Source organism: Streptomyces sp. MST-110588, assembly GCF_022695595.1.
In the GTDB taxonomy this organism is placed as follows: domain Bacteria; phylum Actinomycetota; class Actinomycetes; order Streptomycetales; family Streptomycetaceae; genus Streptomyces.
Genome location: NZ_CP074380.1, coordinates 1023177 through 1136312 on the forward strand (window position 1 = coordinate 1023177; position 113136 = coordinate 1136312).

A 113136-nucleotide genomic window follows, 5' to 3' on the forward strand; every position below is an offset into this window, starting at 1 on the left:
TGCGCACCACCACTTCCTGCTCGAAGAGGACCCGCGCACCGGCGCCGCTCGCGCCGACCGTCCAGCGCGCCCACCCCTCCAGGTCGCCCCGGATCATCATCTCCAGCACGCCGGCGCCCGGGTCGCGCCGCGACGCGCTGCCGGTGATCCTCAGCTCGTACGGGAGCAGCGAGCGGATGCGGGCGGTGCCGTTCCCCTCACCCTGAAGGGTCACCGAGCGGATCTGGGGCCACCACCGCGGGTAGGCCTCGGCCCGTTCCAGGACGGCGTAGACGACGGCGGGCGGTGCGTCCAGCAGCCATACGCTGCGAAAGCGGTAGCGGTGTACTCGGCGCGACCTGTCCGGCATGGCCACAAGTGTGCCGCCCCGGCCGACGACGGAGTCCCGGCGTGCGGGCGTTGTGACGGGCATGGCTCAATAGCGGTCACGGCGCGGCGACAGCGGGCCCAACAACAGCGCGGGCCCAAAGGCTTGAAGCCTTTGGGCCCGCGACCGGGGTGGGCGATACTGGGTTCGAACCAGTGACCTCTTCGGTGTGAACGAAGCGCTCTCCCACTGAGCTAATCGCCCGGCGCACCGCCAACATTACCGCACGTCGGAGGGGTCTTGTGACCACCTGGGCCGACGCGGGGTCACTCGTCGACATTCCACGGCAGCGCGAAGCCGAACTTCCACACGTACACCGCCAGTGCCACCACGACGATCACCAGGGCGACGCTCGTCAGAATGATGTTGCGCCGCCGCACCTTCGGGTCGAGCGCCTTGTGGGCGGCCTCGGTGACCTTGCGCTTGGTCCAGCGCAGCACCAACTGTGCCCAGACGAACTCGGTGGCCCAGATCGCCATGCCGGCGAAGATCACCAGCCAGCCCGGTCCGGGCAGCGGCAGCATGATCACGCCCGCCACCACCACCGCGAGGCCGACCACGAAGACCCCGACCTGCCAGCTCAGGTGCAAGGTGCGGGAGCGTTTGACGAAATGCGGCGCCCGCGACCCGAGGGCCGGATCCGGCGCCTTCGTCTCCGACACCCCGGTTCCCTGCCTCCCGTTACTGTGCGTGTCCATACCGGCAAACCTACCTGAGCCCCACGGTCACCGGAATGGCCGCCGAGGAGGATCCGCGGCTCCGCCGTAAGGGGTACCTGAAGCCACCCAAAACCCTCAGAGGGGTTTACAACGGCACCGTAGGTGGCATGTCGATTTCGCCGACGTGCGAATCCCCGAGCGCACACTGAGCGAAAGGCCCTGGCGCTTATGAACACCACGGTCAGCTGCGAGCTGCACCTGCGCCTCGTTGTGTCGAGCGAGTCCTCACTGCCTGTACCCGCGGGCCTGCGGTATGACACGGCCGATCCTTATGCCGTGCACGCCACCTTCCACACCGGAGCCGAGGAGACGGTCGAGTGGGTCTTCGCCCGCGACCTCCTCGCCGAGGGCCTGCACCGGCCCACGGGCACCGGAGACGTCCGCGTGTGGCCGTCCCGGAGCCACGGACAGGGCGTGGTCTGCATCGCCCTGAGCTCCCCGGAAGGCGAAGCCCTGCTGGAGGCCCCGGCGCGGGCCCTGGAGTCCTTCTTGAAGAGGACCGACGCGGCGGTTCCGCCCGGTACCGAACACCGCCATTTCGATCTCGACACCGAGCTCTCCCACATTCTCGCGGAGAGCTGAGAGGCACCGACGTCATCGACCGCAGCCCATCACCGCCTCACACCGTTCCTCACCTGCGACCGTCCGACTCGGGGCGACGGCCCAGGAGTGAAAATCTCATACGGCACGACCCGGCGCCGTCGCCGCGGACCCACCGCGGAGACGGCGCCGAGGCTTGTTGTTACCGATAGAGTCGACGACCATTCGGCAACGACACCAGGGCGCCACCCGCCCGTTCCCACCCGGCCAGGGAGCCAAACCGTGATGATCACCCATGACACCCGGTGCGCGCTCGACGCGGTCGTCGACCTCTTGAACACCGCCCCCGAGGGTGACTCCCCCGGGGCCCCGGACAGCCTCACCGACCTCGCGGCCCTCCGGGAGTTCGTCGCCCGCAACGACATCAGCGACGTGGGCACGCTCAGTGACCGCGACCTGGCCGCCGTACGGTCCGTACGGACGGCGCTGGCGGAGGTCTTCGCGGCGACCGACGACCGCGCCGCGGCCGAACGCCTCAACGACCTGGTCGCCTCCGCCGGCACCACCCCCCGGCTGACCGACCACGACGGCTACGACTGGCACGTCCACTACTTCGCTCCCGGCGCCTCGGTGGCCGACCACCTCGCCGCCGACGGCGGGATGGCGCTGGCCTTCCTGGTGGTCGCCGGGGAGCGGGAACGGCTGCGGCACTGCGAGGCGCCGGACTGCCGGTTCGCGTTCGTGGACCTCTCACGCAACCGCTCCCGCCGCTACTGTGACAGCCGTACCTGCGGCAACCGTCTGCATGTGGCGGCATACCGGGCGCGGCGGCGTGAGGCGGCGGGCTGAGGACCGGTACGCCCCGTCCGGCCCGTCGTCGGCCCGCCGTGTGCGGTCTCCCCGCACACGGCGTCCATGTACATGACTCCACGCACACGGCGTCCATGCGCACGGTGACGCCGCACGCGCAGCTCCCGCATTCGATGCCGTCTCATAGGTGCCGTCTCATAGGAGATAGAGATCGTGCAGGGCGCCGGCCAGCAGCAGGACGGCGATGACGGTGAGGAAGAGCATCAGCGGCGGCTGGGACAACGCGAAAAGGCAGCCGCGCGTTTCGGGGACCGGGGAGTCGTCCCGCGTCAGGGCCTCGTCCCGGGTCAGGGCGCACTCGTCGTTCATCTCGCGCCGATGATGACGTACGTGATCGCCCGAGGGCGTCCAAAGCGCGCCGCGTCAGCGGGAGTTCATCAAATCCCGTGTTTTTTCAGGATCGCTTCGATGTCCGAGAAGTCATCCTTGGGAGGGGTGGCCTGGGCCTTCGGCGCCGGCGACGCGGCCTTGCGCCCGGAAGAAGCACCCATGGCCGGGCCCGCCGCCGCACCGAGCGAGGGAGCGGAGGCGGTGGGGGCCACCGCTTCGGGCTGCCGGCCGGCCGCGCCCTTGCGCACCCTGCGCTCCTTGCGGCCGGCCCCGCCTATCCGGCCCGTACGCCGCTCCACGATCCGGCTGATCATGAACAGCAGGGCCGACAGGGCCAGCACGCCGAAGCCCGCCCAGACCGTCGGCTTGAAGACCAGGTCCGTCACCCAGTCGATGGCGCCGGTCATGACCAGGCCGATGGGGATCAGGGAGAACGCCGCGACACGCGTGGCGGCCAGGAAGCGCCTGCGGTATGCCGTCAGGGCGGCGATGCCCAGGCCCGCCGCCGACACCGCGGCGCAGACGGTCGAGGTCAGCATCCGGTCCTCCTGCCGATGAGTTTGTCGTGGTGGATCAGCTTCACCTTCCATCCTGCCCCGTCCGGTGCCGTCCGAGCCATGCCTCGGGGCAGGCTCAGGGAGATCTCGGGGTCGGCCTCCTCCGTAAGTCCCACACCGGCCCCCGCGCACGTCGGGGTCGGCCCGCGCACGTCGGGGTCGGGGCCGCCCGTGTCGGGGTCGGGCCTGCGGGTCGGCCCCTTGCAGGTCGGTGCCTCGCGGGTCGGTGCCGGGCCCCTGCGGGTCCCGGTTCCTGCTCCCGGCCGGCGGCTGGAAGACTGGCCCCATGAACGACGCTGCGTCTTCCTCGTCCCCCTCGTCTCCCTCGCCCCTCCCCTCCCCCGTCGTCCTGGACGTCTGGTGCGAGCTGCAGTGCCCGGACTGCCATGCCGCCCAGGAGGACCTGCGCGTGCTGCGCGAGCGCTACGGCGACCGGCTGGACATCCGGCTGCGCCACTTCCCGCTGGCCAAGCACCAGCACGCCTACGCCGCCGCGCAGGCCGCCGAGGAGGCGATGGTCCAGGGACAGGGCCAGGCGTTCATCGAGGCGGTCCTCGCGCGCGTGGCGGAGCTGGACACCCGCGGCGAGCGGCTGCTGCTGGAGGTGGCCGGCGAACTGGGCCTGGACGCCGAGGAGATGGACACCGCGCTCATCGACGGACGGCATCTGCTGATCGTGGACGCGGACCAGGCGGAGGGCAAGGCGATCGGCGTCACCGGCACCCCGACGTACGTGATCGGCGGCGAGCGGCTGGACGGCGGACAGAGCCAGGCCGGGCTGCGCGAGCGCATCGAGGAGATCGCCGACCGGCTGCTGGCCGATCAGGGCTGAGCCGTACCGCCCCGGCCCACACCGCCCCGGCCCACACCGTCCCGTACCGCGCCACCCGGCCCCGGCCCGTACCGCCCGGCACCCGCTGCGGCACCACCCGGCACCGCTACAGCAGCGGTTTCCCGAACACGTACTCCTCGACGGTGTACCCCAGCGACTCGTAGAGCCCGCGGGCCGGCGCGTTGTCCGCGTACACCCTGAGCCCCAGCAGCGGCTGTCCCGCCGCCAGGCACTCCCGCTCCGCGACGAGCATCAGCGTGCGCCCGTGCCCCCGGCCCCGGTGCCCGGGGGCGACCCGTACGTCGAAGACGTACCCGCCGGGCCGCTGCTCCGGTGCGCGCAGCGCGACCCACAGACTGCCGACGTCCGTGCCGTGGTGGGCCAGGACCCGCAGCCGGTGGCCCGGGGTCCCGGGGCCCCGCGGCAGCATCGTGCGGTGTTCGTCCGCCGACTGCCGCTCGGCCGTCTCCCGGGGCACGCCCAGCGCCACCCGCATCCGTACGAACTCGGTGTGCGCCCCCTCCAGCCAGGCCGGGTACTCCTCTTCGCCCAGCGCCCGGTCCCGGCTGCCCTCCGGCAGCTCCGGGGGCGCGCCGAGCCGCTTGAGCATCCGGCGGCTGCGCTCGGTGTAGCCCAGGGCGGCGGCCAGCCGCAGCGCCACCGGGGCGTCGGCGGGGACGGTCAGCGCGATCTGCCGGCAGCCCCAGCCGCGCAGCACCTCCTCGGCGGCCAGCGCGGCGACCGTGCCGCGCCCGCGCCGCCGGTCCGGGCCGTCGATCTCCAGGGTCTCGATCAGGCCCATGACGGGGCCCAGCCGGGGGTCGGTGGACAGCCGTATGCGACCCACGGGCCGGCTGTTGACGCACACGTCGTACGTACGCGCCCGGCCCCCGTCATCGTGCCGTTCTTCCGGACCGTCGGGGCGCAGCGTTGTCGTCACGAGGACTTTTCTACTCGGTCCCGCGCGCCGCCGTCATCACCGGGAGCCGAAGTCGTGACGGTGGGCCGAGGGGACCGCGAGCCGGTGCGGAGGCCGACGTCATCACCGGCAGTCCGGGAGTCAGGGAGTCAGGGAGTCCGGGAATCCGGGAGTCAGGGAGCCCGGGAGCCGACGTCGTCACCGAGGCGGGAAGCCGCCTCCCAGGACCGAAGCCGTCACCGGGGATCGAAGTCGGCGGCGGCCCGCTCCCGGAACACCCGCATGGCCTCGGCGGTCACCGGGCCCGGCGCGTCGCCCAGTCGGCGCCCGTCGAGACGGGTGACGGCCTGCACGTCGCGCAGGCTGGAGGTCAGGAAGACCTCCTCCGCCCGCTCCAGGACGTCCAGCGGCAGATCGGTCTCCTTCGCGCCGGCCCATTCGACGGCCAGGGCGCGGGTGATGCCCGCCAGGCAGCCCGACGCCAGCGGCGGGGTGTGCAGCTCGCCGTTCAGGACGACGAAGACGTTGGAGCCGGTGCCCTCGCACAGGCTGCCGACGGTGTTGCCGAACAGGGCCTCCGAGGCCCCCAGTTCCCTGGCGCGGGCCAGTGCCACGACGTTCTCGGCGTACGAGGTGGTCTTCAGGCCGGTGAGCGCGCCGCGCTCGTTGCGGGTCCAGGGCACGGTGACGGCCGCGGTGGTGTCGGGGTACGGGGTGGTCTCGGCGAGGGCGACGACCAGGGTCGTACCCGCCGCGCCCCGGTCGGAGCCGAGCGGCGAGAGCCCCCCGGTGTAGGTGACGCGCAGCCGGCCGAGCGGCATCGGGTTGGCGGCCAGGACGGCCGAGCAGGCCCGGCGGACCTCGTCGAGGTCGGGGTCGGGCAGGCCCAGCCCGCGGGCGGAGAGGGTGAGCCGCTCCAGGTGACGGGTCAGCGCGAAGGCGCGCCCGTCGACGGCCTTGAGCGTCTCGAAGACGCCGTCGCCGACCGTCAGGCCGTGGTCGAAGACCGAGACCCGGGCGCCCTCGGCGTCCCGCAGTCCCCCGTCGAGCCAGATCTTCATGATCGGTTCCCTTCGCTCGCCCGGTGCGTTCCCGACGCTACCGCCAGCAGCCGCCGGGCCTTGAGTTCGGTCTCCGCCCACTCCCCCTCGGGGTCCGAGCCCCAGGTGATGCCGGCCCCGGTACCGAAGCGCAGTACGGGGCCTGTGGGCGCGGCGCGGTCGATCCAGAAGGTGCGGATGCCGACGGCCAGCTCGCCGGTGCCGCGGTCCGCGTCGACCCAGCCGATGCCGCCGCAGTAGGGGCCGCGGGCGGCGGTCTCCAGTTCGTCGATGATGCGCAGGGCGCTGCTCTTGGGCGCGCCGGTGACCGAGCCGGGCGGGAAGGTGGCGGCCAGCAGCTCGGCCCAGGCGGTCTTCTCGTACGCGTCGGCGATCTCGCCGCGCACGGTGGAGACCAGGTGGACCAGCCCGGGGTGCTCTTCGAGCGCGCACAGCGCCGGGACGGTCACCGAGCCGGAGGCGCAGACCCGCCCCAGGTCGTTGCGGACCAGGTCCACGATCATCACGTTCTCGGCGTGGTCCTTGTCCCGGAGGTCTTCGGCGGTCGGGGCGGTGCCCTTGATGGGGCCGGATTCGACCGTACGGCCCCGGCGGCGCAGGAACAGCTCGGGCGAGGCGGTGGCCACCTCCACACCGTGCGCCGGGAGGCGGACCGTGCCCGCGTACGGGGCCGGGTTCCCGCGGGCCAGCAGCGCGCTCAGCGCGTCCACGTCGGCCCGGTCGGGGTCGGGCAGCGGCGCGGTCAGGACGCGGCAGAGGTTCACCTGGTAGACGTCCCCGGCCGCGATGTACTCGCGGATGCGCCGTACGCCGGCGGTGTACGCGGCGTGGTCCAGGGAGCTGGTCCAGTCCCCGGGGGCCGGGCCGCGCCACCGTCCGGGGTCCGGGACGGGCGCGGGGGCGGGGCGTACGTCGCCGAAGCGGGCGCAGCACAGGCCCCCCTCGGCGTCGGCCACCACGGCCCACCATCCCGTCGACTCCAGGGCCGCCGGGTCGCTGGTGACATCGCGCAGGTCGGTGGCCAGCAGGCCGCCGAAGCGGGCTATGGGAGGGAAGTCGCGCACGTCAGTGAGTCTATGGCGCGGGGCCACCGGCCGCCCCGGGCGAGCGGGCACCGCAGCACGCTGGGCAAACGCGTTTTTGTGCTGGCCCCGGAATCCGCTAGAGTTCAACACGTCGCCGGGACGCGCAAACGCCCCGGGGAACGGAGTGCCTCACCGGACGTAGTCTGGGGGAGACACACTGCGGACGTAGCTCAGTTGGTAGAGCACCACCTTGCCAAGGTGGATGTCGCGAGTTCGAGTCTCGTCGTCCGCTCGAAGTGGGGGATCTTCCCGAACCCCTACACTCCTGGTGGAGTGGCCGAGAGGCGAGGCAACGGCCTGCAAAGCCGTCTACACGGGTTCAAATCCCGTCTCCACCTCCAAGGACGATTAGCTCAGCGGGAGAGCGCTTCCCTGACACGGAAGAGGTCACTGGTTCAATCCCAGTATCGTCCACCGGTCCGCAAGGACCCGCCCCGCCTTCGGGAGGGGAAACCCGCGCGATTAGCTCAGCGGGAGAGCGCTTCCCTGACACGGAAGAGGTCACTGGTTCAATCCCAGTATCGCGCACGCAGTACCGCGGCCCCGGCCGCGGCTCCCAGGACGATTAGCTCAGCGGGAGAGCGCTTCCCTGACACGGAAGAGGTCACTGGTTCAATCCCAGTATCGTCCACACCGCAGGCCGAGGGCCGGAGCTTCTTGCTCCGGCCCTCGGTCGTTCCCGCGTCAGGACCCGGCGCCCCCGGTGATCAAGAGGAGAAGAGCATCCGGCCGAAGCCGCGGTGCCCGTGATGGCCGTGGTGGCCATAGTGACCGTGCTGTGCCTGGTGCGGGGCGCCCCACGCGGGAGCCGCCGGGTACGCCTGCGGGGCGGGCGGGGCGGCGGCGCCTGCTGGGCCCACTGCGCCTCCAGCCGGCTCAGCGACTCCAGCTCCCCGTAGTCCAGGAAGATCCCCCGGCAGCCGGCGCACTGTTCGATCTGCACACCGCTGCGGTTGTACGTGTGCATCGGCGCATGACACTTGGGGCACTGCATCTCGGCTCAACTCCTGTCGTCCGTAGGACACCGCCGGAACGGCCGTACGGCGGCGAGGAATTCACCCTATTCGCCTTCTCCGCCCGCCAACCCGCCCGGAACGGGGGCCATCCGGGCGCAGGCGTCGACGAGCGCCTCCTCGACCTCGTCCAGCGGGCGGGGCGCGGCGGTGGCCTTGGCGACGGCGAGGGCCGCGGTCTGGACCGTCAGGGCCCTGGCCGGTACGTCCAGTTCCGGCCAGGGGTCGCCGTCGGGGCGCACCGCCGGGCCGCCCGCGCGGCGGTAGGCGTCCAGGAAACGGGACCAGACGTCGGGGGCGAGCAGGCCGGTGGCGTACCAGGCGGCGGGGCGGGCCAGGTCCCAGGCCGGGTCGCCCAGCCCGAGGTCGTCGATGTCTATGAGGAGCCAGGGCCCTTCGGGGGCCGGGTGCCTGACGAGCTGTCCGAGGTGGAGGTCGCCGTGGCACAGCGCGTCCGTACGGGGCGACGGCGCCTCGTCACGGGCCCAGGCAGGCAGCAGCGACCAGGCGCGTTCGATGACGGCGCGGGCTTCCGCGAGCGTACGGGTTTCCCCAGGGGTACGGGTTTCCCCAGGGGTACGGGCCTTGGCGGGCGGGCCGGCTTCCGCGAGGGTGCGGGCCCCGGCGACGGGGGCCGCGGTGGTGTCGTACGGGGGGACCGGGGTGGTGCCGTCCGGCCGGGCCCCGGTGGTGCCGTACGAGGAAACCGGAGCCGTGCCGTCCGGCCGGGGAGCAGTGGCGGCGCGCAGGCGGGCCAGGGCGCGGGCGGCCTTGGCCGGGCCGCGCATCGGCGGCACCGGGCCGGGCAGCGTGCCGGGACGGACCGTGTGCAGCCGGGCCAGCAGGCGGGCGGCGTCCTCCCAGGGGGCGGCGGCGGGGTCGTCGGGGGCGACCGGCCGCCCGTACGGCCAGCGGGTCACGGGGCGGCCGTCGTCCAGGAGGGTGAGGAAGCCGTCCGGCGCGGTGAGCGGCAGCGGCGGCAGCACGATGCCGCGCAATCGCGGATGGGCGGCGACCCGCAGGCGCACGGCGAGGTCGGCGGGGTCGCAGTCCGGCGCGTGGGCCTTGGCCACGGCGGGGCCGCTGCGCACGACGGTGACGTCGGGCCGGTCGGCGAGGACCTGCGCCGGCCGGGCCGTGGGGCCGGCCCCTCCCGCCGCCGCGGTGAGGGCCGCCAGATGGCCGGCCGGTGGTGCTGTGGGCATCGCGCTCCCCCGGTTCGTACCGCGCCGCCACGCTCCGGGCGCCCGGCCGGGGCCCGGACACAGGCTCCCGGCGATCCTACGCGGCCCGGCGGGTACGAGGACTGCGGAGCACCGTGATCGCGGAGCCCGGCGGGTACGAGGACCGCGGAGCCCGGCAGCCCCCGGAGCCGGCAGCCGTGAAGCCGGCAGCCGCCCACCACGACGCCCATAACCATGCGGTATGCCAGCCGCGCGGCATACCGGCCGCAGCGCGCGACGGCCGCACAGCGCGATGGCCGGGCATCTCCCCAGATGCCCGGCCACTCGTGCCGTCCGCCGCACACCCCCGTCCCCACGGGGTTGACGGCCGGAATGTCCCCCGTCCCCGGGCCGCTCTCCCGGGGCCGCGGCGCCTCAGCGCCCCAGCATTCCGGCCACGGACGACGCCTGTGTCAGCACGGCGTCCCAGCCGCCGAACACGACGGCGAGGAGAACCGCCAGCGGCAGCACCATGGCCACCGCGACGAGAGGATGGCGGGTGCCGGAGGACTGCCGGCCCCCGAACGCCGCGGCGGCCCTGCGCCCGTGCGTCCGTACGACTGTGCGTCCCGAGCTGTACGCCATCGTTCCTCTCCCGTTCCTGCCCCGTTTTTGGGGCGGCGGGCGTCCTGACCTCGGGGGACGAGTGCTGCGCCCGCCGCTTGGAGACAACATTAGGCAACCGGCGGACGCCCGGCGTCATGCCGTCGTACCTATTGCCGGGCCTCCGCGAGGATGACGGGGCCCCTGGTCACGTACTCCCCTGGGTGGAGACGGGCCGTCAGCTCTGAGGGTCTTCCCAGAGGGGACGCCCGCGCAGCTCCGACTCCTCGGTCCGGGGCACGGGGTGCTCGACCAGCGCCAGCACCCGGTTGGCCATGAAGCGGGCGGTCCGTACCAAAGAACCGTTCCTGGTGACTTCGCTCACTTCGACCACTCCTCTGCGCACCGCCGTCTCCACCCTCCGGCCCGCCCTGCTCGCCACCACCTCGTACACCTTCGTCGTGTCCCCGGCGTCCACGACGATCTCCACCCGGTCACCCTTCACCGCGTCAATCCCCCTTCGGCTGCGGACCCTTGGGGTCCCGCGCGGCAGGCCGCGCCGCACCGCGGCCGGTTCCCGCCCGCTCTTCGAGGATCCCACCCGGCACCGACAATCCACTCGCCGACGCATGCGCGGCCTCTGAGCACACCGAGCCGTCAATCCGTAAGCTGTGCCACGTCAGACGGGACCGGGCAGCGGGGATGGACATGGCGATGATGCGGCTCCGACGCGAGGATCCGCGTGTCGTCGGCTCGTTCCGGCTCCACCGGCGGCTCGGCGCGGGCGGGATGGGCGTGGTCTACCTCGGCTCCGACAAGCGCGGGCAGCGGGTGGCCCTGAAGGTCATCAGGCCCGACCTGGCGGAGGATCAGGAGTTCCGGTCGCGGTTCGCCCGTGAGGTGTCGGCCGCACGCCGGATCCGCGGCGGCTGTACGGCGCGCCTGGTCGCCGCCGACCTGGACGCCGACCGGCCGTGGTTCGCCACCCAGTACGTCCCGGGCCCCTCGCTGCACGACAAGGTGAACGAGGAGGGCCCGCTGTCCCCTGCGCAGGTCGCCTCGATCGGCGCAGCGCTCTCCGAGGGCCTGCTGGCCGTCCACGACGCGGGGGTGGTGCACCGGGACCTCAAGCCGTCCAACATCCTGCTGTCGCCCAAGGGCCCGCGCATCATCGACTTCGGCATCGCCTGGGCCACCGGCGCCAGCACCCTCACCCACGTCGGTACGGCCATCGGGTCGCCCGGCTTCCTCGCGCCTGAGCAGGTGCGCGGCGCGGCGGTGACACCCGCCACGGACATCTTCGCGCTGGGTGCCACCCTCGCGTACGCCTGCACCGCCGACTCGCCCTTCGGGCAGGGCAGTTCGGAGGTCATGCTCTACCGCGTGGTGCACGAGGAGGCCCAGCTCGCCGGGGTGCCCGACGCGCTCGCCCCGCTGATCGCCGCCTGCCTGGACAAGGACCCGGCGGACCGCCCCAGCACGCTGTCGCTGTCGCTGCGTCTGAAGGAGATCGCGGCCCGCGAGGCGCACGGCCTGTCCGGCGGACCGCTGGAGGGGGGCCCGGCGCGTCCCCGGGGAGAGCGCTCCCCCTACGCCCGGCCCACCGGGCAGCGCGCCGAGGAGTACGCGCGCCAGCGCACGGAACGGCGCCCGGCGAACACGCCCGCCCCCACGCCGCGCCCGCAGCCGCCCGCCCGCCCCAGCCACGCCCGGCCACGCCCCGCGCCGCCGCGCCCCGGCCCGCGGCTCCGGGCACGGGCCCCGGCACCGGACCGCGCTCCGGCGCACGCCCGCAATCCCGCGGCCCCGCCGCGCGGGCCACGGGGCGAAACGGTTCGCGTCCCCCCGGCCGTACGGCCCCGGGCGGGCGGCGGCCCACCGGCCCGGACCGCCGGCTGCTGCGACAGCGGATCATCGTCTTCGTGACGGTCACCCTGCTCGTCGCGCTGGGCATCGCGGCGGCACAGGGGTGCCAGGGCCCGTCGGACCGCGGGCTGGGCGGAGAACGCCGTACGCCGGTCTCCACCGTCCACAGTGACGTTTCCGCCGCCCCCGACACCACCCGCGACACGCCCGGCCGCCCCGTACCGCCGGTCACCTCCGCGTCCTCCGCACCGTCCGGTCCGGTCGGCCCGCCCGTCCCCTTCACCGACTGAGGACCGCCCGCCGGCCCGTAGGCTGCCTCCCGGCCACCGGCGAGGGTACATCCGCAGGTCAGAGCCTGCCGCCCGGCTCCGGGCCGATCCTTTGTCGCGGTCACACAGCGCTATATGTCCGTCTGCCGACGCCATACGGGCAGAGCCCCTATACACGGGAACACCCACGGGCGCCCAGTCGTTGAGGGAATGCCGACAGCGCCGCGGGGACTCCCAGCAGCGGCGGCGGCATCCAACCTCGTCCGGACTTGCTTCCCGGTCGGGGTTTTCCCTTTGAGGGGTCCGTCACAAGTTCGGGCCCGCTCCTCAGGGGGAGGAAGCCATGGCCGGACTCGAAAAGAGGAAGACCGCCCGCAGACTGCTCCGGGCCGCCGCCTTCAGTTTCGTCCGAGGTGCGGCGGCTGCTGCGGGCGGATGCACCATCACCGTGTTGGCCTGGTGGGCGGAACATCGATGAGCACCGGCCGTTGTCCGGCGCCACGCCATCCGTGACAGGACGTCACCAGATCGCTGGTTCTGACCGCTGCGCTGGACGACCTCGCGCAACACAGCCACGGCGACACGTCCACCGCCGGCACTAAGCGCCCGCCGTCGAATCGCAGCAGCGGCAGGCCGGCCGGCAGACTGCGTAGCCGCTCGACGTCGATGTCGCCGCGGCGCGGCAGCCCTGCCCCGAGTTCGACTCTTGTTCGAGGCGATGGCACCATGTGCGGCATGACGATCAACCGAAAGGTCCATGCCGCGTAAACGGCCAGGACGTATCCGGGCCGGCCTCCCGCGCCGACGCCGGTCACAGGACAGCACCACGGTCATAAAGGGCTTTTCCTCGCGAGCGCTGGCCGAGATAGGCCGCCTTGAGCGCACCCGGAACCATCTGGAACCGGGAGACGTCGGCCGGGCCGTACGCCTGTGGAAGGACTACGTCCACCGTCCGAAGCGAGAGCTGTGGCACGACTTCGACCGGCTCTGGCACGACGACAAATGGTGCGACCTTCACTGGCACTGCTGTGGAAACCCGCTCGTAGCCCGGCAACTCCTCGACATCACGCTGCGAGCCCTGCCCCACCGCGGAGCCCGAGAACTCCGAAAGGCCATCAGCAGGCTCGACGCCATCTGGACCTTGCCCCCACCCCCACTACCGTCGGTGCCAGACGAGAGATGAAGAACAAGCTCAGCACACAGCCGTCGCGCACGCCCCCGCGCACCCGGTCCGGGCCGGCCTCGAAGGAGGGACCAGGACGGACGAGGACGGACCAGGGCGAACTCAGTCCCCCGGCCGCCCGGTGGCGACCGCGTAGAAGGCGACCGCCGCCGCGGCGCCCACGTTGAGTGAGTCCACGCCGTGAGCCATCGGGATGCGGACCCATTCGTCGGCCGCCCTCAGGGCCCGCGCGGACAGGCCGTCCCCCTCCGCGCCGAGCATCAGCGCGGCCCGGTCCAGGCGGTGCGGGGCGGCCTCGTCGATGGCGGTGGCCCGGGCGTCGGGTGTCAGGGCCAGCAGCCGGAAACCGGCTTCGCGTACGGCCTCCAGGCCCTGGGGCCAGGTTTCCACCCGGGCGTAGGGCACGGAGAAGACCGCCCCCATGGAGACCTTCACCGAGCGGCGGTAGAGCGGGTCGGCGCAGTCCGGGGAGAGCAGCACCGCGTCCATTCCCAGGGCGGCGGCACTCCGGAATATCGCACCGATGTTCGTATGATCGTTGACGGCTTCCATGACGGCGATGCGGCGGGCGCCGCCGAGCAGGTCGGACGCGGCGGGCAGCGGCTTGCGCTGCATGGAGGCCAGCGCCCCGCGGTGCACGTGGTAGCCCGTCACCCGCTCGGCGAGCTCGGGGGCGACCACGTACACGGGCGCCGCGGCCTCGTCGATCACATCGCGCATGACGTCGGCCCACTTGGCCGACAGCAGCATGGACCGCATCCGGTAGCCGGCCTGCCGGGCGCGCCGGACGACCTTCTCGCCCTCGGCGATGAACAGCCCTTCGGCGGGCTCGCGCCGGCGCCGCAGCTCGACGTCCGTCAGACCGGTGTAGTCGCTCAGCCGGGGGTCGTCCGGGTCGTCGACGGTGATGATTTCAGCCACGGGGTGATAGTGCCTTGTCGGTGTCGGGGGTGCGATGCCGGGAACGGCGCCGGCTAGCGGGGGGTGTCCGTCGCGGCGGCGGTGACGCCGACGACGTCTCCGACGACGATCACCGCCGGGGGACGTACGCCTTCGGTCCGTACGGCCTCGCCGAGGGTGGCCAGGGTGGCGTCGACACGGCGCTGCGCCGCGGTGGTGCCCTCCTGGACGACGGCCACCGGCGTGTCGGCGGGACGGCCGTGGGCGATCAGCTCGGTGGCGATCGCGCCGCTGTTCTGTACGCCCATCAGGATGACGAGGGTGCCGCGCAGCCGGGCGAGCGAGGGCCAGTCCACCAGGGACCGCGCGTCGTCGGGGGCGACATGGCCGCTGACGACGGTGAACTCGTGGGCGACGCCCCGGTGGGTGACGGGGATGCCGACCGCGCCGGGCACGCTGATGGAGCTGGAGATCCCGGGTACGACGGTGTACGGGATGCCGGCCTCGGCCAGCGCCTGGGCCTCCTCCATGCCGCGCCCGAAGACGAACGGGTCGCCGCCCTTGAGGCGCACCACCGTCTTCCCGGCCCGGGCGTGTTCGATCAGCGCGTCGTTGATGGCTTCCTGGGCCATGAACCGGCCGTAGGGGATCTTCGCCGCGTCGATGACCTCGACGTGCGGCGGGAGTTCGGCGAGCAGGTCACGGGGGCCGAGCCGGTCGGTGATGACGACGTCCGCCTCGGCCAGCAGCCGACGGCCCCGTACGGTGATCAGGTCCGGGTCGCCGGGGCCGCCGCCGACCAGGGAGACACGGACCGCGGGCCGGTCGCCGGATTCCGGGCCCCGGGGGCGGGCGCGGTGGTGCGGGGCGGCGAGGGTGCCGTCGCGCAGGCCCTCGACGACCGCGTCGCGTACGGCGGCCGAACGGCGCGGGTCCCGGCCGGTCAGGACGGCGACGGTGACGCCTTCGCTGCGGCCGGTGGCCGGCGTCCAGGCGGTGGCCGCCTCCGCGTCGTCGGAGCGTACGCACCACACCCGGTTCTCCTCGGCCTCCCGCGACGCCGCCGCGTTGGCCTCGGGGTCGTCGGTGGAGATCAGCGCGTACCAGGCGTCGGCGAGGTCGCCCGCCCGGTAGCGGCGGCGCTCCCAGCGGATCTCACCGGTGTCCGCCATGGCCTCCACGGACGGGGTGGCCGACGGGGAGACCAGCAGCACGTCGGCGCCGGCCGCGACCAGCGCGGGCAGCCGGCGCTGGGCGACCTGGCCGCCGCCGAGGACGACCACGCGGCGGCCGGACAGGCGCAGTCCGACGGGGTAGGCGGCGTGTTCGACGGCGTGCTCGGCCATGGCGGGAGGGCTCCTTGCGCAAAGGGGGCGGATGGCCGCTGCTGCACTGGAGCGGCTGTTCACGGAGGCGGTACGGGGTACGGCCCCGGCCCACAGCCTAGGGGGCTGCGGGCCGGGGGTCATACGGGGTCAGGGCTGTCGGTCAGCTCTTCTCCGTCACACCGGCGGTGTCGAAGGTGGCGACCTCGTGCATGGCGCGGGCGGCGCTCTGGACGACGGGCAGGGCCAGCAGGGCGCCGGTGCCCTCACCGAGCCGCAGGTCCAGGTCCACCAGCGGGCGCAGCCCCAGCTTGGTCAGCGCCGCGACATGGCCGGGCTCGGCGCTGCGGTGGCCCGCGATGCAGGCGGCCAGCGCCTCCGGGGCGATGGCGCGCGCCACCAGGGCCGCCGCCCCGGCGCTCACACCGTCCAGGATGACGGGCGTACGCAGCGAGGCGCCACCGAGGATCAGACCGGCCAGGGCCGCGTGCTCCAGGCCGCCGACCGCCGCCAGGACGCCGATCGGGTCGGCCGGGTCGGGGCGGTGCAGTTCCAGGGCCCGGCGTACGACATCGATCTTGTGGGCGTGGGTCTCGTCGTTGATGCCCGTGCCACGGCCGGTGACCTCGGCCGGGTCGGTGTCGGTGTAGACGGAGATCAGGGCGGCCGAGACGGTGGTGTTGGCGATGCCCATCTCGCCCGTGAGCAGCGCCTTGTTGCCCGCCGCGACCAGGTCCCGGGCGGTCTCGATGCCGACCTCGACGGCGCGCAGCGCCTCCTCGCGGCTCATGGCCGGGCCGGTGGTGAAGTCGGCGGTGCCGGGGCGGATCCTGCGCGGCAGCAGGCCGGGGGTGGCGGGCAGCTCGGAGGCCACACCGACGTCCACGATGCAGACCTCGGCGCCGACCTGGTTGGCGAAGGCGTTGACGACCGCGCCGCCGCCCAGGAAGTTGGCGACCATCTGGCCGGTCACCTCCTGGGGCCAGGGGGTGACGCCCTGGGCGTGCACGCCGTGGTCGCCCGCGAAGACCGCCACGGCGGCCGGCTCGGGGATCGGCGGCGGGCACTTGCGCGACAGGCCGCAGAGCTGCGCCGAGATGATCTCCAGCATGCCCAGCGCGCCGGCGGGCTTGGTCATCCGCTTCTGCCGCTCCCACGCCTCACCGAGCGCCTTGGCGTCCAGCGGGCGGATGCCCTGGAGGGTCTCCTGGAGGAGGTCGTGCGGGTCCTCGCCGGGCAGCGCGCGGCGTCCGTACGTCTCCTCGTGGACCACCCAGGACAGCGGGCGGCGCTTGGACCAGCCCGCCTGCATCAGCTCGGGCTCGTCCGGGAACTCGTCCACGTACCCGACACACAGGTAGGCGACGACCTCCAGGTGCTCGGGCAGGCCGAGCTCGCGGACCATCTCGCGCTCGTCGAAGAAGCTGACCCAGCCGACGCCCAGGCCCTCGGCGCGGGCGGCCAGCCACAGGTTCTCCACCGCCAGCGCGGAGGAGTACGGGGCCATCTGGGGCTGGGTGTGGCGGCCGAGGGTGTGCCGGCCGCCACGGGTGGAGTCGGCGGTGACGACGATGTTCACCGGCGTCTCAAGGATCGCCTCGATCTTCAGCTCGCGGAACTGCTTGGCGCGGGCCTTGGGCAGCGACTTGGCGTACGCCTCGCGCTGCTCGGTGGCCAGCCGGTGCATCCGCTCGCGGGTCTCCTCGGAGCGGATGACCACGAAGTCCCAGGGCTGGGAGTGGCCGACGCTGGGGGCGGTGTGGGCCGCCTCCAGGACGCGCAGCAGCACCTCGTTGGGGATCGGGTCGCTGCGGAAGCCGTTGCGGATGTCGCGGCGTTCACGCATCACACGGTGGACGGCGGCGCGCTCGGAGTCCTCGTACGGGGCGGCGGCCGGACCGGCGGGCTGCTCCTGGGGCTCGGAGTCGGGCCGGTCCTGCGGGGACTGGTCCTGCGCAGGCTGGTCCTCTATGGGCTGCCCTTCCGAGGGCTGTTCCGCGACGGGCTGTTGTGCCGTGGACGGTTCCGCCAGGGGCTGTGCCGCCGCGGGCCGGCCCTGTGCGGGCTGTCCGGCAACGGGCTGGTCCGTCTGGGGCCGGTCCGTCCCGACGGGGCCGGGAGCGGTCCGGGCGTCGGCGGGGGCGGCTGCGGGGGCGGCGTCCGTCGTGACGGCGGCGGGGATCGCATCCGTGGCGGCGGGGGCCGCCGGGGCGTCCGTGGCCGTCCCGGCCGGCGCGTCGGTGACGGCGCCGGCCACGGCGACTGCGGCACTTGCGGTGTCTGGCATGGGGTCCGCCTCTTGTGCACCGCTGTCCTCGGCCGTGGCCTGGGACGCGGATCGGGGTCCGGCGGGTGCCTGGGCCTCGGTGGTCTGTACGGGGGTGCCGGCGGGACCGGCGGTTGCCGCGGGAGCCTGGGTACCTTCGGGCATGCCGGCGGTGGTCCTGACCCCCTCGACGGCTGGGGTGACCGTTTCCGTGGCCACGGTCTCTTCCCCGGCGGGCGCCGCCGGGGCGGGCTCCACGGGAGCGGAGGTCTCTTGCACGGTGGGGTCCTGTGCCGTGATGTCCTGCTCGGCAGCCGCCTGAGCGGGGGTTTCCTGTGCGGGGATGTCCGGTACGGCAGGCTCTTGTACGGCAGGCACCTGTACGGCCTCCCCGGACACGTCGCCCTCCACCGCGGCGCCACCGGAACCGGGCTGCCCGGTGGGGGCCTCCTCGGTGACGGGCTGCGCGGCAGCAGCGTCCTGCTCGGCCGGTGCGACGGGAGCCGGCGCGCCGGCCTCCTGCGTACCGTCGGCGGGCACGGTCCCCGCCTCCCCCGACGCCGGTCCGGATGCCTGCACTGCCGGGGCCGGGGCCGGCTGCACTGCCTCTGCGGACTCCTGGGGCCCGGCGGCCTCGGTGTCCCCCGCGACCTCTTCGGCCCCGGCAGCTTCGGCGACCTCCACTGTCTCCACGGTCTCCGTGACCTCCAGGGCCTCCGTGACCTCCACGGCCTCCGCGGCCTCGTCGGGCACCTGCGCCGGGAGAGGCTGCGCCTGGTCGGCGGCCTGCGGCCCGTCGGCCGGGGAGCCGGTCTGCTGTGCGGGCACCACCGGCACCGGTACGGTGCCGGGTGCCTGCTCGGGGAGCGGAGGACTCCCGGCGGGCCGGTCGTCCGCCACGCCCTCGCCCGGCGGCTGCGGATGCGCCACGGCCTGAGCTTGGGCCTGGGCTTGGGCCTGGGCTTGGGCCTGGGCTTGGGCCTGGGCCGGGATCATCTGTTGCGGAGCCTGCTGCTCCGGCAGAGACTGAGCCGGCCCGGCGTGCTGGAACTGCTCTTCCGCGACGACGGACGCGGCGTCCGCGCTCTCCGGGGCTCCCCCGTCCCCGGTGGCCTGATCCGCCGCACCCTCAGCAGGCAGTCCGGGCACATCAGGCATCCCGGGCTTTTCGCTGTCGAGGCCGGCCGTTTCCACAGCGGACTCGCCCTGGGCCGATGCCGCGTCCCGGGCGGCCATCTGCGCCGGGATCGCCCCGTGCGGGACGTCGGACACCGCGGCGGATTCCCCGGGGATCGCGGACGGTTCCAACGCCTGCGGAACCCCGGATGTTTCGGACACTTCGGACGCTTCCGGAATCTCGGCAGCCTCCGTGGCACTCTCAGTCTCCGGGGGCGCTACGGCCTCGGCCGCCACAAAGGGCCCGGCCTCAGCGCTCTCCGTGGCTTCAGTGCTCTCCGTGGCCGTACCGGCGGCCTCGGCAGCCGCCTCCGGTGCCCCGTCAGCACCCTCGGCCCCGGCCGCGGGACCGGAAGAACCCGCCCCCTCCGAAGCAGCCCCTGGAGAAGCAGCCGCATCAGCCGAAGCGGCGGTCCCCGGCACAGGAGCATCCGGCATCGGAGCCCCAGGAACAGGAGCCCCAGGAACGGAAGCCCCCGGAACCCCCGCATGCCGCACGGGCACCTGCGGCGGCGCCCCCGCGGGACCGCGGTCGGCCAGCGAACGGACCACGCCACCGGTCGCGTCGGGCACCGGCGGCCCCATGTGCAGCGGCCGGCGCGCACCCGCGGCCTGTGCGGACGCCGCGGCCTGGTTCTGCTGCGGCACCGTGGCGGGCGGCGGGACGCGGACCGTGCCGTACTCCACGGAGCCCGCGTCGCGGCCACCGGACTCGTGGGTGCCCGCCTCGGGCGGCAGCGGTTCGTACGCCACCGCGCCCGGCGCCCCGGAGTCGTACCCGGCCTCCTGGCCCGGCAGCGGCCCCGGCTGCGCGGATGCCCCCGGCTGCCGGAGCTGCGCCTGCCCTTGAGACTGCGTCTGAGGCCGGGCCTGGGGCTGCGGTGTGTGCTGAGGCTGCTGTTCGCTGCCCCACGCGCCCTGCGCGCCCGGCATCAGCAGCAGGTCGTCGTCCTCGGCGCCCGGTTCCACCGGGTCGAGGAAGGTGTACGCACCGGATGCCGGGTCGGCACCCGGCACCTCCGTCACGCCGGCGTCGGCAGGCGGGGGCACGGCCGCCGGCTGCGGCTGCCCGAGCTGTCCGCCTGCGTTCTCCGGCAGTCCCTCGCCCGGGACCTGGCCGGTGTCGGTCATGCGTACCCCTCGCCCATTGGTAGTGCTCCTTCCAACCGCTCGTGCGACGCGCTCGTCCGCGGCGCGCCGAACGCCCCAATAGCTAGAACGAGCGAGCACGCCTCGCGGCACGTCCGCCCTTGAGAGCTTCATTAACGGCCAAAACCACGGCACTTTCCGGATATTGGCGTACGAAGCCGAACGCGGGACGGCGGCGCAACGATCCGCCAGCCTACCTCTCCCGGCGCGCCTCCCCCATCACGGGTGAGAAACGCGATAACCAGTCAGCAAAAAGACGACGGCCCGCTCGCGTTCGACCCAGGCCGAGGTGTCCAGGTCCACCGACTGGAGCAGTACGCACTCGGTTTCGTAGCCGCCGTCGGCCAGCGCCCGGCCCAGCGCCTCGGCCTCGTCCCGGGTCGAGGCGTGGGTGACGATGCGGTCCGGGCGGCGGGCGGCGCAGGCGGCCACGACCGCCGCTCCCCCGCCGCCGACTCGTACCACGTCCGGCTCGGGGAGGTCTTCGAGCACCTGCGGCGCGCGGCCGTGCACGACCTGGAGCTGGACACCGTACCGGCGGCCCACGGCTTCCGTACGGGCGCAGGCGTCCGGGTCCGCGTCGACGGCGATGACCGCCGCCCCGAAGCGCGCGGCTTCCACGGCGGCGGCGCCACCGCCCGCGCCGATGTCCCACAGCAGCTCACCCACCCGCGGCCCCAGCCGGGCCAGTTGGGCGCTGCGCAACTGGACGGACTCCCCCTCGCCCAGCCCCCCGCCGTACGCCTGCGCCGGCAGCCCCCAGCCGCGCGGCGCGCCCAGGTGACCGGCGTCCCGCCCGGCGATCCAGCCGCCGGCGCCCTCCGGCGGCGCACTCCCCCGGCCCTGGGCGCCGCCGGACGTCCCGCCGACGGAGATGACCACGTTCGGGTCGCGCCATACGTGGTCGGCGGCCTTGTCGGAGGTGAGAACGCTCACCTGTTCCCGTTCGGTGCCCAGTGCCTCGCAGATGACGAAGGTGCGGTGCACCTTGCCGAGCAGCAGCGCGAGTTCGGCGGGGCCCGCGCCGGGCGAGGTGAGGACCGCGACCTTCGGGTAGGCCCGGCAGACGTTCACGGCCCGGCGCAGGTCCCGGCCGTGGGCGACGACGATCTGCGCGTCGTCCCAGGGCATCCCGGCCCGTGCGAAGGCGGCGGCGACGGAGGAGACCGCGGGGACGACCTCCACCTCCAGGCCGTGTTCGGGGGCGCGCAGGATGCGCAGGACGCCGAAGAAGCCGGGGTCGCCGTCGGCCAGGACGACGGCGGTGCCGCGGTGCTGGGCGATGCGCCGGGCGGCCAGGGTCAGGCTGCCCAGGCGGATGCGTTCGGCGCCCGGGGGCACCTCGGGCAGCGCGAGGTGGTGGGCGGCGCCGGCCACGAGCGTGGCGGCGCCGAGGGCGGAGCGGGCGGCGGCGGTCAACGGCGAGCCGTCCCACCCGATCACCGTGACCCGGTCGGCCATCGTCGTCAGTCTCCTGGGGCTCGCTCTGGGATGCGGACACACGGTAGACCCGGGCGCCGCGACAGGTCGCGGGGGCGCGCGGGAAGGCCGAGACTACCCCGAGAGGTCCAGACCTGAAGGAGCACGGCGGGCGGGTCGCGCCGGCGGGCGCCCGGCCGGTCCCGTGCCGCGGCCGGTCAGTTCCACTCCGGATAGGCGAAGCCGTTGGCGTCGGCCATCCGGCCCGGGACCCCGTCCAGGTCCTCGGGGAGCAGGCTCCAGACGATCAGGTCGGTACGGATGTCGGTCCAGCCGCCGTCCTCGGTACGGGTACGGGCTATCCAGGCGTTGCGCAGCACCCCCTCACTGATGCAGCCGACCTTCTGGGCCACCTGCTGGGCGGCGGTGTTGTCGGCGGCCGTGCGCATCTCCAGGCGTTCGAACTTCTGGTCCTGGAAGAGCCACTGGGCGACGGCGAGCACGGACTCCGAGGCATAGCCCTCGCCGCGCGCCCAGGGCGCGGTGACGTAGGCGATCTCGGTGCTGAGCACCCGCCAGTCGGTGTGGTCGACCTGGAGGGTGCCGACCAGGCGCTGGGTGAGGAATTCGGTGACGGCGAAGGCGATGCCGCGCCCTTGGGTGCGTACCGCGGCGGCCTTCGCGGTGGTCCAGCCGCGGGCTTCGGCAGCGGTGTACGGGTAGGGCAGCGCGGTCCAGGCGGTGACCTGTTCGTCGTTCATCATCTCGGTGAGCGCGGGCACGTCGGACTCCTCGAACGGGCGCAGCACCAACCGGTCCGTGCTGATCGAGATGTCCGGAAAGGTGGATGTCATGCCGCTGTCCCAACGCCGTTGACCGTAGTGATCCGGGAAGTTCCGGAATAACCCGCGAAGTTCCGGTCTGTCTTGACCGTCTTTGAGTGCACAAGCATGCAGCATCGGCCCGTGGGTGTGCCACGCACATAGGAACCGTGTCCGGGCCCGCTGACATGGCCGGAAGCAGCACGCGGCAGCTCGGGAGCGCGCGCACGGCAGCCCAGGAGCGGGTACGCGGCGGCCCCGGTCACGGGAATTCCGCGACCGGGGCCGGCAGCCGTACGGGCGAAGGGGCGTCAGCCGCGGACGGGGCCGAAGGCCGGGATGACCGATCCGTCCTGGTACTTGTCCGAAATGAACTTCTTGACCTCGTCGGAGTTCAGGAGCTTGGCAAGCTTCTTGATACGCGGGTCGTTCTCCTTGCCCTTCTTGACCGCGAGGAAGTTGGCGTAGGGGTTGTCCTTGGTCTTCTCCAGCGCGATGGCGTCCTGAGAGGGCTTCAGGCGGGCACCCAGCGCGAAGTTGCCGTTGATCACCGCGGCGTCGACCTCGTCGACGTGCGGGGCGATCTGCGGGGCTTCCATCTCGGTGAACTTGATGCCCTTGGCGTCCGCGACGTCGGTCAGCTTGGCGTTCGATCCCACGCCGGGCTTGAGGGTGATGACGTGGTTGTCGGCGAGCAGCTTGAGTGCGCGGCCCTCGTTGGAGGGGTCGTTGGGGATCGCGACGGTGGCGCCGGACTTGAGGCCGGAGAGCTTGTCGATCTTCTTGGAGTACAGACCGAGCGGCTCGATCACGACGTTGACGACCGGCACGATGTGCCCGCCGTTCTTCTTGTTGTACTGGTCCAGAAACGGCTTGTGCTGGAAGAAGTTGGCGTCGACCTGGCCGTCCTCGGTGACCTGGTTGGGCTGGGTGTAGTCGCTGAACGGCCGCACCTCCAGCTTCAGCCCTTCCTTGTCCGCCAGCTTCGCCTTGACGAAGTCCAGGATGGCGGCGTGCGGGGTGGGGCTGGCGGCGATGACGAGCGGGGCGTTCTTGCCGCTCTTCTCACCGCCTGAGGGGACGTCGGAGGGCGCGCTGCAGGCGGCGGCGCCGAACGTCACCGCGGTGACGGCCGCGACGGCCACGGAGATCTTGACGGTGTTACGCACGAAGAGTGCCTCTTTCTGGTGCACGCCGGCGGGCGGCGTGGTGGTACGCCCGGCAAAGGGTCCGGGCTCAGGGGTGTTGCTGTGCGGAGGGACCCGCGGCCTCGCGGCCTACGGCCCTTCCACGGCTTCGGCCACGGCCGGCGTACGGCGCAGCCCGGCGCGCGGGGCGCGGGACGCCTTGCCGCCACGGCGGGCCAGCCTGCGCACGACGAGGTCGCCGAGGAGCTGGACGACGGTGACCAGGACGATGAGCAGCACGACGGTGACGATCATCAGCCGGGTCTCGTACTGCTGGAAGCCGTAGGTGTAGGCCAGGTCGCCCAGGCCCTTGGCACCGATGGCGCCGGCCACCGCGGAGTAGCCGATCAGGGTGATGACGGTCGTGGTGACAGCGGCGACCAGGGCCGGCAGCGCCTGCGGCAGCAGCACCTTGAAGACGACCGTCCAGGTGCCGCCGCCCATGGACTGGACGGCTTCGATCAGCCCGCGGTCGACCTCGCGCAGCGCGGCCTCCACCAGGCGTCCGAAGAAGGGGATGGCGGCGATGGCCAGCGGCACCACGGCGCCGGTGGGTCCGATGGAGACCCCCACGACGAACTTGGTGAAGGGGATCAGCACCACCATCAGGATCAGGAAGGGGAAGGAACGGCCGATGTTGACGACCGCGCCCAGGACCTTGTTCACGACGGTGTTCTGGAGCATGCCGCCGCGGTCGGTGAGGATCAGCAGGACGCCGACCGGGATGCCGGCCAGTACGGCGTAGAACGTCGACCACCACACCATGAAGAGGGTGTCGAGGGTGTTGGTGTACAGCAGCGGCTGCATCTGGTCCCAGGTCACTTGGCACCTTCCTTGAGCGGCTCGGCGGCGGGTTCCGCGGTCGCGGAGCCCTCGGCGGCCACGGGGTCGTTCACCTCGGCCGCGGACACACCGGCCGGCTGCGCACCGGCCACGTCCACCTGGAGCCCGCGCTCGCGCAGGAAGCCGATGGGGACGACGTTGTCCTCGAAGCGGCCGGGCAGCTCGATGCGCATCCGCCCGACCTGCCGGCCGGCGACGGTGTCCATGGCGGCGCCGAGGATGGAGATGTCGATGTTGTACGTACGGGACAGCTCGGAGATCACCGGGCGGGAGGCGGCCTCGCCGTGGAAGGTGACGTCCACGACCGTACGGTCCGGGCCGGAGGGCTCGCCGCCGACCGGGAACAGCTCCCGGGCCAGCTCGGAGCCGGGAGTGGCCAGCAGGCCGGGGACGGTGCCCTGCTCGACCACCCGGCCGCCCTTCATCAGCGCCGCCGAGTCGCAGATCGTCTTGACGACGTCCATCTCGTGGGTGATGAGCAGGACGGTCAGGCCGAGCTGGCGGTTGAGGTCGCGCAGCAGTTGGAGGATGGAGCGGGTCGTCTCCGGGTCCAGGGCGCTGGTCGCCTCGTCCGAAAGCAGCACCTTGGGGTCGCCGGCCAGCGCGCGGGCGATGCCCACCCGCTGCTTCTGGCCGCCGGAGAGCTGCGCCGGGTACGCCTTGGCCTTGTCGGCCAGGCCCACCAGGTCCAGCAGTTCCAGCGCCTTGCGGGAGCGCTCGCGGCGGTCGGCCTTGAGGATCTCCAGCGGCAGCTCGATGTTGTCCTGGACGGTCCGTGAGGACAGCAGGTTGAAGTGCTGGAAGACCATGCCGATGCGGCTGCGGGCGGCGCGCAGCGCGGCGCCCGCGCGCGGTCCGCGGCCGGCCAGCGCGGTCAGGTCCTGGCCGGCGACCGTGACCGTGCCGGAGGTGGGGCGCTCCAGGAGGTTGACGCAGCGGATGAGGGTGGACTTGCCGGCGCCGCTCTGGCCGATGACGCCGTAGACCTCGCCCTCGCGGACGTGCAGGTCCACGCCGTCCAGGGCGGTGACTTCGCGGCCTCCTGAGCGGTAGACCTTGGTCAGGCCCGTTGTGGTGATCACTGGGATGTTCCGTCACTGTCGAGTGCCCGGCGGCTTTCCCGCCGGGCACGGGGCATGCATTGCTGAACGCGGCACAGGGGGGAATCCGGGGACCCGGAAGGGCGCTCGTGGCCGGCTTCGGGGTGTCGGGGAGTTCCGGTGACGCGGGGCGGCCGGCTCCGCGCGTGCGGGGTACGGCGCGGGCGGCGGGTCTCGCTTCGGGGCGCGAGGCTCAGGCGGGGGCCCTCAGCGGTCACACATTCGACGCATGCAACGAGCACCGGGCGTCATGGTCGCCTCGGTCGCAAGGGTGCGGCTGCTCGTCGTGGTCATGCGGGCCAGTAAACCAGACACGCGTACGGACCGATCAAACTTGTCCGTATGGCGGACACGCCCGACCGGTCCGTGGACGACGGTTCAGCCGGTGACCGTGATCTCGACCGAGGCGCCCACCGCCTGCGCGGACACCGCGCTCAGGTCCTTGACGACCACGTCCGCGGACAGCTCGTCGGCCCGGTGGGTTGTGGTCAACGCCACGGTCGTCATCCCCGCCGCCCGGCCCGCCGCGAGGCCGGCCGGCGCGTCCTCGAAGACCACGCAGCGGGCCGGGTCCACGCCCAGCCGCCGGGCCGCGAGCAGGAAGGGCTCCGGGTCCGGCTTGCCGCGGGTGATGTCGTCGGCGGCTATCAGGGTCTTGGGCCGGATGCCCGCCTCGGTGAGCCGGGCCTCGCCCAGGCGCCGCGTGGCGGAGGTGACCACGGCCCAGCGCTCGGCGGGCAGGCCCGCCAGCAGCTCGTGGGTGCCGGGCAGCACCTCCACACCGCCGGGGACGTCCTCGACCTCCAGTTGGTCGATCCGGGCCACCGCCTCGGGTACGCGGTCCGCCGGCAGCAGGTCGGCGATGATCTCGGCGGAGGGCCGGCCGTGCAGCTCGACCCGGGCGAAGTCGGCCTCGGTGAGGCCGTACTCCTTGGCCCAGCGGATCCAGCAGCGGAAGACGGACTCCACGGAGGAGACCAGGGTGCCGTCGTTGTCGAACAGCAGGGCATCAGCAGTGATCTTCATGCCGCGTCAGCGTACGGGAGGCTTCCGCGCCGCTCGGCACGGGTACGCGCGCCCGGCGCAGGCAGGCACGGGCGCGGGACCACGGACCGGGCGCGGGTGCCGCCCCTGGGCCCGGGCGCGGGTGCCGCTCCTGGGCCGTTTACAGTCGTTTCATGCCCCACTACCCCACTGCGCGCAGCAGCGCCGCGCGGAGGTCCCGGTGACCGACGCCCTGACGGTCGCGGTCGGTGTGACCGCCCTCCTGCTGGCCGCCTGGTGCGGCCTGGCCGCGTACCGCGACGAGCCGACGAAGGACTGGCACTTCATCGGCATGGCCGTCGTCTCCCTGCTCGCCCTGGCCCAGCTCGTCGTCGGGATCGTGGCCCTGGCGCGCGGCGACTCGCCCCAGGAGAGCACGGCGGTCTTTCTCGCCTATCTGATCGGCGCGGCGGTGTGCGTACCGGGCACCGGCTTCATGTCGCTCTCGGAGCGGACGCGGTGGGGGTCGCTGACGGTCGTGGCGGGCGCGGTGGTGCTGGCCGTTCTGGAAGTGCGGCTGTACGACATCTGGGGAGGCGGACGTGCCTGAGACGGACCTGCCGGAGACGAACGTGCCCGGGACCGCCACCACCGAGGGCCGGCGCTCGCTGGGCACCGGTCCGGGGCGCCTGCTGGTGACCCTGTACACCATCTTCACCGTCGCCGCCGCCTCCCGCTCGGCCTTCCAGCTCATCGCCCAGTTCGACCGGGCACCGCTGGCGTACGTCCTGTCGGCCGTCTCCGCGCTCGTCTACGGGTTCATCACCGTCTCGCTGGTGCGCGGCGGCGAGGGGGCCCGCAAAGCGGCGCTGGTCTGCTGCGTCCTGGAGCTGGCCGGCGTGCTGGGCATCGGCGCCTGGACGTGCGTGGAGCCCGCCGCCTTCCCCGACGCGACGGTCTGGTCCTATTTCGGCCGGGACTACCTCTTCATCCCGGTCGTGCTGCCCGTCACCGGTCTGCTGTGGCTGCGGCGGTCCCGCCGGGCATGAGGCCGGGTGCCCCGCGGGACCGCCGTACGGATCAGCGCCTCACGCGCCGGCGACGTACGCCCGGGCCTTGGCGCCGCCCTTGACGACCTTCGCTTCCCTCACGCCCTTCGCGTCCGCCGCATCCTCTGCGTCCGCCGCGTCCTTCGCGCTCTTCTCCAGCGTGACCAGGCTGAGTCTGGGGCTGACCTGCTCGGTGCCGACGGGCACATAGCCGTGGCTGCGGTACAGCCGCAGACTGCTCTCGCTGCGATGGCCGGTGGTCAGCCGGTAGCGCGCGGCCGAGCGCTCGCCGCCCAGCCGCTCCTCGACGGCGGTCAGCAGCCGTCCGCCCAGGCCGTGCCGCTGCATCCGCGGGTGGACGACGAGCCTGTCGATATGGGCGGTGCCCTCGGCGTCGACCGTGCCGCGCACGGACCCGACGACCTCCTCGCCGAGCCGGGCCACCACGACGCAGCCGTGGCTCAGCTCGGCGCGCAGGTCGTCCAGGGTCTGGACCAGCGGCGCGATCGTGTAGTCGTCGTACAGCGCCGCCTGCGGCTGGTAGCAGAGGTACTGCAGCTTGAGGATCTGCTCGGCGTCCTCGTCGGTCGCCGCCGAGATGGTCACGCTCATGCCCATGCGCGAATGCCTCCCCTTTTCGGTTCGGTGCGCCCGGGCGGGAAAGGGTGAGGGTACGCCCGGACGGTGCTGCCCTGACTCGGCGGCCCGGTGCGGTGCCCGCGCCGCCACGGCGTGACTACCGCTCGTTTCCCCTGGGCAGGGGAACGGCAACCTCCGCCGTGAGCATTCTGCGCAGGCATCCCAGACAACGGGAACGGACCGGCCCCAAGCTCCCTTGTGACATTCCCAACTCAGATGAGATCTCACGGTAGGTGAGATCCGAACGTGACAACAGGGCACGTATCAGGGCAGGACAGCGGCCCGGCAGCCGTTCCACCGCCTCCAGGAGCATCCGGCGCTCCTCGGCGTCCAAAGCGGTGCGCTCGGCCAGGGAGGCGATCAGCGGCTGCGGCCCGGTGGGGTCGTAGGGGACCTCCCGGCGGGCCAGGCGCCGGGCCCCGCGTGCCTCGGCCCGTACCGCCCGGCGCAGCCAGCGGGCCGGCTCGGGCAGCGGCTCCCCGTTGCTGGTGCGTTCCAACAGGCGCAGGCGGACGCCCTGTTCGAGGTCGGCGGCGTCGATGCCGGTGCCGGCGGCCTCGGCGGCGGCCTCCGCGCTCAGCAGGGCGCCGAGGGAGTTCAGCAGGTCGCTTGCTGTCATGCCCGGCGGGACGCGGCCGGGCCGCGGACGGTTTCCCGCGCGGCCCGGCCTCATCCGTCCGGATGGTTTGTCAGCGCCCCCGGAACTCCTCGGCGGCCAGCAGGGCGGTGTCCGGGTTGTCGGAGAACAGCCCGTCGATGCCGGTCGCCAGGTACCTCCGGTAGGCGCCCAGCGCGTCACCGTAGGCGTCCGGGTCGCTGCCGCGCCGGAAGTCGGCGGGCAGGAAGGTGTTCTCGTTGCGCCCGGTGTACGGGTGCAGGACGAGCCCGGCGGCATGGGCGTCCTTGACGACGGACGTGGGCCCGGTGAGCCTGCCGTCCTTGTCGCGCGGGATGATCACGCCCAGGTCCGGGCCGATGCCGTCGGCGAAGCCGGCGATCCACTCCAGCCCGCTCGGGGTGACGAGGTCGGCGACGGTGCGCGGGTCGCCCGCCTCGGTGAAGTCCCAGGGGCGGTCCTTGAGGCCGCCCAGCAGCAGGACCTTGGGGCAGTCGACGAGCTCGTCCAGCCGCTGGAGGCTGCCGGGCTCGAAGGACTGGAGGAAGTTGGGTGCGCCGCGGCGGTGCCGGCCGTACTTCTTCAGCAGCTTGGCCAGGCGCTCCTCCAGGCCCAGGCCCAGCTTGCGGAAGTAGGTGGGGTGCTTGGTCTCGATGTGCAGCCAGACGCGGCGACCGCGCCGGCGGCCCTGGCGGTCGGCCCATTTCAGGACCTCTTCGAAGGTGGGTACGGCCCAGCGGCCGTCGTAGAGGGTGTTGTGCTGGCGGATGCCGGGAATGCGCTCCTTGGCGCGCAGCGTCTTGAGTTCGGCGAGGGTGAAGTCCTCGGTGAACCAGCCGGTGAGCTCGGTGCCGTCCACCGTTTTGGTGGTCTTGCGGCTCGCGAATTCGGGGTGTGCCCCGACATCGGTGGTGGCGGTGATGTCGTTCTCGTGCCGGCAGACCAGGTGGCCGTCCTTGGTGGGGACCAGATCCTGTTCGATGACGTCGGCGCCCATGTCCAGCGCGAGTTGGTAGGAGCCGAAGGTGTGCTCGGGGCGGTAGCCGCTGGCGCCGCGGTGTCCGACGATCAGTGGTACGGGCAGCTCGCCGTGGCCCCCGTGCCCGCCGTGGCCCCGGTGTCCGTGCGCCGTGGAGCCGGCCGCGCCCGCCTGGCCGGCTCCGCCCAGGACCACCGCTCCCGCGCCCAGGGCCGCGGCCCCCAGCACCGCCCGTCGTCCCGGCTGCTGCCGCTCGTGCATGCGCGCTCCTCGCTCCGTGGCCCCGGATGTCCGGCACCTGTCAATGGGATGGGGCGATCGTAGGCACGTACACCTTTCGAACGGGAGTCATGGCGCGGAACATGCAGCGAACCCGCGTCAACTCTGCGTATCACCTTCGTGAACCCGATGTGCGATCGGCGCCGGCCCGCGAGTATCGTCCTGAGCTGCATTCCCCGCGCGCCGCTCTTCCGCACCCCGCGCGGCGACCACCTACACGTGACCACCCACGACCGGAGGGCCCGTTGTCCCGCATTCTGCTGAAGGCGTTTCTCGGATTCCTTATGCGTGTCCTGTTCCGCCCGAAGGTCGAGGGCATGGAGCGCATTCCGGAGAGCGGCCCGGTGATCCTGGCGGGTAACCATGTGACGTTCATCGACTCGCTGTTCCTGAGCCTGGTGGTCAAGCGCCAGGTCTACTTCATCGGCAAGGACGAGTACGTCACGGGCAAGGGGATCAAAGGCCGCCTGATGGCCTGGTTCTTCACCTGCTCGGGCATGATCCCGGTGGACCGCGACGGCGGCCACGGCGGTGTGGCGGCGCTGATGACCGGCCGCCGGGTGCTGGAGGAGGGCCAGGTCTTCGGCATCTACCCCGAGGGCACCCGCTCCCCCGACGGCCGTCTGTACCGGGGCCGTACGGGCATCGCGCGCCTGGCCCTGATGACCGGCGCGCCCGTCGTCCCGTTCGCGATGATCGGCACGGACAAGGTGCAGCCGAACGGCAAGGGCCGCCCGCACATCGCCCCGGTGACCATCCGCTTCGGCCAGGCGCTGGACTTCTCCCGGTACGAGGGCATGGACCGGGACCGCTACGTGCTGCGCGCCGTCACCGACGAGGTCATGAGCGACGTCATGCGGCTGTCCGGCCAGGAGTACGTGGACATGTACGCCACCAAGGCGCGCACGGCGGCCTGACCCGGCCCCCGGCAACTGAACGCCGACCGCGCACCGGGCCCCATCCGCACAGCCGGGTGGGGCCCGACGCGTTTCCACTCCTCCGTGGAACCGTTCGGTTTCAGCAGGGGATGCGGTACCCTCGGGGGTCGGGCGGGCCGCCGCCCGCAGCGCCGCCTCGGCCCGGGACATCGGGCTGCCGTCGAGGTGCCGCAGGACGGGCGGGTCGGTGATCTGACCGGTCCGCGCGGTGGGCGCGGTGGCGTTCTTGACCGAAACCCGGTTCAGCGGCCCGGGGGCGATTTGCTTACGGGTCTGGAGGAAAGCCACGAAACTCTCGAAATCCCTTGTATGTCTGACCGGTTCGGTGAAGCCGGTGAACGCGTCGTACCCGTCCTTGTTGATCAGGGTGTGTGAGGGCGCCGCCAGGCGGTAGGTGCGCTTGAGGTCCAGCCGGACGCCGTTGATGTACACGTCCGCCGGAGCGACCCGGTCACCGACCGCGCCGGTGGCGTCGAAGCTGTAGCGGACGTTGCCGGAGACCGCCAGCGGCGCGTACTTCAGTGTGGTGCCGACCTTCGTCCACTGCTGCTCCAGGGCGTCGTGGATCTGCTGTCCGGTGACGGTGGCGGTCACGATCGGGGCGCCGTAGCCGACCGCGTGCCACGCCTGTCCGAAGGTGATCGCGCCGTTGGCCGCCGCGTTGTATACGAGATCCCCGGCGAGTATGACCTGCCCGACCCTCGGGGCGAGCGCCACCACGGCCAGTTCGGCGGGCTTGTTGGCGTGGGTGTTGCCGTCGTTCATCGGCCCGATGGGCTGCCGGCCGGCCCAGTACGCCCAGTCCGCCACCAGGTCACCCATGGTGGACTCCCCCGCGGCGTCACGCTTGCGGGTGAAGGAGGCGGTCTGTCTGCCGACCGGCGTACGGGCCTTGCGGGCGGCGTACCCGGCCCAGTAGTCGACGACCTTCTTCATCTCGCGGTCCGGCGCCACGTCCCGGGTGTTGGGGTGGTTGACCGAGGTGGTCAGCGCCCGCACGACCTTGCCGGTCGTGCGGTCCAGCCGCAGGCTGATCTCGTTGATGATCTGGCCGTGGCAGCCGGCCTCGACGAAGGGGCGCGGTACCCCGTTGGGGTCCGGCACCATCATGTTGAAGGCCCAGTGCCAGTGGCCGGTGACGATGGCGTCGATGTCCGGGCTGACGCGCAGCGCCAGGTCGTAGGCCGGCCCCGAGGGGTTCTCGCCGCTGTTGAAGTCGCCGCCGGCGATCGCGCCGTCGTGCATGCTCAGCACGATCGCGTTGACCCCGCGGGCCTTGAGCTCGGCGGCGCAGCGGTTGGCGGTGGCCACCTCGTCCAGTGAGCCCAGGGCGGCCTGGAAGGAGTCGGGGAAGGTCTCGGTTCCCAGGGCGGTCAGGTGGATGAACCCGATCGGCAGCCGGCGGCCCCCTCCGGCGTCCACCCATTCGATGTTGTACGGCGGCAGGATCGTCTGTCCGGTGGTGGACCACACCATGTTGGCGCTGTAGTACGGGAAGTCCGCGCCCTTGAAGCGCACACCGGTGGAGTCGGTGAAGGCGTCGTCCCAGCCGATCTTCGGGTAGGCGACGCCGTCCTCCATGTGCGCGGTCAAGAAGGCGGAGGTCCGGTCGAACTCGTGGTTGCCCGCGGAGGCGAAGTCCATGCCCATCCGGTTGAGCACCTCGATCGTCGGCTCGTCGGCGAGGGACTCGGCGGGGAACTCCCACCCGGAGAAGAGGTCTCCGGGTGCGAAGAAGAAGGAGTTGGTACGGCCGGCCCGCAGCCGTTCCAGGTGCGCGGCCATGTACGCCACGCCCCCGACGGTGTACTTCCGGCCGCCGTTCCCGGTGATCACGGAGTCGCCACCGGGAGCGGCCTGAAGGTACCCGTGCAGGTCGGTGATGCTGAGCAGTTGTACGTCCACGTATTCGTCGGCGGTGGCCGCGTCACGGGCGTGGGTGCCGGCGAAGGCGTGGGTGCCGACCGCGGCGGCGGAGGCCAGGGCCCCGGCCGCGGTGAAGAAGATGCGTCGTCCGATCTCTGCCACTGTCTTCACTCTCCTGAGAGTGACCGAGGGTGGGGGGTGCGCAAGAGAGTGAAACGAGCCATGGGAGCCGGTCGCCCGCCCCTGGGTGAGCCGGGGGTGAACGGGTCCGCAACTCCCGTGACGCGCCCACCCCCTTGTCACACCTGTCTCATGGGTGCCGCGCGGGACCGTCCTCCAGCTTCTGGCCGCGCAGCAGGAACCAGGCCGCCCCCGCCGCGGCCAGCAGCACCGCGGCGCCGGCCACGGCCGCCGTCTCCAGGCCGCCGACGAAGGAGTCCTGGGCGGCTCGCAGCAGCCGCTCCCCGGCGGCGGGGGGCAGGCCGGCGGCGGCCTCCACGGCGCCGCCCAGGGATTCCCGGGCGGCCTCGGCGGCGCGCTCGGGCACGCCGTCCGGGGTGGCGAAGTCCCGGTAGATGCCGGTGACCACCGAGCCGAGCAGCGCGATGCCCAGGGCCGCCCCCAGCTCGTACGCCGTCTCCGAGACCGCCGAGGCCGCGCCCGCCTGCTCCTTGGGCACGCTGGAGAGGATCACGTCGGCGGTGACGGTGAAGGCGAAGCCGGCGCCGACGCCGACCACGAACAGGATCGTGCCGAGGGCGAGGATGCCGGTGCCGGCGTCCAGCGCGGCGCAGGACGCCAGCGCCAGCCCGACCACCGCCAGCCCTCCGGCCACCACGACACGTACGGACAGCCGCCGGGCGACGTACCCGGCGGCCAGCCCGGCCCCGACCGCGCCGATCGCGGCCGGCAGCTCGGTGAGCCCGGCGTTCAGCGGCGAGCGCGACTGCACCATCTGAAGGAACTGCGAGAGGAAGAAGACCAGGCCGGACAGGCCCAGGATGGTCAGCAGATCGGCCAGGACGGCCCCGGAGAAGCCCCGGTTGTGGAAGAGCTTCATGTCCAGCAGCGGCGAGGAGAGGGTGAGCTGCCGCCGTACGAAGAGGGCCAGCGCGAGGACGCCGAGCACGCCGGCCACGGCGATGTCCCAGCGAGCGCCGTGCACCGCCGCCTCCTTGACGGCGTACACGACGCCCACCACGCCGATCAGCGACAGTCCGACGCTGGGCAGGTCCCAGGGGCCGGGGTCGGGGTTGCGGGACTCCGGCAGCACCTTCGCGCCGATGAGGACCAGCAGCGCCATCACGGGGAGGTTGATCAGGAAGACCGAGCCCCACCAGAAGTGCCCGAGCAGGAAGCCGCCGAGCACCGGGCCGACGGCCGCGCCCGCCGAGGCCATCGCCCCCCATATGCCGATGGCCAGACTGCGTTCCCTGGGGTCGTGGAAGAGGTTGCGGATCAGCGCCAGGGTGGAGGGCATCAGCGTCGCACCCGCCACGCCCAGCAGCGCGCGGGCGGTGATCATCATGGCCGGGGTGGTCGAGTAGGCCGCCAGGACCGACATCGCGCCGAAGGCGACGGAACCGCTCAGCAGCAGTTTCTTGCGGCCGACGCGGTCACCGAGGCTGCCCATCGAGACCAGCAGACCGGCGATCACGAAGGAGTAGACGTCACCGATCCACAGCAGTTGGGTGCCGGAGGGGCGCAGGTCCTCGCTGAGGAAGGGGGTGGCCAGGCCCAGGACGGTGGCGTCGACGCCGATGAGCAGGACCGCCAGGACCAGGACCGCGAGCGCCAGCCAGCGCCCGGGACGGGGCTGTTCCGTGGTGCTCGCCCCTGCCGTACCGGGCTTCGTGGTCTGGCTCATTTCTCCATGCTCCGTCGGACGCCGCCGAGCAGCAGCTCGGCGATCGAATGGTTGAGTTCCCTGCGGGCGACGCGGCCCTCGTGGACGGCCCAGGCACCGGCGCCGATCAGTCCGTAGAGCGCTTCGGTGAGCCATACGGGCGTCAGGTCGATCCGGAAGACGCCCTCCTCCTGGCCGCGGCGGAAGAGCGCGTTGATCCGGGCGTCCAGCCGCTCCCAGCCCTCGTTGATCTCCTCGCCCTCGAAGAGCTGGTTCTCGGTGTAGAGGAAGGCCAGGAAGCCGAAGACGGGCTCGGCCTCGGCGAGCAGCCGGCGCAGCGCCCCTACGGCGTCGCCCTCCTCCAGCCGGGCTGCGTCCAGCGCCTGCCCGAACTGCCGGATGCCCAGTTCCTCCAGCGCGCGTATGAGGGTGTCGCGGCCGGCGAAGTGGCGGTGCAGCGTGGCACGGCTGATGCCCGCGGCCCGGGCTATCTCGTCCATGGAGGCGGTGGCCCGGCGCGTGAGCAGGGCGGCGGCCTCTTTGAGTACGTGGTCTCGGTCAACAGCCATGAGACATAGAATAACCGTATGAGACACACTTGTCTCATACGATCGTACGCTGACGCACTCGTACGGCGCCCCCTGGTGTGCCGGACGGCGGGCGGCGCCCGGCGCGGCACCTCCACCTCGCCGGGCGCGCCTCACGCGGGCCGCGTGTGCCGCCGCCCGGCGAGGCGGCCGGTGGCGTCCTGTGAGCCGTCCCGGTGACCAGGACGGTGGTGCCCGGCCCTCAGCGCCCGGCGTCCGCCCACTCCCGCTGCGTCGCCAGGTCCGCCTTGACCTCGGCCAGTTGTACGGCGACGGCCGACGGCGCGGTCCCGCCGCGGCCACCGCGCGAGGCCAGCGCGCCGGGCACGTCCAGGACCGTACGGACCTCCGGCGTCAGGTGCGGGGAGATCGCGGCGAACTGCTCGTCGGTGAGCTGGTCGAGTTCGATGCCGTGGGCCTCGCACACCTTGACGCACTCTCCCGCGACCTCGTGCGCCACCCGGAACGGCACCCCCTGCCGCACCAGCCACTCGGCGACGTCGGTCGCCAGCGAGAAGCCGGCCGGAGCCAGTTCCTCCATGCGCTCGCGGTGGACGGTCAGCGTCGCCATCATGCCGGTGAAGGCTGGGAGGAGCACTTCGAGCTGGTCACAGGAGTCGAACACGGGCTCCTTGTCCTCCTGGAGGTCCCGGTTGTACGCCAGGGGCAGCGCCTTGAGCGTGGCCATCAGCCCCGTCAGGTTGCCGATCAGCCGCCCGGACTTGCCGCGCGCCAGCTCCGCGATGTCCGGGTTCTTCTTCTGCGGCATGATCGAGGACCCGGTCGAGAAGGCGTCGTGCAGGGTGACGAAGGAGAACTCCTTGGTGTTCCACAGGATCACCTCCTCCGCGATCCGGGACAGGTCCACGCCGGTCATGGCGGTGATGAAGGCGAACTCGGCGACGAAGTCCCGGGACGCCGTGCCGTCGATGGAGTTGGCGGCGCTGCCGCGCTCGAAACCGAGGTCCGCGGCCACCGCCTGAGGGTCCAGCCCCAGCGAGGACCCGGCCAGCGCCCCGGAACCGTACGGGGAGACGGCCGTGCGCCGGTCCCACTCCCGCAGCCGCTCCGCGTCCCGGGACAGCGCCTGGACATGGGCCAGGACGTGGTGGGCGAACAGGACCGGCTGGGCGTGCTGGAGGTGGGTGCGTCCGGGCATGGCCACGTCCGGGTGGGCCTCGGCCAGCGCGACCAGCGCTTCCTGGAGGTCGGCGAGCAGGCCGCCGATGATCCGGGCGTGGTCGCGCAGATACATCCGGAAGAGCGTGGCCACCTGGTCGTTGCGGGACCGGCCGGCCCGCAGCTTGCCGCCCAGCTCCGGCCCCAGGCGCTCCAGCAGTCCGCGCTCCAGGGCGGTGTGCACGTCCTCGTCGGCGACCGTGCCCACGAAGGCGCCGGAGGCCACATCGGCCTCCAGGCGGTCCAGGCCGGCCAGCATGCGCTCCAGCTCCTCGGCGGTGAGCAGCCCGGCCTTGTGCAGCACCCGGGCGTGGGCGCGGGAGCCGGCGATGTCGTACGGTGCGAGCCGCCAGTCGAAGTGGACGGACGCCGAGAGCCTGGCCAGCGCCTCGGCGGGGCCGTCGGCGAACCGGCCGCCCCAGAGCCGGAGGTCCTGGCTCTCGCTCTTGCCGTTGCTGCTCACTGCGCGAACTCCTCATGAGGTGGATGTACGGCCCGGTGATCAGGGCGGACGTGCGCCCCGGTGATCAAGGCGGGCGTGCGGCCCGGTGTGGATGTGCGACCGCCTCCCCACCACACGGGAGCAGGGAGGCGGCCTGGGAACGACGCGGGTCAGGCGAGGTCACGCTTGGCGGCGATCCTCGACGAGAGACCGAAGATGTCGATGAATCCCTGAGCCTTGGACTGGTCGAAGGTGTCGCCCGAGTCGTACGTCGCCAGGTTGAAGTCGTACAGGGACTGCTCCGAACACCGCCCGGTGACCACCGCGCGGCCACCGTGCAGCGTCATCCGGATGTCGCCGCTGACGTGCTGGTTGGCCTCCTCGATGAAGCCGTCCAGGGCCCGCTTGAGCGGGGAGAACCACAGGCCGTCGTAGACCAGCTCGCCCCAGCGCTGCTCGACCTGCCGCTTGTAGCGGGCCAGTTCGCGCTCGACGGTGACGTTCTCCAGCTCCTGGTGGGCGGTGATCAGCGCGATGGCGCCCGGCGCCTCGTACACCTCGCGGGACTTGATGCCCACCAGCCGGTCCTCGACCATGTCGATCCGGCCGACGCCCTGGGCGCCCGCCCGCTCGTTGAGCTGCTGGATGGCCTGCAGGACGGTGACGGGCTTGCCGTCGAGGGCGACCGGTACACCTTCCTTGAAGGTGACGATCACCTCGTCGGGCTCGCGGACGGCGGCCGGGTTCTCGGTGTACTCGTACACGTCCTCGATCGGCGCGTTCCAGATGTCCTCCAGGAAGCCGGTCTCCACGGCCCGCCCGAAGACGTTCTGGTCGATGGAGTAGGGCGACTTCTTGGTGGTCGTGATCGGCAGGCTCTTGGCCTCGCAGAACGCGATCGCCTTGTCCCGGGTCATCGCGTAGTCCCGCACGGGCGCGATGCAGTTCAGGCCGGGGGCCAGGGAGGCGATGCCGGCCTCGAACCGGACCTGGTCGTTGCCCTTGCCGGTGCAGCCGTGGGCGACGGTGGTGGCACCGTGCTTCTTGGCCGCGGCGACCAGGTGCTTGACGATGGTCGGCCGCGAGAGGGCGGAGACCAGCGGGTAGCGGTCCATGTAGAGGGCGTTGGCCTTGATCGCCGGGAGGCAGTACTCGTCGGCGAACTCGTCCTTGGCGTCGGCGACCTCGGCCTCCACCGCACCGCAGGCGAGCGCGCGCTTGCGGATGACGTCCAGGTCCTCGCCGCCCTGGCCGACGTCCACGGCGACGGCGATGACCTCGGCGCCCGTCTCCTCGGCGATCCAGCCGATGGCGACGGAGGTGTCCAGGCCGCCCGAGTAGGCGAGTACGACGCGCTCGGTCACGGGTTTCTCCTTACGGTGCGTGCATACGCTGATGGGTATAACTATGCAGAGCTCCGTATGTTCTGTCAACGCAACACGCGCCCTCCGGGTGAACGGCCGGCATCCGGCCCACAAGATCGCGGTGCCCCTCCGGGCGGCACGATCATGGTGATGCGCCCAAGACGCCCCAGCCCCTCCAAGGGAGAGCCGCCGTGCCGTACGCCACCGCTCCTGACACCACCCGCATCGCCTACCAGGTACGGGGCCAGGGCACCCCCCTGGTCCTGCTCTCCGGACAGGCCAACGACCACCACTGGTGGGACACCGTCCGCGACGACTTCCACCCGGCCCGCCGCACCGTCACGCTCGACTACCGCGGCACCGGCATGAGCGACAAGCCGGACCGCCCCTACAGCACCGAAGGCTTCGCCGAGGACGTGATCGCCGTACTGGACGATCTGGGCATCGGCCGCGCGGACGTGTACGGCACCTCCATGGGCGGCCGGGTGGCCCAGTGGGTCGCCGTACGGCACCCCCACCGCGTACGCCGTCTCGTCCTGGGCTGCACCTCCCCCGGCGGTCCGCACGGCGTCGAACGCGACCCGGCGGTCAGCACCGCCCTCTCCGACGCCGACCCGGCAGCGGCCCGCAGGACGCTGCTCGACCTGATGTACACCCCGGCGTGGCAGGCCCGGCAGCCCGGGCTCCTGGGCCGCTCCACCGTCCTCGGCGACCCGGCCATGCCCGCCCACGCCCGGCGGCGGCACCGCCTCGCCAGCGCGCGGCACGACGCCTGGGAGGCGCTAGGGCACGTCACGGCCCCCACCCTGGTGCTCCACGGCACCGACGACCGGTTCAACCCCACCGCCAACGCGCCTCTGCTCGCCGGCCGCATACCCGGCGCCCGGCTGCACCTCATACCGGACGCCCGGCACGCCTACTTCGAGGAGTTCCGCACCGTCGCGAGCCCGCTCGTCCTGGACTTCCTCGGCGCGCCGTAAGGACCTGCGGGGAGCCGGGCCAGGCTCCCCAAACCCCGGGGGAGGTCTTTTACGAACCCTCCCCCAGCACCTCCACCAGGACGGTCACATGACTCAAAGCGGTCTCCTTCGTAGCCGTCAGCAGCGTCAGCGGACCGGCCGCCGCCCGCTCCCGCAGTCCTGCGAGCGCTTCCGCGGCCGGGGAGGCGTCCAGTTCCCGCCGGTAGCGCCCGGCGAATTCCTCGTACCGCTCGGGACGGTGCCCGTACCAGGTACGCAGCTCCTTGGAGGGCGCGACGTCCTTGCACCACTCGTCCAGCCGAGCCGCATCCTTCGCCAGCCCGCGCGGCCACAGCCGGTCCACCAGCACCCGCGCGCCGTCCTCCGCCTCGGGCGGCTCGTACACGCGGCGCTGTCGGATCTCCCCACGGTGACCGGCCATGGCGCCATGGAACCACGCGTCCGCCCGGACCGCGCGGCCCTTCCCCGCCTCCTTACGGCGTGTCCCGGAGACCGTTTCCGGCCGTCCCGGCCCCCCGCCGAGCGGCCCCGCGAGCCGCCGAAAGCACCCCGCTTTGGATTCAGGGGCCCGGACAGGGTATTTTTCTTCTGCACGCCCCGTCCGGGGGAAAACCCGGGCGGAACGAGCATCGGGACGTGGCGCAGCTTGGTAGCGCACTTGACTGGGGGTCAAGGGGTCGCAGGTTCAAATCCTGTCGTCCCGACGGTGCCGGGAAGGCCCCGTCGGCCGGAAGAGATTCCGGTCGGCGGGGCCTTCTCGCTGTTCACGGCCTTCTCGCTGCTGCACGGAGGCCGGTCCTGGTCCCTGTGCCGGGGCTCGGTGGGCTGCCTCAGGCGGGCAGCCCGGTGTCGATGACGAAGCTGATCTCGATGACATTGAGGCGCTCGGCGAGCGCACCCTGCGCTTCAGTGAGCTGCGCGACGGGGTCGAGGGCATCAGCCACAAGATGCTCACCCAGAACCTGCGCATGCTGGAGCGGTACGGCCTGGTCGAGCGGACCGTGCACCCCACCGTGCCGCCGCGGGTCGAGTACGCCCTCACCGAGCCGGGCCGGGCGCGGGCATGCCGCCGGGCGCGGGCGATCAGGCCGGCGCACAGTGCTGACGGGCGCCCCCGTACGTACCCCTGACCCCCGCCACCGCCACCGCCAGTGCAGTGCGCGGGCGGTGGCGCAGGGGCGCGTTCCGTACGGTCCGCGCCGGATCAGCGGGCCTTTTGCGCCAGCCGCAGGAGGTGGTCGGCCAGCGCCTGGCCGCCGGCGGGGTCGCGGCTGATGAGCATCAGCGTGTCGTCGCCCGCGATCGTGCCGAGGACGTCGTGCAGCTCGGCCTGGTCGATGGCCGAGGCCAGGAACTGGGCGGCGCCGGGCGGGGTGCGCAGGACGACGAGGTTGGCGGACGCCTCGGCGGAGATCAGCAGCTCGCCGGAGAGGCGGCGCATCCGCTCCTCCTTGGCGGACTCCCCCAGCGGCGCCCGCGGCGTGCGGTCGCCGCCCTCGCTCGGTACGGCGTAGATCAGCTCACCACCGGTGTTGCGGATCTTGACCGCGCCCAGTTCGTCCAGGTCGCGGGAGAGTGTCGCCTGGGTGACGGACAGGCCGTCGTCGGCGAGCAGCTTGGCGAGCTGGCTCTGGGAGCGGACCGGCTGCCGGTTGAGGATGTCCACGATCCGTCGGTGTCGGGCGGTGCGGGTCTGCGGTACGGCGGGGCCGCCGTGCAGCACTTCGTTGTCCTGCGCCTCGGTCATCGTTGTCGTCAGTCTCCGGATCGTCGTTCCCCGCGTACCCCTAGGCGAGGGCCGCGTCGAGGACGGCGGGGAGCTTCCGGAGGAACGTATCCGCATCCTCGTCGGAGACGATCAGCGGCGGGGCGAGCCGGAGCACGTCCGGCGCGACCGCGTTCACCAGGAGACCCGCGTCCTGAGCCGCTTGCTGCGCCTGCGGCGCGAGGGGCTCGGTCAAGACGATACCCAGGAGGAGACCGGCGCCGCGGACCTGGCCGACCAGCCGGTGTCCCAGGGCCTCGATCCCGCCACGCAGCCGCTCCCCCACCCGCTTGACGTGGTCGAGCAGACCGTCGGCGGCGATGGTGTCCAGGACGGCGAGCGCGCCGGCGCACACGACCGGGTTGCCGCTGAACGTCGAGCCGTGCGCGCCGGGCGTGAGCAGCTCGGCGGCCGGACCGAAGGCGAGGGTGGCCCCGATGGGCAGGCCGCCGCCCAGCCCCTTGGCGAGGGTGACGACGTCCGCGTCCACGCCCTGCGCCTGGGACGCCAGCCAGTGGCCCGTACGGCCGATGCCGGTCTGGATCTCGTCCAGGACCAGCAGGGTCCCGGTGGCGCGGGTGATCTCGCGGGCGGCCCGGAGATAGTCCGGCGGCGGCAGGACGACGCCGTTCTCGCCCTGGACGGGTTCCAGGACGACCAGGGCGGTGTCGGTGGTGACGGCGGCCCGCAGCGCTTCGGCGTCCCCGTACGGGACGTGCTCGACGTCCCCCGGGAGCGGCCGGAAGGGCCCCTGCTTGGCGGGCTGGCCGGTCAGGGCGAGGGCGCCCATGGTACGGCCGTGGAAGCCGCCGGTCGCCGAGACCATGTGCCGGCGGCCCGTCAGCCTGCCGATCTTGAAAGCGGCCTCGTTGGCCTCGGCGCCGGAGTTGGAGAAGTAGACCCGGCCGCTGCGGCCGGTGAGCGCCAGGAGGCGTTCGGCCAGTGCGACGGTCGGCTCGCTGACGAAGAGGTTGGAGACGTGCCCGAGGGTGGCGATCTGGTCGGAGACGGCCCGTACGACGGCGGGGTGGGCGTGGCCGAGGGCGTTGACGGCGATACCGCCGAGGAAGTCGAGGTATTCCCTGCCGTCGGCGTCCCAGACCTTCACGCCCTCGCCCCGCACGAGCGCCAGACGGGGCGTGCCGAAGTTGTCCATCATGGCGCCCTGCCAGCGTCGGGTGAGGCCGCTGTTGGCCGGACCGCCGTGGTGGTGCTGGTGCGGGTGCTCGTGGTCGTTCATGCCGCTCCCTCGGTGGTACGTGGGCCTTGCTGCGTCGTCGTCAGCCGGGCCGGCCGGGGCCGGGGCCGCGCCCCCGGTTCCGGCTTCACGGCCGCGGCCTGCCCCTCGTACGCATCCGGCCCCGGGTCCGCGCCCGTACCCGCACCCGTACCTGCGCCCGCATCCACGTCCACATACGCGCTCACACCCCCGCCCGCATCCGCGGCCCCGTCCCTGTCCTTGTCCCTGTCCTGATCCTTGTCCGCGCCCGCGCCCGCTTCCGCGTCCGGGACGACCATCGTGCCGATGCCCTCGTCCGTGAAGATCTCCAGCAGGATCGCGTGCTGCACCCGCCCGTCGATGACCCGGGCGGTGTGCACCCCGTTGCGGACCGCGAACAGGCAGCCCTCCATCTTGGGCACCATGCCGCTGGCCAGTTCGGGCAGCAGGTCCTCCAGCTCGGAGGCGGTCAGCCGGGAGATCACCTCGTCGCTGTGCGGCCAGTCCTCGTACAGGCCCTCGACGTCGGTGAGGACCATCAGCGTCTCGGCGCCGAGCGCGGCGGCCAGCGCCGCGGCGGCGGTGTCGGCGTTGACGTTGTAGACGCCCGCCGCGTCACCGGGGTCGGCGCTGCGGGCGATCGAGGAGATGACCGGGATCCGCCCGTCGTCCAGGAGCGTCTGTACGGCTCCGGGCTCGATACCGGTGATCTCGCCGACCCGTCCGATGTCCACCCGCTCGCCGTCGACCTCGGCGTAGTGCTTGGTCGCGGTCATCAGGTGGGCGTCCTCGCCGGTCATGCCGACGGCGAGCGGGCCGTGCTCGTTGAGCAGCCCGACCAGCTCACGCTGCACCTGCCCGGCCAGCACCATCCGTACGACGTCCATCGCCTCCGGCGTGGTGACCCGCAGGCCCGCCGTGAACTGCGACTCCAGGCCCAGCCGGTCGAGCTGGGCGCTGATCTGGGGACCGCCGCCGTGGACGACGACGGGCCGCAGCCCCGCGTGCCGCAGGAAGACGACGTCCTGCGCGAAGGCGGCCTTGAGCTCGTCGTCCACCATCGCGTTGCCGCCGAACTTGATGACGACCGTCTTGCCGTGGTGCCGGGTCAGCCAGGGCAGCGCCTCGATGAGGGTGCGGGCCTTGGGGAGCGCGGTGTGCTTGCGCGCACCGGTGTGTTCGCGCGTGCCGGTGTGTTCGCGCGTGCCCGCGTGCCGGTGAGTACCGGTGTCCTTTGGCGTGCTCATGAGGAGTACGCGCTGTTCTCGTGGACGTACTCGGCGGTGAGGTCGTTGGTCCACACGACGGCGGACTCGCCGCCCGCGGAGAGGTCGGCGGTGATCCGTACCTCCCGGTAGCGCATGTCGACCAGGTCGCGGTCCTCGCCCACCGAACCGTTCTTGCAGACCCAGACGTCGTTGATGGCGACGTGCAGCCGGTCGGGGTCGAAGGCGGCGGACGTGGTGCCGATGGCGGACAGCACCCGGCCCCAGTTGGGGTCCTCGCCGTGGATCGCGCACTTCAGCAGGTTGTTCCGGGCGATCGAGCGCCCCACCTCCACCGCGTCGTCCTCGCTCGCCGCGTTGATCACCTCGATCCGGATGTCCTTGCTGGCGCCCTCGGCGTCACCGATGAGCTGGCGTGCCAGGTCCTCGCAGACGGCCCGTACGGCTTCGGCGAAGGCCCCGGCCTCCGGTGCGATGCCCGACGCCCCGGAGGCGAGCAGCAGCACGGTGTCGTTGGTGGACATGCAGCCGTCGGAGTCGACCCGGTCGAAGGTCTGCCGGGTCGCGGCGCGCAGGGCGGTGTCCAGCGCGGGCGCCGGGAGGTCGGCGTCGGTGGTCAGGACGACGAGCATGGTGGCCAGGCCCGGGGCGAGCATGCCGGCGCCCTTGGCCATGCCGCCGACCGTCCAGCCGTCACCGCCGGCGACCGCGGTCTTGTGCAGGGTGTCGGTGGTCTTGATGGCGATGGCGGCCTTCTCGCCGCCGTGCGCGCTCAGTTCGGCGGCGGCCTTGTCCAGCCCCGGCAGCAGCTTGTCCATCGGCAGATGGACGCCGATCAGACCGGTCGAAGCGACAGCGACCTCCCCTGCGCCCACACCGAGAACCTCCGCCGCCCGCTCGGCGGTGGCGTGGGTGTCCTGGAACCCCTTGGGGCCCGTACAGGCGTTGGCGCCGCCGGAGTTCAGGACGACGGCGTCGACCCGGCCGCCCTTGAGGACCTGCTCGGACCACAGGACGGGAGCCGCCTTGACGCGGTTGGAGGTGAAGACGCCGGCGGCGTCCCGTCGCGGCCCGTTGTTCACGACCAGTGCGAGATCCGGTTTGCCGTTCTCCTTGATTCCGGCGGCGATGCCCGCCGCCGTGAACCCCTGTGCTGCCGTGACACTCACGGTGCGACTCCGATCGTGGAAAGCCCCAGCTCCTCGGGGAGGCCGAGGGCGATGTTCATGCTCTGCACCGCGCCACCCGCGGTGCCCTTGGTCAGGTTGTCGATGGCGCTGATCGCGATGATCCGGCCGGCCGCCTCGTCCAGGGTCACCTGGACGTGGGCGGCGTTGGACCCGTACACGGCGGCCGTGGACGGCCACCGCCCCTCGGGCAGGAGGTGGACGAACGCCTCGTCGGCCAGCGCCTTTTCGTACGCGTCCCGTACGTCCTGCCCGGTGACGCCCGGCCGGGCCTTGGCGCTGCACGTGGCGAGGATCCCGCGCGCCATCGGCGCCAGCGTCGGCGTGAAGGAAACCCCCACCGCCTCACCGGCCACACCACTGAGGTTCTGCACCATCTCCGGCGTGTGCCGATGTCCTCCCCCGACCCCGTACGGGCTCATGGCCCCCATCACCTCGCTGCCGAGCAGATGGGCCTTGGGCGCCTTGCCCGCACCCGAGGTCCCCGACGCCGCGACGACCACCGCCTCCGGCTCGGCGAGCCCGGCCCCGTACGCCGGGAAGAGCGCGAGCGTGACGGCCGTGGGATAACACCCCGGAACCGCGACGCGCCGGGCCCCGCGCAGCGCCTCACGGGCCCCGGGCAGTTCGGGGAGCCCGTACGGCCAGGTGCCCGCGTGCGGCGAACCGTAGAACTTCTCCCAGTCGGCACCGTCGCGCAGCCGGAAGTCCGCCCCGCAGTCCACGACGAGGACATCCGGCCCCAGCTCCCGCGCGACCTCGGCCGACCGCCCGTGCGGCAACGCCAGGAACACCACGTCATGCCCGGCCAGCGCCTCAGCGGTGGTCGGCGCCAGCTCCCTTCCGGCCAACGGCAGCAGATGCGGCTGCACCGCCCCCAGCCGCTGACCCGCACTGGCATTCCCGGTCACCGCCCCGACCTCCACCCCGGGGTGCCCCAGCAACAGCCGCAGAACCTCCCCACCCGCATACCCACTGCCCCCGGCCACCGCCGCCCGCACCGTCATGAACCCTCCTCGCCGATGGCATGACTATACGCATCTTGGAAGCTTTATGCAATGGCATGCATGACGGGAGACAGAGGGGACTGTGACTGCGACTTTTAGTTGGCGGATGCGAGTTCTAGTTGGCGGATCTTGGTCTCGTAACGCTGTGTTGTGACCAGTTCCGAAGAACTGCCTTCTTCGTCGACCGAGGAGTGCTGCTGTGTGTGAGTGGCCGAGGTAACGCAGGCGAAGATCCCGTCGGATTCAAGTCATCTGGACCAGCTTGTCACGGTGTACGCCGGGGACGCCGGTCTGCGGCATCGACTGAGGCTCGGGGATGAGTGGGTACGTCGGTGGAGCTCGACGTGGCGGGTCGGTACAGGGGAGGTCTGCTGGCCGATCCGGGATATGGCTCACGTACCGGTGCTGTCGTCCCGTCCGATGCGGGGGTTCACGTGGCGGGCGAAGCAGCGGCATCGCCCTGGGCTTGAGGTGATGGCCTCGACGGGCAGGAAGCATGGTTTCGAGTCGTTGGAGGAGATGCGGCTGCTGGTCGCGTTGGACTTCTTAGGGGCGTCGGAGGTGCTGTCGCAGCCGTTCCGGCTGGATTTCGAGCATGTAGGCGGACAGGCCTGGCACATCCCGGACTACCTGGCCGTGATCGGGGGCGGGATGTGGTTGCTGGACGTGCGCCCGATGGAGCTGATCAAAGAAGAGGACGCGCTGAAGTTCGCGGCGGCCAGGGAAGTGGCGGCGGCCTGCGGCTGGCGGTACTCGGTGGTCGCGGGCTGGCGCCCGCATGTCTGGAGCGTCCTTGATCACATGTCCTCGCGCCGACGGCCGGCGAGGGACCTGCTTGGCATGCACGACCAGTTGCTCTCCGTCATCGGCGGGCAGCAGGGGCGGGCGATGACGTTCTCCGAGCTGGCGGACGCGACCAGCGTGCCGTCCGTTGGCCGGGCGAACATCGTCCGGCTGCTTTGGCAGCGCGAGCTCGGCGTTGACCTGGGCAGTCCCCTGCGCGACAGCTCGCTGATCTGGGCGGCGTGATGGCAGCGAGGGGCTTCTTGCAGATCGCGCCGGGCAGACGGGTCACGCTCAACGGCGTCGAGTGGACGATCGAAGACGTCCACGGTCAGTTCGGTCGGCTCGTCTCGTGGGTGACGACGGCCGCACGGAGACCCGCTCGTTCCGCTGGCTCCTCAACCATCCCGATCTGCGGCTCCTGCCGACGGTCGAAGAGTCGAGTCGCCCGTCGCCGGTCTCCCGGCAGCCGAGGATACTGGCCGACCTGACAAAGGACCAGCTGGAGCGGGCCCGGCTGAGGGCTGCGCACGTGCTGGAAGCCGAGACGGGATTCCGAGAAGGCCACCCGGCTCGGGCCCTGCCGGGTGAGCCCCGGCCCGCCTACGATCCGGACCGCACGACGCTGACCCAGCGCCGCTACGCGAAGGCCGCGGAGATAAAGGCGATGCCCCGCCCGGAAGCGGTCCTGCTCGGTCTGCAGCACCTCAGCTACCGGACACTGGAGCGCCTGTCGGCACTTTCGGGCGACAGTCTTCTGCTGGCCTGCGCGGACGGGCGCTGGACACGGCGACGCAGCGGCCACCGCAGCATCACCGAGGAAGTCCGCGAGGCGATCTTCGCCGTCAAGGCCGAGTGCAGCGAACGCGCCCGTCTGAGTATGTCCGCCAGGCACCGGTTGATGCACCAGTACATGCGCGAGCGGTTCCCCGCGTTTCCGGCCAAGAAGATCCCTTCCCGCTCGACGCTCGATCACGTCTGGGCGGAGTGGTTCAGCCCCGGCGGAGCCCAGCCACGTTACGCGCGGACGGCCGAGGCCGCCGCGGAGGCCGGTGTGTCCGGCCGGATGGTGGTGCACCGGCCGGGCCAGGTTCTGGTGCTGGACTCGACCCCAATGCCGGTGAAACTGCGCGAGACCGTGTTCGGTGACGCGGTCACCGCGACGTTGACCCTCGCGCTCGATCTCTACACGCACGGGCTGCCGGCCTTCCGGCTCACCCTGCAGTCCGACACCTCAGTCGACGTCGCGATGCTGCTGCGGGACGTGATGCTGCCGCTTCCGATGCGGGACGGCTGGGGCGAGGACATGGAATGGCCCTACGCCGGAGTCCCGGCCGAGGTGATCGCCGAGTTCACCGGGCACAAGGTCGCCGCTCTGCCGTTCTTCGCCCCAGAGACGGTCACCACCGACCACGGCGGCCCCTACAAGAACCACGACCTCGTGGAGGCCGAGCGGGAGATCGGCTGCCGGATCCTTCCTGCCCGCGTCCTGCGCCAGACCGACAAATTCGCGGTCGAACGCCAATTTCACACCGTCCAGACCATGCTCTTCGAACACCTACTGGGCTTCACCGGCGGCGACGTCGCAGACCGCGGGGCCGACCCGGAACGCGACGCAAGCCTCACGCTCGACCAGGCCGAGCACATCATCGCGACCTGGATCGTCCAGATCTGGCAAAACCGCAAACTAGGTGAATACGCCCCGAGTTGGGCACCGGGTGAGGACCACAGCCCCAACACCCTGTTCGCCGCGGCGATGGAACAGGGCGGCTTCGACCTGGACTTCCCCGAACCGAGCTTCTACTACAAGGTCCTGCGCAAGCATCACGTGAAGATCCATCCGCGTCGCGGGGTGAAGATCCTCGGGCTTTGGTATCACCACCCGGTCCTCGACGAGCCGCGCTTCCAGCAACCCTCCACCCGAGGCGGCACGCACGCGGATCAGTGGGTAGTCCGCAGTGACCGAAGGGACCGCCGGCAGGTGTTCCTCCAGGACGATGCCAACCATGAGACCTGGCACACCCTGCGCTGGCGAGGGCTGCCGCCCGACGGGGAGATCCCCGCCTTCTCGGACAAGACCGCCGGCGCCCTTCTGGCACAGGTGAAAGCGAACAACATCAGGATCCACTCCGAGAGCGAGCTCTTGGAACATCTGCTGGGGATCCTCGGCTCGGTCACCCCCGTCGACCAGTGGCCCAGCCAGGCCAAGAAGAAGGCCGGGAAGAAGCGCCGCGTCGCCCAGGCCCGCGAGATCACCCGAGCACAGGCCGCGGCGGCCGACCGCCCCGCCGCACCGGCCCCCGCAGACGAGCAGGTCCCGACCGCGATGCCCGCGGCCTGGGCCAAGCACGCTCGCACGATCGACCGCGCGGTCGACGCCGACCGTCGTCGGCGACGCGAAGAAGCTCTCGCCGGAACCAGGCCCGTCGCTCCCGCAACGCTGCACGAGGCCCTGAGCCGACGTCCCATGTTCCGGCTTCCGCCCTCCGACGGCCCGGAAGCTGAGACGGCTGTCCGGGAGGACGACACGTGACCCAATCTCACTCTCGCGATGACCCGGTGGAGGGCCTGCCGTCACGGGCCAGGATCGCCGAGTTGATCCTGGGCAGCCGCCCTCCGCTCGACACCTACATCGGCTGGCAGCATTACCGCACCCACCGCGGCCTGCTCGTCCCTGCCTCCGTGATCCCGCCGCAGCAGTGGTCGATGCTCCCTGAGAGCCGCCAGTACGACTACGACCTCTACCGAGAGCTGACGAACGCGAACCTTCCGCTGCAGGACACCCCCATGCACGACAAGGTCGGCAGGCTGATCCGGCGCCGGTTGAGCGGAAACACGAGGAAGAAGAACGACCCGACCCGCGCCGGCGTCATGGTCAGCGGCTGGGGCAACTACGGCAAGACCGCGTCTGTCTGCTCAGCCGGGGCCGTCTTCGAAGACCAGTGGCTAAGACTGCACGGCGCCCTCAACCCCGGAACTCTGCCGGGCTCTCGGGACCTGCACGCGCCGGTCGTCTATGTCTCGACCCCGGTGACAGCGACCCCGAAGAGCCTCTGCGCATCGATCCTGGGCTTTTTCCGGGCCCCGACCCGCAAGTCGGCCACGCTGCCGGAACTGGTACGGCAGGTCGCCGACTCCCTCCACGACCATGGCGTCAAAGCGCTGGTTCTCGACGACATCAGCCGACTGAGAATGCACAGGGCCGACGACCAGGACGTCCTCGACTTGGTGCGGGCCTTCATGAGCCTGGACGTCACCCTGATCCTGACCGGCGTCAACATCCCCGGCATCGGGCTGCTGCGCGAGGCCACGTGGAACAAGAAGACGCGGCAGTGGGAGATGCCGCCGCTGGAGTCGACCCGCATCCACGGCCTGGAGATCACCCAGACCGAGCACCGCTTCGAGCTCATCGAACTCGACTGCTTCCGCTACGCCACCCCGGAGCAGATCCACGCCTTCGTCAACCACCTGGATGGGATTGAACGGCACTTGCGGCTGTTGAACGCGACGGAGGGCATGCTCACCGCCGGCACCATGCCGGAGTATTTGATGCGCCGCACCGGTGGCGTCGTCGGCCTGCTGGGACGCCTACTTGAGGACGGCGCCCAGGAGGCCATGGAGTCCGGGAAAGAGCTGATCGACGAGAGCCTGCTGGACGAAATCATGCTCCGCCGGGACGAGCCCGAGCATGCGCCGGACGAGCCCGTGATCCCACCGCCAGACCCACCGACCGCCGAGAAGAAGCCTTCGCAGGCGAAACGGCCACGGAACACCACCTTCGATGACCACGGCCCTCAGGCCGATGCGGCAGGGTGACATATGAGACGACCCGCCGACCCGCTGCCCAGGAGCTTCGAACCGGTGTCAGGAGAGTCCCTGGTCAGCTACCTGCTTCGGCTCGGGCACCGTCTCAATCTCTCACCTCTGCACCTGATCCGTGCGGCGGGCTGGACCGAGCGCGCTCACCCACATCACGTCCCCGGCCGTCTGCTGCTGGACCTCCCCAGGCCACAGGCCGACGCCTTCGCCCGGCTGACGAGGCAGACAGTCGGGGAGGTCACGGCACTGACGCTGACACAGTGGCGGAACCGATATCCGCCGATTGCCCGGTCTACTCCCAGCCCAGGACGTCAACTGAGGCCGGACGCATGGCTCTTCGTCGGCTCTCCGCGGTTCTGTCCCTCCTGCCTGGCGGGCGACGGCACTCCGGCCCAACAACTGCACGGCGGCCCCTGGCGCAAGCTCTGGCACCTGCCCGTCGTCTTCGCCTGCGTCGAGCATCAGACCTACCTGCAGGCGGGCTGCCCGCACTGTGGTCAGCCTCGCAACTCATCAGGGCATCTGATTCAGCGGGTCAACGACCACACCCTGCATCCAGCGCGATGCCGGTGGACGATCGACACCCAGACGCAGAAGAGGAAATCCCGAGCTTGCGCCAGCCGACTGGATCAGCTTGTCGCCCGCGCACGCGATGACCTGTCACAACCGACTGCAGACGTCCTCCGCTTCCAAGAATCCCTCCTTGCCCGCCTGGCACCGCCGGCTCCAGCCACGGACGCGTCCCAGTACTTCACCGATCTCCGACTGATCGCCACTTTGATCATCACCTCATGGCCGCAAGGCAAGCACCTGTTCGACGCCGCCTCCGCCGAAGGGATCGACTCCTATGTCCGCGTCCTGAATGCCAGTGCTGGCACGAGGCTCGGGCGCCGGATCATCGACGCGCCACCGCCTCGCGACCCAGTCGCCTGTTCCGTCCTGCTGAAGGTCGCACAGCGTGTCCTTGCCGCGGATGACCTCTCTGTGTTTCTGTCACGGTTCCTCCAGGCCGCCTTCAACGGCAAGCCGAGCCAGACGCCATGGGCCCTCTTGCTGGCCCGGCATGAGAATGACTGTTCCGAGCGGCTACGTGAAGCCGCTGAGCCCGTGACGCGAGCATTCCGAAAGGTCGGCGGTCGCCGAGGCACCCGGGCACCAGTGCGTGATGACTACCGTCCCGAACACATCCCGGCGTTCTTGGAGTCGAACTGGCACCAACGTCACCTTGCCCATCTGTCCGACCAAGCACCCAAGCTCATACGACGAGCTGCCGCGGTCCGGCTCGTTCAATGGGCCATGGGCGGCTCCCAAGGAGACGCCACAACGTTCCTCGGCATCAACCCCGACCGACTACAGTTCAAAACAGCCAGCAGCGCTTGGCTTTGGGGACGAGTGCGATGTGATCCCATTGCTTTCGACGCAGCCCTCCGTGAGCTCGCCTCAGAGCTGCGGAGGCATCCGCGATCGCTCATCGACTACCAGCGCAGACGCAGTGTCCTTCAACACTGGGTGCTGGATCGTGAGACCTGGGATGCCTTGGTCAGCGAACTCCCGCCCGTTACCGGCCCGATCCGTCCCGTGGTCGATAACCGCAAGCGCCAAGATGCCTCCGTGTTCATCTGGACACAGGTCACACAAGGTGAACACCTCTACGCTCCCCGTCCTATCGAAGCCGCGCAGCCTGAGCAAATCCAACAGGCATGGACGTTGCGTCGGAACACCACCTGGTTCCAGCTCACCCGCCCTGATCCGATGGGCCACTACGCTCAACTGCGCAAATCCCTTGCTGAGTACGCTCAGCGACTTGCCCGGGACATCGACTCAGGAGCTGGTCCCACCCAGAGCAGCAGACCCCCGGACACTCACGCCCAGTGAGCATCCACGGTCATGATCCGCCAACTGTCCCTTTCAAGACCCGCCAACAATAATTCTCAAGGCGCCCCTGACCTCCAGGTTTCAAAGCATGATCCGCCAACTAAAAATCGCAGTCACAGGGACCGTGACGACGGCCTGTAGCCCATTGAGTACGCGGACCGATTCGCCCGGAACATCGATGCCGGCGACCCGCTCACACAGTGGTGCGGTGCCAGAGTTATTCGCTCGCGCGACGTGCCGCGCGGTGGTTGACTCCCCCGTCGTGAGCGGACTCAACGACCCTGCATTCTTTGACCGTTACGCCCACGAATACGACGAGCGGGACGCCTACGAACCGACGCAGGCCGTCGACTTCCTGGCCGGGCTGATCCCGGCGGACGGGCGCGCCCTGGAACTCGCGATCGGCACGGGCCGAGTGGCACTTCCCCTGGCCGCACGGGGGATCGCCCTCGAAGGAATCGACGGCTCGCCCGCCATGGTCGAGCAGCTACGCGCGAAGCCCGGCGGCTCGGAGATCCCCGTGACGATCGGCGACATGGCCGACGTGGCGGTGGACGGCCCCTTCCAGATGTCGTACCTGGTCTTCAACACACTGTTCAACCTGCCCAGTCAGGCACGCCAGGTCGATTGCTTCCGCAACGTCGCCAAGGTCCTCGCGCCCGGCGGACTGTTCGTCATCTAGTGTTTCATCCAGGATCTGACCGAGTTCGACCGCCATCAGCGGGTCGCCACCCGCGCCCTGGCCGAAGGTGCGGTGAACATGGAGTTCCTGCTCCACGATCCCGTGGAACAGGCGGTCACCTATCAGCGCGTGGCGTTCGACGCGAAGGGCACCACGCTGCGACCGCTGCGGCTCCGCTACTGCTGGCCGAGCGAGCTGGACCTGATGGCCCAGCTCGCCGGCCTGCGTCTACGCGAGCGCTACACCGACTGGGATCGCAGCCCCTTCACCGCGGCCAGCCGCAGGCACGTGTCGGTCTACGAGAAGCTGTGACAGAGCCCGACGGAACGGCCCGCCCTGCCCGTGGCCCGGCGCGCTTGCCGCCTACCGCGGCAGGTCGGCGGTCAGGGTGGTGTCCGGGACGCAGATGACCCCGTCGAACGCCTCCAGGACGGGGATCTCGATGAACGCGGTGTCCAGCCGGGTTCGGACGGGCTCGGGCAGGGCGTGGTGTCGCGCGTACGCGCGCAGCGCCCGGGCGTCCACCAGGGCCGGTTCCCCGGGCACGCCCGCGAACAGCGCCTCGACGCTGTCCGGCACGGCTTCAGGGGTGGTGGCCCGTGCCCAGCGCATCCCGAGCGGGTGGTCCCGGTCGGGCACGTTCTCCACCGTCTCGCCGCCGTTGCCGGTCAGCGCGAGGGGAACGTAGTCCGTGCCCAGTGCCCGGGAGAGCAGATTGCCCATGGTCACCGCCGCCAGGGGGCCGTCGGCCCGGTTGGCCGCGCGCTGGATGTGGGCGTTGTGCCCGACCAGGACGACCCGGGTGCCGGGCCCGGACCGTTCCAGGAACTCCAGCAGGGTGTCGGCCAGATAGCGCTCCCGGGCGGCGAAGGCCAGGCCGTCCGGGGCGCCCGCGAGCGCTTCGGCCATGGCGCGCTGGGCCTGGTCGGTGGTCACCGCCGCGCGGACGTCCGACAGTGCGGTCTCATAAGCCGTACGGCCGCTGCGCTCGGTGTAGATCTCCCGCAGGTCCGTGAAACGGCCCAGCAACCGGGCGAGCGCGGTGGTGAGGCGGTCCTGCGCCGCCGGGTCCAGGCCGAGCCTGGCGTGGACAGGCACCATGACCGTCCCGCCCGCGATCGGCTCGGAGATCTCCAGCGCGGTGTTCACAAAGCGCAGCGCGCCGGGGTCGGTAGCGGCCAGGTAGGAGGCGACCGGCTCCAGTACGGGCGCGAGCGAGCCGCCCGCCATGGGGATGTCACAGCCGACGAAGCGGACCGGCTGCGGGGCGCCGGCGTTGTGGCGGCGCAGCCACCGCAGGGTGTCCCGGCATTCGGCGGGCTGCCCCAGGCCCCTGACGGGCCTGCCGTGGCTGTCGGCGCTGTCGTCCTGGGCCCGGCCGCACGCGGGGGCCAGGAGGCCGTCGATGTCGCCCGGCCCGCCCTGGACCCAGGCGTCCACGTCACGGCCTTCGGCGGCTCCGTACTCCATGGCGTAAACGGTGAAGCCCAGGTGCTCGATCAGGAAACGCAGGATGCGATGGCGCAGCAGGCCGAACTCGCGGATCTGGTGGGAACTCTCGCCGAGCGCGACGACGCGCGCGCCGCCGACGAGATCGCGCAGCGGCTCCAGGTCATCGAGCGGGCCCTCCATGTCTGTTCCGGGGCCCAGGTCGGCCAGCCGGAAGGCGTGGGAGGCGACCCAGCGCGTCAGTTCGGCCGGGGCGGCCGTCAGGGCCGGCTCGGCCGGGGAGTGGAGTTCACGCAGATCGCGCACGCGCAGTTCGCCGTGAGTGTGGTGGTGGTTCCGGTCGTTCATCAAGGGTGCTCCGCGGTGTGAGTCATCGTCGGAGCCGGGCAGCGTCGAGCACCGCACCGGCGGGAAACCGGAGTGCGGCGAAGCTGTCGGAATGCTGAACGCAGCTTGCCGCTAGGCGGCGCTGCGGGGCTTGATGAACCAGCTCTGGCCGACGCGCAGGAACATGTCCGGGACCGTATCAAGGGCGGTCGCAGCACGCATCGCCTTTGTCCGGTGGGCGCGCGAGCCCCACTCCCCTCAAGCCGCCCGAGGGACGGGCCCGGTCCCCGTCGGTCCCCGTCAGTCCCGGTCCGTCTTGGCTCGTCAGTCCTCGTCCGTCTTGGAGAGAGCTTCGGTGATCATGCGGGTGGCGAAGTCGGGGTCGTCGGTGAGGCGGTTGATGTGCTCCGCGAGGAGGAAGGTGGTGACCTCCAGGGGAGTCATCTCGTCCTTGGTCCAGTATCCGTACTGTTTGCGCCACAGGTTGGGGCTCAGGCCGGTGCCCGCGGCGATGAGCAGGCCGGCCATGGTGGGGATGGTCTCGGGGCGGACGCTCTTGGGCATCATGCGCATCGTGGCCACGAGGTTGGGCACCACGTACTCGATGACGTCCTTGTCGTGGTCCTCATAAGCCATCCGCAGCCACTTCATGAACAGGTAGATCAGCGTGCACGTGCCGTCCAGCACGGCATCGGCCCCCCGGGGGCCCAGGGACGCGGTGAACTGGTCGATCAGCGCCTGTTCTTCGGGGTCGGTCGCGGTCTTGCCGTCGCGGACGCCTTTGAGCCGGGAGTCGATCATCATGATCGCTGCGCCCACATCACCGGCGGCAGCGTACTGAGGATCGCAGGGTGATGTCACAGGATTCCTCCGCGGCGACTTCGGTGTGTAGTGCGCCGTATCCGTACAGTAGACCTCCGGTGGCCTCGGGGTCCGAGAAATCCCCGTGATACGGGGCAGGGTGAGCCACCCCAGCCGGTCCGAGGTGCCGGTTCAACGGGGTCAGGGTCGGGGCCCGTTCGCCGTTCAGCGCGGGCAGGTGGTGTCCTTCCGTGGCAGGGTGCCGTTCAGGAGGTAGTCGTTGACGGCCTTCTTCGCGCAGGGGCTGTGGGCGGAGAGATACACGGTGTGGGCGCGGACGGGTACGGTGACCAGGCGGGAGCCGCGTATCGCACGGTGCATGCCCAACCCCTCCTCATAGGTGGTGTGGGTGTCGCCGGTGGCCTGTATCTGAAGCGCGGGAAGGTCGTTGCTGATCCGCGTCAGCGGTTCGCGGGGCTTCTCCTTCCAGAAGGCGCAGGGGACCGGGCCGTTGTGCATGGGGCCGAAGACCGGCTGGGTGGGCCGGGCCCGTTCGACGGCCTTCCGGTACCACCCGGGGTCGCGCGGCATCGTGACATCGGCGCACAGCACGCCGAGTGTGGCCGCCAGATCCCTGTCCGCGCCGGCGGTCCACGGCCGGAACATGAGGGTCAGCAGCTCGCTCAACTGCTGGGTCGGCTGCACCGGTTTGCCGTCCGCAGCATCCAGCAGTTGGCGCAGCGCGCGGGCGTAGTCCGCGTTGTCGGCCTCGTCCGTCCCGTAGATGTAGAGGACGTACGGCAGCAGGTAGCCGTCGAGCCGGAAGCCCGCGATCGGGATCGGTTCGGCTTCCGCGCGGCGGACCAGCTTCTCGACGGTGGCCCGTACGGCCGCGGGCGTGGCGCCCAGACCGTACCGGCGGTCGCGCGGCGCGGCCCAGGCGGCGAATGCGTCGAGCGCCCGCTCATTGGCCGGGCCCATGTCCTGGAACGACCGCATGCCGTACTTGGCGGGGTCGAGCGCGCTGTCCAGGACCAGCCGGTCGACGCGGTCCGGGAACATCTGGGCGTAGGTGGCGCCCAGAACCGTCCCGTAGGACTCCCCGAACCAGGAGGTCTTCCGCTCGCCCAGCACGCTGCGCACCAGGTCGGCGTCGCGGGCGATGTTGCGGGTCGAGAGGTGCGCAAGGATGCCGGGGTACTTCTTCCAGCAGGCGTCGGCGTCGTCCTTCGCCAGCCGCCAGCTCTTCTCGAAGCCCGCCAGGTCCGTGCCCACCGACCGTAACCAGCTCATCCGCGTCAGCCCGCAGTCCAGCGGACTGCTCGCGCCGACCCCGCGGGTGTCCATGCCGATGATGTCGTAGGCCGCCGCGACCTCGGGTGGCATCGCCGCCCGGAGTTCGGCGGGCGTGCCCAGACCGCGACTTCCCGGGCCCCGGGGTTGGTCTGGAGAATGCCGCGCCGTTTCGCGGGATCGGCGGCCTTGATCCGCGAGATCGCGATGTCCAGGGCAGGGCCCCGGGGATCGCCGTAATCCAGCGGAACCTTGACGGTCGCGCACTCGGTGCCCTTGGGGGGCGGATCGGCTACGCCCTTGCAGGTGGTCCACTTCAGCGCCTGATGGCGGAACCGGTCGAGGCCGTCGGCGGGTACGGCGGCGGACGCCGAGGCGTTCGCCGCCGTACCCGGCGCCGAACCGGTGGCCGTGGCGGCCAGGGGCAGGGTGAACAGGGTGACGGCGGCGATGGCCGTGGCGCGTTTCATGCCTTTCACGCTAAGAGCGGCTTGAGCACATTTCCATGGGGTGAATCCCTGGTTCTGACTGCGGATAACACCAGGGAATTACAAGGGTTAACCCCCGTTACTCACCATGCCAGTTGGTCGTTGAGGGCCCTGCCCTCGCTCCCGAAAAGGGTTCGCCCGGGCCCACACCACCCCACCACCCCACCACCCCGGACGAACCGGGTTGTGAAGCGAATCACAGGGCAGGGCCGTCACGGTTCGCCGGCGCGGGGTGTCTCGATGGGCGTCCGGGAAGAGCGGAGAGGAGCCGGGTGCGATGCCGCAGTGCTGCCGAAGGGTGCGGGGGGTGGGCCGTGGCTGAGGACGCCTTCACCGAGCACCGTCCGCTGCTGTTCACCCTCGCCTACGAGATGCTGGGCAGTGCCGCCGACGCCGAGGACGTGCTCCAGGAGAGCTATCTGCGGTGGAGTGCGGTCGATCCGGCGACGGTCGGGCATCCGCGCGCCTATCTGGTCCGCGTGGTGACCCGGCAGTCCCTCAACCACCTGCGCGCGGCCAGGGCACGGCGTGAGGAGTACGTCGGCGCGTGGCTGCCCGAACCGATCCGTACCGCACCGGAGGTGGACGACGATGTGGTCCTGGCGGAGTCCGTGTCGATGGCCATGCTGCTCGTCCTGGAGACGCTGACCCCGGCCGAGCGTGCGGTGTTCGTGCTGCGCGAGGTGTTCGGTTACTCCCACGGCGAGATCGCCGCCTCGATCGGCAGGAGCGAGGTCACCGTACGGCAGATCGCCCACCGCGCCCGCAGCCACGTCCGGGCCCGGCGCCGGCGCTTCGAGCCCGACTCCGGTGCCGCCGGGGAGATCGTCCGGCGGTTCCTGCGCGCGGCGGCGACCGGGGACGTCCAGGCGCTGATGGACCTGCTGGCGCCGGATGTCGTGGTGATCTCCGACGGCGGCGGGAAGGCGGTCGCCGCCCGCCGCCCGGTCACCGGTCGCAGCGACGTGACCCGGTTCGTCCTCGGCGTGTACCGCACCGGCACCACCGCGACGGCCCGCGTCGAGCACACCGCCTGCAATGGCATGCCGGCCGTACGGTTCCTCACCGGCGGCGCGCTCGACTGGCTGGTCGCCTTCGAGATCCGCGACGGACGGATCACCGGCCTGTACGGCATACGCAATCCGGACAAGCTGCACCGTACCGAGACAGTGCGTCCGCTCGACAGAAAAGGACCCCAGCCGTGGAAACCATGACGGTCGAGTACGTCATCGACGCCCCGGTCGACGAGGTGTTCGCCTGGCTCACCACGACCACCAACTACACCCGCTCGCCTCTGGTGCTGCGCTGCCGCCTGACCCGGCGCGGCCAGGCCGCGCCCTACGGCGTCGGCGCGGTGCGCAGCCACCTCTGGCTGACGGGCTGGTTCGAGGAACGCATCACCCGCTACGACCCGCCGCACGTCACCGAGTACGTCGTGGAGCGCAGCCTGCCGCCGTCCCGGCACGAACTCGGCCGCATGACGTTCACGGAGACCGACGGCGGCACCAGGGTCCGCTGGACGACCCGCGCCGAACTCCGTGTACCGCTGCTCGGCGCGCTGGTGACCCGGCTCGTCGTACGGCCGGTTCTCACCCGTACCTTCCGCAACATCCTCACCGCTGCCGACACCGCGCTGACCGGGCGGCGAGGGCAGCGGAGCCGGAACGGCCGGAGCCGGAGCCGGAGCCGGGCGTGACGGTCTCTCGGGTGCGCTGTGCGTCGGCGCCGGCGCCGGCCGTCATCTCGTCGTCTCGCGCACGGGCCGTAGGGCCGTAGGGCCGTACGGTCCTACGGCCCGATCCGCCACCGGGGCGGCGGCAGCAGGCGGCGTCAGCCGGTCCCGGCCGACGCCAGCAGCGCCCGTGCCAGCTCTCTCGCGGCCAGGTCCGGGTGCGGGGTCCCGTCGCAGGGAAAGCCGGAGGCGACGCGGCGCGGGGAGCGGGCGATGTGCTCGACCACGGGACGGGCCGCCGACGGGAGCAGACGCATCGCCCTCAGGGTGCGCAGGGCGCGCAGATGCGGTTCGCGGAGCGTGCCGCAGTGGGTGCCGTGGCAGGTTCCATGGCGGGTGCCGCGGCCGGTGAACAGGTCCGCGATCACCGGTGCCGTGTCGTGTGTGCGGCCCGTGACACGCCAGATCGCGGCAGCCGCCTCCGCCCGGCTCTCCCGGTCCGGTGCCCGCAGCCGCTGCTCCACCAGAGGAATCAAATCCGCCGCGGACGGGCCGAGTTCTCCCGCCACCCGGACGGCTGCCGTACGGCGCGGCACGGCGTCCGGCAGCGCCCGTACCGCCTCCGTCGCAGGCCCCGCGTCGCCCGTCGTCCGCGCCAGTGCGACGGCCGCGGACAGGTCACCGGATCCGGCATGTACGCGCAGGGCCCGGACCGCCTCGGGGCCCGCCGCCCGCCCAGCGCGGCGAGCACCCCGGCCGAAGCGGGCAGCAGACGGATCAGGTCCTCCACGCGGCCGGCGGCGAGCGCGGGGAAGCGCGCCAGCGCGTCCAGCCACTCGGTACGCGGCCGGGCCGCGACGCGCCGTGCCACCGGCTCGGCCGCCGCGCCGAACACCTCCACCGCCGCGGTCACGACCGTGCCGGGAGCGGTGAAGGGAGTCAGCCGCAAGGCCGCGGTCTCCTCCGGCAGTTCGTCCATCAGGCGTACGACCAGACCGACCGCGTCCGGTACCCGCAGCCGGACCGCGGCATGCGTCGCGGCGATCCGTACGGCAGGCTCCCCGGACCTCAGGTGCGGCTCCAGCCATGGCGCCGGCGCACCGCCCTCCAGCGCGGCGCCCACCCTCGCCACCCGGCACAGGTCCTCCGCGTCCCGCGCCGACGCGGCGAGCCACGGCAGGACATCGCGCTCACGGTCGCGCCAGACCTCGGTGAGCTCCCAGGCGAGCGGCAGCCCGCGGGCCACCGCCCTCAGTGCCGCGTCCGGGTCGTCCATCAGGCGGTCGGCGAGCGGGCGGTAGGAGTCGGGCCAGGGGTGGTCGGTGTCGTCGCCGGGCGCCGCCTCGTACGCGGCGAGCGCCGACTCCACCAGGCCGGCCGGCAGCGGCAGCGGCGCCGTACGCAGCAGGTCCGTCACCGCCGCCCTGCGCACCGGCGGCTCGGACGCGGACAGCAGCGCCCGGTTGCGGGCGTTCCTGGTGTCCGGTGAGACGTCGAGCAGACCAAGCGCCGTGACGAGGTCGGCCCGTACCTCGGCGTCGTCCTCCTCGGCCAGGCGGGCCCGCAGCAACGGGAGCAGCGGCAGGGAAGCCTCCTGGCAGGCGGCGACGGTCCACACCATCGCGCGCCGCACACGCCGGTCCTTATCCGCCGCCAGGCCCAGCAGAGCCGGCAGTGCCCCGGCCACCGCCCGGCGCACCTGCCGGTACGCGGGCCCGGTCCCGTCGGCCGCGCCGTGCAGCAGCTCCAGCAGCGCCCGCCGGTCGCCGGGGCCGTCCAGGGCCAGTCGCGCGAGGAACGGCACGGCCGCGGCGGTCGCCGAGTAGACCGAGCCCTGGTGGCACAGTGAGGAGAACAGCTCCTCCAGCGCCGCTTCGCGTGCCCGCGGGTCCGCCGAGCCGGCCGCCCGCAGCAGGCCGGGCACGTCGTCCGCGGGCCCGTACGCGTGCTCCAGCGCGGCCCAGTCGATGTCGTCGATCCCTTCCAGCATGCGCGCGACCTTACGTCGGTGGGTCCGCCTCTATGACACAGGGCCCGTCTCTACGGCAGAGGGCCCGCCTCTATGGCACAGGGCCCGCCTCCATGGCATATGGCACAGGCCCCACCTCTATGGCAGAGGGTGTCCGCCTCTACGACACAAGGCTTTCCTCTACGAGTTCGCCGCACCGGGCGCCGCACCGGCCCCAGGCGTCTGCGTCGCCGAGCGCTCGCGATGGCGCCACACGCTGTCGAGATCCCAGTAGTACGGCGATGTGCCGTCCACCGCGCCGAGACCGTCCAGCACCTCGTCGGCACGTGGATCGTCGCGCAGGGCCAGCCGTACCGCCGCCTGGACCCGTACGGCCTCGTCCCGGTCGCAAAGACACGCGGCGAGGGCGTCCGAAGCGGCGGTGGAGCCGGCGGGGGCCTGGCCGAGCACCCGGCAGGCGTGCCCGCGCACCTCGGCGGCCGGGTCCCTGGTGCACGCCGCGGCGGCGGCCAGCGCCTCGGGGTGTCCCCGTGAGACCTGCCCGTACAGACCGGAGACCGCCCACCCCCGGACCTCGGCGTCCGCATGCCGGGCGAGCGCGGGCAGCGGCCGTGCGGCCCGGTCGTCGAAGGCGTCGGCCAGGGCGGCGGCCAGGGCCCGCATCACCCGTACGTCCTCCTCTTGTGCCGCCCAGGGCAGGAGGACGTCGACGAGCGGCCGGTCGAAGGTCTCGTCCTCACTGTCGTCGAGGACGATGACCAGGTGGAGCAGGCGCGCGCCGAAGTACCGCGCCAACGGGTCCGGGCGCTCCCGTAGGGCGGCAGCCGCGTCCCATACGGCGGCCTCCGCACGCTTTTGGAGGGTGGACAGGGCCGCCCACCACACCTCACGTTCGACGTCCGGCTCGGCCAGGGCGCGGGAGAGCAACTCCTCGAAGCCGACGGTGATCCCGTACCGGGGTTCCAGCTCGGTCAGGATGGCGGTGTGCCCGGTCCGTACCGTCAGGCCGCCGAGGGACAGCTCCTCGCACGTCGTGTCGGTGTCCGTGCTCAGGATCCGGCGGCCGGCCGGCCCCGGCGCTCCGCTTCTGCGGCGCAGTTCCGCCTCGGCGCCCGTCTCGTGCCAGTGCCGGGCCAGCGCCAGGGCGTCCCGCCCGTCGGCGTCGCGGAACCGCAGTGACGCCCCGCGGCTGATGAGCGCTTGCGCGATGCCGTACGCGCCGAGGCCGACCGCGCGCAGCAAGGGCGTACGGCCGTCCCCGGCGGGGCGGTCGAGCCGGACCCCCCAGGACAGCAGCGGATCGACGACCGACAGGTCGAAGGTGTCCACCGCCAGACACAGCAAGGGGGTGCCGTGCTCGTCGGTGGCCTCGGCGTCGGCGCCCGCCTCCAGCAGTGCCCCGACGGCCGCCGCGTCCCCGCTGCGTACGGCCGCTATCAGCGCCGTCGCCTTCTCGTCCATCTCCCCCGACCCGCCTTCCCGTCGAGATCAAGATCTTAATGCGGGAGGGGGCGGCGACCGGGCGGCCCGGCCGGTACGTACGGGGGTCGGCCGCCCGCCGCCCGCCGTACACCGCCGCCGGGCGGCCCCTGAGGTGGATCGAGCGGCCCCTGAGGTGGATCGAGCGGTCCGCCCCAGGCACATCGGGCGGGGACGGCGGCGCCTCAGACGCGGGTCGGGAAGGCGAAGCGTACGCCGGTCAGCCGTTCCGACACCTCCCACAGCCGGCGGCCGGTCTCCGGATCGGACGCCGAGGCGGCCGGCTCGACACGTGTCGGGCCGCCGCGCAGCTCGGCCGGGCCGTCGGGCCCGATGAACCAACCGCTCTCCACACCCGGGTCGGTGGCCGCGTACAGCTGCGGCAGCGCGCCGTCGGCCGGGGCCTGGGCGAACAGCGGGTTGCCGATGCGGCCGAAGACCACCCGCCACAGGCCGACCGGCGCACTGGTCTGCAAGTTGGTGGCGGTGTAGCCGGGGTGGGCGAGCACGCTGCGCACCGGGCTGCCGCTCTCGGCCAGCCGCCGGTGGAGTTCCTGTCCGAAGACGGCGTTGGCCAGCTTGGACTGGTTGTAGAAGGCCATGGGCGAGTAGCCCCGCTCGCCGGCGAGGTCGTCGAAGCGGATACGCGCCTTCCGGTGGTTGACCGAACTCACCGTGACCACGCGGGGCTCGCGCCCGGCCGTGAGCAGGTCGAGCAGCAGCCCTGTGAGCGCGAAGTGGCCGAGGTGGTTGCAGGCGAACTGCAGCTCGTGGCCCTGCGCGCTCAGTGTGCGGGGCGGCGCCATGACTCCGGCGTTGTTGATGAGCACGTCCAGGCGCTGGTGATCGGCGTGCATCTGTTGGGCGAAGGCCCGTACGGAGTCCAGGTCGGCCAGGTCGAGACGGCGCACCTCAAGGCGGGCGTCCGGCTGCTCGGCGGTGATCCCGGCGACTGCCCGGCGGCCCTTCTCCTCGTCGCGTACCGCGAGGATCACCTGCCCGCCCCGGCGGGCGAGCGCCCGGGTGGTCGCCAGACCGAGGCCGCTGTTGGCCCCCGTGACGACGAACACCCGCTGGGTCTGGTCCGATATCTGCTCGGCGGTCCACCGCTTCTGTCGCGTCATGCGGCACATGCTGTCGCTCGTGGCACTCGGTGTCAATGCATGCCCTCGATGCCGCGACGCGCCTTGGTGTCACTTTCGGCATGGCGTTACGATGGCCCGGTGAATTCCCGCCCCGAAGTCAGCCTGGCCCAGCGCAAACGTCAGCTCGTGTCGGATGAACTGACCGAGGCGGCGTTGCAGCTACTGGCGACAAAGGGGTTCGAGGCGGTCACGATCGACGAGATCGTCACCGCCGCCGGCGTGTCCAAGAGGACGTTCTTCCGGTACTTCGCGTCCAAGGAGGACGTGGTCGTCCAGTTCCTGGCCGGCATGGGCGCGGGGATGCGCGCGGAGCTGGCGGCCCGCCCCGCGGAGGAGCGGCCCTCGGTGGCGCTGCTGCACGCCGTACGGGTCTCCCTCGCCGCCTGCGCCGCCCATATCGACAGCTCCGACGGCTCCGACAGGGCACTGCGAGTGGTCCGGCTGATTCTGCGGACGCCCGCTCTTTACGCGCGCTTCCTGGAGCGTCAGGCGCGGTGGCGCGACGATCTGACGGCGGAGCTGGCACGCCATCTGGGGCTCGACCCCGCCACCGATCTGTACCCGCGGCTGGCCGCCGGGATGGCGCTGACCGCCTTCGACACCGTGCTGCAACGGTGGAGCGGCAGCGACGGCACCGAGGACCCGGCCGCACTCCTGGACCGGGCGTTCGCCGTCATGGCCCCGGCACTGGACGCCGCCGGGCGGCGGTAGCCCGCCGGCTGCCGGACGGCTGCTGCCGGGCGATGCAGGAAGCCGTACGTACGGTACGCACCGTACGTACGGACACCGCCCCCGGTGGAGCGCTTCCCAGGGCCCTTCGGCTTCGCGGGCCCGAGTGGGGCCCGGCGACCGGGCCCCACGTGGGTGGGCGACGTTCTTGACGTTCGTGTCGCCCTGAACGTTCTTCCCGCTAGTTGCGTTCTTCCCGCTCTTCCCGCTCCTCGCTCTTCTTCTTGATGCGCGCCGCTTCCTTGCGGACATCGGCCTGGGTGGCGCGTTCCTTCTGCAGCCACTCGGGAAGGTCCTGCTTCAGCGCGTCGATCTGCTCCGTGGTGAGGGCGTCGGTGATCCCGCCGCGGGCGAGGCCCGAAATGGAGACACCCAGCTTCGCCGCGACGACCGGACGGGGGTGCGGGCCGTTGCGCCGCAGTTCCCGCAGCCACTCGGGCGGGTCGGTCTGGAGCGCGTTCAGTTCGGCGCGCGAGACGACCCCCTCCTGGAATTCCGTGGGGGTGGCGGGGAGGTACACACCCAGCTTCTTCGCCGCGGTCGCGGGCTTCATCGTCTGGGTGTTCTGGTGCGACGTCATGGTGTCAAGGGTATCGAGCATGTGCGCCGCCTCCGACCACGGCCGGTAACCTGGCGGGGTGACAGGCTCGGAAGTTTCCCCTTCGTTCCGGCTCGCGTATGTCCCGGGAGTGACACCCGCCAAATGGGTGCGGATCTGGAACGAGCGGCTGCCCGATGTCCCGCTGACCCTCGTCGCGGTGTCTGCCGCCGAGGCGTGCGGGGTGCTGCGGGACGGCGGTGCCGACGCGGGATTCGTACGGCTGCCGGTCGACCGTACGTACTTCAGCGCGATCCCGCTCTACACCGAGACGACGGTGGTCGTGATCCCCAAGGACCACGTCGTGGCGGCGGTCGACGAGGTGTCCCTGGCGGACCTGGCCGACGACGTCGTCCTGCATCCCCTGGACGACACCCTGGACTGGGAACGGCTGCCGGGGCGACCCGCGATCGAGCGCCCGGCCACGACCGCGGACGCCGTCGAGCTGGTGGCGGCGGGGGTGGGGCTGCTCGTCGTCCCGCAGTCACTGGCCCGTCTGCACCACCGCAAGGACCTGACGTACCGGCCGGTGACGGACGCCCCCGAGTCACGTGTGGCGCTGTCCTGGCCGGAAGAGGCGACCACCGATCTGGTGGAGGACTTCATCGGCATCGTCCGCGGCCGGACCGTCAACAGCTCCCGGGGCCGTCCCCGGGACGCCGCGGAACCCAAGGGCAAGAACTCCTCCGCCGGTACGGACCGGGCGCGGCACAAGCCCGCGTCCGGCAAGCCGGGCGGCGGGACGAGCGGCAGGGCGAGCGGCAGGACGGGCGGGGCAGCGGGTGGGACGGCAGGCGGAAGAACCGGCGGCAGGACGGGCGGGAAGTCGGCCGGCAAGAGTTCCCGGGCCGGTTCCGGCGGCAGCGCGCGGGGTGGCCGGCGCGGCAAACCCCGCCGGTGACACGGAGGTCGCGGGGCGTCCAGGACTCGTACGGGATCGTGGTCGGCTCCCGTATCTCCTGGCGGGTGTGAGCGGGCACCACGGCGTTGTCAGACCCTGCTGGCACGATCGGTGCCATGACGAGCACCGAGCGAACGACGACTGAGCGGCCGACCACCGAACGACCGATGACGGAACGGCCGATGCCGCCCCTGAACGCCGAGGAGCGCACGAGCCTGGAGAGCTGGCTGGACTTCTACCGGGCGACCTTGGCCATGAAGTGCGAGGGGCTTACCGAGGAACAGGTGCGCGACGCTTCCGTGCCTCCCTCGCCGCTGACGCTGCAAGGACTCGTACAGCACATGGCCAAGGTCGAGCGGAACTGGTTCCGCCGCGTGCTGACGGGCGAGGACGTGCCGCCCGTCCATCCCGCGCAGGACGGCGCGGACGGCCCGGACGGTCACGACGGCGGGTTCGACCTCATGGACGGCGTCTCGTTCGCGACGGCGCGGGCCGCCTGGCAGGACGAGATCGCCCGGGCCCGCGCCAACTGTGCCGGCCGATCGCTGGAGGACACCGCCCCGTTCATGGGCGGTGAGGTGAGCTTGCGGTGGATATACACCCATATGATCGCCGAATACGCCCGGCACAACGGACACGCGGACCTCATTCGCGAACGCATAGACGGCAGCACCGGCGTCTGACCCGGCCTGGTGAGAACTGGAGAAGGTGTCTGTGCGTGCGGGGCCGATCAGGGCACCTGAAGTGCTGTGCAGCGGTGCGGTACGCGGACCGGGTGGGCCGCCGCGCCGTCGGCGCGTTCACGGCGGGCCCACGTGGACGTCGTACGGCCGGGCTGTTCAGTGCGCGGTGAGCCCGCCGTCGACCACCAGCTCCGCGCCGGTGACGAACGAGGAGTCGTCGCAGGCCAGGAAGAGGATCGCGGGAGCGACCTCATCGGCACGGCCGGCTCGGCGCATGGGGGTGCGCTGGATGTCCGGCTGCTGGTCGCCCTGGTCGTCCAGGAGGTCCTGGATCATCGGCGTGGCTATCACGCCGGGATGCACCGAGTTGATCCGTACTCCCTGTCGGGCGTACTCGACCGCGGCGGTCTTGCTCAACAGGCGCACGGCCCCCTTGGACGCCTGGTAGGCCGCGGCTGCCCCGCTTCCCACCAGGCCGAGTACGGACGACGTATTGATCACCGACGCGTTGCCGCTCGCACGCAGGAGCGGCATCGCCGCCTTCATGCCGAGCCATGTGCCTTTCTGGTTCACGTCGATGACCCGGTTCCACTCCTCTTCCCGCGTGTCCTCGATACCTGGCCAGTCCAGGATGCCGGCGAGGTTCACCAGCACGTCCAGCCGTGCGAACCGGTCGCGTACGAGGGTGATCACTTCGTCCCACTCCCGCGCGGAGGAGACATCGAGGCGGGCGGCGACGACCTCCGCACCGCGTGCCTCGATCCTGTGCGACAGCTCCCGCAGGGGACCTTCGGCGACATCGGTGATCACCAGCCGGGCGCCTTCGCCGGCGAAGAGCTCGGCGGTCGCTGCGCCGAGGCCGCCGACCGCGCCGGTGATCAACGCGACCCTGCCGTCAAGCCGTTGTCCTGTCATGGATGTGGTCCTTGATCCTCGTTGCTGTTGACTGACTGCTGCGCCGGGATTTCCTGGCCCGCCGACGGCGGAGTCACCTCCCGGTGCCGGTCACGGGGCCCGGCCTTCACCACGACTGCTTCTGCTCCCCGTTCCACCGAGTCTGGGCAGGTCACCGGCCATCAACCAGGACGCGTGCTGACTGGGCACGGCACACCCAGGCAGCACCCCGGGCCCTCACCTAGCCTGACGACATGGACGACAACCACCTGGGAGATTTCCTGCGCGCACGCCGCGCCGGCCTACGGCCGGAGGCCGTCGGCATGGCGAGTCACGGACCCCGCAGAGTCGCCGGACTGCGCCGCGAGGAGGTCGCCGTCCTGGCCGGGGTCAACGCCGACTACTACGCCCGCCTGGAACAGGGCCGCGAGCGCAACCCCTCACCCCAGGTGATTGACGCACTCAGCCGCGCACTGCACCTCGACACGGAGGACCGCGTGCACTTGTACCGGCTGGCCGGGGCCACGCCGAACGACCGGCCCTCCGCCCGTGCCACCGAGCAGGTGAGCCCGGCGCTGCGACAACTGATGGACGGCTACCCGAACACTCCGGCGTTCGTCATGAACCGGACTTTGGACCTGCTCGCCACGAACGCCTTGGCCGATGCCCTCTACGCCCCGTTCGATCCGGCGGACAACTTGGCCCGTATGACCTTCCTCGACTCCGCAGGTCGCATCTTCTACACGGACTGGGACCGGGCAGCACGGGCCGCCGTCGCCAACCTCCGCGAGGCAACCGGATTCGACCCGGACAACCCACGGCTGCGCGCACTCGTCCGCACCCTCACCGAGCACAACTCGGACTTCAACCGTCTCTGGAACGCCCACACCGTGCGCGGCAAGACCCGGGACGCCAAACACTTCCGCCACCCGGACGTCGGCCCCCTGACTCTCACCTACCAGGCTTTCGACGTACGCGACGCCCCCGGCCAGCAACTCGTCATCTACCACGCCGAACCAGGCAGCCCCAGCGCCCAGTCCCTCGATCTGCTCGGCTCCATCCACGCCACCCACCGCCGCCCCGCCTCCCGGGCCCACCGCTGATCATCCGACGGAGCGGTGCACGGCGTGGTCGAACTGGTCGGCGGCGCCCACCTGGTCACCGCACACGGCGTCCTGGCCGCGAACGGTGTGCTGGTCGCCGCGGGTCATATATCCGGCGACGGCGAGCGGTTCCCCTACGGAGCCCTCTTCGGCAACGGCCATCGCCACAACCGGCAGATCACCACCTTCTACCTGCTGGACGATTCCGTAGGCCTGAGCGCCGACCTCACCTGGCTCTCCGCCCTCACCGCCCGCGGCGAGCTGGACCCACAAGTCGCCCTGCGCACCGACTGGACGCAGGTGGCGCGGGCAGCCGCCGAGCCGGCAGGCCGCCGCGTGCCGGGCAAGGCCGTCATCGACGTCCGCCGAGCGGACAGGACGACGTCCGCTGCCGATCCCGTGACGGTCCCGGTGACCAGGAAGGCCCTCAGAGACCCGGGGCAGGAGTGGGCTGCGTGACATCCGCCCGGAAACGCAGGATCACCTCAGCGACACGGCCGGTTGCCGCGGATACGTGCCTCCGCCGCCGCACCCGGCTATCGGGTGCGGCGGCGCACCGTTGGGGAGCCGCAGGGTCTCCGACGGGTCGCGCTCGCCGATGGTGAACTCGCCGGGCCACGCCGGCAGGTCGACGTGCTCGGCGTCCTGCGCCAACCGCCGCGGGAGATCACTTGATCCGGTCATGTACGGAACGTAACAGGGGCCACTGACAGTGGGGGCTCCCCGGCGGTCGGCCGTGGCCGAGCCCGCCTGGCTCAACGTTCCGATCGCGGTGTGACCAGCCCCGTTTCCCATGCCCAGGCCGCGATGCCGACGCGGTTGCGGACCTTCAGTTTCGCCTGGATGTTGGCGAGATGGGTCTTGGCGGTGCCCGGCGTGATGAAGAGTTCGGCGCCGATCTCGGCGTTGGTACGGCCACGGGCAACGAGGCGGACGATGTCCTGTTCGCGGTCGGTGAGCGGGGCCGGGCCGGCGGCCGGCCCCGGTGGCTCCGACAGCCGCCCCAGCATCCGCACGGTGATCTGTGGGCTGATCAGCGCGTCACCGGCCATGGCCGCCCTGACACCCTCGATCAGCAGGGCCGGGCCGGAACGTTTCAGCAGGAAGCCGCAGGCACCGTTGCGCAGCGCCGTGTGGACGTACTCGTCCAGGTCGAAGGTGGTGACGACGACGACCCTGGTGGGCTGTGCGGCCTGCGGGCCCGCCAGGAGCCGGGTCAGTTCCAGGCCGTCCAGCCGCGGCATGCGGATGTCCGCCAGGACGACGTCCAGACGCAGGGTCCGGGCCAGGTCCAAAGCGGTGGCGCCGTCGGCCGCTTCGCCGACGACACTCATGTCCGGCTGCGAGTCGAGGATGAGCCGGAAGCCGCTGCGGACGTCGTCCTGGTCGTCGGCCAGCAGTATGCGTATGGTCACCCTCTCATGATCCCTTGCGCGTGGGAGTCCGCGCGGACGATCTCGGAAGCACGGCCCCTGGCCCGGGGAGTACACCCTCCGGCCCGGGGAGCACGGCCACGACCTGCCAGCCTCCCTCGTACGGACCGGCGGTCAGGTCGCCGCCGACCACCCGCACCCGTTCGCGCAGCCCCCGCAGGCCGCGCCCTCCGTGGCCGTCCCGCTTGCGGCGCGCGGACGCCAGGAGGCCGGTGCCCGCCGGTGCTCCGGCCGCCGTTCCCGCGTCGTTGCGTATGCGGACCTCAACCGCCGCGGTCCCCTCGGGCGTACGAATCCTGCTGAGCACGACGTCCACACGGGCCGCGCCCGGCGCATGCCGTCGTACGTTGGTCAGGGCTTCGATGACCACCCGGTAGGCGGTGGAACCCGCGTCGCGGGAGAGGGCGTCCACCACGTCCGGGGCCATGTCGAGCCGGGCCCCGGTGGCCCCGGCATCCGAGAAGCGCTCGATCAGGCCGGGGAGTTGCCCGATCCCGGGCAACGGCTCGACCTTGGCCGCCGCCGTGCTTCCGCCGACGGCCCCGGGCGTGCCCGCCGCGCCGCCGTTCGTGTGTGCTCCGGTGGCGGCACCGGCGGCTGCGTACGTATCCGTACGCTCGGCGTCGCCGCTCAGGCCGGCCTCGCCCGCGTCATCGGCAACGTTCGCGTCGTCCGCGTCGTGGAGCGTCCGTACCATGCGGTCCATGGAGGCCAGCGCGTTCAGTCCGGCCTTTTCGATGCGCTGAAGAGCCGGAACGGCCTGCTGGGGGTCGGAGGCGGCCAGGAAGTGGGCAGCCTGCGCCTGGACGACGATCCCGCTGATGTCGTGGGCGACGAAGTCGTGGAGGTCCCGGGCCAGGTCCAGCCGCTGCGTCCGGCGGGCCTCGGTGACCAGTTGGCGCCCGCGGTACTCCATGTAGCGGGGATATCCACCGAGGAGGGCCGCGCCGAGTACGGGCAGGGCCCAGAACGCGCCGGCGCCGGCCAGTTCCAGGGCGGACCTCGGCTTCATCAGCGGCAGCGACCACAAGCTGACGGCGGCGCCGACCGCCAGCACCGCCGTCACCGCCTGCCGGACCGGCGCGTGGCGGACCACGGCGACGAGCAGGACGAGCAGCATGCCCGCCTCGGCGAGTTTCCAGTGCGCGCCGACGGTCGCCGCGAGGGCAGGCGTGCAGAAGGTGGTCACCAGTGAGAGGGCGGCGATCAGCGTGAGCGGCCGGGCGAGACGCTGCCGTGAGCGCGGCCGGGAGCCGACCGCCCATATGGCGAATGCGACGGCTGCCAGGGTCGGGGCTGTGGCGAAGGGGCTCGTTCCGTACGTGACGGCGAGGACGGCCGCCACGGCGGCACCCACGGCGGCAGCCGCGACGGCCAGGGCACCGTCACGGCGCGTCATGCCGCTCGTCACGCTCATACCGCCGGTAGCACCCGTAGCGTCTGTGGCGCTCATACTGCCGCCGGCACGGGTTCTTTTCAGGAACGCTCTCGGAGTTGTCCGGTTCATGCGCGTCCGCCACCTTTCTCCCATACGGGGTCGCTGCCCGGCCCCGGCAGGGCATGTCGGCGGCCTGCCCGCCTCGTGGATCCACGGACGCAAGATCCTACGGACGGCCGCCGGTCACGGGCTCGATGGCGAACGGTACGGACGCGCCCCACCGGGCCGCCGGCTGACTGCCGCACGGCAGATGGACCAACGGCCGGTTGCGGTACGGCACGGCCGGACCCGGTACGGCCGGACCCGGTACGGCCACCGGACGAGGCCGTGCCGTACCGGGTTCAAGGACCCGGAATCATGCGTTCCGCAGCAGTACTTGCGGGCGTGGGACAAAAACCGGGCCGCACTCCGCCTCGACAGGCGCATACTGACGGCAATGACAAAGTCAGCCGCAGCCCGGCGCCAACTGCCCGCGAGCCCCTTCAAAACGTCACCCGCACCACCGCCCGAGCACTTCGCCGTGGGAGACCGGGTCACCCATGACGAGCACGGCCTCGGCCGGGTCATCGGTGCCGAGGGCGAGATCGCGGTGCTGGTCGACTTCGGCTCCGTACAGGAGCGGATCACCAGCCCGTACACGAAGATGACCAAGCTGTGAGCCCGCCGGGCAGCACTCCCCCCACGTCCCGCCACGGAGATCCCGTGCGGACAGACCTGAAAGCGAAAGACCGAAAGTGAGCCGTCCCATCGACGCCACCCCACTGTTCTCCGCGCCGGAGCCGGCGCGATTCCGCCCTGTTCCAGGGTCCCGCCCACCGGCGACCAACCCATTTCTCTCCCCGGACTTCGGCGAGGTGGCACCGTCGGACCCGACGCCTTCCGGGGACGACGCGCCGGACCCCGACGCCAGGAAGCGCCTGCGCGAGCCGTTCGCACCTTCGGCGTAGCCGACCCCGGCCGTGGCCGGCCGCACATTCGGCCGGCCCTGGGCCCTGGCCCTTCTGGTCCGACGCGATAAGCGCGATAAGCGCGGTACGGCCGTCGGGCGGCAGGGCAGGACGAGCACGCGGCCGACTCCGTATCCTCTCCTTGGACCGGCTCTTCCCCCCGACGACCGATGACGCAGCGCCACCGATGACCAACTGATCGTTCTGATCGTTCAACAAAGGTGGCGGAGGTGTCGGCACCCGCGGCGCGGCACGCGAAGACGGGCGCGGTTTCTGGGCACATGGGTGCTTCCGCAGGGAACCGGAAGGTATGCCCTTGGCATCTAGCACGTCGGCGATGTCCTCTATGGGATTCCCTGGTCAAGGCGGCTCCATAAGGGCATTACGCTCCGAGGTGTCCCACGGCTCCGGGACACCGGTCGTTCGGCAGGACATGTGAGAAGCAAGGAGACGGCACAACGCATGAGCGAGATATCGGTGACGGGTGAGTCCCCCGACCCATCGGAGCGGAGCCGACCCTCAGGAGATCAGACCTGCAAACCGGGCGGGACGACCGCGGCGGAGCCGATGAGCGCGGACGGCAAGGCGGACGGCAAGGGCGACGCTGAGGGCAGCGGTGACGCCACGAGCAGGGCCACCGACGCGGGCACCGGGCGCGGGGCGGACACCGAAGAGAAGGCGACCGCGGAACCTGGCGCTGCTCCCGGGGCGGATGTCGCGCCCGAGGAGGACCCTGAGCCGAAGGCTACCGCCGCTCAGCCGAAGGCCGAGGCCGCTGCTCAAGCGAAGCCGGAGGCCGCCGCAGAGCCGAAGACGGCCGACGGGCCGAAGGCGGCGGAGCCGGAGCCGGCGGAGCCGAAGGCGGCGGACAAGCCCGGGCCGGTGGCCGACCCGGAGCCGACGATGCAGCTCAAGACGACGGCCGTGCCCAAGTGGGCGGCTGAGCGCGAGGGCGGCGAGGGTTCCGGTACGGGCACGGAAGGTGGTCCGGACGCCAAGCACCAGGCCGGGCCCCGGACCGACGGCAAGACGGCCGAGAAGCCGACGCCGAAGACGGCAGAGACCACAGAGAAGCCGGGTGCCGACAAGCCAGGTGCCGACAAGCCGGGTGCCGCAAAGCCGGCGGCCGAGGAGTCGGATTCCGAGCGGACCAGCCGGTTCGTGGCGTTGAAGTCGACGGATGTACGGCCGGCCAAGCCGCCGAAGCCCGTGACACCCACGGCGCCGGCCGCCCGTACCGCTCCCCCGGCCGCCACCCCGCCGGTGACGCCGGCTGCGCCCCCCGCGCCGTCCGGCACGCCCGCGTCCCCCGCACCGGCGAAGACCGCGGGTGCGCCGGCGTCCGCCGCCGCCTCCCCGTCGCCGGAGGCGGCCGGGCTGCCCGAGACCGAGCGTACGCAGCAGCAGCCGTTGCCGCCGCTGGATCTGCTGGCGCAGCTCACCAACACCCCGCCGCCGCCCGAGACGCCCATGCGTACCGTCGTGCGCCGGGTGAAGATCTGGACGCCGATCGTGGCGCTGCTGGCGATCATCTTCGTCGTCGTGCAGATGGTGCGTCCGCTGCCGGACCCGTCGACGGTGCTCACCGCCAAGGCCACCACCGTCTTCGAGGGCGCCAAGCCGTCGCTGCCGTGGCCCTCGGAGGGCCAGGCCGTCGTGGACATCAACGGCCTGGGCCACATGGGCTCGTACGGGGAGATGAAGCCGCTGCCCATCGGCAGCGTGGCCAAGGTGATGACCTCGTACCTGATCCTCAAGAGCCACCCGCTCAAGGGGGACGCCAAGGGCCCGTCCATCGACGTGGACCAGAAGGCCGAGGACGACTACACCAAGGGCGACGCGGAGAAGGAGTCGGTCGTCGAGGTGCACAAGGGGCAGCGGATCACCGAGCGGGAGGCCATCGAGGCCGTCATGCTGCCCTCCGCGAACAACGTCGCGCGGCTGCTGGCCCGCTGGGACGCCGGTTCCGAGGAGGCGTTCATCGCGAAGATGAACGCGACCGCGAAGGAGCTGGGGATGACGAACACCACCTACACCGACGCCAGCGGTCTGCAGGAGAGCACCGTCAGCACGGCCGAGGACCAGGTGAAGCTGGCGAAGAAGGCGATGACGGACCCGGTGTTCCGGGCGATCGCCAAGATGCCGTCCTACACCTCCACCACCACCTCGGGCGGCAACACGGAGGCGACGCGCCGGGTCCAGCGCAACTTCAACAAGCTCATACCGATGTACGGCGTGGTCGGCATCAAGACCGGCTCCACGACCAAGGCGGGCGGCAACCTGCTGTTCGCGGCGGAGAAGACGGTGGGCGGCACCAAGCAGCTCATCATCGGCGCGCTGTTCGGCCAGCACAAGAAGCCGGCCATCGACACCGCCATGTTCGGCAGCCGGGACCTGATCCTCGCCGCCGGCAAGGACCTGACGACGCGGCAGGTCGTGAAGAAGGGCGCGGTCGTGGGCGCCGTGGACGACGGCCTCGGCGGCCGGACGCCGCTGGTGGCCACCAAGGACATGACCGTCATCGGGTGGCCCGGCGCGTCGGTGACGCTCAAGCTCTCCGACGGCGGCAAGCCGGTCCCGCACAGCGCCAAGGCCGGCACCACGGTCGGCGTACTGACCGCGGGCAGCGGAATGGGCGAGGTGAAGATGCCGGTGGCGCTGCAGAAGGACCTGGCCGAGCCGTCGTTCGGCGCCAAGCTCACCCGCCTCGGGTAGCCGGCGCGGACCGGGGTGCGGCGGACACCGTAGGAGAGACGGCGGCGGGCCGGTGGGGAGCACTCCACCGGCCCGCCGCCGTCATGGCGCGAGAAACGCAGCCGTCGGCCCGGCCGTCGACGCAGCCGTCGACGCGGCCGTCACCGTGCGAGGAACGCCTCGACGGTCCGGCTGAAGCGGCCCGGGTCGTCGAGCCAGGGGAAGTGGCCGGCGCCCGGCTGGACGCTCAGTTCGGCCCGGGGGAACAGCTCCGCGACCCCGGCGGCGACCCGGGGCAGCGGTCCGCCGTCCACCGCGCCCGCCAGGACCAGAACCCGCGCTTCCAGCGCGGCGACGGCGGCCCGCGCCGCGGCGGGGTCGAAGGCGCCGGGTGCCGCGAAGCGGTCCGCGGCCTCGTCGTTGGTCTGCTCGCCCTCGGCCGCCGCGTGCGCCTGGGCCGCCGGGTCCCAGCGGCCGTAGAAGAACGGGAGGACGGCGGTCCGGTCCGCGTCGGTCGCCGAGCCGTTCCAGACGGCTTCGTACGCGGCGTACGCGGCCTCGTACCACGGCTCCGCCTTGCGCAGCGCGGCGGCCTCCCGCCGGTGTTCCTCGGTGAAGTCCACGCCGAGGGCGCGAGCGCGGGCGGCGACCAGGACGAGGGTACGGACGCGCCGGGGGTGCCGGGCCGCGTACAGAAGCGCGAGATCACCGGCCGCGGAGTGCGCGAGGACATCGACGCGCTCCAGGCCGAGGTGGGTGCGCAGCGCTTCGACATCGGCGACCTGCCGGTCACAGCGGTACGTCGCCGGATCGGCGGGCACCGCGGAGTCACCGGTACCCCGCAGATCCAGCATGATCAGCCGGCGCTGCCGCGACAGCCCACCGAGGTCGCCGAGGTCGCCGAGGTAGGCCGAGGCCCGCATCGGCCCGCCGGGCAGGCAGAGCAGCGGTTCGCCCTCTCCCCGTACGTGGTAGGCGAGTTCGGTCCCGTCCGGGGCGGTGAGGGCAGGCATGGCGCCATCCTCGTGGCCGTACGGCGATCATGGCAAGGCCGAGGCGCCGCGTTCCGCCGCGGCACGGCACGCGACGGCACGGCACGCGACGGCACGGCACGGCACGCGACGGACGATGCGCTGCCGCAACACGGCCGGACAAGGTGCTGCCGCGACGCGCCGCTTGGCCGTAGCGTCACCTCACCGCCCGAGCGGCAACGGCAACGTCGGCATCAGCGCCGGCGTCGGCGACCACGGCAGTGGGAGGACATGTGACCAGCACGGTCGAGCACAGCTTCGTCGAGGTGAACGGGGTCAGGCTGCACATCGCCGAGCAGGGGCGGGGGCCGCTGGTCCTCCTGCTGCACGGCTTCCCGGAATGCTGGTACTCCTGGCGGCACCAGTTCGGTCCGCTGTCCGCGGCCGGCTACCGGGTGGTGGCTCCCGACCAGCGCGGTTACGCGCGCAGCGAGCAGCCGGCCGACATCGCCGCGTACAGCATGCTGCACCTCACCGGTGATGTCATCGGGCTGATCCGCGCGCTGGGCGAGGAGCAGGCGGTCGTCGTCGGGCACGACTGGGGCGCGCCGGTCGCCTGGACCACCGCCCAGTTCCGTCCGGACGTGGTGCGCGGCGTCGCCGGGCTGAGCGTGCCGCCGAGGCCGCGCGGTCCGGTACCGCCGCTGGCCGCCCTGCGCGAGCAGCTCGGCGAGGGTTTCTACCAGATCTACTTCCAGGAACCGGGCGTCGCCGACGCGGAGCTGGCGCAGGACCCCGCGACGGCCTTCCGCCGCATGCTGGCCGGCGGCTCGGGCGACAGCCCGATGACCGACCCGCCACAGGCGTGGGTCATCCCCGAGGGCGCCAAGCTGCTGGACGCCATGCCGGAACCGGAGCGGCTGCCCGGCTGGCTGACCGAGGACGACATCGCGGTCTACACGCGTGAGTACGCCGGGCACGGCGCCCGCGCCTTCACGGGCGGCCTGAACTGGTACCGCAACATCGACCGCAACTGGGAGCTGACGGCGGCGTTCGAAGGCCGCTCCATCGACGTGCCCGCGCTCTTCATGGCGGGCGAGCGCGACCTGGTCAGGGCCTTTCCCGGCGTCGGCGAGCTTCTGGAGGCGCTGGAGCGGACGATGCCGAACCTGCGCCAGGTCCCCGAGCTGCCCGGCTGCGGTCACTGGACGCAGCAGGAACGCCCCGAGGAGGTCAATGCCGCGCTGCTGGACTTCCTCGCGGAGCTGCCGCCCGTACGGAAGTGACCCGCGCCGGCCGGCCCCTCAGGCGCTACCCCTTCAGGCGCTCGCGCAACTCCTCCTCGTCGGCGAGGAACCAGGTCTGCCGGCCGCGGTTGCACTCGCGGACAAAGTCCCGTAGCGCCGAACTGTCCGCCGTGTGGCGGGAGATGTCCCCGAGGACGACGAGTCCCATATGGTATTGGACGAACTTCTGGACGATCTGACCGGCGACACGGGTACGCAGCCGGAAGAACGACTCGTCGAACCGCCCGGCGGGGACGACGACCCATTGGGCACCCTGGTAGCCGGCGTCACCTATGAGATCCAGGACGTCGCGTTCCTCGCCGATGGTCCCGCCCTCGGAGGCGCACATCAGGACAGGGACGTCATGGATGGTTCGCAGGGTGCTCATGAAAGTCGATGCTAACTCCGCGTACAGATCCGGGCGACGGGTTTTCTCCTCGGCGGGACCGGCGGGACCGGCCCGACGGTGCGGCCCGCCCGGGAGCCGGGCCGCACCTCGCCGAGCGCGGGTGACGTCGGAACGTCGGAACGTCGGAACGTCACAACGCCTCAGGCATCACCCCGACTGGACGTCAGAAGAGGTCCCGGTACTGCTGGAAGCCACTACCGACCTTGACGCGGGGCTTGAACGGCGCGGACGCCTTGCCCGTGCCCTTGTAGAGCCACAGACCGCCCTTGGGGTCGCGGGCGAGCAGGTCGCTGCGGCGGTCGCCGTCGACGTCACCGGTGCCCACCAGCTTGTTGTACTGGTTCCAGCCGCCGCTGACCCGGACGCGCGGGGCCAACGGCTTGCGCCCGTCGCCGGTGCCCTTGTAGAGCCAGAGCACGCCCTTCTTGTCGCGGGCGACGATGTCCGGCTTCTTGTCGCCGGAGAAGTCGCCGACCCCGGTGATCTGGGAGTACTGGTTCCAGCCGGTGCCGACCTTGACGCGCGGCGCCAGCGTGCCGTTCGCCTTGGTCTGGAAGCGCCACAGGACGCCCTGCTTGTCGCGGGCCAGCAGGTCGGGGTGGGCGGCGCGGGCCAGGGTGCCGGGCGAGAGGACGCCGGTGTACTGCTGCCAGCCGGTGGCCACCTTCTTGAGGTGCCCGCCGCGCCACAGGTTGACCACTCCGTTGGACATGACCTGATAGGACCCGTCCTGATACCCGGTCAGATCGGGGTCGACCGACACCGAGTACTTCAGCCCCCGCCAGAGGTAGGCACCCGACCGGGAGTCGAAGCCGCCCTTTCCGTCCGGCATGTACACGTACATCTGGCCCGACGGGAGGATCCCGCTCAGGAAGAAAAACGGCGCGGCGGGCGTCGGTTTGTTCGCGACCCGGGCGGCGCGCGAGGTGGTCTTCTTCGCCGGACCGGACGCCGCGGGGACGGCCGCGACGGCGGTACCGGTGACCGTGGCGGCCAGGGTGACCGCCGTGGCCACGGTGGCCAGACGCGCGAGTCCGCGCCGGCGGTGGGACAGTCGCTTCAAAGGAACTCCGCATGGTCGGGGGAGGAACCGGTCACATGGCACCTCACGCCGCCAGGCGGCAGGCCGGAGCGAGTGTTCCGGCACGAGTCGTGCGGTCCCCCACAGATCTTGACCAAAAGATTAGAAGAGGCGTTCGTACGGGCTTCGGGCGGGGTCGCCGGGGTGGTCCGGGACGACGGCCGTCCGCGCGTCGGAATCCCGTCTGCCCCGCGGGCGGACGACGCTGTTTTGCCGACAGGACCTAGCCGAGCAGGGGGTTGCGGCGGTAGGTGACGGTGTCGTGGCGGACACGGGTGACCCTGACCGTCATGTGGCGCTCCGGGCCACCCATGAAGCGGACCGTGCAGCGTACCGCCGTGTTCCGTACGGGGCGCAGGTCCCCGGCGCAGCGCACCGTGTCGGGCCCCCGGCGGATGAGGGGGAAGGTCAACTGCTGGGTGAGGTTCTCGGCGACCTCCGTGCTCGGGACGACATGCGTGCCGTCCCTGAGGGGGCTGGTCGCGTCGCGGTCCAGCATCCGTACGACGGCGTACGCCACGATCGCCGCGAGGGCGGCGGCGACGGCCAGACTCACCAGGACGACGAGCCCTGGGCGGAGCGCGGGCGGGCCGGGTACAGGCGGAGCGGGGGCGCGTACGGACGGGCCGGGCGCGGAATGTTCGTGCGCGGGCGGGCCGGGTACCGGCGGGCTGGTTGCGGGTACGGGCGGGGCGGGTTCCGCCGGCACCGGGGCAGCCGGGGCCGGTTCCTTGGGTCCGGCTGCCGCCGTCGGGCCGGTCCGGGCCGCAGGGGTCACGGCCGGCGCTCCCGGGCCTCGCGCAGCCGCCGCTGGAAGGCCACGACGCCCCAGCCCACGGCTCCGGCCGCCACGGCCGCGCCGAGCGCCGCGCCACCGGCTCCCGCGCCGGTCTGCGCCGCGGCGTCGGCGACCGACGCGCCGCCCAGGCCGGTTCGTGAGCCGCCGCGTGGCACCACACCGCGGCCGGTGCCCTCGTTCTTGATCCGCAGCGTTCCCAGGAAGGGGCCTTCCGTCCCGCCCTGGGCCTTCTCGCACACGAGGGAGACCGTGTACGAGCCGGGCGCGGCACCCGCGGGTACGGTTCCCGTACCGCCGACCTGGTTCCTGAGCGTGCTGAGCTTGACGGCCGGGACACCGGCGCGGCCGAAGGTGGCCAGCCCGGTCCGGCCGGTGCAGTTGCCGCCGTCGAAGACCGAGAACTCGCCACCCGGAGCGACCGGGTCGGGCTGCACGATCACCGTGCCGGCGGGATCGGAGGTCTCGGCGGAGCGCGCGGCGTTCGCGGCGCCCGCGCCCACGAGCGTGAGGGTCGCCGCCACGGCACCGGCCCCGAGAACCTGGGGGAGGAAATGGCGCATAGGCATGTCCCGAGCAGAACCCACGGGGCGGCCGGACGCATGTCGGCACGGTCGGATGCGGAGGGTGGTCAGTCGTGCTCACAGCGCATACGAGGTTGTTTGTGCAGGTCGGCGGCGTGGACACGGACGAGGCGGAGGTGCGGGGCCGGTAGGCCGGTCGGGTGAGGCCGTAGGCCGGGCGTGCGCCGCGTACGTCCGTATGTATGCGTATGGTCACCGGCCTGTCGGTGCGCGGCGGCCCGCGGCCGGCGGCACCTCGGTGTACGTCCTGGGGTCGCACCTCGCCGGTGGCACGGTGTCCTTCGGCAAAGCGCCCGCGGCCCATGTCTCGTGCGGCCCCTCGTTGTGCAGCAGCGCCTCGCCGGCCGGCACCGGAACCGTCCATGTCACCGTTTCCACGGCGGGCGCGACCGGCGCCACGGGCCCGGCGGACGCGTTCACGTACGCGTCCGCCGGCGACCATCGGCCGGGCACCCAACTGGCCACCAAATAAGCCGAATTGATCGCCCCGACGTCACGTCAGCACCGTTGCACCGGCTGAGGGCTGCTGGTTAGCTCTTGGTGGCCCGGGTCCCGACGTATGAGGGGAACGGGCCACCGAGGGATGGGGGCGGACCGGTGGTGAGCGGGGAGAGGGACCGGACACGGTTACGGGACGCCGTACCCCGCCGGGAGACGGCGCCCCACCACAAGACGGCACCCCGGTGCCCAGCACCGCCCCGCCCGTCCAGGCGCCGGCTCCTGCACGGCGCGGGCTCCTTCGCGCTCGGCGCCGCCGGAGCCTGGGCCCTCGCCGGCTGCACGGCGCCCGCCGCCGGCGGTGTGGGCCCCGACGGCAGGGTGACCGTCGACCTGTGGCACGGCCAGGCCGACACCGGCCGCAAGGCCATCGAGGCGCTGGTACGGGACTTCAACCGCACCCACCCGCGCGTCCGGGTGGACGCCAGCGCCGGCGGGGCGGTCGCCGACGCGATGCTCCAGAAGGTGACGGCGGCGCTGGCCTCCGGCTCGTACCCGGACATCGCCTACATCTACGGCGCGGACCTGGCCCGCGTGGCCCGCAGTCCCCGCGTGGTGGACCTGACCTCGGCGCTCCACGGCGGCGGCGCCGTCCGCTGGGACGACTACTGGGCGCCGGTCCGCGACGCGGTCACCGTCAACGGGAAGCAGCGGGCCGCCCCCGCGCTCCTGGACTCGCTGTGCGTGGTCTACAACAAGAAGCTGTTCGAGCGGGCGCGTGTCCCCTATCCCGAGGCGGGCTGGACCTGGGCCCAGTTCCTGGAGACGGCCCGGCGCCTGACGGACCCGGACCGCGGTGTCTTCGGGACCGGCTGGCCGGGTACGGGGGACGAGGACACCGTGTGGCGGCTGTGGCCGATGATCTGGGACCTGGGCGGGGAGGTCATCGCGCCGGACGGGCACGGCATCGGCTTCAAGGACGTGGGGGTGCGGGCGCTGGAGACGCTGGCCCAACTGGTCAGGGACCGCAGTGTCTACATCGACCCCAAGCCGGGCAGCGAGCAGATGTACCGGGTCTTCATCGGCGGCCGGATGGCCATGGTCGCCACCGGCCCCTGGCAGCTCCCGGACATCATCCAGGGCGGCGTCGACTACGACGTCGTACCGCCGCCGACCTACAGCGGCCGGCCGTGCACGATCTCCGGGCCCGACACCTGGACGGTGTTCGACAACGGTCCCGAGCGGTCCCGGGCCGCCGTCGAGTTCATCACCTGGCTCAACCGCCCCGAGAACGACGTCCGCTGGGACGCCACCGGCGGCAGCCTCCCGCTGAGCCGGCCGGCCTCGCGATCGGCCGGCTGGCGGCGGCACTCCGCCCGGACGACCGGGCTGCGGGTGTTCACCGGCGCGCTGAGCACCGCCCGGGTGCGGCCGGTCCACCCGGCCTATCCGCAGATCTCCCAGGCGGTGGGCGAGGCGGTCGTCGCCGTACTGCTGGGCAGGAGCACGCCGGACCGGGCGCTGCGCGGCTGCGCCGAGAAGGCGGACGCGGCGCTGCTGATCCCCCGATGACGGGCGGCGCCTTGATGACGGGGGGATGGCGATGACGGGGGTATGGGCGATGAGGGGCGGTTCCCCGATGGCGGACGGTCGCCCGATGACGGGCCGGAGCCGGCCGTCCGACGAGCGCCGTGGCCGGCCGCCCCATGAGCACCATGGCCCAGGCCACTCCCCCATGAGATCCCGGACCACCGGACGAGGAGGCAGCGGTGCCGCCATTGCCCCGTGCCGTCACCCTTGACCCGCGCGACGGCCGTCCCCGGCCCCCGGGCCGCCGGGCGGGCCCCGGCCCCGGGCGCCCCTTCCGGCTGCCCGCGCTCTCCCTCCGGCTCCGGGAGTCCGCCACCGCCTGGGGCTTCATCAGCCCTTCGGTGGTCATCATCCTCGGGCTGAGCGTCGTCCCCGTCATCTGGTCGTTCCTGCTGTCGCTGCGCGCCGACGACTTGGTGACGCCGGGCCGGTGGGTCGGCTGGGACAACTACCATGCGCTGACGCGGGACCCCGGCTTCCGTACGGCCGTACGCAACACGCTGGTGTACGCCGGGCTGTACGTACCGCTGAGCCTGGTCGGCGGACTGGCGCTGGCCCTGGCGCTCAACCGCCGCATCCGCCTCATCGGCCTGTACCGTACGCTGATCTTCGTCCCCTTCGTCGTCTCCGCCGCGGCCCAGGGCGTCCTGTTCTCCTTCATCCTCGACCCGGAGTTCGGCGCGGCCAACTCCCTCCTGCACGCGCTGGGCATCTCCCCGCAGGGATTCCTGACCGACCCGGACCAGGCGCTGTTCCTGCTGGTCCTGGTCTCCCTGTGGAGCGGCGTCGGCTTCTGCGTGGTGATCTACCTCGCGGCGCTCCAGGACGTGCCCCCCGAACTGGTGGAGTCCGCGCGGCTGGACGGCGCCGGGAGGCTGCGGATGCTGTGGCACATCACCCTGCCCGCCCTGACCCCGGTGAGCGTCTTCCTGCTGCTGTGGCAGTTCATCACCGCGTTGCAGGTCTTCGACCTGGTCTATGTGACGACCAAGGGCGGTCCGCTGGGGTCGACCACCGTCGTCGTCTACTTCGTCTGGGAGCAGGCGTTCCAGATGTTCACCGCCGGGTACGGTGCCGCCGCGGCGTACGTCCTGGCGGTCGCCCTGCTGCTGGCGGGTGCCGTCCTCCACCTCTACCGGCGGCGCCATGCCCGCGCCACGGGGCAAGGAGCCGTCCGATGACCGCGCCCGTGGCCCTGCGTGACGCCTCCCGCGTGCCCGCCCGTCCGGGCCGGCGTGCGGGCGGGCGGCGCCGGCTGCCGTTCAGCGCCTGGCACCTGCTGCTGGCCCCGCTGTCGCTGGGGTTCGCGCTGCCGCTGGTCTGGCTGGTGCTCAGCTCGGTGATGAGCAACGCGGAGATCAACCGGTTCCCGCCCGCGCTGTGGCCGAAGGAGATCGATCTGGCCGGGTACCGCTACGTGCTCAACAACGCGATGTTCCCTCGCTGGTTCGCCAACTCCTTTCTCGTCGCGGGCACGGCGGTGCTCTCCAACCTGGTGCTGGGATCGCTGGGCGGTTACGCCTTCGCCCGGATGCGGTTCGCCGGGTCCCGGCTGCTGCTCGGGCTGATGCTGGCGACCATGGTCATCCCCTTCCAGCTCACCATGATCCCGACGTTCCTGGTGATGAAGCGGCTGGGGCTGATCGACACCCTGGGCGCGCTGATCGTGCCGTCCCTGGTCACCCCGTTCGCCGTCTTCCTCTTCCGGCAGTTCTTCCTGTCGCTGCCCAGGGAGCTGGAGGAGGCCGCGTGGATCGACGGCTGCTCCCGGCTGCGGGTGCTGTACTCCGTCGTGCTGCCGCTGGCCCGGCCCGCGCTGGCCACCGTCGCGGTCCTGACCTTCCTGACCACCTGGAACGATCTGACCTGGCCGCTCATCGCGATCAACCACGACACCCAGTACACCCTCCAGCTCGGGCTGACGACCTTTCAGGGCCAGCACCACAACGAGTGGTCGGCGATCATGGCGGGCAACGTCATCACCGTGCTCCCGGTCCTGGTGGCCTTCCTGTTCGCCCAGCGGACCTTCATCCAGTCCCTGACGTCCAGCGGGCTCAAGGGGTAGCCGGGCCGCTGTCCGGACACCGTCCGCGGCCCGCCCGACCTGCCCCGCGCCCATCCCGTCCCGTCCCGTCCTGTCCCGTACGTACCCACCGTCCTCCCACCGCCCGCCCGTGGCCCGCCCTGGAGGCGCCCGTGTCCCACCGGTCCCGTGAGACAGACGTACTCGTCATCGGCGACGCCAATCCCGATGTCGTCCTGGGGCCCGTCCCCCATCCCCTGCACTACGGGCAGCGCGAGCAACTGGTCGCCTCGGCGGACCTGACGGTCGGCGGCTCGGCCGCGATCACCGCCTGCGGGGCGGCGCGGCTGGGCCTGCGGGTGGCGTTCGCGGGCCGGGTCGGCGACGACGCCGCGGGCCGCTTCGTCCGTACGGCCCTGGCCGACCGGGGTGTCGACGTCACCGCCCTGGCCACCGACCCGGGCCTGCCCACCCCGCTCACCGCGGTCCTCACCCGTGACGGCGACCGGGCCGTCCTCACCGCGCCCGGCTGCCTGGCCGCCACCGGTCCCGGGGACGTACCGGCCGCGCTGCTGGCCGGCAGCCGGCATGTCCACGCAGCGTCCTACTTCCTGATGCCGCGGCTGGCACAGGGGCTGGCCGGGCTGTTCGAGCGGGCCCGTGAGCACGGCGCGACCACCTCGCTGGACACCAACGACGACCCGTCGCGGCGGTGGGACACCGGGGCGCTGGCGCCGGTGCTGAAGGCCACCGGCATCCTGCTGCCGAACGCCGCCGAGGCGCGGGCCCTGGCGGGTGACGGAACGCGGGACGCGCTACCGGACGGGACAGGGAACACGGCGCGGGACACGGCAGCGGACGAGGCGGGCATACCCTCCCAGGACCTGGTCGCCGCGGCCGGCCGACTGGCCCGGTTCGGCCCGCTGGTCGTCGTCAAGGACGGCGCGAACGGCGCACTGGCGCACGACGGGGCCGCGGCCCTGGCGGTACCGGCGGTGCCCGCGGCGCCGGTGGACACCGTCGGCGCCGGCGACAGCTTCGACGCCGGGTTCCTCGCCGCGGTGCTGGGCGGCATGACCACGTACGAAGCACTGCGTTTCGCCGCGGCCTGCGGCGCCCTGTCCACCCGAGCCCCCGGCGGCACCGCGGCCCAGCCCACCTGGGACGAGGCCCGGGCCGCCGCCGCCCCGACCCCAGGGAGTCCCCGATGACCGACGCGCCCGGCAGCACCCCCGCGGGCACCGTGCCGCCCACACCCCACCGATCCGACGGTCCTGCCGGGACCACCCGCCCGGCCCGCGCGTCCGGCGAGGTGAAGATCGCCTTCGTGGGCGCGGGCAGCGTGGTGTTCACCCAGGGGCTGCTGGCCGACCTGCTGGCCTTCCCCGAACTGGCCCGCGCCCGGATAACCCTGCACGACATCGACCCCGAACGGCTCGCCACCGCCGAGGCCGCCGCCCGGCACATCGCCTCGGTGCGCGGCGCCGCGCCGAAGATCACCGCCCACCTCGACCGGCGCGCCGCCCTGGAGGACGCGGACTTCGTCATCAACACCGTCCAGGTCGGCATGGACGAGGCCACCCGTACCGACTTCGCCGTCCCCGCCCGCTACGGCCTGCGCCAGACCATCGGTGACACCCTCGGCATCGGCGGCATCTTCCGCGCGCTGCGCACCTTCCCGCTGCTGCGCGCGCTGGGCGAGGACATCGCCGAAGTCTGCCCGGACGCCTGGCTGCTGAACTACACCAACCCGATGGCGATGAACGTGATGTACCTGACCCGGGCCACCGGGCTGCGCCGGGTCGTGGGCCTGTGCCACTCGGTGTACTGGACCGTGCACGACCTCTGCGAGCTGCTCGGCGTCCCGTTCGAGGAGGTCTCCTATCTGGCCGCCGGCGTCAATCACCAGGCGTGGCTGCTGCGCTGGGAGCGCGCCGGGCGCAGTCTGTACCCGCTGCTGGACGAGGCGATCGCCAAGGACCCCCAACTGCGCCGCCGGGTCCGGGTGGACATGTACCGCCGGCTGGGCCACTACCCGACCGAGACCAGCGAGCACTCCTCGGAGTACGTCCCCTGGTACCTCCGTCACGACAGCGAGGTGGCGCGGCTGCGGCTGCCGGTCGGCGCGTACCTGGACATCGTCCAGGAGAACACCGCCGCGTACGAGAAGACCCGGGCCGCACTCGCCGCAGGCACCCCGCTGCCGGTGGAGGGCACCACGGAGTACGCGCCGCAGATCATCCACAGCATCGTCACCGGCACCCCGCGGACGGTCTACGGCAATGTGCCCAACCGGGGCCTGGTGGACAATCTGCCCGCCTCCGCGGTGGTCGAGGTGCCGTGCCTGGTGGACTCCCTGGGGGTGCAGCCCACCCGGGTCGGCGCGCTGCCCCCGCAGTGCGCGGCGCTGAACCGTACGTACGTCAGTACGGGCGACCTGGTGGTACGCGCCGCCACCGAGGGCGATCCGCGGCACATCCGGCACGCGGCCATGATCGACCCGGCCACCGCCGCCGCACTGCCGGTGGAACGCATCTGGGACCTGTGCGACGACCTCGTACGGGCGCACGCGGACCTCCTCCCGCCGGAACTGCGCGCCGTACTGGGGCACTGAGCGCACGACGGCACAGCGGCCCGGGGGCACGTCGGCCCGGGGACCGGCCTTACGGTGCGCGGTAGTCGGCTTCGCTGAGGTCGAGGTTCATGAACGCCTCGGGCTGTGGCAGCGGTTCGAAGCCCGCTTTGGCGTACACGCCGTGGGCGTCGCCGGTGATCAGCATGATGCGGCGCAGCCCGTACGGCTCCAGATGGTCGCGGACCCGCGCCGCCAGTGCCGTACCCAGTCCCCTGCCCCGGGCGCGGGGGGCGATGTAGACGTCGCACAGCCAGGCGAAGGTGACGTGATCGGTGACGACCCGGGCGTAGCCGACCTGGTGGCCCGAAGCCCGCTCGTAGACGCCGAAGTTGAGCGATGCGGCGATGGCCCGGTCCTGCCGTTCCCGGGAGCGGCGGGTGGCCCAGTAGGTGTCCGTGGTGAGCCAGTGGTGCACCAGCTCCGCGTCCAGGCGATCGGGGTCGGTGGATATCTCGTGGTCCTCGTCGAGGGCGATGGTGTCGATCATGGCGGCGAGAATCTCAGAACCACCGGCCCGGCGTCATGCCCCGTAAGGAGGATCGGGGCGGTGCCGCTCCCGTGACCGGTGCGGCGCGCGACGTCGGAAGTGCGGTCGAACCGGACGCGCGGGCGGCCTCCCGGTCGTACACTTGCGCCCACGGAACACACTCTCCACCAGGTTGACGAGGAGGCCGTCGCTGATGCATGCGAGTGTGGGAGACCGACTGCTGGTGCACGGCAGGATCGTGGGGCAGCACGACCGGACCGCCGAGATCATCGAGGTCCTGGGGGCGGACGGCACCCCGCCGTACCGGGTCCGTTTCGAGGACGGCCACGAGACCGTGATGTCGCCGGGGCCGGACACGGTCGTACGTCCCTTCCCCGCCGAAGAGGCATAGCGGCCCGGCCCGCCGGGCAGCGACCCTGCCGACAGGTGCCCCCGGCTCCCCGGGGCCGTCCCGGCGTCCGGCCGGCCCCGGTGGAGGCCGGCCTCGGGCCCGGCCGGGATCGCGGCGGGGAGCCGGCCGTAAGCCCGGTGCGGCGCGCCGTCAGCGCGGCGGGCGCGCCGGGTGACGGTAGTGGTCGGCCACGACCCGGGCCATGGCTCCGGCCGGGTCCTCGGCGACCTCCTTCGCCGAGAAGAAGATGTGACCGTGCACCTGCGGGTAGCGCCGGGCGAAGGTGAGGTGGCGGGAGAGTTCCGCGCGGTCCTGCCACTGCGGCGGCTGGCCGGCCGCCCCCGCCTTGTACAGCGCCTCGCCGATGCACAGATGGACGCGGGTGCCGTTGACGACGTCCGCCCACCACGGCACGAGCTTGGCGTAGTCGGCGGCGGCGAAACCGATGTGCCAGTACACCTGGGGCACGATGTAGTCGATCCACTGCTCCCGCACCCACTTGCGGGTGTCGGCGTACAGGTCGTCGTAGGTCTGCACCCCGGCGCGGGTGTCGGAACCGGCCGGATCGGTGGCGCGATTGCGCCATATGGCGAACGGGCTCACCCCGAAGCGGGCCTTGGGGCGCGTCCGGTGCACCCGGTAGGCGGTCTCCCGCACCAGCCGGTCGATGTTGTCCCGGCGCCAGGCCGCGCGGTCGGGGAATCCGCCGCCGTGCGCCCGGTACGCGGCGTCGTCGTCGAAGGTCTGCCCCGCCACGGGGTACGGGTAGAAGTAGTCGTCGAAGTGGACGCCGTCGACGGCGTACCGCTCCACCGCGTCGAGGATCGCGTCCTGGACGAAGTGCCGTACCTCCGGCAGCCCGGGGTTGTAGTAGAGCTTGCCGCCGTACGGCACCACCCACTGGGGGTGCTTGCGCGCGGGGTGGGAGGGGACCAGCTTCGAGGGGTCGGTGTGGTTGGCGATGCGGTAGGGGTTGAACCAGGCGTGCAGTTCCAGCCCCCGCCGGTGGGCCTCGCGCACCGCGAAGCCCAGCGGGTCCCAGCCGGGGTCCTTGCCCTGCGTACCGGTCAGGTACTGCGACCAGGGCTCGTACGGGGAGGGCCACAGCGCGTCCGCGGTGGGCCGCACCTGGAAGACCACCGTGTTGAGCCGGTCCGCGACGGCCTTGTCGAGGAAGGCGATCAGCTCGGAGCGCTGCCGCCCGGACGGCAGCCCGGCCTTGGAGGGCCAGTCCCGGTTGGCCACCGTCGCCAGCCACATCCCCCGGAACTCCTGCCGCCCGTTGTTGGAAGCCCGCTTTGTCCCGCTTTCCCGGGCCATCGCCTCGCCCGCCGGGCCCGCACCCGGCAGCGCGACGGCCGCGCCCAGTGCCGTCACGGCGAACGCTCTGCGGCTCAGTGTGATCCGTCTCATGTCGCGCCCCCTACTTGTCCGATACGTCCCGGGGTGAGAGACCAGAATGCCCGCCCCGGCCCCCGGTGCACAGCGACGCGCGGAGTAACGTCGGGGCCGAGGCGGACGCCGGGGTCTGTTCCCGCCACAAGCGGGGCCCTGTGCCACGCCGCCGGTCCCGAAGATCAGCGAAAGGCACGAGGTGACGGACTCAACTGTGGACATTGCACGCGTCGGGGTGGTGGGCTGCGGCCAGATGGGCGCGGGCATCGCCGAGGTCTGCGCACGCTCCGGCCTGGACGTCATGGTCGCCGAGACCACCGGCGAGGCGCTGGAACTGGGCCGCACCCGCCTGACCAACTCGCTCGGCAAGGCCGCCGAGCGCGGCAAGATCACCGTCGCGGAGCGCGACGCGGCGCTCGGCCGGCTCAACTTCACCACCGACCTCGGCGAGTTCGCCGACCGCGACCTCGTCATCGAGGCGGTCGTGGAGAACGAGCAGGTCAAGACGGAGATCTTCCAGGTTCTCGACCAGGTGGTCAGCCGCCCCGACGCCATCCTGGCGTCGAACACCTCATCGATCCCGCTGGTGAAGCTGGCCGTGGCGACCTCGCGCCCGGACCAGGTCATCGGCATCCACTTCTTCAACCCGGCACCGGTGCAAAAGCTCGTCGAGCTGATCCCCGCGCTGACCACCGGGGAGGAGACCATCAAGCGCGCCGAGATGCTGGTCCAGAATGTCCTGGGCAAGCACGCCATCCGCGCCCAGGACCGCTCCGGCTTCGTCGTCAACGCGCTCCTGATCCCCTACCTGCTCTCCGCCATCCGGATGTTCGAATCGGGCATCGCCAGCCGCGAGGACATCGACAACGGCATGGAAATGGGCTGTGCCCACCCCATGGGCCCGCTCAAGCTCTCCGACCTCATCGGCCTGGACACGGTCGCCTCGGTCGCCGACTCGATGTACCACGAGTACAAGGAAGCCCTGTACGCCGCCCCGCCCCTCCTCCAGCGCATGGTCGACGCCGGCCGTCTCGGCCGCAAGACCGGCTCCGGCTTCTACACGTACTGAGACCTGGCCGGCTCCCGACCCGGCCGTACGCGAGGAGCACCCACCCGCCACCCGGCAACCGGAGGGCCGCCACCATCAGGTGGCGGCCCTCCGCCCGTTCCCGGACGGGGGACGTCCGGCCCGCCGACGGGCTGCGCCACCGGCAGACCGTGCACCGGCACCACGCCGCCCCCTCCTGACGGCCGCGGGCCGCATGGAGATCAGGCAGGTCCGGCAGCCGGACCGGATCAGACCGGATGGTGGTCGGCGACGGCGCCGAGTTCGATGCCGTGCTCAAGCAGGGCCTTCAGTGCGCACAGCACAGTGGTGAAGCCGCCGACGGTGTCGTTGACCCAGCGGACGGCGTCGTCCCCCGACCCCTGGAAACCCGTCTCGGTGACCTCCACGAACGTGGCGTTCGACGCCTGCGGGGTGAACTTCAGTTCGACCAGGGTCGGCTGCTCGTAATTGCCCCACTGGAAGCGGATCAGCCGGCCTTCCTCCACCGCCTCGACCCGGACCTGGACGGACGCGCCGTACGTCTCCCACTCCCAGCGCAGCTCGGCTCCCGGAACCATCCTTCCGCTGCTCCTGCTGTACCAGAACCGCGTCGTGACGGACGGATCGGCGAAGGCTTCGAGCACCTCTTCCGGCGGCTTACGAATGATCATGGAAGCGGAGGCGGCAGGGGCTTGGGTCAGCTCCAGTTTCTGCATGGCCACCATCATGCACTCCCCGGGCCCCCTGCCCGGTGACGCGCGCCGCCGTCCCCGCACAGCGAAGACGACGGAGCCCGCGCTCGTCCGCGAGGAGAGCACGGGCCTTTGACCGACGGCGATCCGGGTCAGCCGTCCGCGGGCGAAGAGGAGCGGCTCCATGAGGAGCCTATGAGGAGGCCCGCGCGGAGGGCTGTCCGTCCGCCGCTCGGGGGAAAGACGGCGGACGGACATCCGGCCGGCGGGCGCCCGTCCGCCGGCGCTTCCCCCGTGGCTTCCGAGTCAACTGCCGCCGCGCCGCGTGCGGGAGCGTGTGAAAGCCGCGGGCACGGGTGCCCGTCTCACACCCCGTGTGCGCGGCGCACACCCCCACCGCCTTTCGCCGCCGCCGCTCACGGTGGGTCACTTCACACGGGGTGTGCGCGGGTGACCCGCATATTCCCTGCGCACACGCTCCCGCCGTACAGCCCAGGGCAGTTAGCTGGGCCGCGTATGGACAACGAAGTCTCTTCCGCAAGAGGAAAGAGGAGCGGACCGTGACCGCCCACCCCAAACCGAACCGGTCGCCATGGAAACGGTGGAGCTCAGGCGCTGCCTCGATGTGCGTACCGCCCGTGTCGACGGACAGCTCGCGCTGCTCGTCCAGCGCTCCGAGCAGAACGAACGTGACGCGGGCGAACTGCACGCCCGCGTCACGCGTCTGGAGCACGGCCGATGGCCGCTGCCCTCCATCGCCGCGCTCACGGGTCTCGCGGCACTGGTGATCGCCGTGTGGCAGGTGGTGGGGCATTGACACTGCTCGCCGGTCCGGTTCCGGCCGGGACAGGCAGTCGGACGGTACGCGGCGGGACCGGTCGGGTCAGCCCGTCAGCCCAGCCGTATGTGGTGCAGGAGCAGCAGTGCAGCCGCCATGTTGGCGGCCGGCACCTCCCCCTTCGCCACCAGGTCCGGCACGAGTTTGAGAGGAACCCACTCCCGTTTGTCGGACTCGAAGTCGTCCTGTGGATGACCTACGTACCGGCCCTCGTCGGACCAGTAGATGTGGTGCCGGGCATCGGTGAGCCCGTTGGACGGCTCCACGGAGAGGAGGTGCCGGAGGGGACCGGGACGCCACCCGGTCTCCTCCTCCATCTCACGGGCTGCCGCGACCGCGATGTCCTCGCCGTCCTCGACCACCCCCGCGGCCAGCTCCCATCCCCAGTTGTCGGTGATGAAGCGGTGCCGCCACAGCAGCAGCACCTCGTTGGCCCGGTTGACCACCGTGGCCACGGCAACGGGCCGCAGCCGGATCAGATAGTGATCCAGATGACGGCCGTCGGGGAGTTCGACATCGGCGAGATTGACCCGGAACCAGCGGTTCTCGTACACGGTCTGCTCCCTGAGATTCTTCCAACGCACGTAGTGCCACCTTCCGCCGTTGAGCCGGCAAAGGTGACACGGGCCTGGTTCACAGCGGAACGCGCAGCGCCTCGTCGATCAGGTCGGCAGCCTCGTCGGTGGCGGAGCTCCCGGTTTCGGCCAGGTGCTCACGCACCGCCCGGAGCCGGTCCCGCAGCCGCTGGGACTCCATCCCCCGTGCCTGCTCCGTCATCTGCGCGGCATTGGCCACGGCCCGGTCCGCGTCCCCTTGGCGCAGCTCGATATGAGTGAGCATGGCCAGCCGGTGGACCCGGCCCCGGTCGTGCGCGGGGTGTCGACGGCGGCGTCGGCGTGCTGCCGTGCGGAGCGCAGATCGCCCAGGCTCAACAGGGCCTCCGCCACTTGTACGTTCACCAGGCCCGGCTGGACGTAGTCCGTTTCGTCGGGCTCCAGACCGGGACGTATCCGCTCCGCCGCCGCCTCCGCGCGCCGGATGCACGACAGCGCGCTCGCGCCGTCGCCCAGGCGTGCGTAGGACTTGGCCTGCATCGCGTAGAGGTCGGCCGCCAGCGCCGCGGTGATCTGCGGTCCGGCGGTGCGCAGGGCTGCCTCCGCGAAGGCGACCGCCTGGCGGTACTCCCGTACGAACAGGCACTGGTTGACCAGCAGCGCGATGACATACGCGCCCAGTCCCCGGTCCCCACTGGCCTTCGCCAGCCGCAGTGCCTGATGGAAGTAACGCTGGGCCAGTCCCAGAGCGTCCGAGTCGTACGCACAGATGCCGGCGACCGCCACCAGCCCCCCGGTCGCCCGGTGGAGCTGCCGGCCCGTCGCGTCGGTGTAACTGCCGCGCAGCAACGGGGCCGCCTCGGTGTTGAGGAATCCGACGACGCGCGTTCTGGTCGCTATACCACCCGCCTTCCGGTACATCTGCTCGTAGTGGGTACGGGCCGCGCGCAGCATCTCGATGTCGGCCATGCTCACGCGCGTCAGGCCGTCCCGCGAGACGTCGGAGTCCTCGGGCGGGTTCTCCCACTCCCATACGGGTATGACCGCCGAAGTGCCGGTGAGCGCCGGGGCGGCCAGCACATGCGGACGCTGCTGCTCGTCGGACCGCCACAGCGCGGTGGCCCGTTCGACGAAGCCCGACAGCGGAGTGTCGGGCGGGCGCCGCACCCCGGGCCGGCTGAGCCCGATGTCATCCAGGCCGACGGCACGGTGCAGCCGCTCACCGAGTACCTCACAGATCAGGTCGGGAACCTGCCCGCGGGGCCGCTGCCCCTTCAGCCAGCGTGCCACGGCGGTGTGTTCATAGCGCAGGTTCAAGCCGCGCTGACGGCCGAGCTGGTTGACGTGTACGGCCAGTCCGGCATGCGAAATGCCCGCTTCGTCGAGGATCGCGTCGAGCAGGCTGTTGGGCTCCATGGCGCCCTCCTGATGAGCCCGCCCGGCGCGACGGGCCGTCGTCTCGTGGAGTCGAGTGGATTTGTCGACTCAAATCCCCCTCGAATCAGCGTAGTCAAGGGGGGTTCACACGGGGTGTGCTTTTCCGTCCGCTTCCGTCCGTGACCCTTTTCCGTCCGTGACGGCGCGCCGATTCGGGGTGGCCGTGCGCCGTGGGGTTACCCCGGCGGCGGTCTTCCCCCCTTCCCCCCGTGCGGGGTGCGGTTTCGCCTTCGGCGGGAGGGGTTGGTGGGGTGGGCGCTTTGCGCTTGCTGGGTGGTGGGTGGCGGGGTCGGGCCTGCGGGGGCGTGTATCAAAGCTGCTTCGCTTTACGCTTTGATACACGCCCCCTCCGGCCCGCCCCCTCCCGTCCGGTAGCGCGCCCACCCCTGGGGGGAGGGTTGGTAGGTGACCCGCCGTGCGGGTCGGTACCCCGAAGGCGGCTCCTGGTGGCAAAAAGCACAGGGCGGGCGTATGGGGAGGTCGTGCCCGGAGGGGTGGCCGTACGGGGAGGTCGTACCCGGCGGGGCGGCCGTACCGGCCGGGTCTTGGGACCGGTTGGAAAGATGTGACCGGCGGCTCGGGGACGGCCGGGCGTGGGCGTATCGGGGACTCCCCGCAGGGCCGTGTGCAAGACGCGGGCTTCCTTTTACGGCGTACCAGCCACGCACACGGCCCGAGGAGTGGCCCCGGTGCGACCGCGCCCCACCCCACCCACCGACCGCACCGGGTCCAAGACCAAACAATCCGCACATGACCGACAAGGTCGCGCCGCAGGCATCGCGCCACACACAGCAACCACCCACAACGAGCCGCCGCCCACAAGCGCCACCACCGCCACAGGCGGAAAAGAGCCCGGCAGCGCATCGCTGCCGGGCTCTCCGCCGACCGGGGCCGCCTCAGATCACGCGCCGCGCAGCACCGCTCCCGTGCGCTCAACGGCCACCGCGACCGCCGCGTCCCGCGCCGCCGAAGCCTCCTCGGCGGTGAGCGTGCGGTCCGGCGCGCGGAACCGCAGCGCGTAGGCCAGGGACTTCTTGCCCTCGCCGACCTGCTCACCGGTGAAGACGTCGAACAGCCGCAGCGACTCCAGGAGCCCGCCCGCGCCCTCACGCAGCGCCGCCTCCACCTGGGCCGCCGGAACCGCGGAGTCCACGATCAGCGCGACGTCCTGCGTGGCGACCGGGAAGGTGGAGATGCGCGGGGCGCGCACCACGCCCTCCCCCGCCTCCTCCAGGCGGTCCAGGTCGATCTCCATCGCGCCGGTGCGCTCCGGCAGACCCAGTGCCTTGGTGACGCGCGGGTGCAGCTCACCGGCGTTGCCGACCAGGACCTCCCGGCCGTCGACGACGGCGAGCAGCGCGGCGCACCGGCCCGGGTGCCACGGCGCGCGCTGGTCCTGGCGGACGATCAGCTCCACACCCGCCTCCCGGGCGACGACGCGGCCCGCCTCGACGGCGTCCGCCCAGCTCGCCGGGCGGCCCTGGCCCCACCAGCCGGCCTGCTCGCGCGCCCCGGAGAGCACCACGGCGACCCGGCGCGGCTGCCGCGGCAGCGCGGCGTTCAGCGCGGCGATCTCCGTGTCGGTCGGGCGGCGGTCCACGGACAGCCGGGCGGCCGGCTTCTCCTGACCGGTCGGCTGGAAGACCAGCCCGGTCTCGAACAGCGCCAGGTCCTGGCTGCCGCGGCCGGCGTTGCGGCGCAGGGCGCCGAGCAGGCCCGGGATCAGCGTCGTACGGAGGAAGGGCTCCTCGTCGGAGAGGGGTTGAGGAGCTTGACGGTCCGGCGGCGCGGGTCGTCCTCCTCGATGCCGAGCTGGTCCAGGGCCGTCTTGCCGATGAACGGGTAGTTCAGCGCCTCGACGTAGCCGGCGCCGACCAGCGCGCGGCCGACCCGGCGGTGCAGCCGCTGCCGCTCGGTCAGGCCCCGCCCGGCGGGCGGCGAGGGCAGCGTGGAGGGGAGGTTCTCGTAGCCCTCCAGCCGGATGACCTCTTCGGCCAGGTCGTTGGGGTCGGTCAGGTCGGGCCGCCAGGACGGCACGGTGACGACCAGCTCGTCCTGCCCGTACACGTCGCAGCCGATCTCCTGGAGGCGGCGTACGACGGTCTCGCGGCCGTAGTCGACCCCCGCGACCCGGTCCGGGTGTGACGCGGAGAGGGTGATCGTGTGCGGCGCGCCGGGCGAGGAGATCTCGGTGACGCCGGCCTCGGCGGTGCCGCCCGCGAGCAGCACCAGCAGGTCCACGGTCCGCTGCGCCGCCGCCGAGGCGGCCTGCGGGTCCACGCCGCGCTCGAAGCGCTTGGACGCCTCGGAGGACAGCTTGTGGCGGCGGGCCGTACGGGCGATGGAGACCGCGTCGAAGTGCGCGGCCTCGATGACCACCTCGGTGGTGCCGGTGGCCTCGCCGGTCTCCGGGTCGGTCGCGGAGTCGGCGATCTCGGTGTTGGCGCCGCCCATGACGCCCGCCAGGCCGATGGGGCCGCGGTTGTCGGTGATGACCAGGTCGCCCGCGTCCAGGACGCGCCGCGTCCCGTCCAGGGTGGTCAGCTTCTCGCCCGGCTCGGCGCGGCGCACGCCGATCGTCCCCTGGATCCGGGAGCGGTCGTAGGCGTGCAGCGGCTGGCCCAGCTCCAGCATCACGTAGTTGGTGACGTCCACGGCCAGCGAGACCGGGCGCATCCCGGCCTTCTGGAGGCGGCGCCGGAGCCAGATCGGGGAGCGCGCCTCGGGGTCCAGGCCGACGACCGTACGGGCGGTGAAGCGGTCGCAGCCCATCGGGTCGGCGATCTTGACCGGGTAGCCGTAGGAGTTGGGCGGCGGCACGTCCAGCAGCGCGGGGTCGCGCAGCGGCAGGCCGTAGGCGGTGGCGGTCTCACGGGCGACGCCGCGCAGGGACAGGCAGTAGCCGCGGTCGGCGGTGACGGCGATGTCCAGGACCTCGTCCACCAGCTCCAGCAGCTCGATGGCGTCGGTGCCGGGCTCGTACTCCGGCGGCAGCACGATGATGCCTCCGCTGCCGTCGTCGCCCATGCCCAGCTCGTCACCGGAGCAGATCATGCCCTCGGACACCCGGCCGTAGGTCTTGCGCGCGGCGATCTTGAAGTCGCCGGGCAGCACGGCGCCGGGCAGTACGACCACGACCTTGTCGCCGACGGCGAAGTTGCGCGCGCCGCAGACGATGTTCTGCGGCTCGCCGGTGCCGTTGGCGGTGCCGACGTCGACCGTGCAGAAGCGGATGGGCTTCTTGAAGCCCTCCAGCTCCTCGATCGTGAGGACCTTGCCGACGACCAGGGGGCCCTTGAGACCGGCGCCCAACTGCTCGACGGTCTCGACCTCCAGCCCTGCGGCGATCAGCTTGGCCTGTACGTCACGGCCGGTCTCACCGGCCGGCAGGTCGACGTACTCCCGCAGCCAGGAAAGCGGGACCCGCATCAGATCTCCATCCCGAACGGCCGGGTGAAGCGCACGTCACCCTCGACCATGTCTCGCATGTCCTCGACGTTGTGGCGGAACATCAGCATCCGTTCGATGCCGAACCCGAAGGCGAATCCGCTGTACTTCTCCGGGTCGACGCCGCAGGCCGTCAGGACCCGCGGGTTGACCATGCCGCAGCCGCCCAGCTCGATCCAGCCCTCGCTGGAGCAGGTGCGGCAGGGGCGGTCCGGGTTGCCGACGGACGCGCCGCGGCAGACGTAACAGACCATGTCCATCTCGGCGGACGGCTCGGTGAAGGGGAAGTAGTTCGGCCGCAGCCGGGTCTGCATCCCCTCGCCGAACAGGGCGCGGACCATGTGGTCCAGGGTGCCCTTGAGGTCCGCCATGGTCAGGCCCTCGTCGACGGCCAGCAGCTCGACCTGGGTGAAGACCGGGGTGTGGGTGGCGTCCAGCTCGTCGGTGCGGTAGACGCGGCCGGGGCAGATCACGTACAGCGGCGGCTCGCGGTCGAGCATCGTACGGATCTGTACGGGCGAGGTGTGGGTGCGCAGCACCACGCCGGTCTGGTCGGTGCCCGCCGCGTCGTTCTCGACGAAGAAGGTGTCGTGGGTGGTGCGGGCCGGGTGGTCCGGCGAGAGGTTGAGCGCGTCGAAGTTCAGCCACTCGGACTCGACCTCGGGGCCCTCGGCGACCTCGTAGCCCATGGCCACGAAGATGTCCTCGATCCGCTCGGACAGGGTCGTCAGCGGGTGCCGGGCGCCGGCCGGGAGGCGGTCGTACGGCAGCGTGACGTCGACCGCCTCCTCGACCAGGACCCGGGCGTCGCGCTCGGCCTCCAGCTCTTCCTGGCGCGCCTTGAGCGCCTGGTTGACCTGGCCGCGGGCCTGGCCGACGCGCTTGCCGGCGTCCGCCTTGGCGTGCGGTGGCAGGGCGCCGATCTCGCGGTTGGCCAGCGCGAGCGGGGAGCGGTCGCCGGTGTGGGCGACCTTCACCTCGCGCAGCGCCTCAAGATCGCCGGCGGCGGCGACGGCGGCGAGCGCCTCGTCCCGCACGCGGGCGATCTCTTCCGGTTTCAGTGCCTCGACCTCGACAGGGTCGTACGACTTATTGGGTGCGGACATCTCTTCCCGTGCTTCCGATGGGCTGCGCTTCGCATCGCCCCGGCTGATTTCCCTGCCGGGCTTGCGAAGCCGAGCTTGGCGCGCGGTCGGGGCGTCTGGTGGACCAGACACCCCCAACCCCCGACCCTGCTGGCAGGTGTCCGAGTGGATCGGACATCCCTAAAGGCCAAAGGTGCCAAAAGGCAAGTCTAAGGGGACGGCCGCCGCGCCCGGATCCGCGCCCCCGGTCCGGGTGAGCCCGTCGGTCCCGGTCAGGCCATGAAGGCCGGGGTCCCGACGGGCAGGCTAAATCGGAACCGGGCGCCGCCGGCGAGGGCCCGGCCGACCGTGATCGTGCCGCCGTGGGCCTCGACGATGCCCTTGACGATGTACAGGCCCAGGCCGGTGCCACCGCGCTTGCTGCCCCGCCAGAAGCGGGTGAAGACGCGGCTCATCGACTCCTCGGGGATGCCGGGGCCTTCGTCGCTCACGGTGACGGTCGTTCCTTCCGGGCCGGTGCCGCTCGGTGACGGTCCGACCTCAATGGTGACGGTTCCCTCGCCATGGCGCACCGCATTTTCCAACAGGTTGCCCAGGACCTGGTCGATCTTGTCCGGATCGGCCCACAGTTCGGGCAGCGGTTCGCGCATCTTGATCAGGAAGCGGTCCGGTTTCTGTCCCGCGGTGGTCTGCGCCTGGACGTGGCGGCGGACGGCCGCGGCCATGTCGATCCGCTGGCGCCGTACCTCCAGCCGGCCCGAGTCGATCCGGGAGATGTCCAGCAGCTCGGCGATCAGCCGGGTGACGCGGTTGGCGTCGGCGTCCACGGTCTCCAGCATCAGCCGCTTCTGGTCGTCGGTGAAGCGCTCCCACTTCTGCAGGAGGGTGGCGGTGAAGCCCTTCACGGACGTCAGCGGCGAGCGCAGCTCGTGGGCGACGGTGGCGATCAGCTCGGCGTGGCTGAGTTCGGTGCGGCGCCGGGCCTCGGTGCCACGTACGGCGATCACCACGCGGCGTACGGGGCCGTTCGGCCGGCTGCGTACGTAGCGCGCCGAGACCAGCACCTCACGGCCGCCGAGCAGCAGGTTCCGCTCCGGTTGGCCGCTGCGGATGGACAGGCCGCCGTAGGGGTCGGTGAGCTGCCACCAGCGGCGGCCCTCGATGTCCTGGAGCGGCAGGGCCCGCTCCAGGGGACGGCCGAGGGCGTCCTGGGGGGCGATGTCCGTGATGCGGGCGGCGGCGGCGTTGAAGCAGATGACGCGGCCGGTCTCGTCGGCGACGACCAGGCCGTCGGGGAGATCGTCGGGGTCCAGACCGAGATCGGCGAAGCAGCCCCGGACGCCCGGGGCCGGTGGGGCGTCCGGGGCCGGTGGGACGCCCGAGTCGCCAGGGCCAGCCGAGTCGCCCGGGCCGCCCGAGTCGCCTGGGGTTTCCGAGGCCACCGAGGCTCCTGGGGCGTGGGATTCGGCGGAGACGCCGGGCGGGCAGGTGTCAGCGGCGACCGTGGTGCCGGAAGTCCTCACATCCATCCCCGCTACCCCTTCCGGGCCCCCGGGCACGCAACCCTACTAGCCGCGGGAGGCGGAGCGGCACCCTCCGGGGGTGCGCTGCGCACGGGCGGAGGCGTACAGGCAGACGGCGGCGGCCGTGGCGAGGTTGAGGCTCTCGGCCCTGCCGTGGATCGGTACGCGCACCACGGCGTCCGCCAGTGCGCGGGTCTCCTCCGGCAGCCCCCACGCCTCGTTGCCGAACACCCAGGCCGTCGGGCCGCTCATGGTGCCCTGGTCCAGCTCCGCGTCCAGGTCACGGTCGCCTGCGCCGTCGGCCGCCAGGATGCGTACGCCGGCGCCCTTCAGCCCGCCGACCACCTGTTCGACCGGTACGCCGACGGCGACCGGGAGGTGGAAGAGCGAACCGACCGAGGCCCGTACGGACTTGGGGTTGTACAGGTCGACGGAGGCGTCGGTCAGCACGACCGCGTCCGCGCCCGCGGCGTCCGCGCAGCGCAGCACCGTCCCGGCGTTCCCGGGGTCGCGGACGTGGGCGAGCACCGCGACCAGCTTGGGCCGGGCGCGCAGGATCTCCTCGAACGGGGAGTCCAGGAACCGGCAGACACCGATCAGCCCCTGGGGCGTGACGGTCTGGGAGATGTCGGCGACGGTCCGGTCGTCGGCGAAGTGGACGGGCACCCCGGCGGCGTGTGCGGCGGAGACGATCTCGGCGTGCCGCTCGGCGGCCTCCACGGTCGCGAACAGCTCGATGAGGGTGGGCGTGCCGCCGGTACGGTGCGCGATCGCCTCCCGTACCGCCTGCGGGCCCTCGGCGATGAACCGGCGCTCCTTGCCGCGGAAGGTGCGGCGGGCCAGCCGCCGGGCGGCGGCGACACGCGAGGAACGCGGGGAGATCAGCTCGGGGGTGCCCATGGGCGGCGGCTCGCTTCTGCGGTGGTCAAGGTGGTGGTCAAGGACGCGGGGCGGAGAAAACAAAAAGCAAAGAGGCGGCAAAGGCCACAGCCCGGCAGGTCCGCCCGGGGGTGCAAACGGCGGCGGACCCGCAGGCCGGAAGCCTGCGGGTCCGCGTCACACAGCCTTCAGGCGCCGGTTCAGGCGGCCTTCGGGGCGTTGACGTCGCTCGGCAGCGCCTTCTGGGCGGCCTCGATGAGCGCGGCGAACGCGTTCGGGTCGTTGACCGCGAGGTCGGCCAGGATCTTGCGGTCCACCTCGATGCTGGCGGCCTTCAGACCCTGGATGAAGCGGTTGTAGGTCATGCCGTTGGCGCGGGCAGCGGCGTTGATGCGCTGGATCCAGAGCTGACGGAAGTCGCCCTTGCGCTTCTTGCGGTCGTTGTAGTTGTAGACGAGGGAGTGGGTGACCTGCTCCTTCGCCTTGCGGTAGAGGCGAGAACGCTGGCCGCGGTAGCCGCTGGCCTGCTCGAGGATCGCCCGGCGCTTCTTGTGGGCGTTGACTGCCCGCTTGACGCGTGCCACTTGTTAACTCCTTGTAGCGGGGCCGCGGTTGTCCGCACGCGGCCCGGTTCGATTGGGTCCCGGTCCAGGTCCTGCTGCGCCCACGCCGTGCGGGGCGCGCGGACTCACTTGCCGAGAAGCTTCTTGATCTTCTTGGCGTCGCCCGGGGCCATCTCGGCGTTGCCGGTGAGGCGACGCGTCAGACGGGACGACTTGTGCTCGAGCAGGTGGCGCTTGCCGGCGCGCTCGCGCATCACCTTGCCGGAGCCAGTGACCTTGAAGCGCTTGCTGGCACCGCTGTGCGTCTTGTTCTTCGGCATGCGCCGTTCTCTCCTCGTCAGTGGCGCCCCCACCGGTGGTGAACCGGCTTGGAGGGGGCGTCAGATATATCCGTCGGTAACCGGGGCGGATGCCCCGGCGTCGATCCGGGGCTCGCGCCCTGGATCACGCCTCGGCGGGTTCCTCGGCGGGCTCCTCGGTGCGCTGCACGTCCGCAGGAGCCGCACCCTGGCGCTCCGCCTTGCGGGCGGCCTGCGCCTCGCGGGCCTCGGCCATCGCCTCGGTCTTCTTCTTGTGCGGACCGAGGACCATGATCATGTTGCGGCCGTCCTGCTTCGGATTGGACTCGATGAAGCCCAGGTCCTGGACGTCGTTCGCAAGCCGCTGCAGCAGTCGGAAGCCCAGCTCGGGGCGGGACTGCTCGCGACCACGGAACATGATCGTGATCTTGACCTTGTCACCCTGCTTGAGGAACCGGACGACGTGACCCTTCTTGGTGTCGTAGTCGTGCGGGTCGATCTTCGGCCGGAGCTTCATCTCCTTGATGACCGTGTGCGCCTGGTTCTTGCGCGCCTCACGGGCCTTCATGGCCGACTCGTACTTGAACTTCCCGTAGTCCATGAGCTTGCAGACCGGCGGGCGGGCGTTGGCCGCCACCTCGACCAGGTCGAGGTCGTACTCCTGCGCAAGCTCCAGGGCCTTGGCAAGCGGCACGATGCCGACCTGCTCGCCGCTGGGACCGACGAGTCGCACCTCAGGGACACGAATCCGGTCGTTGATGCGGGGCTCGGCGCTGATGGATCCTCCTCGGTTGCACCACGCGGCCACCTGGCAGGTGACCACGTTCCTCTTGTGGCGACCACCCGCTCCAGAACGCGAAAAGCGCCCTGACCGGGACATAAGCGGGCTCCTTCACTACCGGAGCACCAGCGAATGAACCGCAGGGCGCGCATAACGGACGCTTCCCCCTCGAAGAGAGGGCGGACCGTTGGACCGGGACCCGTCGGCCTCTCGGCCGATCAGGTGGGAGAAGGAGTCTCCACTTGCGGGCCAGACACAAGGTGAGCCTGGCCAGTCACCAAACAAGCATACCAGTCCCGCGGGGGCCTGCCGCCGGGCGCTCGGTAGGGTGCCCTGGTGACGCTTCCCGACGGCATATACGGCACGGACGGCACGACGGGCGGTGCGGCGGACCGTGCAGACGGCACGACGGGCCGTCCGGATGACACGGCGGACCGTGTGGATCACGCGGCGCACCATGTGGACCACGTGGCGGGCCGTACGGACAGTACTGCGGGGCGAACGGCCGTCCCACAGGACGCGACGGTCATCTGGAGCTGGGCCTCCCCCATGGCCCCCGACGCCGTGGACACCGCCCGTCCCGGTCACGCCGGCCTGCTCGACGAGCAGGAGCGCGCCCGGGCCGCCCGGATGCTGCCCGCCAAGGCCAGGCGCTTCGTCACCAGCCGCGTGGCCCTGCGCTCCATCCTGGCCGGCGTGCTGTCCGTACCCGCCCGCGAGATCACTCTGGGCCGGTACGCCTGTCCGGGTTGCGCGGACCCCGGACACGGACCGCCCCGGGTGGTGTGGCCCCGTACGCCGCTGCGCATCAGCCTCTCCCACACCTGGGATCGCGGTCTGCTCGCCGTGAGCACCGGACCGGTAGGGGTGGACATCGAACGGCACCGGACCGTCGACGCGGACGCCCTGGCCCGGACCGTCCTGTCCCCCGCCGAGCTGGCCTGGCTGGAGCGCACCACCGACGCGGGCACCGAGGCGCGGACCCGGGCCTTCTACCGGTGCTGGACCCGTAAGGAAGCGGTGCTCAAGGGGGTCGGCACCGGCATCGCCGGGGACCTGCGGCGGCTGGACGTCCGGCCGGACCGGGCCCAGGCCCTGCTGCGGGTCCCGGTCGGCGACCGGCTCGAATCCTGGTGGGTACGGAATCTGCCGCTGGGGGACTCCTGGACCGCCGCGCTCAGCCGCCCGGCGGGCACGCCGGCCGCCTTCGAGCTGCGTACGTGGCCCGCGCAGGCCGCGGCCGGGGGTACCCACTGAAGATCCCGTACGTTCACATACGCTGATCCCCGGCCCCCCGGAGCCCCGTTCCCTTACCGCTCCCCTATAGATGTGAGAGTCATGACCGACGCCACCCCTCAGCAGCCGCAGCAGCCCGACGCCTCGTCCCCGTCCCCGGATTTCGACGCCATGACGCGTGACATCGCGGACGTGCCGGCGGTCGAGGTGATCACGACGGTGGCGGTGCACCTGATGAGCGCGGCGGCGGTCAACCTGGGTCTCGCCGAGGAGGGCGACCAGCACAAGGACCTGGACGAGGCCCGCAAGCTGATCCACGCGCTGGCCGGGCTGGTGACGGCGAGCGCCACCGAGATCGGCTCGTACCACGCGGCGCCGCTGCGGGACGGGCTGAAGTCGCTGCAGCTCGCCTTCCGTGAGGCGTCGGTGGTACCGGACGAGCCGGGTCAGGGACCGGGCGAGAAGTTCACGGGGCCCGTGTACGGCTAGTACGGGCGGCTGATACGGCCCCGGTACGGCCGGTACGACGCGTAGATACCGGCCGCCTACGGGATCGCGTGCCCCTCCCCCGACGCCGGGCCTTCCCGGCCCGCCGCTCCCGGGGAGGGCTCGGCGGCGCGTTCGTCCGCGACGACCTTGGGCTCCTGCGGCGGATGGGTGAGCTGGTGCACCACCGCGGCCAGCGCCCCGCCGATCAGCGGCGCCAGGAGGAACAGCCAGAGCTGGGTCAGCGCGGCGCCGCCCGCGAACAGGGCGGGGCCGAAGCTGCGCGCCGGGTTGACCGAGGTGCCGGTGAGCGGGATGCCGATGAGGTGGACGGTGGCCAGCGCCAGACCGATCGGCAGGCCGTCGAAGCCGATCACCGCCACCTTGTGCGTGACGGCGAGCACGACGAAGACCAGCAGGAAGGTCAGGACGACCTCGGCCAGGAAGGCGCCGCCGAGGTTGATGTGGACGGCGGAGCGGTCGCCCCAGCCGTTCGTGCCGAACGCTTCGCTGGTCTTCAGGCCCGGCACCTGCTTGGCCAGCAGGAAGAGCAGCGCGGCGCCGATCACGCCGCCCAGCATCTGGGCGATCCAGTACTCCACGGCCGTACGGACGGTGATGCGGTGGGCCAGCAGCATGCCGAGCGTCACCGCGGGGTTGATGTGGGAACCTGAAACCGGGCCCAGGGCGTAGGCCAGCGCCAGCATGGTGAAACCGAAGGTCAGGGCGATGCCGAAGGTGCCGATGTACTCGCCGGCAAGGACGGCCGAGCCGACGGCGAAGAACACCAGGAGCAGCGTGCCGAGGAATTCGGATACGACCGAGCGGGTCTCCGTGGTCTCCATGGGACTCTCCTCGCGTGGATCTCTTGCTCTCCTCCTTCGCATTGTCTGCCTGTGGGGGGTGTGCCGCCTGTTTTCCGCCGGTTTCCGCCCGTGGCGGCGCGCCGATTTCGCCTGTGGCGGTGGTGGCGCTTGTGGGCGGCGGCTCGCCGGTGGGTGGTTGCTGTGTGTGGCGCGATGCCTGCGGCGCGACCTTGTCGGTCATGTGTGGGGTTGTTTGGTCTTTCGCCCGGTGCGGTCGGTGGGTGGGGTGGGGCGCGGTCGCACCGGGGCCACTCCTCGGGCCGTGTGCGTGTCGGGTACGCCGTGAAAGGAAGCGTGCGTCTTGCACACGGCCCTGCGGGGAGTCCCCGATACGCCCACGCCCGGCCGTCCCCGAGCCGCCGGCCGTGACCACTAACGGTTCTAAGACCCGGCCGGTACGGCCGCTGTTGCGTGCCCCCTCCGGGGCACGACCTCCCCATACGCCCGCCCTGCGCTTTTTGCCACCAGGAGCCGCCTTCGGGGCACCAACCCGCACGCAGGGCCACCTACCAACCCTCCCCCAAGGGGTGGGCGCGCTACGGACGGGAGGGGCGGGCCGGAGGGGGCGTGTATCAAAGCGTAAAGCGAAGCAGCTTTGATACACGCCCCCTCCGGCCCGACCCCGCCACCCACCACCCAGCAAGCGCAAAGCGCCCACCCCACCAAACCCTCCCGCCGAAGGCGAACCGCACCCCGCACGGGGGAAGGGGGGAACACGGCCGCCGGGTAACCCCACGGCGCACGGTCACCCCGAATCGGCGCGCCGTCACGGACGGAAAAGGGCCAGGTCGAGGCCCCGCACAAGCCTGGCGCGCAGGGTCTCGTCGGCGGCCAGGGACTGGGCCAGGCGCTGGAGGACCTCGGGGGCGGAGGCCCCGGGGGTCAGGGCCAGGGCCAGGGTGCCGTCGGCATCGGCGGAGGGCTCCAGGCGGGCGGTCCGTACGCCCGGTTCGCCGGCCACGATCGAGCGCAGGGCCTCGGTGACGAGCGGGTCGGCGAGCGGGTCGCTGTCGGTGCGTCCCTCGGCGAGCGCCCGCAGCGCGGGGCCGGTGAGCTGGTAGGTCACCGGCCCCGCCATGTCGATGACGACCGTGTCGGCCTTCTCGTGGGAGGCGGCGAGCAGTGCCTGCCGCAGGGGTACGGCCACCGGGCGGGCGTCCGGGCGCCAGCGGTGCAGGGTGTCCATGGAGGTGAAGGCGGGCAGGGCCCGGCGGCCGTCCGGGGCCTGGAGCGTGGGTACGGCCATGTCGCTGGTCTTCTCCCGCCGTAGCCCGTCCGGGCCGGTCTCCACCTCGCCGAGCACGGCCACGACGGGGACGAGCAGCCGGGCGTCGGCCAGGGCTGCCAGCAGTCGGGGTTCGGTGGAGCGGTCCTGGGCGTACGCGGCCAGGGCTGCCGCGAGTTCGGGGTCGGCGGAGCCGTCGTCGTCGGAGAATCCGGGGTCCGGAATGTTCTTGAGCGCCACACCCCGACCCTATCCGCCCCGCCTGAGCCGCTTTCGGGGGGCTCAGCGGGTGCGGGCGCCGCGCCACAGGAAGGTGGCGGTGGCCAGGAGGGCCAGACCGGCGGTGGCGGCGGTCCAAGGGAGCCAGCCCGTGCTGTCGGGGGTCTGGTCGGAGGCGGTGGGGCCGGGGCCGAAGTGGCGTTCGGGGTAGGTGGCGGGGGTCGGCTCGGCGGGGGCGGGTTTGAGGTCGCGGCCCGCTTCGATGGCCGCGGCCACATCGACCAGGCCGGCGCCGAGGTCGTCGTTGCGCCCGCCCTCGGGGGTGTCGCGTGCGGTGTCGGTGAGGAGCTGTTTGATCTGCGCGGGGCTCAGGTCCGGGTGGGCGGCGCGGACCAGGGCGACGGCGCCGGAGACGAAGGCGGCGGCGGCGCTGGTGCCCCAGCCCTCGTAGTACGTGCGGTCCGGGTTGGCGATGATGACGTCGACGCCGGGCGCGCAGACGGTGGCGTACCAGTGGCGGGTGGAGAAGTCGGCGCGGGAGCCGTAGCGGTCCACGGCGGTGGCGGCGATCACGCCCGGGTAGGCGGCGGGGTAGGAGACGTGGTCGCCCTCTTTGCCGCCGTTGCCGGCGGAGGCGACGACGGGGACGCCCTTGCCCAGGGCGTACTGGATGGCGGCGTCCTCGCGGGGGTCGGGGTGGGCGGAGGCGCTGTCGTCGCCGAGGGAGAGGTTGATGACGTCCGCGCCGTGGTCGGTGGCCCAGCGGATGCCGTCGGCGAGGGCGCCGGCGCGCTCGGTACGGGCCTTTTTGCGCTGTGGGTCGGAGTCTTCGAGGATCACCCGTACGGGGAGGATCCGGGCCTTGGGCGCGACGCCTATGACGCCGTCGGCGTGGTCGGCCCCGTGGCCGTGGCCTGCGATGATCCCGGACATGGCGGTGCCGTGCTGGGCCCATGTCCGCTCGCCGCGCTCGGCGCCGAAGCCGATCAGGTCGTTGCCGGGCAGCACCTGGCCCTTGAGGTCGGGGTGGCTCGCGTCGACCCCGGTGTCCAGGACGGCGACGGTGATGCCCTCGCCCTTGGTGGTGCGCCATGCCTGCTCGGTGTGCATCGCCGCCAGCGGCCACTCCCCGGCGCGTGTGCCGTCGGCCCGCGCGGGCGGGGCGGGCAGTACGGCCAGGGCGGCGGTGGAGAGCACGGCGGCGAGCGCGAGGGCGGTGCGGGAGCGGCGCGGAGCCACGGTGTGGGTCATCGCGGCGGCTCCGCGGGGGCCTTCGCGGTCTGCTTGCGGACGGTCTGTTCGACCCGGTAGGCGATGTCCTTCGCGTCGTGGCCCAGGCCCGACTCGGCGGCGGGCGTGCCCTGCGCCCTGGTCGCCTCCTCGGCGGACTGCGGGTCGGTGACCGTACGGCCGTCGGCGAAGCCGGAGACCGCGTACAGGACGACCGGCAGGTCCGTCGGGACGCGGATGCTCCAGCTCACACGCTGGGCGGGGCCGAAGTGCGCGGCGGGGGTTCCCTTGGCGGCGTACGGGCGGGGCATCAGGTCCGTACGCCTGGTCAGTTGCTCCTTCGTGAAGCGGGTGCGCAGTGCCTTCATGCCCGCCGGGTCGGCCTTGGTGATCAGCACGCCCGCGGTGATCACGCTGGTACGGGTCGCGTCGACGTACGTGGCGCGCAGCAGCCGGGCGCAGCCGACCGGGGAGAGCGCCTTGGACAGCAGCGGGTCGAACGCGCCGGAGCAGCCGCTGTCGGGGGCCACGGCGATCCGTGTCCAGGATCGGTCCGCGCCGCCGGGCCCTGCGGCCGGACCGCTCAGAGCGGGCGGGAAGAGCGCGTCGACCGGGGCGTTGTGCCACACCTCGCGGCCCCGGGCGAAGGTCACCTCGGCGGCGGGGCGGTCCTCGGGGTCCTCGGCGAGCCAGCTTCCGGCGAGCGCGCCGCCGAGGAGGCCGAGGCCCAGGACAAGGCAGGCCGCGGCGGCGGCGATCCGGCCGACGGGGCGGCGGGGGGTGGAGTGAGGTTCCTGCACGGGTGGTGCCGGGGTCTGTCCGTACGGGGCCGCGGGCAGCGGGGTTACGGCACCGGTGGCGCCGTCGCCGGACGGGGCGCCGGCACTCCAGGCGGCACCGCTGTTGGCCAGGTGGAACGCGGCCGTGTCACGGAAGGCGACCGGGCGGGTGGTGGGCTTCGCCGGGACGGGGGTGGTGGCAGGGGCGGTGGGCGGCGGCGCGGGGTTTTCGGGTGCGTTGGCTGCGGCCGGTCCCGGGGTGGCGGGTGTGTGGGCGGGGCGTGGCGGTACGGCCGGGGCCGGCGGCGGCACGGGCGGTGCGGCGGGGGCCGTCGCGTCGGCGGGCGGCTGCGGCGGCACGGCGGGGCGGTGGGCCGGGGGCGGCGGTACGGGCGGGAGGCGATGCGCGTCGGCGTAATCGGCTTCGGTGCTCACCCGCGCTCCCCCTCGCGACCTCGTGCTCGTCGTGCTTGCTGTGCTCGTTGTGCTCGATGCGGCCGGCCGCGCCCGGCAATCAGGGCAGGGCGGTTGGTATCCGGACATCACACCGCTGACCTGCTGGTCGCGGCGCCCGCCACTCTACGGGCTGCCGCCGCCGGCGCTCCAACCCCACCCGCCCGGCGGACCTGGCCGTCCCTCTACCCAGCGGTAGCGGCTTCTGGCAGGCTGCGCCCATGTCCGAGCACACCTTCGACCCGCAGGGCGACAAGGCCCGTTACGACCGGGCGACCGCTGATCTCGACGCTCCGCTGGCCGTCGTGGATCTGCGCGCCTTCGACGCCAACGCCGACGATCTGGTGCGGCGGGCGCGGGGCAAGCCCGTGCGGGTGGCGAGCAAGTCGGTGCGCTGCCGGGCCCTGTTGGAGCGGGTGCTGCGCCGGGAGGGCTTCGCCGGGGTGCTGAGCTACACCCTCGCCGAGTCGCTGTGGCTGGCCCGGTCGGGGTTCGCGGACGTACTGGTGGCGTACCCGTCGGCGGACCGGGCCGGTTTCGCGGAGCTGGCCGCCGATCCCGCGCTCGCCGCCGCGGTGACGGTGATGGTGGACGACGTCGCCCAGCTCGACCTGATCGACGCGGCGCGGGCGGGCGGACGCGAAGAGATCCGGGTGTGCCTGGAGTGGGACACGGCGCTGCGGCGGCTGGGCGGCCGGGTGCGCTTCGGTGCCCGCCGCTCCCCGGTGAGCGAGCCGGCGCAACTGGCCGAGCTGGCCCGGTCGGTGGTGCGCAGGCCGGGGTTCCGGCTGGTGGGGCTGATGGCGTACGAGAGCCATGTGGCGGGGGTGGGGGACGCGGTGGCGGGCCGCCCGGTCTTCTCCCGGGCCGTACGGGTCATGCAGGCCACGGCGCGCCGGGAACTGGTGGTGCGGCGGGCGCAGGCCGTACGGGCCGTGCGGGGCGTGGCGCCGGATCTGGAGTTCGTCAACGGCGGGGGTACGGGCAGTGTGCAGCACACGGTCGCTGAGAAGGCGGTGACGGAGGTCGCGGCGGGATCGGGGCTGTACGTACCCCGGCTGTTCGACAACTACCGGTCCTTCACGGGGCGTCCGGCGGCGCTGTTCGCGCTGCCGGTGGTGCGCAGGCCGGGCACCGGCGTGGTGACCGTCCTGGGCGGCGGCTATCCGGCCTCGGGCGCGGCGGGCCGGGACCGGCTGCCGGTGCCGCATCTGCCCGTGGGGCTGCGGCTGGATCCGCAGGAGGGGGCGGGCGAGGTGCAGACGCCGTTGCTGGGGCCGGCCGCGGACGAGCTGCTGGTCGGTGACAAGGTGTGGTTCCGGCACGCGAAGGCCGGGGAGCTGTGCGAGCGCTTCGAGGCGCTGCGGCTGATCGACGGGGACCGGGTGGTGGACACGGTGCCGACCTATCGCGGTGAGGGCCACACCTTCTTGTGATCCGCGGGGGCCGCGCCGTGTGAAGGGATTTCAGGGTCAGGCGCGGCCCGTCGTGAGGTCAGGCGTGGATGTGGTCCTTCTGGTCGGGTACGACCGTGCCGTCGGCCCGCCGGACCGGTCCGGGCGCGCCGTCGGTGTTGGTGTAGCCCTTGGTGGCGCAGGGGTAGGTGCCGGACCTGCGCGGCAGCGGTGCGATGAACATGGGGTTGACCACCCAGCGCCGGTCCGCGTCGTCATAGGCGCGGCACATCAGCTCGGCCTTGTTGCGGTTGATCACCAGGTGTGCCCCGGTCGCGTCACCGACGAACGTCACGTCGGTGTCCGCGTCGCCGCCGCCCAGCGCGATGCGGTGTGCCGGGTCCTGCAGCCGCCATGCCTCGGCGCCCTTGATCTTGAAGATCTCCTGGTTGATCAGGCAGCGCTTGCCGTCGATGTACGGCAGCACCTCGCCGTGCCCGTCCCGGACGTCACCGCAACCGCGGATGCCGGTGGTCAGCCTGCCGTTCCGTACCAGGCTGCGTACGCCGATGGTGTGGGCGCGGTCGATGCCCACGCCGCCCGACCAGGCTTCGGCGATCGTCTCCGCCGACGCGGAGACGACGTACACCCGGAAGCCGGCCGCCTTCAGCGTGCGGATCAGGTCTTTCTGCTGGTCGTAGTAGCGGATGTAGCCGGCGACCTTGTGGGTGCCGACGGTCTGCTCGGTGCCGATGGGCGCGGCCAGGTTCTCGGTGCGGGCCCGCTCGGCGTAGGAGGTCAGTTGCGCCGGGGTCAGGCCGGCGAAGAGCTGGGGGATCCAGGCGTACTCGGGCCTGGTGCGCCGGTGGTTCCACTCCCCGGCGAAGGCCGCGGCGCCGCTCATCGTGCGGGCGCTCTCGCGGATCTCCATGATCTCGTCGGCGCAGGCGGTGTTCTTCGAGGTGGGCAGCGGCCGGCCGACGGGGACGGCGGTGCCGCACGCCCGGGTCAGCGCGCGGTGGGCGGCCCGGGTCATCCAGGGGCTGGTGGCCTTCCAGCTCTTGGGCCGCAGGAGCTTGTCGTGCCGCAGGGCCCAGGCGAGGGTGGCGTCGGAGATGTCGTTCTTGACGACGGTGTTGTCCCAGTCGAAGGCGGCGACGGGACGGCCCTGGGGACCGGGCGTGGGGTGCGAGCACGTGCCGCGCTCGTCGATCATCCGCTGGAGCCGGGTGCGGTTCTCGCCGTACCACTTCAGGCTCCTGGAGAGCTGCGGACAGCTCGTACGCTGCGGGGACGCGGCGGCTTCCCGGGCCTTGGCGGGGGTGGCGGCCGTGGCGGGCACGGTGGCCGCGAGGGACGAGACGGCCGCGGCGACGGCGAGTCCCAGGGTGAGGGGGAGTCTGGTGCGCACAGTGTTTCTCCGGGGGACGACGGCAGGGAGAGGGCCGGGACCGGTACGCCGCCGTACCGGTTCCGGCGCGGATCTCGGACCTTACATACGGCCTACTGCGGGGTGACGTACGCCCCCGCGATGCCCCCGTCGACCAGGAATTCGGCGGCGTTGACGAAGGTGGAGTCGTCGCTGGCGAGGAAGGCGACCGCGGCGGCGATCTCCTCCGGCTCGGCGAAGCGGCCCACGGGGACGTGCACCAGGCGGCGGGCCGCCCGCTCCGGGTCCTTGGCGAACAGTTCCTTCAGCAGGGGGGTGTTGACCGGCCCCGGGCACAGCGCGTTGACCCGGATGCCCTCGCGGGCGAACTGCACGCCCAGTTCGCGGGACATCGCCAGCACCCCGCCCTTGGAGGCGGTGTAGCTGATCTGGGAGGTGGCGGCGCCCATCACGGCCACGAAGGACGCGGTGTTGATGATGGAGCCCTTGCCCTGGCGCCGCATGTAGGGCAGCGCGTGCTTGCAGCACAGGTAGACCGAGGTGAGGTTGACTTCCTGTACGCGCTTCCAGGCGTCCAGGCCCGTGGTGAGGATGGAGTCGTCCTCGGGCGGCGAGATGCCCGCGTTGTTGAAGGCGATGTCGACCGATCCGTAGGTGTCGTACGCGGTCTTGAACAGCGCCTCCACCTGGTCGGAGTCGGTCACGTCCGCCCGGACGAAGGTGCCGCCGACCTCGTCGGCCGCGGCCTTGCCCGCCGGCTCGTCGATGTCGGCGCAGACGACGTGCGCGCCCTCGGAGGCCAGCCGGCGGGCGGAGGCCAGGCCGATGCCGCTGCCGGCCCCGGTGATCACGGCGGTACGGCCGACGAGGCGGCGGCACACTGCGGTCTGGTCGGTCACTTGCTCTCCTCGGTGCTGGTCCCGGTGTTGTCGGAGGTGCTCTTTGAGGTGCTCTCGGTGCTGATGAAGACGTTCTTGGTCTCGGTGAAGGCGGTCAGGGCGTCCGGGCCCAGCTCCCGGCCCAGCCCGGACTGCTTGAACCCGCCGAACGGCGTCCAGTAGCGCACGCTGCTGTGGGAGTTGACGGAGAGGTTGCCGGCCGCGACGGCGCGCGAGACCCGTACCGCGCGGCCGATGTCGCGGGTCCACAGGGAGCCGGACAGTCCGTAGTCGGTGGCGTTGGCGATACGGACCGCCTCGGCCTCGTCCCGGAAGGGGATGGCGACGGCCACCGGCCCGAAGATCTCCTCGACGGCGGCCCGGTCGGCGGGGGCGCCTTCCAGGACGGTGGGCGGGTACCAGAAGCCCTTGCCCCGGGGTGCCTCGCCGCGGATGGCCGCCGGGGCGTCCTCGGGGACGTAGGACCGTACGCGTTCCCGCTGCGCGGCCGAGATCAGCGGGCCCATCCGGGTGGCGGGGTCGGCCGGGTCGCCGACGGTGAAGGACTTCACGGCGGGTTCGAGGAGTTCCATGAAGCGGTCGTAGACGGACGCCTGGACCAGGATGCGGCTGCGGGCGCAGCAGTCCTGGCCGGCGTTGTCCAGGAAGGAGCCGGGGGCGGTAGCGGCGGCGGCCTCCAGGTCGGCGTCGGCGAAGACGATGTTGGGGCTCTTGCCGCCGAGTTCGAGGGTCAGCCGCTTGGTCTGTGCGGCGCACCTGGCGGCGATCCGGCGGCCGACGGCGGTGGAGCCGGTGAAGACGACCTTGGCG

The 113136-nt window shown here is 72.0% G+C and carries 102 protein-coding genes, 7 tRNA genes and 7 pseudogenes (2 of these 116 running past the window's edge); 43 read left to right on the forward strand and 73 right to left on the reverse strand.

Annotated elements, in window-relative coordinates:
• The 3 genes from KGS77_RS04590 to KGS77_RS04600 form a co-directional block, all read right to left on the reverse strand.
• Positions 1-349 carry the 5' portion of an SRPBCC family protein gene (locus tag KGS77_RS04590; protein WP_242578799.1) on the reverse strand. Its footprint begins 113 nt before the window's first position, so only the first 349 of its 462 coding nucleotides appear in the window; the start codon lies at positions 347-349; its stop codon lies off the left edge, out of view.
• A gap of 150 nt (positions 350-499) precedes the next feature.
• Positions 500-571, reverse strand: a tRNA-Val gene (locus KGS77_RS04595).
• Between the two features lie 62 nt (positions 572-633).
• Positions 634-1065 (reverse strand): TIGR02611 family protein, encoded by a 432-nt coding sequence (locus tag KGS77_RS04600; RefSeq protein ID WP_242578800.1) that lies wholly within the window; start codon positions 1063-1065, stop codon positions 634-636.
• Positions 1066-1254: 189 nt separating this feature from the next.
• Here KGS77_RS04600 and KGS77_RS04605 point away from each other — a divergent pair, with 189 nt between their 5' ends.
• Both KGS77_RS04605 and KGS77_RS04610 read left to right on the forward strand, forming a co-directional pair.
• A complete protein-coding gene (locus tag KGS77_RS04605; RefSeq protein WP_003959770.1) occupies positions 1255-1668 on the forward strand; it encodes an SsgA family sporulation/cell division regulator in 414 nt (137 codons plus the stop codon).
• Positions 1669-1908: 240 nt separating this feature from the next.
• Positions 1909-2475 carry a CGNR zinc finger domain-containing protein gene (locus KGS77_RS04610; RefSeq protein WP_242578801.1) on the forward strand — a complete coding sequence of 189 codons (567 nt, stop codon included), beginning with the start codon at positions 1909-1911 and terminating at the stop codon, positions 2473-2475.
• Positions 2476-2631: 156 nt separating this feature from the next.
• Here KGS77_RS04610 and KGS77_RS04615 read toward each other — a convergent pair whose 3' ends face one another.
• Both KGS77_RS04615 and KGS77_RS04620 read right to left on the reverse strand, forming a co-directional pair.
• Positions 2632-2805, reverse strand: coding sequence for a hypothetical protein (locus tag KGS77_RS04615; protein ID WP_242578802.1), 174 nt, complete (start codon positions 2803-2805; stop codon positions 2632-2634).
• Positions 2806-2873: 68 nt separating this feature from the next.
• Complete coding sequence (locus KGS77_RS04620) at positions 2874-3365, reverse strand: hypothetical protein (protein WP_242578803.1); 492 nt, start codon at positions 3363-3365, stop codon at positions 2874-2876.
• Between the two features lie 304 nt (positions 3366-3669).
• Between KGS77_RS04620 and KGS77_RS04625 the strand changes: the two genes are divergently transcribed.
• Positions 3670-4215 carry a DsbA family protein gene (locus tag KGS77_RS04625; RefSeq protein ID WP_242578804.1) on the forward strand — a complete coding sequence of 182 codons (546 nt, stop codon included), beginning with the start codon at positions 3670-3672 and terminating at the stop codon, positions 4213-4215.
• 106 nt (positions 4216-4321) lie between these two features.
• On the opposite strand, the gene KGS77_RS04630 is transcribed toward KGS77_RS04625, so the two are convergent.
• The 3 genes from KGS77_RS04630 to KGS77_RS04640 form a co-directional block, all read right to left on the reverse strand.
• Positions 4322-5155 (reverse strand): GNAT family N-acetyltransferase, encoded by an 834-nt coding sequence (locus KGS77_RS04630; RefSeq protein WP_242578805.1) that lies wholly within the window; start codon positions 5153-5155, stop codon positions 4322-4324.
• 215 nt (positions 5156-5370) lie between these two features.
• A complete protein-coding gene (locus tag KGS77_RS04635) occupies positions 5371-6195 on the reverse strand; it encodes an aminodeoxychorismate lyase (protein ID WP_242578806.1) in 825 nt (274 codons plus the stop codon).
• Positions 6192-7259, reverse strand: a complete 1068-nt coding sequence (locus KGS77_RS04640) for a chorismate-binding protein (protein WP_242578807.1) — start codon at positions 7257-7259, stop codon at positions 6192-6194. Before KGS77_RS04640 ends, KGS77_RS04635 begins: the two co-directional genes overlap by 4 nt.
• A 180-nt stretch (positions 7260-7439) precedes the next feature.
• Between KGS77_RS04640 and KGS77_RS04645 the strand changes: the two genes are divergently transcribed.
• The 5 genes from KGS77_RS04645 (at position 7440) to KGS77_RS04665 (ending at position 7911) form a co-directional block, all read left to right on the forward strand.
• Positions 7440-7512 (forward strand) — tRNA-Gly (locus tag KGS77_RS04645).
• A gap of 35 nt (positions 7513-7547) precedes the next feature.
• A tRNA-Cys gene (locus KGS77_RS04650) sits at positions 7548-7621 on the forward strand.
• Between the two features lies 1 nt (position 7622).
• A tRNA-Val gene (locus tag KGS77_RS04655) sits at positions 7623-7694 on the forward strand.
• 42 nt (positions 7695-7736) lie between these two features.
• A tRNA-Val gene (locus KGS77_RS04660) sits at positions 7737-7808 on the forward strand.
• Between the two features lie 31 nt (positions 7809-7839).
• A tRNA-Val gene (locus KGS77_RS04665) sits at positions 7840-7911 on the forward strand.
• 76 nt (positions 7912-7987) lie between these two features.
• Here the strand turns inward: KGS77_RS04665 and KGS77_RS04670 are convergent.
• The 4 genes and pseudogenes from KGS77_RS04670 to KGS77_RS04685 all read right to left on the reverse strand — a co-directional run bounded on the left by KGS77_RS04670 (position 7988) and on the right by KGS77_RS04685 (position 10564).
• Positions 7988-8274 (reverse strand): annotated as a pseudogene (locus KGS77_RS04670) (zf-TFIIB domain-containing protein).
• Between the two features lie 66 nt (positions 8275-8340).
• Entirely contained in the window at positions 8341-9498 is a 1158-nt protein-coding gene (locus KGS77_RS04675; RefSeq protein WP_242578808.1) for a phosphotransferase, read from the reverse strand.
• 393 nt (positions 9499-9891) lie between these two features.
• The gene (locus KGS77_RS04680) at positions 9892-10101 is read right to left on the reverse strand and encodes a hypothetical protein (protein WP_242578809.1); all 210 of its coding nucleotides are present in this window, start codon (positions 10099-10101) and stop codon (positions 9892-9894) included.
• A gap of 196 nt (positions 10102-10297) precedes the next feature.
• Entirely contained in the window at positions 10298-10564 is a 267-nt protein-coding gene (locus tag KGS77_RS04685) for a hypothetical protein (protein WP_242578810.1), read from the reverse strand.
• A 203-nt stretch (positions 10565-10767) separates the two neighbouring features.
• Here KGS77_RS04685 and KGS77_RS04690 point away from each other — a divergent pair.
• Positions 10768-12215: pseudogene (locus KGS77_RS04690) on the forward strand (serine/threonine-protein kinase).
• 790 nt (positions 12216-13005) lie between these two features.
• Here KGS77_RS04690 and KGS77_RS04695 read toward each other — a convergent pair.
• The 10 genes from KGS77_RS04695 to KGS77_RS04740 all read right to left on the reverse strand — a co-directional run bounded on the left by KGS77_RS04695 (position 13006) and on the right by KGS77_RS04740 (position 26589).
• The gene (locus tag KGS77_RS04695) at positions 13006-13281 is read right to left on the reverse strand and encodes a hypothetical protein (protein ID WP_242578811.1); all 276 of its coding nucleotides are present in this window, start codon (positions 13279-13281) and stop codon (positions 13006-13008) included.
• A 198-nt stretch (positions 13282-13479) separates the two neighbouring features.
• Positions 13480-14298 (reverse strand): RNA methyltransferase, encoded by an 819-nt coding sequence (locus KGS77_RS04700; RefSeq protein WP_242578812.1) that lies wholly within the window; start codon positions 14296-14298, stop codon positions 13480-13482.
• A gap of 53 nt (positions 14299-14351) precedes the next feature.
• Positions 14352-15623, reverse strand: coding sequence for a uroporphyrinogen-III C-methyltransferase (cobA, locus tag KGS77_RS04705; RefSeq protein WP_242578813.1), 1272 nt, complete (start codon positions 15621-15623; stop codon positions 14352-14354).
• 142 nt (positions 15624-15765) lie between these two features.
• The gene (gene cobT, locus KGS77_RS04710; protein ID WP_242578814.1) at positions 15766-20175 is read right to left on the reverse strand and encodes a nicotinate-nucleotide--dimethylbenzimidazole phosphoribosyltransferase; all 4410 of its coding nucleotides are present in this window, start codon (positions 20173-20175) and stop codon (positions 15766-15768) included.
• Between the two features lie 237 nt (positions 20176-20412).
• Positions 20413-21654 carry a precorrin-6y C5,15-methyltransferase (decarboxylating) subunit CbiE gene (gene cbiE / locus KGS77_RS04715; protein ID WP_242578815.1) on the reverse strand — a complete coding sequence of 414 codons (1242 nt, stop codon included), beginning with the start codon at positions 21652-21654 and terminating at the stop codon, positions 20413-20415.
• Positions 21655-21830: 176 nt separating this feature from the next.
• Entirely contained in the window at positions 21831-22466 is a 636-nt protein-coding gene (locus KGS77_RS04720) for a GNAT family N-acetyltransferase (RefSeq protein ID WP_242578816.1), read from the reverse strand.
• Positions 22467-22744: 278 nt separating this feature from the next.
• A complete protein-coding gene (locus tag KGS77_RS04725) occupies positions 22745-23602 on the reverse strand; it encodes a MetQ/NlpA family ABC transporter substrate-binding protein (RefSeq protein WP_242578817.1) in 858 nt (285 codons plus the stop codon).
• 108 nt (positions 23603-23710) lie between these two features.
• Positions 23711-24442 (reverse strand): methionine ABC transporter permease, encoded by a 732-nt coding sequence (locus tag KGS77_RS04730; RefSeq protein WP_242578818.1) that lies wholly within the window; start codon positions 24440-24442, stop codon positions 23711-23713.
• Positions 24439-25545, reverse strand: coding sequence for an ATP-binding cassette domain-containing protein (locus KGS77_RS04735; protein ID WP_242578819.1), 1107 nt, complete (start codon positions 25543-25545; stop codon positions 24439-24441). Before KGS77_RS04735 ends, KGS77_RS04730 begins: the two co-directional genes overlap by 4 nt.
• A gap of 396 nt (positions 25546-25941) precedes the next feature.
• Positions 25942-26589: an HAD-IA family hydrolase gene (locus tag KGS77_RS04740; RefSeq protein WP_242578820.1), complete on the reverse strand. Its 648-nt coding sequence runs from the start codon at positions 26587-26589 to the stop codon at positions 25942-25944.
• Between the two features lie 199 nt (positions 26590-26788).
• Here KGS77_RS04740 and KGS77_RS04745 point away from each other — a divergent pair, with 199 nt between their 5' ends.
• Complete coding sequence (locus KGS77_RS04745; protein ID WP_242578821.1) at positions 26789-27157, forward strand: hypothetical protein; 369 nt, start codon at positions 26789-26791, stop codon at positions 27155-27157.
• Between the two features lie 7 nt (positions 27158-27164).
• Positions 27165-27596 (forward strand): hypothetical protein, encoded by a 432-nt coding sequence (locus KGS77_RS04750; RefSeq protein WP_242587293.1) that lies wholly within the window; start codon positions 27165-27167, stop codon positions 27594-27596.
• Positions 27597-27635: 39 nt separating this feature from the next.
• Here KGS77_RS04750 and KGS77_RS04755 read toward each other — a convergent pair whose 3' ends face one another.
• From KGS77_RS04755 to KGS77_RS04765, 3 genes are all read right to left on the reverse strand, one after another.
• Complete coding sequence (locus KGS77_RS04755; protein ID WP_242578822.1) at positions 27636-28214, reverse strand: GNAT family N-acetyltransferase; 579 nt, start codon at positions 28212-28214, stop codon at positions 27636-27638.
• A 118-nt stretch (positions 28215-28332) separates the two neighbouring features.
• A complete protein-coding gene (locus KGS77_RS04760) occupies positions 28333-28854 on the reverse strand; it encodes a sigma-70 family RNA polymerase sigma factor (RefSeq protein ID WP_242578823.1) in 522 nt (173 codons plus the stop codon).
• Between the two features lie 70 nt (positions 28855-28924).
• Complete coding sequence (locus KGS77_RS04765) at positions 28925-30091, reverse strand: glycerophosphodiester phosphodiesterase (protein ID WP_242578824.1); 1167 nt, start codon at positions 30089-30091, stop codon at positions 28925-28927.
• 263 nt (positions 30092-30354) lie between these two features.
• On the opposite strand from KGS77_RS04765, the gene KGS77_RS04770 reads away from it, so the two are divergent.
• On the forward strand, positions 30355-31026 hold the full coding sequence (locus KGS77_RS04770; protein WP_242587294.1) for a lysophospholipid acyltransferase family protein: 672 nt from the start codon (positions 30355-30357) through the stop codon (positions 31024-31026).
• 129 nt (positions 31027-31155) lie between these two features.
• Here KGS77_RS04770 and KGS77_RS04775 read toward each other — a convergent pair.
• From KGS77_RS04775 to KGS77_RS04795, 5 genes and pseudogenes are all read right to left on the reverse strand, one after another.
• Positions 31156-33075, reverse strand: a pseudogene (locus tag KGS77_RS04775) (bifunctional metallophosphatase/5'-nucleotidase); the annotation flags it as partial.
• A 148-nt stretch (positions 33076-33223) separates the two neighbouring features.
• A complete protein-coding gene (locus tag KGS77_RS04780; RefSeq protein WP_242578825.1) occupies positions 33224-34780 on the reverse strand; it encodes an MFS transporter in 1557 nt (518 codons plus the stop codon).
• Positions 34777-35328: a TetR/AcrR family transcriptional regulator gene (locus tag KGS77_RS04785; RefSeq protein WP_242578826.1), complete on the reverse strand. Its 552-nt coding sequence runs from the start codon at positions 35326-35328 to the stop codon at positions 34777-34779. The genes KGS77_RS04780 and KGS77_RS04785 overlap by 4 nt, the downstream gene beginning before the upstream one ends.
• 220 nt (positions 35329-35548) lie before the next feature.
• Entirely contained in the window at positions 35549-36988 is a 1440-nt protein-coding gene (argH, locus tag KGS77_RS04790; RefSeq protein ID WP_242578827.1) for an argininosuccinate lyase, read from the reverse strand.
• Positions 36989-37137: 149 nt separating this feature from the next.
• Positions 37138-38331, reverse strand: coding sequence for an argininosuccinate synthase (locus tag KGS77_RS04795; RefSeq protein ID WP_242578828.1), 1194 nt, complete (start codon positions 38329-38331; stop codon positions 37138-37140).
• Positions 38332-38522: 191 nt separating this feature from the next.
• Here KGS77_RS04795 and KGS77_RS04800 point away from each other — a divergent pair, with 191 nt between their 5' ends.
• Positions 38523-39311, forward strand: coding sequence for an alpha/beta fold hydrolase (locus KGS77_RS04800; protein ID WP_242578829.1), 789 nt, complete (start codon positions 38523-38525; stop codon positions 39309-39311).
• Positions 39312-39360: 49 nt separating this feature from the next.
• Here the strand turns inward: KGS77_RS04800 and KGS77_RS04805 are convergent, their stop codons facing one another.
• Positions 39361-39732 (reverse strand): DUF488 family protein, encoded by a 372-nt coding sequence (locus KGS77_RS04805; protein WP_242578830.1) that lies wholly within the window; start codon positions 39730-39732, stop codon positions 39361-39363.
• Between the two features lie 209 nt (positions 39733-39941).
• On the opposite strand from KGS77_RS04805, the gene KGS77_RS04810 reads away from it, so the two are divergent.
• Together KGS77_RS04810 and KGS77_RS04815 are read left to right on the forward strand one after the other, a co-directional pair.
• Positions 39942-40015, forward strand: a tRNA-Pro gene (locus tag KGS77_RS04810).
• A gap of 171 nt (positions 40016-40186) precedes the next feature.
• A pseudogene (locus KGS77_RS04815) lies at positions 40187-40369 on the forward strand (helix-turn-helix domain-containing protein); the annotation flags it as partial.
• A 146-nt stretch (positions 40370-40515) separates the two neighbouring features.
• Here KGS77_RS04815 and KGS77_RS04820 read toward each other — a convergent pair.
• From KGS77_RS04820 to argC, 5 genes and pseudogenes are all read right to left on the reverse strand, one after another.
• A complete protein-coding gene (locus KGS77_RS04820) occupies positions 40516-41058 on the reverse strand; it encodes an arginine repressor (protein WP_242578831.1) in 543 nt (180 codons plus the stop codon).
• A 40-nt stretch (positions 41059-41098) separates the two neighbouring features.
• Positions 41099-42316 carry an acetylornithine transaminase gene (locus KGS77_RS04825; protein ID WP_242578832.1) on the reverse strand — a complete coding sequence of 406 codons (1218 nt, stop codon included), beginning with the start codon at positions 42314-42316 and terminating at the stop codon, positions 41099-41101.
• Positions 42317-42579: 263 nt separating this feature from the next.
• Positions 42580-43425 (reverse strand): annotated as a pseudogene (gene argB, locus KGS77_RS04830) (acetylglutamate kinase); the annotation flags it as partial.
• Between the two features lie 113 nt (positions 43426-43538).
• Entirely contained in the window at positions 43539-44690 is a 1152-nt protein-coding gene (gene argJ / locus KGS77_RS04835; RefSeq protein WP_242578833.1) for a bifunctional glutamate N-acetyltransferase/amino-acid acetyltransferase ArgJ, read from the reverse strand.
• Positions 44687-45715, reverse strand: coding sequence for an N-acetyl-gamma-glutamyl-phosphate reductase (argC, locus tag KGS77_RS04840; protein WP_242578834.1), 1029 nt, complete (start codon positions 45713-45715; stop codon positions 44687-44689). Before argC ends, argJ begins: the two co-directional genes overlap by 4 nt.
• A 420-nt stretch (positions 45716-46135) precedes the next feature.
• Between argC and KGS77_RS04845 the strand changes: the two genes are divergently transcribed.
• The 6 genes from KGS77_RS04845 to KGS77_RS04870 all read left to right on the forward strand — a co-directional run bounded on the left by KGS77_RS04845 (position 46136) and on the right by KGS77_RS04870 (position 53186).
• On the forward strand, positions 46136-46744 hold the full coding sequence (locus KGS77_RS04845) for a hypothetical protein (RefSeq protein WP_242587295.1): 609 nt from the start codon (positions 46136-46138) through the stop codon (positions 46742-46744).
• A gap of 106 nt (positions 46745-46850) precedes the next feature.
• Entirely contained in the window at positions 46851-49031 is a 2181-nt protein-coding gene (locus tag KGS77_RS04850; RefSeq protein WP_242578835.1) for a transposase, read from the forward strand.
• A 62-nt stretch (positions 49032-49093) separates the two neighbouring features.
• Complete coding sequence (locus KGS77_RS04855; RefSeq protein ID WP_242578836.1) at positions 49094-50314, forward strand: TniB family NTP-binding protein; 1221 nt, start codon at positions 49094-49096, stop codon at positions 50312-50314.
• 3 nt (positions 50315-50317) lie between these two features.
• The gene (locus tag KGS77_RS04860) at positions 50318-52192 is read left to right on the forward strand and encodes a TniQ family protein (RefSeq protein ID WP_277994184.1); all 1875 of its coding nucleotides are present in this window, start codon (positions 50318-50320) and stop codon (positions 52190-52192) included.
• 262 nt (positions 52193-52454) lie between these two features.
• Positions 52455-52874 (forward strand): class I SAM-dependent methyltransferase, encoded by a 420-nt coding sequence (locus tag KGS77_RS04865; protein WP_242578838.1) that lies wholly within the window; start codon positions 52455-52457, stop codon positions 52872-52874.
• A 72-nt stretch (positions 52875-52946) separates the two neighbouring features.
• Positions 52947-53186, forward strand: a complete 240-nt coding sequence (locus tag KGS77_RS04870) for a hypothetical protein (protein WP_242578839.1) — start codon at positions 52947-52949, stop codon at positions 53184-53186.
• 51 nt (positions 53187-53237) lie between these two features.
• On the opposite strand, the gene KGS77_RS04875 is transcribed toward KGS77_RS04870, so the two are convergent.
• The 4 genes from KGS77_RS04875 to KGS77_RS04890 all read right to left on the reverse strand — a co-directional run bounded on the left by KGS77_RS04875 (position 53238) and on the right by KGS77_RS04890 (position 57214).
• Entirely contained in the window at positions 53238-54671 is a 1434-nt protein-coding gene (locus KGS77_RS04875; protein WP_242578840.1) for an erythromycin esterase family protein, read from the reverse strand.
• A 303-nt stretch (positions 54672-54974) separates the two neighbouring features.
• Positions 54975-55511, reverse strand: coding sequence for a hypothetical protein (locus tag KGS77_RS04880; protein ID WP_242578841.1), 537 nt, complete (start codon positions 55509-55511; stop codon positions 54975-54977).
• Between the two features lie 165 nt (positions 55512-55676).
• Entirely contained in the window at positions 55677-56837 is a 1161-nt protein-coding gene (locus KGS77_RS04885; RefSeq protein WP_242578842.1) for an alpha/beta hydrolase, read from the reverse strand.
• Complete coding sequence (locus KGS77_RS04890) at positions 56750-57214, reverse strand: hypothetical protein (RefSeq protein WP_242578843.1); 465 nt, start codon at positions 57212-57214, stop codon at positions 56750-56752. The genes KGS77_RS04885 and KGS77_RS04890 overlap by 88 nt, the downstream gene beginning before the upstream one ends.
• Before the next feature lie 332 nt (positions 57215-57546).
• On the opposite strand from KGS77_RS04890, the gene KGS77_RS04895 reads away from it, so the two are divergent.
• Both KGS77_RS04895 and KGS77_RS04900 read left to right on the forward strand, forming a co-directional pair.
• Positions 57547-58446, forward strand: coding sequence for an RNA polymerase sigma-70 factor (locus tag KGS77_RS04895; protein ID WP_242578844.1), 900 nt, complete (start codon positions 57547-57549; stop codon positions 58444-58446).
• Positions 58434-58928 carry an SRPBCC family protein gene (locus KGS77_RS04900; RefSeq protein ID WP_242578845.1) on the forward strand — a complete coding sequence of 165 codons (495 nt, stop codon included), beginning with the start codon at positions 58434-58436 and terminating at the stop codon, positions 58926-58928. The genes KGS77_RS04895 and KGS77_RS04900 overlap by 13 nt, the downstream gene beginning before the upstream one ends.
• Positions 58929-59062: 134 nt before the next feature.
• On the opposite strand, the gene KGS77_RS04905 is transcribed toward KGS77_RS04900, so the two are convergent.
• The 4 genes from KGS77_RS04905 to KGS77_RS04920 all read right to left on the reverse strand — a co-directional run bounded on the left by KGS77_RS04905 (position 59063) and on the right by KGS77_RS04920 (position 63476).
• Positions 59063-59428 (reverse strand): hypothetical protein, encoded by a 366-nt coding sequence (locus tag KGS77_RS04905; RefSeq protein ID WP_242578846.1) that lies wholly within the window; start codon positions 59426-59428, stop codon positions 59063-59065.
• An 8-nt stretch (positions 59429-59436) separates the two neighbouring features.
• Complete coding sequence (locus KGS77_RS04910) at positions 59437-60894, reverse strand: hypothetical protein (RefSeq protein WP_242578847.1); 1458 nt, start codon at positions 60892-60894, stop codon at positions 59437-59439.
• A gap of 159 nt (positions 60895-61053) precedes the next feature.
• Positions 61054-62334 (reverse strand): HEAT repeat domain-containing protein, encoded by a 1281-nt coding sequence (locus KGS77_RS04915; protein ID WP_242578848.1) that lies wholly within the window; start codon positions 62332-62334, stop codon positions 61054-61056.
• A 203-nt stretch (positions 62335-62537) separates the two neighbouring features.
• Complete coding sequence (locus KGS77_RS04920; RefSeq protein WP_242578849.1) at positions 62538-63476, reverse strand: oxidoreductase; 939 nt, start codon at positions 63474-63476, stop codon at positions 62538-62540.
• 48 nt (positions 63477-63524) lie between these two features.
• Here KGS77_RS04920 and KGS77_RS04925 point away from each other — a divergent pair, with 48 nt between their 5' ends.
• The gene (locus KGS77_RS04925; RefSeq protein WP_242578850.1) at positions 63525-64208 is read left to right on the forward strand and encodes a TetR family transcriptional regulator; all 684 of its coding nucleotides are present in this window, start codon (positions 63525-63527) and stop codon (positions 64206-64208) included.
• A gap of 199 nt (positions 64209-64407) precedes the next feature.
• On the opposite strand, the gene KGS77_RS04930 is transcribed toward KGS77_RS04925, so the two are convergent.
• Positions 64408-64806 carry a DUF5997 family protein gene (locus KGS77_RS04930; RefSeq protein WP_242578851.1) on the reverse strand — a complete coding sequence of 133 codons (399 nt, stop codon included), beginning with the start codon at positions 64804-64806 and terminating at the stop codon, positions 64408-64410.
• A gap of 58 nt (positions 64807-64864) precedes the next feature.
• Between KGS77_RS04930 and KGS77_RS04935 the strand changes: the two genes are divergently transcribed.
• Positions 64865-65725, forward strand: a complete 861-nt coding sequence (locus KGS77_RS04935; protein WP_242578852.1) for a LysR family substrate-binding domain-containing protein — start codon at positions 64865-64867, stop codon at positions 65723-65725.
• A 182-nt stretch (positions 65726-65907) separates the two neighbouring features.
• Positions 65908-66408: a DinB family protein gene (locus KGS77_RS04940; RefSeq protein ID WP_242587296.1), complete on the forward strand. Its 501-nt coding sequence runs from the start codon at positions 65908-65910 to the stop codon at positions 66406-66408.
• A gap of 156 nt (positions 66409-66564) precedes the next feature.
• On the opposite strand, the gene KGS77_RS04945 is transcribed toward KGS77_RS04940, so the two are convergent.
• Positions 66565-67323, reverse strand: a complete 759-nt coding sequence (locus tag KGS77_RS04945) for a glucose 1-dehydrogenase (RefSeq protein ID WP_242578853.1) — start codon at positions 67321-67323, stop codon at positions 66565-66567.
• A gap of 233 nt (positions 67324-67556) precedes the next feature.
• On the opposite strand from KGS77_RS04945, the gene KGS77_RS04950 reads away from it, so the two are divergent.
• Both KGS77_RS04950 and KGS77_RS04955 read left to right on the forward strand, forming a co-directional pair.
• Positions 67557-68405, forward strand: coding sequence for a helix-turn-helix transcriptional regulator (locus KGS77_RS04950; RefSeq protein ID WP_242578854.1), 849 nt, complete (start codon positions 67557-67559; stop codon positions 68403-68405).
• A gap of 24 nt (positions 68406-68429) precedes the next feature.
• Positions 68430-68864 carry a hypothetical protein gene (locus tag KGS77_RS04955; RefSeq protein WP_242578855.1) on the forward strand — a complete coding sequence of 145 codons (435 nt, stop codon included), beginning with the start codon at positions 68430-68432 and terminating at the stop codon, positions 68862-68864.
• Between the two features lie 21 nt (positions 68865-68885).
• Here the strand turns inward: KGS77_RS04955 and KGS77_RS04960 are convergent, their stop codons facing one another.
• From KGS77_RS04960 to KGS77_RS04970, 3 genes are all read right to left on the reverse strand, one after another.
• Positions 68886-69089, reverse strand: coding sequence for a hypothetical protein (locus KGS77_RS04960; protein WP_242578856.1), 204 nt, complete (start codon positions 69087-69089; stop codon positions 68886-68888).
• A gap of 71 nt (positions 69090-69160) precedes the next feature.
• Positions 69161-69820 carry a response regulator transcription factor gene (locus KGS77_RS04965; RefSeq protein ID WP_242578857.1) on the reverse strand — a complete coding sequence of 220 codons (660 nt, stop codon included), beginning with the start codon at positions 69818-69820 and terminating at the stop codon, positions 69161-69163.
• Positions 69821-69824: 4 nt separating this feature from the next.
• The gene (locus KGS77_RS04970; RefSeq protein WP_242578858.1) at positions 69825-71255 is read right to left on the reverse strand and encodes a histidine kinase; all 1431 of its coding nucleotides are present in this window, start codon (positions 71253-71255) and stop codon (positions 69825-69827) included.
• 457 nt (positions 71256-71712) lie between these two features.
• On the opposite strand from KGS77_RS04970, the gene KGS77_RS04975 reads away from it, so the two are divergent.
• Both KGS77_RS04975 and KGS77_RS04980 read left to right on the forward strand, forming a co-directional pair.
• Positions 71713-71934 (forward strand): hypothetical protein, encoded by a 222-nt coding sequence (locus tag KGS77_RS04975; protein WP_242578859.1) that lies wholly within the window; start codon positions 71713-71715, stop codon positions 71932-71934.
• A 751-nt stretch (positions 71935-72685) separates the two neighbouring features.
• Positions 72686-74938, forward strand: coding sequence for a D-alanyl-D-alanine carboxypeptidase (locus tag KGS77_RS04980; RefSeq protein WP_242578860.1), 2253 nt, complete (start codon positions 72686-72688; stop codon positions 74936-74938).
• A gap of 140 nt (positions 74939-75078) precedes the next feature.
• On the opposite strand, the gene KGS77_RS04985 is transcribed toward KGS77_RS04980, so the two are convergent.
• The gene (locus tag KGS77_RS04985; protein WP_242578861.1) at positions 75079-75930 is read right to left on the reverse strand and encodes an alpha/beta hydrolase; all 852 of its coding nucleotides are present in this window, start codon (positions 75928-75930) and stop codon (positions 75079-75081) included.
• A 251-nt stretch (positions 75931-76181) separates the two neighbouring features.
• On the opposite strand from KGS77_RS04985, the gene KGS77_RS04990 reads away from it, so the two are divergent.
• Entirely contained in the window at positions 76182-77174 is a 993-nt protein-coding gene (locus KGS77_RS04990; protein WP_242578862.1) for an alpha/beta hydrolase, read from the forward strand.
• A gap of 25 nt (positions 77175-77199) precedes the next feature.
• Here the strand turns inward: KGS77_RS04990 and KGS77_RS04995 are convergent, their stop codons facing one another.
• The 4 genes from KGS77_RS04995 to KGS77_RS05010 form a co-directional block, all read right to left on the reverse strand.
• Positions 77200-77562 (reverse strand): DUF4180 domain-containing protein, encoded by a 363-nt coding sequence (locus KGS77_RS04995; protein WP_242578863.1) that lies wholly within the window; start codon positions 77560-77562, stop codon positions 77200-77202.
• Positions 77563-77746: 184 nt separating this feature from the next.
• Positions 77747-78646 (reverse strand): VCBS repeat-containing protein, encoded by a 900-nt coding sequence (locus tag KGS77_RS05000; protein ID WP_242578864.1) that lies wholly within the window; start codon positions 78644-78646, stop codon positions 77747-77749.
• Positions 78647-78887: 241 nt separating this feature from the next.
• Entirely contained in the window at positions 78888-79220 is a 333-nt protein-coding gene (locus KGS77_RS05005; RefSeq protein WP_242578865.1) for a DUF4333 domain-containing protein, read from the reverse strand.
• A gap of 218 nt (positions 79221-79438) precedes the next feature.
• The gene (locus tag KGS77_RS05010) at positions 79439-80029 is read right to left on the reverse strand and encodes a hypothetical protein (protein WP_242578866.1); all 591 of its coding nucleotides are present in this window, start codon (positions 80027-80029) and stop codon (positions 79439-79441) included.
• Positions 80030-80318: 289 nt separating this feature from the next.
• Between KGS77_RS05010 and KGS77_RS05015 the strand changes: the two genes are divergently transcribed.
• The 6 genes from KGS77_RS05015 (at position 80319) to KGS77_RS05040 (ending at position 86709) form a co-directional block, all read left to right on the forward strand.
• Positions 80319-80516: a hypothetical protein gene (locus tag KGS77_RS05015; RefSeq protein ID WP_242578867.1), complete on the forward strand. Its 198-nt coding sequence runs from the start codon at positions 80319-80321 to the stop codon at positions 80514-80516.
• A gap of 248 nt (positions 80517-80764) precedes the next feature.
• A complete protein-coding gene (locus KGS77_RS05020; protein WP_242587297.1) occupies positions 80765-82054 on the forward strand; it encodes an ABC transporter substrate-binding protein in 1290 nt (429 codons plus the stop codon).
• 296 nt (positions 82055-82350) lie between these two features.
• Positions 82351-83253 (forward strand): sugar ABC transporter permease, encoded by a 903-nt coding sequence (locus tag KGS77_RS05025; protein WP_242587298.1) that lies wholly within the window; start codon positions 82351-82353, stop codon positions 83251-83253.
• The gene (locus KGS77_RS05030) at positions 83250-84137 is read left to right on the forward strand and encodes a carbohydrate ABC transporter permease (RefSeq protein ID WP_242578868.1); all 888 of its coding nucleotides are present in this window, start codon (positions 83250-83252) and stop codon (positions 84135-84137) included. The genes KGS77_RS05025 and KGS77_RS05030 overlap by 4 nt, the downstream gene beginning before the upstream one ends.
• A 131-nt stretch (positions 84138-84268) precedes the next feature.
• Positions 84269-85306 carry a sugar kinase gene (locus KGS77_RS05035; RefSeq protein ID WP_242578869.1) on the forward strand — a complete coding sequence of 346 codons (1038 nt, stop codon included), beginning with the start codon at positions 84269-84271 and terminating at the stop codon, positions 85304-85306.
• Positions 85303-86709, forward strand: coding sequence for an alpha-glucosidase/alpha-galactosidase (locus KGS77_RS05040; protein ID WP_242578870.1), 1407 nt, complete (start codon positions 85303-85305; stop codon positions 86707-86709). The genes KGS77_RS05035 and KGS77_RS05040 overlap by 4 nt, the downstream gene beginning before the upstream one ends.
• 49 nt (positions 86710-86758) lie before the next feature.
• On the opposite strand, the gene KGS77_RS05045 is transcribed toward KGS77_RS05040, so the two are convergent.
• Positions 86759-87217 carry a GNAT family N-acetyltransferase gene (locus KGS77_RS05045; RefSeq protein ID WP_242578871.1) on the reverse strand — a complete coding sequence of 153 codons (459 nt, stop codon included), beginning with the start codon at positions 87215-87217 and terminating at the stop codon, positions 86759-86761.
• A gap of 193 nt (positions 87218-87410) precedes the next feature.
• Between KGS77_RS05045 and KGS77_RS05050 the strand changes: the two genes are divergently transcribed.
• Positions 87411-87608 carry a DUF1918 domain-containing protein gene (locus KGS77_RS05050; RefSeq protein ID WP_242578872.1) on the forward strand — a complete coding sequence of 66 codons (198 nt, stop codon included), beginning with the start codon at positions 87411-87413 and terminating at the stop codon, positions 87606-87608.
• Positions 87609-87758: 150 nt separating this feature from the next.
• Here KGS77_RS05050 and KGS77_RS05055 read toward each other — a convergent pair whose 3' ends face one another.
• Positions 87759-89021, reverse strand: coding sequence for a family 10 glycosylhydrolase (locus tag KGS77_RS05055; protein WP_242578873.1), 1263 nt, complete (start codon positions 89019-89021; stop codon positions 87759-87761).
• Positions 89022-89217: 196 nt separating this feature from the next.
• Here KGS77_RS05055 and KGS77_RS05060 point away from each other — a divergent pair, with 196 nt between their 5' ends.
• The gene (locus KGS77_RS05060; protein WP_277994185.1) at positions 89218-90072 is read left to right on the forward strand and encodes a 3-hydroxybutyryl-CoA dehydrogenase; all 855 of its coding nucleotides are present in this window, start codon (positions 89218-89220) and stop codon (positions 90070-90072) included.
• 227 nt (positions 90073-90299) lie between these two features.
• Here KGS77_RS05060 and KGS77_RS05065 read toward each other — a convergent pair whose 3' ends face one another.
• The gene (locus KGS77_RS05065) at positions 90300-90767 is read right to left on the reverse strand and encodes an SRPBCC family protein (RefSeq protein ID WP_242578875.1); all 468 of its coding nucleotides are present in this window, start codon (positions 90765-90767) and stop codon (positions 90300-90302) included.
• A gap of 568 nt (positions 90768-91335) precedes the next feature.
• On the opposite strand from KGS77_RS05065, the gene KGS77_RS05070 reads away from it, so the two are divergent.
• Entirely contained in the window at positions 91336-91560 is a 225-nt protein-coding gene (locus tag KGS77_RS05070) for a hypothetical protein (RefSeq protein ID WP_242578876.1), read from the forward strand.
• A 74-nt stretch (positions 91561-91634) separates the two neighbouring features.
• On the opposite strand, the gene KGS77_RS05075 is transcribed toward KGS77_RS05070, so the two are convergent.
• The 9 genes and pseudogenes from KGS77_RS05075 to infC all read right to left on the reverse strand — a co-directional run bounded on the left by KGS77_RS05075 (position 91635) and on the right by infC (position 102176).
• Positions 91635-92165, reverse strand: a complete 531-nt coding sequence (locus KGS77_RS05075) for an NUDIX hydrolase (protein WP_242578877.1) — start codon at positions 92163-92165, stop codon at positions 91635-91637.
• 49 nt (positions 92166-92214) lie between these two features.
• Positions 92215-93551, reverse strand: a pseudogene (locus KGS77_RS05080) (transcriptional regulator).
• Between the two features lie 922 nt (positions 93552-94473).
• Positions 94474-97001 (reverse strand): annotated as a pseudogene (pheT, locus tag KGS77_RS05085) (phenylalanine--tRNA ligase subunit beta).
• Positions 97001-98125, reverse strand: a complete 1125-nt coding sequence (gene pheS / locus KGS77_RS05090; protein WP_242578878.1) for a phenylalanine--tRNA ligase subunit alpha — start codon at positions 98123-98125, stop codon at positions 97001-97003. The pseudogene pheT and the gene pheS overlap by 1 nt, the downstream one beginning before the upstream one ends.
• A 251-nt stretch (positions 98126-98376) precedes the next feature.
• Complete coding sequence (locus KGS77_RS05095) at positions 98377-99633, reverse strand: PAS domain-containing sensor histidine kinase (RefSeq protein ID WP_242578879.1); 1257 nt, start codon at positions 99631-99633, stop codon at positions 98377-98379.
• A gap of 39 nt (positions 99634-99672) precedes the next feature.
• Positions 99673-100527 carry an RNA methyltransferase gene (locus KGS77_RS05100; RefSeq protein ID WP_242578880.1) on the reverse strand — a complete coding sequence of 285 codons (855 nt, stop codon included), beginning with the start codon at positions 100525-100527 and terminating at the stop codon, positions 99673-99675.
• A gap of 179 nt (positions 100528-100706) precedes the next feature.
• A complete protein-coding gene (gene rplT, locus KGS77_RS05105; RefSeq protein WP_242578881.1) occupies positions 100707-101090 on the reverse strand; it encodes a 50S ribosomal protein L20 in 384 nt (127 codons plus the stop codon).
• 104 nt (positions 101091-101194) lie between these two features.
• A complete protein-coding gene (gene rpmI, locus KGS77_RS05110; protein WP_242578882.1) occupies positions 101195-101389 on the reverse strand; it encodes a 50S ribosomal protein L35 in 195 nt (64 codons plus the stop codon).
• Between the two features lie 124 nt (positions 101390-101513).
• A complete protein-coding gene (gene infC / locus KGS77_RS05115; protein WP_242587299.1) occupies positions 101514-102176 on the reverse strand; it encodes a translation initiation factor IF-3 in 663 nt (220 codons plus the stop codon).
• A gap of 309 nt (positions 102177-102485) precedes the next feature.
• On the opposite strand from infC, the gene KGS77_RS05120 reads away from it, so the two are divergent.
• Positions 102486-103406 carry a 4'-phosphopantetheinyl transferase superfamily protein gene (locus KGS77_RS05120; protein ID WP_242578883.1) on the forward strand — a complete coding sequence of 307 codons (921 nt, stop codon included), beginning with the start codon at positions 102486-102488 and terminating at the stop codon, positions 103404-103406.
• Between the two features lie 81 nt (positions 103407-103487).
• Entirely contained in the window at positions 103488-103874 is a 387-nt protein-coding gene (locus tag KGS77_RS05125) for a DUF1844 domain-containing protein (protein ID WP_242578884.1), read from the forward strand.
• 56 nt (positions 103875-103930) lie between these two features.
• Here the strand turns inward: KGS77_RS05125 and KGS77_RS05130 are convergent, their stop codons facing one another.
• The 4 genes from KGS77_RS05130 to KGS77_RS05145 form a co-directional block, all read right to left on the reverse strand.
• A complete protein-coding gene (locus KGS77_RS05130; protein ID WP_242578885.1) occupies positions 103931-104716 on the reverse strand; it encodes an MIP family channel protein in 786 nt (261 codons plus the stop codon).
• A 787-nt stretch (positions 104717-105503) separates the two neighbouring features.
• Positions 105504-106202, reverse strand: a complete 699-nt coding sequence (locus KGS77_RS05135; protein ID WP_242578886.1) for an SseB family protein — start codon at positions 106200-106202, stop codon at positions 105504-105506.
• Positions 106203-106244: 42 nt separating this feature from the next.
• Positions 106245-107432 (reverse strand): type VII secretion-associated serine protease mycosin, encoded by a 1188-nt coding sequence (gene mycP / locus KGS77_RS05140; protein WP_242578887.1) that lies wholly within the window; start codon positions 107430-107432, stop codon positions 106245-106247.
• Complete coding sequence (locus KGS77_RS05145) at positions 107429-108625, reverse strand: hypothetical protein (RefSeq protein WP_242578893.1); 1197 nt, start codon at positions 108623-108625, stop codon at positions 107429-107431. Before KGS77_RS05145 ends, mycP begins: the two co-directional genes overlap by 4 nt.
• A gap of 239 nt (positions 108626-108864) precedes the next feature.
• On the opposite strand from KGS77_RS05145, the gene KGS77_RS05150 reads away from it, so the two are divergent.
• Positions 108865-110079, forward strand: a complete 1215-nt coding sequence (locus tag KGS77_RS05150; RefSeq protein ID WP_242578895.1) for an amino acid deaminase/aldolase — start codon at positions 108865-108867, stop codon at positions 110077-110079.
• 58 nt (positions 110080-110137) lie between these two features.
• Here the strand turns inward: KGS77_RS05150 and KGS77_RS05155 are convergent, their stop codons facing one another.
• The 3 genes from KGS77_RS05155 to KGS77_RS05165 all read right to left on the reverse strand — a co-directional run.
• On the reverse strand, positions 110138-111448 hold the full coding sequence (locus KGS77_RS05155; RefSeq protein ID WP_242578897.1) for a haloacid dehalogenase-like hydrolase: 1311 nt from the start codon (positions 111446-111448) through the stop codon (positions 110138-110140).
• 92 nt (positions 111449-111540) lie between these two features.
• Positions 111541-112326 carry a 3-oxoacyl-ACP reductase gene (locus KGS77_RS05160; protein WP_242578906.1) on the reverse strand — a complete coding sequence of 262 codons (786 nt, stop codon included), beginning with the start codon at positions 112324-112326 and terminating at the stop codon, positions 111541-111543.
• On the reverse strand, positions 112323-113136 hold the 3' portion of the coding sequence (locus tag KGS77_RS05165; RefSeq protein ID WP_242578908.1) for an aldehyde dehydrogenase family protein. The gene runs 602 nt beyond the window's last position; 814 of the gene's 1416 nt are visible here — the last part of the coding sequence; its start codon lies off the right edge, out of view — the gene reads right to left on this strand; its stop codon occupies positions 112323-112325. The genes KGS77_RS05160 and KGS77_RS05165 overlap by 4 nt, the downstream gene beginning before the upstream one ends.

What these genes read in the sequence shown, in the direction of transcription:
- KGS77_RS04785 (WP_242578826.1), bottom strand. Translation starts at nt 35,328, where the DNA reads ATGGCTGTTGACCGAGACCACGTACTCAAAGAGGCCGCCGCCCTGCTC.
- KGS77_RS05065 (WP_242578875.1), bottom strand. Translation starts at nt 90,767, where the DNA reads ATGCAGAAACTGGAGCTGACCCAAGCCCCTGCCGCCTCCGCTTCCATG.
- KGS77_RS05070 (WP_242578876.1), top strand. Translation starts at nt 91,336, where the DNA reads ATGGAAACGGTGGAGCTCAGGCGCTGCCTCGATGTGCGTACCGCCCGT.
- KGS77_RS04920 (WP_242578849.1), bottom strand. Translation starts at nt 63,476, where the DNA reads ATGACGCGACAGAAGCGGTGGACCGCCGAGCAGATATCGGACCAGACC.
- KGS77_RS04885 (WP_242578842.1), bottom strand. Translation starts at nt 56,837, where the DNA reads ATGCCACCCGAGGTCGCGGCGGCCTACGACATCATCGGCATGGACACC.
- KGS77_RS04740 (WP_242578820.1), bottom strand. Translation starts at nt 26,589, where the DNA reads ATGAAGATCACTGCTGATGCCCTGCTGTTCGACAACGACGGCACCCTG.
- cbiE (WP_242578815.1), bottom strand. Translation starts at nt 21,654, where the DNA reads ATGGCCGACCGGGTCACGGTGATCGGGTGGGACGGCTCGCCGTTGACC.
- KGS77_RS04720 (WP_242578816.1), bottom strand. Translation starts at nt 22,466, where the DNA reads ATGACATCCACCTTTCCGGACATCTCGATCAGCACGGACCGGTTGGTG.
- KGS77_RS05095 (WP_242578879.1), bottom strand. Translation starts at nt 99,633, where the DNA reads ATGGATGTGAGGACTTCCGGCACCACGGTCGCCGCTGACACCTGCCCG.
- KGS77_RS04995 (WP_242578863.1), bottom strand. Translation starts at nt 77,562, where the DNA reads ATGAGCACCCTGCGAACCATCCATGACGTCCCTGTCCTGATGTGCGCC.
- KGS77_RS04860 (WP_277994184.1), top strand. Translation starts at nt 50,318, where the DNA reads ATGAGACGACCCGCCGACCCGCTGCCCAGGAGCTTCGAACCGGTGTCA.
- KGS77_RS04805 (WP_242578830.1), bottom strand. Translation starts at nt 39,732, where the DNA reads ATGGCCGGTCACCGTGGGGAGATCCGACAGCGCCGCGTGTACGAGCCG.
- KGS77_RS04615 (WP_242578802.1), bottom strand. Translation starts at nt 2,805, where the DNA reads ATGAACGACGAGTGCGCCCTGACCCGGGACGAGGCCCTGACGCGGGAC.
- KGS77_RS05125 (WP_242578884.1), top strand. Translation starts at nt 103,488, where the DNA reads ATGACCGACGCCACCCCTCAGCAGCCGCAGCAGCCCGACGCCTCGTCC.
- KGS77_RS04945 (WP_242578853.1), bottom strand. Translation starts at nt 67,323, where the DNA reads ATGACAGGACAACGGCTTGACGGCAGGGTCGCGTTGATCACCGGCGCG.
- KGS77_RS04930 (WP_242578851.1), bottom strand. Translation starts at nt 64,806, where the DNA reads ATGACGTCGCACCAGAACACCCAGACGATGAAGCCCGCGACCGCGGCG.
- KGS77_RS05010 (WP_242578866.1), bottom strand. Translation starts at nt 80,029, where the DNA reads ATGCCTATGCGCCATTTCCTCCCCCAGGTTCTCGGGGCCGGTGCCGTG.
- KGS77_RS04890 (WP_242578843.1), bottom strand. Translation starts at nt 57,214, where the DNA reads ATGAAACGCGCCACGGCCATCGCCGCCGTCACCCTGTTCACCCTGCCC.
- KGS77_RS04675 (WP_242578808.1), bottom strand. Translation starts at nt 9,498, where the DNA reads ATGCCCACAGCACCACCGGCCGGCCATCTGGCGGCCCTCACCGCGGCG.
- cobT (WP_242578814.1), bottom strand. Translation starts at nt 20,175, where the DNA reads ATGACCGACACCGGCCAGGTCCCGGGCGAGGGACTGCCGGAGAACGCA.
- KGS77_RS05150 (WP_242578895.1), top strand. Translation starts at nt 108,865, where the DNA reads ATGTCCGAGCACACCTTCGACCCGCAGGGCGACAAGGCCCGTTACGAC.
- KGS77_RS05045 (WP_242578871.1), bottom strand. Translation starts at nt 87,217, where the DNA reads ATGATCGACACCATCGCCCTCGACGAGGACCACGAGATATCCACCGAC.
- KGS77_RS04960 (WP_242578856.1), bottom strand. Translation starts at nt 69,089, where the DNA reads ATGACCGGATCAAGTGATCTCCCGCGGCGGTTGGCGCAGGACGCCGAG.
- KGS77_RS05130 (WP_242578885.1), bottom strand. Translation starts at nt 104,716, where the DNA reads ATGGAGACCACGGAGACCCGCTCGGTCGTATCCGAATTCCTCGGCACG.
- KGS77_RS04635 (WP_242578806.1), bottom strand. Translation starts at nt 6,195, where the DNA reads ATGAAGATCTGGCTCGACGGGGGACTGCGGGACGCCGAGGGCGCCCGG.
- KGS77_RS04975 (WP_242578859.1), top strand. Translation starts at nt 71,713, where the DNA reads ATGACAAAGTCAGCCGCAGCCCGGCGCCAACTGCCCGCGAGCCCCTTC.
- KGS77_RS04765 (WP_242578824.1), bottom strand. Translation starts at nt 30,091, where the DNA reads ATGCACGAGCGGCAGCAGCCGGGACGACGGGCGGTGCTGGGGGCCGCG.
- KGS77_RS05100 (WP_242578880.1), bottom strand. Translation starts at nt 100,527, where the DNA reads ATGGGCACCCCCGAGCTGATCTCCCCGCGTTCCTCGCGTGTCGCCGCC.
- KGS77_RS04780 (WP_242578825.1), bottom strand. Translation starts at nt 34,780, where the DNA reads ATGAGCCAGACCACGAAGCCCGGTACGGCAGGGGCGAGCACCACGGAA.
- KGS77_RS04985 (WP_242578861.1), bottom strand. Translation starts at nt 75,930, where the DNA reads ATGCCTGCCCTCACCGCCCCGGACGGGACCGAACTCGCCTACCACGTA.
- KGS77_RS04600 (WP_242578800.1), bottom strand. Translation starts at nt 1,065, where the DNA reads ATGGACACGCACAGTAACGGGAGGCAGGGAACCGGGGTGTCGGAGACG.
- KGS77_RS04915 (WP_242578848.1), bottom strand. Translation starts at nt 62,334, where the DNA reads ATGGACGAGAAGGCGACGGCGCTGATAGCGGCCGTACGCAGCGGGGAC.
- mycP (WP_242578887.1), bottom strand. Translation starts at nt 107,432, where the DNA reads ATGACCCACACCGTGGCTCCGCGCCGCTCCCGCACCGCCCTCGCGCTC.
- rpmI (WP_242578882.1), bottom strand. Translation starts at nt 101,389, where the DNA reads ATGCCGAAGAACAAGACGCACAGCGGTGCCAGCAAGCGCTTCAAGGTC.
- KGS77_RS05040 (WP_242578870.1), top strand. Translation starts at nt 85,303, where the DNA reads ATGACCGACGCGCCCGGCAGCACCCCCGCGGGCACCGTGCCGCCCACA.
- pheS (WP_242578878.1), bottom strand. Translation starts at nt 98,125, where the DNA reads ATGTCCGCACCCAATAAGTCGTACGACCCTGTCGAGGTCGAGGCACTG.
- KGS77_RS04680 (WP_242578809.1), bottom strand. Translation starts at nt 10,101, where the DNA reads ATGGCGTACAGCTCGGGACGCACAGTCGTACGGACGCACGGGCGCAGG.
- KGS77_RS05055 (WP_242578873.1), bottom strand. Translation starts at nt 89,021, where the DNA reads ATGAGACGGATCACACTGAGCCGCAGAGCGTTCGCCGTGACGGCACTG.
- KGS77_RS04820 (WP_242578831.1), bottom strand. Translation starts at nt 41,058, where the DNA reads ATGACCGAGGCGCAGGACAACGAAGTGCTGCACGGCGGCCCCGCCGTA.
- KGS77_RS04845 (WP_242587295.1), top strand. Translation starts at nt 46,136, where the DNA reads ATGCGGGGGTTCACGTGGCGGGCGAAGCAGCGGCATCGCCCTGGGCTT.
- KGS77_RS05030 (WP_242578868.1), top strand. Translation starts at nt 83,250, where the DNA reads ATGACCGCGCCCGTGGCCCTGCGTGACGCCTCCCGCGTGCCCGCCCGT.
- KGS77_RS04875 (WP_242578840.1), bottom strand. Translation starts at nt 54,671, where the DNA reads ATGAACGACCGGAACCACCACCACACTCACGGCGAACTGCGCGTGCGC.
- KGS77_RS04755 (WP_242578822.1), bottom strand. Translation starts at nt 28,214, where the DNA reads ATGGGCATGAGCGTGACCATCTCGGCGGCGACCGACGAGGACGCCGAG.
- KGS77_RS04910 (WP_242578847.1), bottom strand. Translation starts at nt 60,894, where the DNA reads ATGCTGGAAGGGATCGACGACATCGACTGGGCCGCGCTGGAGCACGCG.
- KGS77_RS04825 (WP_242578832.1), bottom strand. Translation starts at nt 42,316, where the DNA reads ATGAACGACCACGAGCACCCGCACCAGCACCACCACGGCGGTCCGGCC.
- KGS77_RS04925 (WP_242578850.1), top strand. Translation starts at nt 63,525, where the DNA reads ATGCCGCGACGCGCCTTGGTGTCACTTTCGGCATGGCGTTACGATGGC.
- argC (WP_242578834.1), bottom strand. Translation starts at nt 45,715, where the DNA reads ATGACGGTGCGGGCGGCGGTGGCCGGGGGCAGTGGGTATGCGGGTGGG.
- KGS77_RS04970 (WP_242578858.1), bottom strand. Translation starts at nt 71,255, where the DNA reads ATGAGCGTGACGAGCGGCATGACGCGCCGTGACGGTGCCCTGGCCGTC.
- KGS77_RS04950 (WP_242578854.1), top strand. Translation starts at nt 67,557, where the DNA reads ATGGACGACAACCACCTGGGAGATTTCCTGCGCGCACGCCGCGCCGGC.
- KGS77_RS04940 (WP_242587296.1), top strand. Translation starts at nt 65,908, where the DNA reads ATGCCGCCCCTGAACGCCGAGGAGCGCACGAGCCTGGAGAGCTGGCTG.
- cobA (WP_242578813.1), bottom strand. Translation starts at nt 15,623, where the DNA reads ATGGCCGAGCACGCCGTCGAACACGCCGCCTACCCCGTCGGACTGCGC.
- KGS77_RS04980 (WP_242578860.1), top strand. Translation starts at nt 72,686, where the DNA reads ATGAGCGAGATATCGGTGACGGGTGAGTCCCCCGACCCATCGGAGCGG.
- KGS77_RS04605 (WP_003959770.1), top strand. Translation starts at nt 1,255, where the DNA reads ATGAACACCACGGTCAGCTGCGAGCTGCACCTGCGCCTCGTTGTGTCG.
- KGS77_RS05050 (WP_242578872.1), top strand. Translation starts at nt 87,411, where the DNA reads ATGCATGCGAGTGTGGGAGACCGACTGCTGGTGCACGGCAGGATCGTG.
- KGS77_RS04760 (WP_242578823.1), bottom strand. Translation starts at nt 28,854, where the DNA reads ATGACAGCAAGCGACCTGCTGAACTCCCTCGGCGCCCTGCTGAGCGCG.
- KGS77_RS04620 (WP_242578803.1), bottom strand. Translation starts at nt 3,365, where the DNA reads ATGCTGACCTCGACCGTCTGCGCCGCGGTGTCGGCGGCGGGCCTGGGC.
- KGS77_RS04625 (WP_242578804.1), top strand. Translation starts at nt 3,670, where the DNA reads ATGAACGACGCTGCGTCTTCCTCGTCCCCCTCGTCTCCCTCGCCCCTC.